Origin of the sequence: Methylorubrum sp. B1-46 (assembly GCF_021117295.1) — a bacterium.
GTDB lineage: Bacteria > Pseudomonadota > Alphaproteobacteria > Rhizobiales > Beijerinckiaceae > Methylobacterium.
In genome coordinates this window covers 110167-223393 of the sequence record NZ_CP088247.1, presented here as the reverse complement: position 1 = coordinate 223393, position 113227 = coordinate 110167, and the positions used below count along the sequence as shown (strand labels likewise).

General features: G+C 65.5%; 96 protein-coding genes, 24 pseudogenes and 1 riboswitch (1 of these 121 cut by a window edge). Of the genes and pseudogenes, 72 read left to right on the top strand and 48 right to left on the bottom strand.

The window, feature by feature from the left end; genetic code table 11:
* The 4 genes and pseudogenes from LPC10_RS01180 to LPC10_RS01165 form a co-directional block, all read right to left on the bottom strand.
* A pseudogene (locus LPC10_RS01180) lies at positions 1–17 on the bottom strand (transposase); its annotated part reaches 199 nt to the left of the window's first position; the annotation flags it as partial.
* Positions 18–593: 576 nt separating this feature from the next.
* Positions 594–1418 carry a hypothetical protein gene (locus LPC10_RS01175; RefSeq protein ID WP_063987366.1) on the bottom strand — a complete coding sequence of 275 codons (825 nt, stop codon included), beginning with the start codon at positions 1416–1418 and terminating at the stop codon, positions 594–596.
* Between the two features lie 7 nt (positions 1419–1425).
* Entirely contained in the window at positions 1426–1929 is a 504-nt protein-coding gene (locus tag LPC10_RS01170; RefSeq protein ID WP_063987365.1) for a GNAT family N-acetyltransferase, read from the bottom strand.
* A gap of 3 nt (positions 1930–1932) precedes the next feature.
* Positions 1933–2232, bottom strand: a complete 300-nt coding sequence (locus LPC10_RS01165; RefSeq protein ID WP_063987364.1) for a DUF1778 domain-containing protein — start codon at positions 2230–2232, stop codon at positions 1933–1935.
* Positions 2233–2436: 204 nt separating this feature from the next.
* Here LPC10_RS01165 and LPC10_RS01160 point away from each other — a divergent pair.
* Positions 2437–2871 (top strand): annotated as a pseudogene (locus LPC10_RS01160) (transposase); the annotation flags it as partial.
* 124 nt (positions 2872–2995) lie between these two features.
* Here LPC10_RS01160 and istB (LPC10_RS01155) read toward each other — a convergent pair.
* On the bottom strand, positions 2996–3838 hold the full coding sequence (gene istB / locus LPC10_RS01155) for an IS21-like element ISMdi7 family helper ATPase IstB (protein WP_003596510.1): 843 nt from the start codon (positions 3836–3838) through the stop codon (positions 2996–2998).
* A complete protein-coding gene (istA, locus tag LPC10_RS01150) occupies positions 3835–5334 on the bottom strand; it encodes an IS21-like element ISMdi7 family transposase (protein WP_012778770.1) in 1500 nt (499 codons plus the stop codon). The genes istB (LPC10_RS01155) and istA (LPC10_RS01150) overlap by 4 nt, the downstream gene beginning before the upstream one ends.
* 208 nt (positions 5335–5542) lie before the next feature.
* Here istA (LPC10_RS01150) and LPC10_RS01145 point away from each other — a divergent pair, with 208 nt between their 5' ends.
* The 4 genes from LPC10_RS01145 to LPC10_RS01130 all read left to right on the top strand — a co-directional run bounded on the left by LPC10_RS01145 (position 5543) and on the right by LPC10_RS01130 (position 8684).
* Positions 5543–6778 (top strand): TerD family protein, encoded by a 1236-nt coding sequence (locus tag LPC10_RS01145; RefSeq protein WP_231345090.1) that lies wholly within the window; start codon positions 5543–5545, stop codon positions 6776–6778.
* A 65-nt stretch (positions 6779–6843) separates the two neighbouring features.
* The gene (locus LPC10_RS01140; protein ID WP_231345089.1) at positions 6844–7299 is read left to right on the top strand and encodes a tellurite resistance TerB family protein; all 456 of its coding nucleotides are present in this window, start codon (positions 6844–6846) and stop codon (positions 7297–7299) included.
* Positions 7300–7434: 135 nt separating this feature from the next.
* Positions 7435–8013 (top strand): TerD family protein, encoded by a 579-nt coding sequence (locus LPC10_RS01135; RefSeq protein ID WP_231345088.1) that lies wholly within the window; start codon positions 7435–7437, stop codon positions 8011–8013.
* 95 nt (positions 8014–8108) lie between these two features.
* Complete coding sequence (locus LPC10_RS01130; RefSeq protein WP_231345087.1) at positions 8109–8684, top strand: TerD family protein; 576 nt, start codon at positions 8109–8111, stop codon at positions 8682–8684.
* A 391-nt stretch (positions 8685–9075) separates the two neighbouring features.
* On the opposite strand, the gene LPC10_RS01125 is transcribed toward LPC10_RS01130, so the two are convergent.
* The gene (locus LPC10_RS01125; protein WP_231345085.1) at positions 9076–9339 is read right to left on the bottom strand and encodes a hypothetical protein; all 264 of its coding nucleotides are present in this window, start codon (positions 9337–9339) and stop codon (positions 9076–9078) included.
* 76 nt (positions 9340–9415) lie between these two features.
* Here LPC10_RS01125 and LPC10_RS01120 point away from each other — a divergent pair, with 76 nt between their 5' ends.
* Positions 9416–10531, top strand: a complete 1116-nt coding sequence (locus tag LPC10_RS01120) for a DUF475 domain-containing protein (protein WP_231345083.1) — start codon at positions 9416–9418, stop codon at positions 10529–10531.
* 403 nt (positions 10532–10934) lie between these two features.
* Here LPC10_RS01120 and LPC10_RS01115 read toward each other — a convergent pair whose 3' ends face one another.
* The 4 genes and pseudogenes from LPC10_RS01115 to LPC10_RS01105 all read right to left on the bottom strand — a co-directional run.
* Positions 10935–11285 (bottom strand): hypothetical protein, encoded by a 351-nt coding sequence (locus LPC10_RS01115; protein ID WP_231345082.1) that lies wholly within the window; start codon positions 11283–11285, stop codon positions 10935–10937.
* Positions 11286–11665: 380 nt separating this feature from the next.
* Positions 11666–11716 (bottom strand): annotated as a pseudogene (locus LPC10_RS25630) (hypothetical protein); the annotation flags it as partial.
* Positions 11717–12102: 386 nt separating this feature from the next.
* Entirely contained in the window at positions 12103–12231 is a 129-nt protein-coding gene (locus LPC10_RS25625) for an integrase core domain-containing protein (RefSeq protein ID WP_114415977.1), read from the bottom strand.
* A gap of 7 nt (positions 12232–12238) precedes the next feature.
* A pseudogene (locus tag LPC10_RS01105) lies at positions 12239–12565 on the bottom strand (IS3 family transposase); the annotation flags it as partial.
* Positions 12566–12569: 4 nt separating this feature from the next.
* Here LPC10_RS01105 and LPC10_RS01100 point away from each other — a divergent pair.
* Positions 12570–12838: pseudogene (locus LPC10_RS01100) on the top strand (transposase); the annotation flags it as partial.
* Positions 12839–13045: 207 nt separating this feature from the next.
* Here LPC10_RS01100 and LPC10_RS25620 read toward each other — a convergent pair.
* The 9 genes from LPC10_RS25620 to LPC10_RS01055 form a co-directional block, all read right to left on the bottom strand.
* Positions 13046–13348 carry a transposase gene (locus tag LPC10_RS25620; protein WP_063987356.1) on the bottom strand — a complete coding sequence of 101 codons (303 nt, stop codon included), beginning with the start codon at positions 13346–13348 and terminating at the stop codon, positions 13046–13048.
* Positions 13349–13668: 320 nt separating this feature from the next.
* Positions 13669–14175: a DUF4142 domain-containing protein gene (locus tag LPC10_RS01090; protein ID WP_231345081.1), complete on the bottom strand. Its 507-nt coding sequence runs from the start codon at positions 14173–14175 to the stop codon at positions 13669–13671.
* Entirely contained in the window at positions 14166–14780 is a 615-nt protein-coding gene (locus tag LPC10_RS01085; protein WP_231345079.1) for a NapC/NirT family cytochrome c, read from the bottom strand. Before LPC10_RS01085 ends, LPC10_RS01090 begins: the two co-directional genes overlap by 10 nt.
* Before the next feature lies 1 nt (position 14781).
* Entirely contained in the window at positions 14782–15240 is a 459-nt protein-coding gene (locus LPC10_RS01080; RefSeq protein WP_370644709.1) for a nitrate reductase cytochrome c-type subunit, read from the bottom strand.
* Entirely contained in the window at positions 15240–17756 is a 2517-nt protein-coding gene (gene napA / locus LPC10_RS01075) for a nitrate reductase catalytic subunit NapA (protein ID WP_231345077.1), read from the bottom strand. The genes LPC10_RS01080 and napA overlap by 1 nt, the downstream gene beginning before the upstream one ends.
* Before the next feature lie 39 nt (positions 17757–17795).
* A complete protein-coding gene (locus tag LPC10_RS01070; protein WP_082912045.1) occupies positions 17796–18104 on the bottom strand; it encodes a chaperone NapD in 309 nt (102 codons plus the stop codon).
* Positions 18105–18113: 9 nt separating this feature from the next.
* Positions 18114–18245, bottom strand: a complete 132-nt coding sequence (locus LPC10_RS01065) for a periplasmic nitrate reductase, NapE protein (protein ID WP_370644622.1) — start codon at positions 18243–18245, stop codon at positions 18114–18116.
* Between the two features lie 348 nt (positions 18246–18593).
* On the bottom strand, positions 18594–18839 hold the full coding sequence (locus LPC10_RS01060; protein ID WP_063987349.1) for a hypothetical protein: 246 nt from the start codon (positions 18837–18839) through the stop codon (positions 18594–18596).
* 210 nt (positions 18840–19049) lie between these two features.
* Complete coding sequence (locus LPC10_RS01055; RefSeq protein ID WP_231345076.1) at positions 19050–19406, bottom strand: hypothetical protein; 357 nt, start codon at positions 19404–19406, stop codon at positions 19050–19052.
* A 327-nt stretch (positions 19407–19733) separates the two neighbouring features.
* On the opposite strand from LPC10_RS01055, the gene hemA reads away from it, so the two are divergent.
* Complete coding sequence (hemA, locus tag LPC10_RS01050) at positions 19734–21032, top strand: 5-aminolevulinate synthase (RefSeq protein WP_063987347.1); 1299 nt, start codon at positions 19734–19736, stop codon at positions 21030–21032.
* A gap of 156 nt (positions 21033–21188) precedes the next feature.
* Complete coding sequence (locus LPC10_RS01045) at positions 21189–21407, top strand: hypothetical protein (RefSeq protein WP_131801313.1); 219 nt, start codon at positions 21189–21191, stop codon at positions 21405–21407.
* A gap of 100 nt (positions 21408–21507) precedes the next feature.
* On the opposite strand, the gene LPC10_RS01040 is transcribed toward LPC10_RS01045, so the two are convergent.
* Positions 21508–22833 carry an IS701 family transposase gene (locus tag LPC10_RS01040; protein ID WP_231345075.1) on the bottom strand — a complete coding sequence of 442 codons (1326 nt, stop codon included), beginning with the start codon at positions 22831–22833 and terminating at the stop codon, positions 21508–21510.
* A gap of 143 nt (positions 22834–22976) precedes the next feature.
* On the opposite strand from LPC10_RS01040, the gene LPC10_RS01035 reads away from it, so the two are divergent.
* The 5 genes from LPC10_RS01035 to hxsC all read left to right on the top strand — a co-directional run bounded on the left by LPC10_RS01035 (position 22977) and on the right by hxsC (position 27363).
* Positions 22977–23642, top strand: coding sequence for a thermonuclease family protein (locus LPC10_RS01035; protein ID WP_231345074.1), 666 nt, complete (start codon positions 22977–22979; stop codon positions 23640–23642).
* A gap of 457 nt (positions 23643–24099) precedes the next feature.
* Positions 24100–24387 carry a His-Xaa-Ser repeat protein HxsA2 gene (gene hxsA2 / locus LPC10_RS01030; protein ID WP_131801342.1) on the top strand — a complete coding sequence of 96 codons (288 nt, stop codon included), beginning with the start codon at positions 24100–24102 and terminating at the stop codon, positions 24385–24387.
* 24 nt (positions 24388–24411) lie between these two features.
* Positions 24412–24714 (top strand): hypothetical protein, encoded by a 303-nt coding sequence (locus LPC10_RS01025; protein WP_131801341.1) that lies wholly within the window; start codon positions 24412–24414, stop codon positions 24712–24714.
* Between the two features lie 7 nt (positions 24715–24721).
* Positions 24722–26179, top strand: a complete 1458-nt coding sequence (hxsB, locus tag LPC10_RS01020) for a His-Xaa-Ser system radical SAM maturase HxsB (protein ID WP_063988008.1) — start codon at positions 24722–24724, stop codon at positions 26177–26179.
* Positions 26180–26307: 128 nt separating this feature from the next.
* On the top strand, positions 26308–27363 hold the full coding sequence (gene hxsC / locus LPC10_RS01015) for a His-Xaa-Ser system radical SAM maturase HxsC (RefSeq protein ID WP_231345073.1): 1056 nt from the start codon (positions 26308–26310) through the stop codon (positions 27361–27363).
* A gap of 15 nt (positions 27364–27378) precedes the next feature.
* Here the strand turns inward: hxsC and LPC10_RS01010 are convergent.
* Both LPC10_RS01010 and LPC10_RS01005 read right to left on the bottom strand, forming a co-directional pair.
* A protein-coding gene (locus tag LPC10_RS01010) for an IS5 family transposase (RefSeq protein ID WP_114416014.1) occupies positions 27379–28216 on the bottom strand; the annotation gives its coding sequence in 2 pieces (ribosomal slippage) (positions 27379–27858 and positions 27860–28216; 837 coding nt in all).
* A 102-nt stretch (positions 28217–28318) separates the two neighbouring features.
* Positions 28319–29620 carry an IS701 family transposase gene (locus LPC10_RS01005; RefSeq protein ID WP_231346936.1) on the bottom strand — a complete coding sequence of 434 codons (1302 nt, stop codon included), beginning with the start codon at positions 29618–29620 and terminating at the stop codon, positions 28319–28321.
* A gap of 153 nt (positions 29621–29773) precedes the next feature.
* Here LPC10_RS01005 and LPC10_RS01000 point away from each other — a divergent pair.
* From LPC10_RS01000 to LPC10_RS00990, 3 genes and pseudogenes are all read left to right on the top strand, one after another.
* A protein-coding gene (locus tag LPC10_RS01000; protein WP_231345072.1) for an IS5 family transposase occupies positions 29774–30528 on the top strand; the annotation gives its coding sequence in 2 pieces (ribosomal slippage) (positions 29774–30095 and positions 30095–30528; 756 coding nt in all).
* 455 nt (positions 30529–30983) lie between these two features.
* Positions 30984–32469: pseudogene (locus tag LPC10_RS00995) on the top strand (SulP family inorganic anion transporter).
* A 39-nt stretch (positions 32470–32508) separates the two neighbouring features.
* On the top strand, positions 32509–32727 hold the full coding sequence (locus LPC10_RS00990) for a hypothetical protein (protein WP_063988002.1): 219 nt from the start codon (positions 32509–32511) through the stop codon (positions 32725–32727).
* 122 nt (positions 32728–32849) lie between these two features.
* Here the strand turns inward: LPC10_RS00990 and LPC10_RS00985 are convergent, their stop codons facing one another.
* The 3 genes from LPC10_RS00985 to LPC10_RS00975 all read right to left on the bottom strand — a co-directional run bounded on the left by LPC10_RS00985 (position 32850) and on the right by LPC10_RS00975 (position 34782).
* Positions 32850–33488, bottom strand: a complete 639-nt coding sequence (locus tag LPC10_RS00985; RefSeq protein ID WP_231345071.1) for a hypothetical protein — start codon at positions 33486–33488, stop codon at positions 32850–32852.
* Positions 33485–33985, bottom strand: coding sequence for a hypothetical protein (locus tag LPC10_RS00980; protein WP_063988000.1), 501 nt, complete (start codon positions 33983–33985; stop codon positions 33485–33487). Before LPC10_RS00980 ends, LPC10_RS00985 begins: the two co-directional genes overlap by 4 nt.
* A gap of 62 nt (positions 33986–34047) precedes the next feature.
* The gene (locus LPC10_RS00975; RefSeq protein WP_063987999.1) at positions 34048–34782 is read right to left on the bottom strand and encodes a hypothetical protein; all 735 of its coding nucleotides are present in this window, start codon (positions 34780–34782) and stop codon (positions 34048–34050) included.
* Between the two features lie 50 nt (positions 34783–34832).
* Here LPC10_RS00975 and LPC10_RS00970 point away from each other — a divergent pair, with 50 nt between their 5' ends.
* Positions 34833–35159, top strand: coding sequence for a hypothetical protein (locus tag LPC10_RS00970; protein WP_231345070.1), 327 nt, complete (start codon positions 34833–34835; stop codon positions 35157–35159).
* A 23-nt stretch (positions 35160–35182) separates the two neighbouring features.
* Here the strand turns inward: LPC10_RS00970 and LPC10_RS00965 are convergent, their stop codons facing one another.
* Together LPC10_RS00965 and LPC10_RS00960 are read right to left on the bottom strand one after the other, a co-directional pair.
* Positions 35183–35692 carry a hypothetical protein gene (locus tag LPC10_RS00965; protein ID WP_063987997.1) on the bottom strand — a complete coding sequence of 170 codons (510 nt, stop codon included), beginning with the start codon at positions 35690–35692 and terminating at the stop codon, positions 35183–35185.
* A gap of 6 nt (positions 35693–35698) precedes the next feature.
* Complete coding sequence (locus LPC10_RS00960) at positions 35699–37807, bottom strand: M48 family metalloprotease (RefSeq protein WP_063988013.1); 2109 nt, start codon at positions 37805–37807, stop codon at positions 35699–35701.
* 962 nt (positions 37808–38769) lie between these two features.
* On the opposite strand from LPC10_RS00960, the pseudogene LPC10_RS00955 reads away from it, so the two are divergent.
* The 5 genes and pseudogenes from LPC10_RS00955 to LPC10_RS00935 form a co-directional block, all read left to right on the top strand.
* Positions 38770–39026: pseudogene (locus tag LPC10_RS00955) on the top strand (SDR family NAD(P)-dependent oxidoreductase); the annotation flags it as partial.
* A gap of 82 nt (positions 39027–39108) precedes the next feature.
* Positions 39109–39363: a hypothetical protein gene (locus tag LPC10_RS00950; RefSeq protein ID WP_063987996.1), complete on the top strand. Its 255-nt coding sequence runs from the start codon at positions 39109–39111 to the stop codon at positions 39361–39363.
* Positions 39364–40130: 767 nt separating this feature from the next.
* Positions 40131–41092, top strand: a protein-coding gene (locus LPC10_RS00945; protein ID WP_114416012.1) for an IS630 family transposase whose coding sequence is annotated in 2 segments (ribosomal slippage) — positions 40131–40479 and positions 40479–41092 — 963 coding nt in all. Because the reading frame shifts where the segments join, the coding sequence is not laid out codon by codon here.
* 368 nt (positions 41093–41460) lie between these two features.
* A pseudogene (locus LPC10_RS00940) lies at positions 41461–42409 on the top strand (IS1595 family transposase).
* Positions 42410–42469: 60 nt separating this feature from the next.
* Complete coding sequence (locus LPC10_RS00935; protein ID WP_131801340.1) at positions 42470–44023, top strand: ATP-binding protein; 1554 nt, start codon at positions 42470–42472, stop codon at positions 44021–44023.
* 933 nt (positions 44024–44956) lie between these two features.
* On the opposite strand, the gene LPC10_RS00930 is transcribed toward LPC10_RS00935, so the two are convergent.
* A complete protein-coding gene (locus LPC10_RS00930) occupies positions 44957–45244 on the bottom strand; it encodes a hypothetical protein (protein WP_131801339.1) in 288 nt (95 codons plus the stop codon).
* Between the two features lie 269 nt (positions 45245–45513).
* On the opposite strand from LPC10_RS00930, the gene LPC10_RS00925 reads away from it, so the two are divergent.
* From LPC10_RS00925 to ccmE, 11 genes are all read left to right on the top strand, one after another.
* Positions 45514–46203: a Crp/Fnr family transcriptional regulator gene (locus LPC10_RS00925; protein ID WP_231345069.1), complete on the top strand. Its 690-nt coding sequence runs from the start codon at positions 45514–45516 to the stop codon at positions 46201–46203.
* 285 nt (positions 46204–46488) lie between these two features.
* Entirely contained in the window at positions 46489–48168 is a 1680-nt protein-coding gene (ccoN, locus tag LPC10_RS00920; protein ID WP_231345068.1) for a cytochrome-c oxidase, cbb3-type subunit I, read from the top strand.
* 64 nt (positions 48169–48232) lie between these two features.
* On the top strand, positions 48233–48979 hold the full coding sequence (gene ccoO, locus LPC10_RS00915) for a cytochrome-c oxidase, cbb3-type subunit II (protein ID WP_063987989.1): 747 nt from the start codon (positions 48233–48235) through the stop codon (positions 48977–48979).
* Positions 48980–48984: 5 nt separating this feature from the next.
* Positions 48985–49134 (top strand): cbb3-type cytochrome c oxidase subunit 3, encoded by a 150-nt coding sequence (locus tag LPC10_RS00910; RefSeq protein WP_063987988.1) that lies wholly within the window; start codon positions 48985–48987, stop codon positions 49132–49134.
* A gap of 5 nt (positions 49135–49139) precedes the next feature.
* Positions 49140–50018 (top strand): cytochrome-c oxidase, cbb3-type subunit III, encoded by an 879-nt coding sequence (ccoP, locus tag LPC10_RS00905; protein ID WP_063987987.1) that lies wholly within the window; start codon positions 49140–49142, stop codon positions 50016–50018.
* A 211-nt stretch (positions 50019–50229) separates the two neighbouring features.
* A complete protein-coding gene (gene ccoG, locus LPC10_RS00900; protein WP_082912194.1) occupies positions 50230–51747 on the top strand; it encodes a cytochrome c oxidase accessory protein CcoG in 1518 nt (505 codons plus the stop codon).
* Between the two features lie 12 nt (positions 51748–51759).
* The gene (locus LPC10_RS00895) at positions 51760–52275 is read left to right on the top strand and encodes a FixH family protein (RefSeq protein ID WP_063987986.1); all 516 of its coding nucleotides are present in this window, start codon (positions 51760–51762) and stop codon (positions 52273–52275) included.
* Positions 52276–52288: 13 nt separating this feature from the next.
* Entirely contained in the window at positions 52289–54601 is a 2313-nt protein-coding gene (locus tag LPC10_RS00890; protein WP_231345067.1) for a heavy metal translocating P-type ATPase, read from the top strand.
* Between the two features lie 7 nt (positions 54602–54608).
* On the top strand, positions 54609–54746 hold the full coding sequence (gene ccoS / locus LPC10_RS00885) for a cbb3-type cytochrome oxidase assembly protein CcoS (RefSeq protein ID WP_063987984.1): 138 nt from the start codon (positions 54609–54611) through the stop codon (positions 54744–54746).
* Positions 54747–54807: 61 nt separating this feature from the next.
* Entirely contained in the window at positions 54808–56019 is a 1212-nt protein-coding gene (locus tag LPC10_RS00880) for an MFS transporter (protein WP_231345066.1), read from the top strand.
* A gap of 231 nt (positions 56020–56250) precedes the next feature.
* Positions 56251–56703 (top strand): cytochrome c maturation protein CcmE, encoded by a 453-nt coding sequence (gene ccmE, locus LPC10_RS00875; RefSeq protein WP_231345065.1) that lies wholly within the window; start codon positions 56251–56253, stop codon positions 56701–56703.
* Positions 56704–56827: 124 nt separating this feature from the next.
* Here ccmE and LPC10_RS00870 read toward each other — a convergent pair whose 3' ends face one another.
* The gene (locus LPC10_RS00870; RefSeq protein WP_231345064.1) at positions 56828–58006 is read right to left on the bottom strand and encodes an NnrS family protein; all 1179 of its coding nucleotides are present in this window, start codon (positions 58004–58006) and stop codon (positions 56828–56830) included.
* Between the two features lie 254 nt (positions 58007–58260).
* Here LPC10_RS00870 and LPC10_RS00865 point away from each other — a divergent pair, with 254 nt between their 5' ends.
* From LPC10_RS00865 to LPC10_RS00825, 9 genes and pseudogenes are all read left to right on the top strand, one after another.
* A complete protein-coding gene (locus tag LPC10_RS00865) occupies positions 58261–58560 on the top strand; it encodes a metal-sulfur cluster assembly factor (protein ID WP_231345063.1) in 300 nt (99 codons plus the stop codon).
* A gap of 68 nt (positions 58561–58628) precedes the next feature.
* The gene (locus LPC10_RS00860) at positions 58629–59822 is read left to right on the top strand and encodes a hypothetical protein (RefSeq protein WP_231345062.1); all 1194 of its coding nucleotides are present in this window, start codon (positions 58629–58631) and stop codon (positions 59820–59822) included.
* Positions 59720–60118 (top strand): annotated as a pseudogene (locus tag LPC10_RS00855) (NnrU family protein); the annotation flags it as partial. The gene LPC10_RS00860 and the pseudogene LPC10_RS00855, both read left to right, overlap by 103 nt.
* Positions 60119–60218: 100 nt before the next feature.
* Positions 60219–60311 (top strand): annotated as a pseudogene (locus tag LPC10_RS00850) (NnrU family protein); the annotation flags it as partial.
* A gap of 2 nt (positions 60312–60313) precedes the next feature.
* Entirely contained in the window at positions 60314–60511 is a 198-nt protein-coding gene (locus LPC10_RS00845) for a hypothetical protein (protein ID WP_231347150.1), read from the top strand.
* Between the two features lie 250 nt (positions 60512–60761).
* Complete coding sequence (gene hemN / locus LPC10_RS00840; protein WP_231345061.1) at positions 60762–62114, top strand: oxygen-independent coproporphyrinogen III oxidase; 1353 nt, start codon at positions 60762–60764, stop codon at positions 62112–62114.
* Positions 62115–62528: 414 nt separating this feature from the next.
* The gene (locus LPC10_RS00835) at positions 62529–64079 is read left to right on the top strand and encodes a PAS domain S-box protein (protein ID WP_063987979.1); all 1551 of its coding nucleotides are present in this window, start codon (positions 62529–62531) and stop codon (positions 64077–64079) included.
* Positions 64069–64689, top strand: a complete 621-nt coding sequence (gene fixJ / locus LPC10_RS00830) for a response regulator FixJ (protein ID WP_063987978.1) — start codon at positions 64069–64071, stop codon at positions 64687–64689. Before LPC10_RS00835 ends, fixJ begins: the two co-directional genes overlap by 11 nt.
* A gap of 487 nt (positions 64690–65176) precedes the next feature.
* Positions 65177–66202, top strand: coding sequence for a cyclic nucleotide-binding domain-containing protein (locus tag LPC10_RS00825; protein WP_345968810.1), 1026 nt, complete (start codon positions 65177–65179; stop codon positions 66200–66202).
* On the opposite strand, the gene pdxH is transcribed toward LPC10_RS00825, so the two are convergent.
* Positions 66156–66656 (bottom strand): pyridoxamine 5'-phosphate oxidase, encoded by a 501-nt coding sequence (gene pdxH / locus LPC10_RS00820; protein WP_370644621.1) that lies wholly within the window; start codon positions 66654–66656, stop codon positions 66156–66158. The genes LPC10_RS00825 and pdxH overlap by 47 nt on opposite strands.
* Before the next feature lie 530 nt (positions 66657–67186).
* Between pdxH and LPC10_RS00815 the strand changes: the two are divergent.
* Positions 67187–67324, top strand: a pseudogene (locus tag LPC10_RS00815) (transposase); the annotation flags it as partial.
* Between the two features lie 734 nt (positions 67325–68058).
* Positions 68059–68374 (top strand): annotated as a pseudogene (locus LPC10_RS00810) (IS481 family transposase); the annotation flags it as partial.
* Positions 68375–68468: 94 nt separating this feature from the next.
* On the opposite strand, the pseudogene LPC10_RS00805 reads toward LPC10_RS00810, so the two are convergent.
* A pseudogene (locus tag LPC10_RS00805) lies at positions 68469–68705 on the bottom strand (IS110 family transposase); the annotation flags it as partial.
* A gap of 42 nt (positions 68706–68747) precedes the next feature.
* Here LPC10_RS00805 and LPC10_RS00800 point away from each other — a divergent pair.
* Both LPC10_RS00800 and LPC10_RS00795 read left to right on the top strand, forming a co-directional pair.
* Positions 68748–69494 (top strand): response regulator transcription factor, encoded by a 747-nt coding sequence (locus LPC10_RS00800; protein ID WP_063987976.1) that lies wholly within the window; start codon positions 68748–68750, stop codon positions 69492–69494.
* On the top strand, positions 69491–70897 hold the full coding sequence (locus tag LPC10_RS00795) for an ATP-binding protein (RefSeq protein WP_231345060.1): 1407 nt from the start codon (positions 69491–69493) through the stop codon (positions 70895–70897). Before LPC10_RS00800 ends, LPC10_RS00795 begins: the two co-directional genes overlap by 4 nt.
* Here LPC10_RS00795 and LPC10_RS00790 read toward each other — a convergent pair.
* Positions 70831–71526, bottom strand: coding sequence for a YoaK family protein (locus tag LPC10_RS00790; RefSeq protein ID WP_063987975.1), 696 nt, complete (start codon positions 71524–71526; stop codon positions 70831–70833). The genes LPC10_RS00795 and LPC10_RS00790 overlap by 67 nt on opposite strands.
* A 277-nt stretch (positions 71527–71803) precedes the next feature.
* Here LPC10_RS00790 and LPC10_RS00785 point away from each other — a divergent pair, with 277 nt between their 5' ends.
* On the top strand, positions 71804–72067 hold the full coding sequence (locus LPC10_RS00785) for a hypothetical protein (RefSeq protein ID WP_063987974.1): 264 nt from the start codon (positions 71804–71806) through the stop codon (positions 72065–72067).
* A 223-nt stretch (positions 72068–72290) separates the two neighbouring features.
* Here the strand turns inward: LPC10_RS00785 and LPC10_RS00780 are convergent, their stop codons facing one another.
* Positions 72291–72518: a hypothetical protein gene (locus tag LPC10_RS00780; RefSeq protein WP_063987973.1), complete on the bottom strand. Its 228-nt coding sequence runs from the start codon at positions 72516–72518 to the stop codon at positions 72291–72293.
* A 192-nt stretch (positions 72519–72710) separates the two neighbouring features.
* On the opposite strand from LPC10_RS00780, the gene LPC10_RS00775 reads away from it, so the two are divergent.
* The 8 genes and pseudogenes from LPC10_RS00775 to LPC10_RS00740 form a co-directional block, all read left to right on the top strand.
* On the top strand, positions 72711–73049 hold the full coding sequence (locus tag LPC10_RS00775) for a hypothetical protein (protein ID WP_231345058.1): 339 nt from the start codon (positions 72711–72713) through the stop codon (positions 73047–73049).
* A gap of 124 nt (positions 73050–73173) precedes the next feature.
* Positions 73174–74541 carry an efflux RND transporter periplasmic adaptor subunit gene (locus LPC10_RS00770; protein ID WP_063987971.1) on the top strand — a complete coding sequence of 456 codons (1368 nt, stop codon included), beginning with the start codon at positions 73174–73176 and terminating at the stop codon, positions 74539–74541.
* Positions 74542–74552: 11 nt separating this feature from the next.
* Positions 74553–77798 carry an efflux RND transporter permease subunit gene (locus LPC10_RS00765; protein ID WP_231345057.1) on the top strand — a complete coding sequence of 1082 codons (3246 nt, stop codon included), beginning with the start codon at positions 74553–74555 and terminating at the stop codon, positions 77796–77798.
* A 5-nt stretch (positions 77799–77803) separates the two neighbouring features.
* Positions 77804–78157 (top strand): hypothetical protein, encoded by a 354-nt coding sequence (locus LPC10_RS00760; protein ID WP_231345056.1) that lies wholly within the window; start codon positions 77804–77806, stop codon positions 78155–78157.
* 27 nt (positions 78158–78184) lie between these two features.
* Complete coding sequence (locus LPC10_RS00755; RefSeq protein WP_231345055.1) at positions 78185–78727, top strand: threonyl-trna synthetase; 543 nt, start codon at positions 78185–78187, stop codon at positions 78725–78727.
* A 42-nt stretch (positions 78728–78769) separates the two neighbouring features.
* Positions 78770–79711 (top strand): cation diffusion facilitator family transporter, encoded by a 942-nt coding sequence (locus LPC10_RS00750; RefSeq protein ID WP_231345054.1) that lies wholly within the window; start codon positions 78770–78772, stop codon positions 79709–79711.
* A 772-nt stretch (positions 79712–80483) separates the two neighbouring features.
* A complete protein-coding gene (locus tag LPC10_RS00745) occupies positions 80484–82982 on the top strand; it encodes a heavy metal translocating P-type ATPase (protein ID WP_231345053.1) in 2499 nt (832 codons plus the stop codon).
* 306 nt (positions 82983–83288) lie between these two features.
* Positions 83289–83570 (top strand): annotated as a pseudogene (locus LPC10_RS00740) (transposase); the annotation flags it as partial.
* Positions 83571–83831: 261 nt separating this feature from the next.
* On the opposite strand, the pseudogene LPC10_RS00735 reads toward LPC10_RS00740, so the two are convergent.
* Positions 83832–84703, bottom strand: a pseudogene (locus LPC10_RS00735) (IS110 family transposase); the annotation flags it as partial.
* 157 nt (positions 84704–84860) lie between these two features.
* Here LPC10_RS00735 and LPC10_RS00730 point away from each other — a divergent pair.
* Positions 84861–84977 (top strand): annotated as a pseudogene (locus tag LPC10_RS00730) (IS630 family transposase); the annotation flags it as partial.
* A gap of 51 nt (positions 84978–85028) precedes the next feature.
* Here LPC10_RS00730 and LPC10_RS00725 read toward each other — a convergent pair.
* Positions 85029–85268 (bottom strand): annotated as a pseudogene (locus tag LPC10_RS00725) (integrase core domain-containing protein); the annotation flags it as partial.
* A 203-nt stretch (positions 85269–85471) separates the two neighbouring features.
* On the opposite strand from LPC10_RS00725, the pseudogene LPC10_RS00720 reads away from it, so the two are divergent.
* A pseudogene (locus LPC10_RS00720) lies at positions 85472–86748 on the top strand (IS110 family transposase).
* 238 nt (positions 86749–86986) lie between these two features.
* On the opposite strand, the pseudogene LPC10_RS00715 reads toward LPC10_RS00720, so the two are convergent.
* Positions 86987–87643 (bottom strand): annotated as a pseudogene (locus LPC10_RS00715) (leucine zipper domain-containing protein); the annotation flags it as partial.
* An 87-nt stretch (positions 87644–87730) separates the two neighbouring features.
* Here LPC10_RS00715 and LPC10_RS00710 point away from each other — a divergent pair.
* Positions 87731–87895 (top strand): annotated as a pseudogene (locus LPC10_RS00710) (ISL3 family transposase); the annotation flags it as partial.
* Positions 87896–88697: 802 nt separating this feature from the next.
* On the opposite strand, the gene LPC10_RS00705 reads toward LPC10_RS00710, so the two are convergent.
* Both LPC10_RS00705 and LPC10_RS00700 read right to left on the bottom strand, forming a co-directional pair.
* Entirely contained in the window at positions 88698–89063 is a 366-nt protein-coding gene (locus tag LPC10_RS00705) for a hypothetical protein (protein WP_063987818.1), read from the bottom strand.
* A gap of 32 nt (positions 89064–89095) precedes the next feature.
* Positions 89096–90046, bottom strand: a pseudogene (locus LPC10_RS00700) (efflux RND transporter permease subunit); the annotation flags it as partial.
* Between the two features lie 100 nt (positions 90047–90146).
* On the opposite strand from LPC10_RS00700, the gene istA (LPC10_RS00695) reads away from it, so the two are divergent.
* Together istA (LPC10_RS00695) and istB (LPC10_RS00690) are read left to right on the top strand one after the other, a co-directional pair.
* Positions 90147–91646, top strand: coding sequence for an IS21-like element ISMdi7 family transposase (gene istA / locus LPC10_RS00695; RefSeq protein WP_012778770.1), 1500 nt, complete (start codon positions 90147–90149; stop codon positions 91644–91646).
* Complete coding sequence (gene istB, locus LPC10_RS00690) at positions 91643–92485, top strand: IS21-like element ISMdi7 family helper ATPase IstB (RefSeq protein ID WP_003596510.1); 843 nt, start codon at positions 91643–91645, stop codon at positions 92483–92485. Before istA (LPC10_RS00695) ends, istB (LPC10_RS00690) begins: the two co-directional genes overlap by 4 nt.
* 2 nt (positions 92486–92487) lie before the next feature.
* Here istB (LPC10_RS00690) and LPC10_RS00685 read toward each other — a convergent pair whose 3' ends face one another.
* Positions 92488–93282, bottom strand: coding sequence for a cache domain-containing protein (locus LPC10_RS00685; protein ID WP_231345052.1), 795 nt, complete (start codon positions 93280–93282; stop codon positions 92488–92490).
* 1355 nt (positions 93283–94637) lie between these two features.
* Positions 94638–95309 (bottom strand): annotated as a pseudogene (locus tag LPC10_RS00680) (excinuclease ABC subunit A); the annotation flags it as partial.
* A 181-nt stretch (positions 95310–95490) separates the two neighbouring features.
* On the opposite strand from LPC10_RS00680, the gene LPC10_RS00675 reads away from it, so the two are divergent.
* Positions 95491–96168: a DUF2182 domain-containing protein gene (locus LPC10_RS00675; RefSeq protein ID WP_231345051.1), complete on the top strand. Its 678-nt coding sequence runs from the start codon at positions 95491–95493 to the stop codon at positions 96166–96168.
* Positions 96169–96344: 176 nt separating this feature from the next.
* On the opposite strand, the gene LPC10_RS00670 is transcribed toward LPC10_RS00675, so the two are convergent.
* Positions 96345–96665, bottom strand: a complete 321-nt coding sequence (locus tag LPC10_RS00670) for a S8 family serine peptidase (RefSeq protein WP_231346934.1) — start codon at positions 96663–96665, stop codon at positions 96345–96347.
* A 173-nt stretch (positions 96666–96838) separates the two neighbouring features.
* Here LPC10_RS00670 and LPC10_RS00665 point away from each other — a divergent pair, with 173 nt between their 5' ends.
* From LPC10_RS00665 to LPC10_RS00655, 3 genes are all read left to right on the top strand, one after another.
* Positions 96839–97372 carry a TetR/AcrR family transcriptional regulator gene (locus LPC10_RS00665; RefSeq protein ID WP_063986884.1) on the top strand — a complete coding sequence of 178 codons (534 nt, stop codon included), beginning with the start codon at positions 96839–96841 and terminating at the stop codon, positions 97370–97372.
* Positions 97373–97414: 42 nt separating this feature from the next.
* Complete coding sequence (gene shc / locus LPC10_RS00660) at positions 97415–99352, top strand: squalene--hopene cyclase (protein WP_231345050.1); 1938 nt, start codon at positions 97415–97417, stop codon at positions 99350–99352.
* 91 nt (positions 99353–99443) lie between these two features.
* Positions 99444–100373: a polyprenyl synthetase family protein gene (locus LPC10_RS00655; RefSeq protein WP_082912029.1), complete on the top strand. Its 930-nt coding sequence runs from the start codon at positions 99444–99446 to the stop codon at positions 100371–100373.
* A 433-nt stretch (positions 100374–100806) separates the two neighbouring features.
* Here LPC10_RS00655 and LPC10_RS00650 read toward each other — a convergent pair whose 3' ends face one another.
* Together LPC10_RS00650 and LPC10_RS00645 are read right to left on the bottom strand one after the other, a co-directional pair.
* Positions 100807–101007 (bottom strand): hypothetical protein, encoded by a 201-nt coding sequence (locus tag LPC10_RS00650; protein WP_231345049.1) that lies wholly within the window; start codon positions 101005–101007, stop codon positions 100807–100809.
* Positions 101008–101051: 44 nt separating this feature from the next.
* Positions 101052–101793, bottom strand: a pseudogene (locus LPC10_RS00645) (TonB-dependent receptor domain-containing protein); the annotation flags it as partial.
* 658 nt (positions 101794–102451) lie between these two features.
* A riboswitch (cobalamin riboswitch) is annotated at positions 102452–102662 on the top strand.
* Between the two features lie 99 nt (positions 102663–102761).
* On the opposite strand from LPC10_RS00645, the gene LPC10_RS00640 reads away from it, so the two are divergent.
* From LPC10_RS00640 to LPC10_RS00620, 5 genes are read left to right on the top strand one after another with little or no spacing between them, the layout of a single operon-like run.
* Positions 102762–103547, top strand: a complete 786-nt coding sequence (locus LPC10_RS00640; protein ID WP_231345048.1) for a hypothetical protein — start codon at positions 102762–102764, stop codon at positions 103545–103547.
* A complete protein-coding gene (locus LPC10_RS00635; protein ID WP_231345047.1) occupies positions 103547–105733 on the top strand; it encodes a TonB-dependent receptor in 2187 nt (728 codons plus the stop codon). The genes LPC10_RS00640 and LPC10_RS00635 overlap by 1 nt, the downstream gene beginning before the upstream one ends.
* Entirely contained in the window at positions 105734–106618 is an 885-nt protein-coding gene (locus LPC10_RS00630; RefSeq protein ID WP_063987268.1) for an ABC transporter substrate-binding protein, read from the top strand.
* On the top strand, positions 106615–107595 hold the full coding sequence (locus tag LPC10_RS00625; RefSeq protein ID WP_063987267.1) for an iron ABC transporter permease: 981 nt from the start codon (positions 106615–106617) through the stop codon (positions 107593–107595). Before LPC10_RS00630 ends, LPC10_RS00625 begins: the two co-directional genes overlap by 4 nt.
* Positions 107592–108344 (top strand): ABC transporter ATP-binding protein, encoded by a 753-nt coding sequence (locus tag LPC10_RS00620; protein WP_063987266.1) that lies wholly within the window; start codon positions 107592–107594, stop codon positions 108342–108344. Before LPC10_RS00625 ends, LPC10_RS00620 begins: the two co-directional genes overlap by 4 nt.
* A gap of 94 nt (positions 108345–108438) precedes the next feature.
* On the opposite strand, the gene LPC10_RS00615 is transcribed toward LPC10_RS00620, so the two are convergent.
* The 4 genes and pseudogenes from LPC10_RS00615 to LPC10_RS00600 all read right to left on the bottom strand — a co-directional run.
* Entirely contained in the window at positions 108439–108831 is a 393-nt protein-coding gene (locus tag LPC10_RS00615) for a DUF2149 domain-containing protein (RefSeq protein ID WP_231345046.1), read from the bottom strand.
* Positions 108806–109168 carry a MotA/TolQ/ExbB proton channel family protein gene (locus LPC10_RS00610; RefSeq protein WP_231345045.1) on the bottom strand — a complete coding sequence of 121 codons (363 nt, stop codon included), beginning with the start codon at positions 109166–109168 and terminating at the stop codon, positions 108806–108808. The genes LPC10_RS00615 and LPC10_RS00610 overlap by 26 nt, the downstream gene beginning before the upstream one ends.
* Positions 109169–109603: 435 nt before the next feature.
* Positions 109604–109807: a hypothetical protein gene (locus tag LPC10_RS25615; RefSeq protein ID WP_370644618.1), complete on the bottom strand. Its 204-nt coding sequence runs from the start codon at positions 109805–109807 to the stop codon at positions 109604–109606.
* A gap of 137 nt (positions 109808–109944) precedes the next feature.
* Positions 109945–110206, bottom strand: a pseudogene (locus tag LPC10_RS00600) (response regulator transcription factor); the annotation flags it as partial.
* Between the two features lie 605 nt (positions 110207–110811).
* On the opposite strand from LPC10_RS00600, the gene LPC10_RS00595 reads away from it, so the two are divergent.
* Together LPC10_RS00595 and LPC10_RS00590 are read left to right on the top strand one after the other, a co-directional pair.
* Entirely contained in the window at positions 110812–111144 is a 333-nt protein-coding gene (locus LPC10_RS00595) for a flagellar basal body rod protein FlgC (protein WP_231345043.1), read from the top strand.
* Positions 111145–112219: 1075 nt separating this feature from the next.
* Positions 112220–113083 (top strand): phosphatase PAP2 family protein, encoded by an 864-nt coding sequence (locus LPC10_RS00590; protein WP_082912026.1) that lies wholly within the window; start codon positions 112220–112222, stop codon positions 113081–113083.
* Positions 113084–113227: the final 144 nt, after the last annotated feature.

The following is a 113227-nucleotide window of genomic DNA, read 5'->3' as shown; positions in this document are numbered from 1 at the left end:
CTCTCGCAATAACCGTTCGACGGGACGTGACGATAAAGCGCCTCGTTATCCAGCGGCTCGCGCCCGCAGATCTGATGGGAGTTGCGGCCGAACCGGGTGGCGAGCTGGTGATACATGGTCTTTCTCCTATGGGCTTGGGTTGGGGCGCAGCGCTGCGCTGCAACCCTGCCCGTCGGCGAGACCGGGGTAGAAAGGTGCAAGAGCGACCGGGCCGGAGGGGGATCACCCGGCCTGCACGGAACGGAGGAACGACGTGGAGGAAGGCTGGGGAGACCGCCTCGGTCGAGCGTCAGGGATCCCTTGCGCCGCGCCAGGGGGCAGAGCCCCCAAGCCACCGGCCCGGCGAGAGCGGAGCGGCGGCCGGGCGCAGGGACGGATCAGGATATGAAGGCCGATGGGCCTGGCCTCCGTGAATCCTGATCGCCTTGTGATCCTGCCGCGATGCGACCATGCGAAAGCGCCCCGCCTGGAGCTTGCAGGCGGGGCGCGACGGCGATGGTTCAATCGGTGACGATCCTGCCCAGGTTGGCCTCGCCGCGGTACGCGGCAGAGTTCGCGTCGACGCCAAGTATGCGCAGTGTCACCTGCCTCGATTATAGGGGCAACGGTTCGCAGGCATTCCCGAACAACGCCTCGCTCTGCTCTGCGACAAGCTTCTGAAACTCCGCGTAACATCCTGACAGGCGAACGCATTGGGTTTTCAGTTCCTGAAGAACCGCGTCCAGCTTGAGCGGCGGTGTGCCACCTATTCCATAGGAGGGCGCCTTTCCGCCCTTTGCCCAAATACGCTTGATCGATTGGGATAGCCCAAGTTCGACCCGTGGCGTGAACCTGTGAGTGTGCTTGCTCCTGAAATCATCCGTGGCTGTCTTGTAGTCGCCCATATCGACGGTGTTGAGCGCCCGGTTCAGCTTCTTCCAAGTGCGCCAGGGTTTTGCGGCCTTGACCGCCGCCTCTTCCTTGATGCCCCAATCCTCCGGTAGAGTTGCGAGATCGTCCGTCCATCCGTCTCCCTGGGAAACGCAGTTCGCCTGATGGGACAGATGCGCGATTGCAAAGTAGAACCTGGCCTTGAGCGCGTATGGGCTGAGCAGCGCCGTCGAAGCCAGATCCTGCACGAACTCGTGCAGTAATTGGTCCGTCTCTCGGACATCGAGCCCTTCCATGACGCTGCCCCATGCTTCCAGACGCATGGTAAGGCCGATCAGGTGATTGATCCCGTTTGCGAGGTCGCGTGCGGCATCATCCGCGAGATCGCGATAGGCCATTTGTTGAAGGCCGAACTCGCTATCCAGTCGGACTGTCTGGGGCGGCTTGAACCACCCATAGGGCATGAAGGGTGCGAATGCCTTGGTTTCGTTGAAAGCCTTGCGGTATTCGACGTATTTCGAGGCGAGAAAATCGTCTTCCTGAGCCATCGCGATTTTACGCCTGCGTCAGCGAGGCAGCGATCGCCGCGATGGACCGGAAGAGAACGAGCGGATCATCGTGCGTCGGCAAAAAGCCGCGCCGCTGCCAGAACTGTGCAGCGTCGTCATCGATGGCATTCACCATCAAGGCCCGTCCGCCGACCAGGCTGGCTGCTTGCACGCAGCGCTGGAGCGCATGTTTGACGAGACCGGTGCCTATCCCTTGCCCCACCCAAGCTTCGTCCGTGGCGAGCTGGCCGAGAAGCAGACAGGGAACCGGATCGGGCGGCTGTCCGGTGCGGACCGCGCGCGGCAGAACGGCGGGCACCACCGCCGTCGGCGCCAGACCGTAATAGCCGACAACCCGCCCGGCCTCATGCACCACGAGAACGGCGGTAAAGCCCTTCGTCTGGTTCGACAGGGCGCGGGTTTTCAGCCAGTGATCGAGCGTCGGCTTGCCGCAGGAGAATTGTGAGACGTCATGCGCGGCCGTGATCGGTTCGGGAGCCGATAGGGGCACGGCTTACCGCTTCGGTTCATAACCGGGTTCCCAGGGCGCCGGACGCTTGGCCAGCTTTACCATCGCGGGGACCGGCATTGCGGGGGCGGCCAGAACCTCCATGAACCCGGCGAACCCTTCCGGGCTCATGCGGATGAAGCTTTGTTCCATGACCACTTCCTCGGCAGCGCGCACGGCGGCGTCGCGCACGAAGTCGGTGCGCGAGCGACCCCGCAGCGTGGCCGCTCGATCGATCATCGCGACATCCGACTCCGGCAATCGCATCGAGATGGGATATTCCTTGCGTTCTGCTGTGCTGGCCATGGCTTGACTCCTTGGCAGCAAGATAGGGAAATGTAGCGCAAAATGCAATACGGTCTTACGCTAAACGGGTGAGTCCGCATCTTACCGGAGCACTCTGGCTGCGAGCTTAATGAGTCCGCGACCTAGCACTACTTTGGCAGGTTGAGGGAACGCAGCGGGTGTTCGCGGCTTCGCATGCCACGGCGATAGACGTGGGTGATCGCGATGTCGGATGCGGGCGGATGGCGCGACGATCTGGATCGATGGCTGCAACCGTTCCTGGCTGGCCTGTCGCATCCGGCACGCCGGGCGATGTGCCCATCCTACGTGGCCGGGCTCATCGGCCTGGGTGATCGCAAGAGCGTCCAGCCGATGGCGGCTCGGGCCGATGGGGTTTCCTACGACCGGCTACACCACTTCATCGCGGCCGGGATCTGGGATGAGGGTCCGCTGCAGCGGGCGCTGCTCGGCGAGGCCGATCGCCTTGTCGGCGGGGCGGATGCGGTCCTGGTCGTCGACGACACCGCGTTGCCGAAGAAGGGCAACCGCTCCGTCGGGGTGGCGCCGCAATATGCCACGACGCTGGGCAAGACCGCCAACTGCCAGACGTTAGTGTCGCTGACGCTGGCACGCGGCGAGGTGCCGGTGGCGGTCGGCCTGGCTGTAAAGGGCGGACCAATTTTAGGCCGCCGTGGCGGAGTAAAACCAGGCCACGGACTGCGGACAGCCTGAACGATGAAGGGGCCCGATCGGGCCTCTTCATCGTTTGTCGCGGATCGTGAGGTCAGGCTGGCCGGATCTCGCCCGTCGCGGGATCAGGGTCATCAAGGGTGGCCTGGTTTTGCTCCGCCCTGTCTGTGCGGCCCCGCCGGCTGCGGGAGGATCTGAGGCGGTAGCTGTCTCCGTTCAGGCTCAGGATGCTGACGTGATGGGTCAGCCGATCCAGCAGCGCACCGGTCAGCCGCTCCGAGCCCAGGACCGAGGTCCAGTCCTCGAACGGAAGGTTCGAGGTCACCACCGTCGAGCCGCGCTCGTAGCGCTGGGACAGGACCTCGAACAAAAGCTCGGCCCCCGTCGGCGACAGCGGCACGTAGCCGAGTTCATCGACAATCAGCAACTTCACCGCGGCCAGCTCCCTCTGAAGCCGGAGCAGGCGGCGCTCGTCACGCGCCTCCATGAGCTGGTTGACCAGCGAGGCCGCCGTGGTGAACGTGACCGAGAAGCCCTTCTGGCAGGCTGCCAGTCCGAGAGCCAGGGCGATGTGCGTCTTGCCGGTGCCGGAGTTGCCGAGCGCGATGACGTTCTCCCGACCGAGGACGTAGCCGCAGCGCGCCAGCTCCAGCACGAGCATCTTGTTCAGGCTCGGGATGGCGGCGAAGTCGAAGGTGTCGAGGCTCTTCACCGCCGGGAAGCGTGCCGCCCGGATCCGGCGCTCGACCATGCGCCGTTCGCGGTCGATCAGTTCCAGCTCAACCAGCCGCAGCAGATAGCGGGGGTGGTCGAGGCCGCTCCGGGCGCAGTCCCGGGCGACCTTGTCGTACTCGCGCAGGACCGTCGGCAACTTCAACTGCTTGAGGTGATGGGCGAGCAGGACGCCCGGTGTCGTCTCATCGCCGCTCACGCTCATGCCGCCACCTCCGGCACCAGCACCGTGTAGTCGGCGGCCATCGTCGCGCGCACCGCAGGCCGGGGCAGATGCGGGTAGGCCGACAAGTCGAGCCGAGGCGGCCGCCGTTCGAGACGGGCCAGCGCGATCAACTTGACCGCATCGAAGCCAATCGCCCCGAGCCGGATCGCCTCGGTGACGGCCCAGGCCACGAGGTCCTTCGGCATCGCCTCCATCAGGCGCAGCACCTGGATGAACTCGCGCTTGCCGCGGTTGCCCATGCGCGCCTCCAGAAGGTGGCGCAGGTGCTGGAACGCCTCGGGCAGATCCCAGCCCTGGAGTGCCGCGGCTTGGTCGAGGGCGTTCGGCTTGGTCTCGATCAGCGCGAGGTAGTGCAGAGGTTCGGCGACGAAAACGCCGCTGCCGTAGCTGCGCGGGTGCCGGGCGATCTCGACCCCCGCACACAGGATCACGACTTCCTCGACGAAGCCCTTCACCAGCACGTCCCGGAAGCCGTAGGTGGTCGGCACCGAGTAGTCGTTGCCGCGATAGCGCACCAGCGCGGTCGACGAGACGCGCCCGGCCCTCTTCTCGCACGGCTCCAGCGGCACCGCCGGCAGGGCTCGCAGAACCACTCGATCGGCCATGAGCCGCGTTCCGATGCTCTCGGGATGCCGCCCGGCGCACTCGTTCTGCCGAGCTCGGCAGCGGCGCTCCAGGTCAGCGTTCAGCGCCTCGAACGAGGCCGCCTCCGGAGCCGGGGTCATGAAGTGGGACCGGGCGAACTTGACCAGCCCCTCGACCTTGCCCTTGTCGTTGCCCCTGCCCGGACGGCCGAAGCGATCCCGGAACAGGCAGTGGCTCACCAACTCGGTGAAGGCGCGCGTACGCTCACGCTGTCCGTCGCCGCAGATCTTGGCCACTGCGATTTTGGTGTTGTCGTACAGGATCGACAGAGGCACGCCGCCGAAGAAGGCGAAGGCGGCGACATGCCCGTCGAGAAAAGCTTCGGTGGTCTCCCGCGGATACGCCTTCACGAAGCAGGCGTCGGAGTGCGGCAGATCCATGCAGAAGAAATGGATCTTGCGGCGCACGCCAGCGATGGTGGCGACCGCCTCGCCAAAATCGACCTGGGCATGGCCGGGCGGGTGGGCGAGCGGCACGAAAGTCTCCTGCCCCCGTGCTCGGCAGATCCGTACGTGGTCCTTCACCACGGTATAGCCACCGGCATAGCCGTGCTCGTCGCGTAGGCGCTCGAAGATCCGCTTGGCCGTATGGCGTTGCTTGAGCGGTGCAGTCCGGTCCGCCTCAAGGATCGCCGCGATCACTGGCAGAAGAGGCCCGAGCTTCGGCTTCTCGACCGGCTTCGAGCGTGTGTAGCCCGGCGGCAACGAGAACCGACACATCTTGGCGATCGTCTCTCGGCTCAACCCGAAGACCCGAGCCGCCTCACGCCGGGACTGGCCCTCGATGAACACGAACTGCCGAACGGCTGCGTAGACTTCCACGACGAACATCCTCGGCTCCTCTCGAAAGAGAAGCCTCTCCACTGGCCGGCTTTTACACCGCCCGCATCAGCACAAAGCCGACGCTCCAGTGGATGGTTTTGTCACCGCCCTACACATATGCAGGCGATAGGCCGGGCCGCACACGGACGGACGGCGGCCGATCTTGTAGGGCCTGCCCGGGAATGTCTCTGAGCCGCCCCCCAGGAAGAGCGCCGACATGACCACTCTCACGATGGGCGGGAACGCCCCTGTGCCCGCCGGCGACCTCACGGTTGTCGTGGAATGGGCTTCGACACCGGGTCTCGAGGAAATCGACGCAGCCGCCTTCCTGCTTGGCGCGGACGGGCGCGTGTCGGGTGACGCGGACATGATTTTCTATGGCCAGAAAGGCGATGGCGCCGTTCGCTTCGAGCGCGTGCCCGGCCATGTGCCCGACCGCGACGCCTCCGTCTTCCACATCAAGACGGCGTCACTTCCGGATCGCGTTCAGCGAGTGGCCTTCAGCGGAACGATACACGGTGCCCGGGAGACCGGGATGCATTTCGGAAGGATCGCAGGCCTCCGCATCTCCGTTCAATCGGCCCAAGGCGATGCCGTCGCATTCATTCCACCTCCAGCATCCAACGGCGAGACCGCGTTGGTTATCGGCGAACTCTATCGCCGGGACGCAGGCTGGAAGTTCAAGGCGGTCGGACAGGGCTTTGCCAGCGGCCTTGCCTCTCTGGCGAGTGCCTACGGCGTTGACGTGGAGGATACCGCAGCGGCGCTTCCGCCCCCAGCACCTAAGCCGCAACCTGTTGCCCCTCCCGCATCGGCACCCATCGTGCAGCCGACACCGAAGCCGATTAATCTTTCCAAGGTCAGCTTGACCAAGGAACGTCCGACCGTTTCGCTGGAGAAGCGGTCAGACTACGGAGATGTGACAGTCAACCTCAACTGGAGCAGGGCTAAGACCGGCGGACTTTCCGGGCTACTCCAGCGCGGTGGTGGCGGGATCGACCTCGATCTCGGCTGCCTCTACGAGTTAACCGACGGATCGATCGGCTGCGTCCAGGCGCTAGGGAACAGTTTCGGCCGGCTCAACCAGGAGCCATTCGTGGCGCTCGATTCGGACGATCGCTCCGGCGCTTCTGTCGACGGTGAGTGGATGCGGGTGAACGGTCGGTACTTCACCAATATCCAGCGTCTGCTCGTTTTCGCGTTTATTTACGACGGTGTGCCCAACTGGGGTCGTACCGACGGTGTGGTGACCGTGCGGGTCCCGGGCGAGGGCCCAGTCGAAGTCCGTATGGAAGAGGGATCAAACGCCAAACGCATGTGCGCTGTGGCGTTGATTGAGAACGACGCAGGCCAAATGCGGATCTCCCGAGAGGTCGCCTACTTCCGTGGACACGACGACATGGATACCGCTTATGGTTGGGGACTGCGCTGGAAAGCGGGTTCGAAAAACTAAATCAAGTTGCTGCCTGACAAGGTTTCACGGCGGACATACGCAACGTTTCGAGGGATAGCGGAACGATGAGCGCACTGAATTGGATCAAGGCACAAGGCGAGGCAGCATCGTCTGCGCTCAAGGGGGAAATTGCCCGCTTCAACAATCGAAAGTTCATGCAGGGCGCAGTCGCCATCGGTGTGGCCATTGCTGCAGCGGACGGAACTATCGACCAGGACGAGAAGCGCAAACTTTATGGCGTGTTCCAGAACCTGGAGGCTTTAAAGGCTTTTAAATGGGACACCGTGCAGCCGCTTTTCGATGAGCTGAAGGGCAAGTATGACTTCGACGCCGAAATCGGTCTTGCAGAGGCGATGAAGTACGTCGGCGCACTTCGCAATGACCCAGCCGCGGCCCGCCAGCTGATCCGTATCGGCATCATGGTCGGCGGTGCGGACGGTACCTTCGACGACAAGGAGAAGGACTTGGTGCGTAAGGCCTGCCGTGAGCTTGGCCTGTCACCGGCCGACTTCGAACTTTGAAGGGGTGAATAGGGGACCCTGGAAGAGGCGTCTCCTCACCGGAATATCGTTCCAGGTCCAGGGCCACGATCGGGTCCTGTCAGTGACGGGCGCTCCAAGGGCGCCTCCAGCAATCCACGAGAAAAGGGGATCAAGATGGCCGTGAGCCTCAGCAAGGGCGGCAATGTCAGCCTGTCCAAGGAGGAACCAAACCTTTCCAAGATCCTGATCGGGCTTGGCTGGGACAATCGCAAGACGGATGGGAAGGATTTCGACCTCGACGCTTCACTCTTCATGCTCGGCGATACCGGCCGGTGTTCGAATGATGCAGGGTTCATTTTCTACAACAACAAGGAATCGGCCGACGGGTCGGTGAAGCACCACGGGGACAACCGCACCGGCGAGGGTGACGGGGACGACGAGAAGATCAGCGTCGTTCTCGGCAAGGTCGGCTCCGATGTGCAGAGGCTTGCGGTCACCGTGACGATCCATGAGGCGAGCGAGAGAAGCCAGAACTTCGGTCAAGTCCAGAACGCGTTCATTCGCGTGGTGAACGAGGACACCGGCCGCGAGATTGCCCGCTACGATCTCGGCGAAGACTACTCGACGGAGACCGCGATGGTGTTCGGTGAGATCTATCGCCACGGCGGCGAGTGGAAGTTCAAGGCAATCGGACAAGGCTACGCCGGTGGCTTGAAGGCAATGGCAACCCAGTACGGAATCAACGTCGGCTGATTGCTGATTTTACCACTATCGCCCCCCGAGGGCGCGACCCAGTCCACCCCCGTCCCGCCAGTCATCCTATACACGACCCAAGAAGGTATCGCACCATGCCTGTGAACCTTAGCAAGGGGGGCACCGTCTCGCTCTCCAAGGAAGCCCCCGGCCTCTCTGCCATTCTCGCAGGCCTTGGGTGGGATAACCGCGTCTCGGACGGCAAGCCCTTCGACCTGGATGCCTCCGTGTTCCTGCTGGGAGCCGACGGGAAATGCGCCGGTGATGCGGCGTTCATCTTCTACAACAACAAGAAGTCCGCAGATGGTTCCGTCGAGCATATGGGCGACAACACGACGGGGCAGGGCGACGGCGACGACGAGGTCGTGAAGATCGATCTTGCCAAGGTTCCAGAAGCGATTACGCGCCTCGTGTTCGCCGTTACGATCCACGAAGCGAAGGAGAGAAGCCAAAATTTCGGGCAGGTGCAAAACGCTTACATTCGCGTGGTCAACCAAGCCGGGGGCGCGGAACTCGCAAAGTACGATCTGTCGGAAGACGCCTCGACCGAGACTGCGATGGTGTTCGGTGAGGTCTATCGCCATAATGGCGAGTGGAAGTTCAAGGCTGTCGGACAAGGGTTCGCGGGTGGCCTCGGGGACCTTGCCCGGTCCTACGGCATCAACGCCTGAGAGCCGAACGTTGGCCGCGTCTTCTTCAGGAGCGCTGCGTGGCCTCGCGGCGATCGCAGCAGGGTCGGCAGCCGCTGGCTTCGGCTGGAGCGCAGGGCGCGACCTCTACCGTAAGGGCAAGGAATGGATCCTGCCGGTCATCGCCTTCGTGGCAGTGGCCGGAGGGACGGGCTACGCAGCGTGGAATTTATCGAGGGGGCACCACTCGCCATCGGTCCTCCGCGTAATCGGTGCAATACTCGCTGCGGCGGGAAGCTTGACCCTCTGTGTGATCCTGGTCGCCGTCTTGGGTCAGCCACAGCAGGGACAGCCGAATTCGGGTACTGGAGGGCTCCTCGGTATCGCCCTCCTGGTCCACGCAGCTTCGGCCGTGATCGGGCTCCTCGTCGGCTTAGCGCAGCGAGGAAGGCGGGTACGCACCTTTGCCCTTGAACGAGACAACCTTGCTTTCATGGACGCCCATGGCATCCGTGATGTTGGAGGTCGGGAGGAAACGTTCGTCGACGCGGTCGGCAACGAACTCAAGCTCGACGATTTCCGGCGGGATGCCATGGTCTTTCGCGTCCAGGGTCGACGCGGCGCTCGGGCTTATATCGACCTTGATGCCTCCGGGCGAATGATTGCTTACAGGCCGCCCCCATAACGGCAGACGCAAGCGCCACCAAATCGGTATCGAGTAGAATCTGAAGCTGCCTCGGCATGCGCCGAACCAGTAACATGCGGAGGCCGTCGTGGCCGCGAATTTGAAGTATTTCCGGTACGCCATCGGGCTGTCAGCGCTGATGTTCGTTGCCCTCGCTTTTTCGAAAGGAGGCTTGGCACTCCTACCTCTAGCGATGGTCTTGGCCGTCATGGAATTGGCTGTCAGTTTCGACAATGCCATCGTCAACGCCAAGGTGATGGAGCGTATGTCCCCGTTCTGGCGACAGGCTTTCATCACGGTTGGCATCTTCATCGCCGTCTTCGGGATGCGCTTCTATCTACCCATCCAGATCGTTAGCTGGCTCGGTGGCATTTCCCTGTCCGAGGCCTCGCACCTAGCCTATGCCGATCCGGGACGGTTCGCGCAGATCCTGATCTCCAGCCACGCGATCGTATCGGGCTTCGGCGGCGCGTTCCTGATGATGATCTTCCTGAAGTTCTTCATCGATTCCGAGCGCGAGGGAAATTGGCTCCCAGGGGTCGAGTCCGTACTGGGCCATCTCGGCCATCTGGAAGGAATCCAGATCCTGATCACGGGCGTCGCGGCTGGCTTTACGGCCTACCTGATGCCAGAGGGTAAGGGAGTCGCATTCTTCGTTGCCGCCATGGCCGGCATTGGGACACACATCACCGTCGACCTCATCAAGGAGGGACTTGAGGCCATCGACTTGCGCATGCAGGAGAGGTCGGGTGCCGCAGGCGGACAAGCCATGGCGACAGGCGGCCTCGGCATGTTCCTCTACTTGGAAATTTTCGATGCAAGCATGTCGTTCGATGGCGTGATCGCCGCCTTCGCCATCACGAACAACATTCTCGTCGTGGCTGTGGGGCTTGGCGTCGGTGCGGTTTTCGTACGCTCGCTGACGCTTCTGTTCTTCGACACCAAGTCGCTGGCGGAGTACCGCTACCTAGAGCCGGGTGCATTCTGGGCCATCGGTGGCTTGTCCGCTTTCATGTTCGTTGCCGCCGTGACGCACGTGCCGGAGTGGTTGATCTCAGCCTATGGTGGCGGTGTCATCGTGATCGCCTTCATCCACAGTGTCGTTGCCAACCGCGGAGACTCCGCTCGTAGAGCCGGACTGGGCCTGTCGGAAGCCGTTGAACGAAAGATCGGATCTCCGGAAGCCAGTCGGGCCTCGGCGTAATCATTCCCATACAGGCGAGAGCTGCGGACGACGCAGAGTTCAACTTATGCTGACCGCACTCGCGACCGGACCGTCTGGATTTCACGGATCGGGCTGCCGTCGAGGGGAGGGAGCTTCACTTTGGCGACTGCCCTTCGGGCTCGCTGCATCGTTGTCCCCTCGCTGTATACGTCGAGTGTGATCGAACCGTGCTTGTGCCCGACGATCGCGGAGATCATCGCAGCCTCCACCGCGGCCTGCACGGCCCGCGAGACGAACCAGCGCCGGAAGCTGTGGAGTTCACGCGGGCACGGCGCGTTCCTGCCACGATCTCGTCCGCGCCGACGAGACGCGTGTAATCGGTGAAATGATTGGAGAACTTGAAGGAGCGCTCGCGAATGGAGCCTGTCTTCCTCACCGGCGGTCACTCGGGAAACACGTCGTCCTCGGGAGCCTTGCCCTCATAACGCTTGGCGATGACAGGTTCACGAAGAGGGTGGATCGGCACGTAGCGGGCCCGCCTCTCCGTGTAGCGCGCCTGGAACAGGATGACGCGCTTGGCGGTGTCCCGGAACTTGAGGACTACGATCGCGTCGACCTGCGCCCCGGTCAGGGCACCAATGTACATGAGGTCGAGCATGTGGGGGGAGGCGGGCCCAAGCAGCAACTTGGCGATCTCGGTGTCCGTGAAGGGACGCTCTTCCTCGCCGGACTTCGGGCCTGTTTTCTGGAGGGAAGCTCCGACCCATGGATTTGAGGCGACGACCTCGGTCACGGTTGCCAGGTAAGCCCAAAACGAGGATAGCCGCGACACGCTGAGGGATACGAGGGGCATCACCGGCTTACAATCGAGTCGCTCCTCTGATCGGCTTGCCGGGCGATCCGCCCGGTCGAAGTCACGCATTTATGATGCGCAAACAGAAAAGGCCCGCTGAAGCGGGCCTCTTGTAGAAGCAGGTCGAACGTTCAAACGTACTGGACCAGCACTCAGATCACCGACTTGCTGCCGTAGGGCGGCATCTTGTTACCCTTGGCGATCGGCGCCGTGGTGCTCGGCGTGCCCTCGACTGTGACAGCTCGGTTGGCGAGGGCTCGGGGCGTCAAGCCACCCGGGGCCGTGTGGGGTCGATTGTCGTTGTAGTGGCACCTCAATTCCTCAATGCTCTCGCGGGCATCCGCTAGCGGCAGGAACCACGAGGCGTTCAGGCACTTCGCTGGTAGGCGGCCGTTGAACGACTCGATATAGGCGTCGCCGTCGGCTGACCTAGTCGAGAGAAGTCGATCTCGGCCCCATTCAGGTCGGCCCATTGGTCGACCATGCGCCCGGCGAACTATGGTTCGTTGTTGACCCGTAGGCTCTTCGCGCGCCCTCGCAGCCGGAACAAGGCGTCCAGCGCCTCGGTCACTTGAAAAGCGCGGGAGTTGGCTCTCGGTGTGGGTGAGAGCGCCTCTCGCATGTAGTAATCGACGACGGTCAAGCTTCGAAACGGACGTCCGTTGAAGATGCGGTCGGACATGAAGCGTGGCCCAGACTTCGTTGGTTCTAAGGGTCCCCCGTATTTTGGTCCGGCCGAAAGGTGAGCCTCCGGGCCTCATTCGGCGGGTTGCAGGGCCGCCGCCAGGGCGAATTCCTGGGGCGTTCGCCACCCGAGGGCGGTGTGAGGACGGCTCTCGTTGTAGTGCCGCCGCCACGTCTCGATCTTGCTCCTCGCGTCGGCCAACGATGTTGATGCGCCGCGCCACCTTCAGCGCCAAGCATGCCCGGCTGTGCTCGTCGATCAGCGTCAGGATGCGCAGGGTCCGCCCATCGTGCGTCTGGGCCTGTACGAAGTCGAAGCTCCAGACGTGGTTACGGTGAAGCGGACGCAGCCGTTTGCCCGAGCCGTCGTTCAGCCAGAGGCGGCTGCGGGGTCTCTGTCGGCTGGGGACCTTCAGCCCCTCGCGACGCCAGATACGCTGAACCCGGTCCTGGCCCACCTGCCAGCCCGCTGCCCGCAGCAGCGCGGTGACGCGGCGGTAGCCATAGCGCCCGTACTCGGACGCCAGAGCGATGATGGCGCGGCTCTACCAGTCCGGCGAGACGATGCGGGTCGGGCGGATCTCGAAGTGCGGGGATCGGATGATGCGCGCCGCGCTCTACGAGGCCGCGCTCGTGCTGCTGACCGGCTCACGCGGCCGGTGGTCAGGGCTGAAGGTGTGGGGGGCGTAGCCACGCGCCGGGGCATGCAGAAGGCCCTCGTGGCCGTTGCCCGCAAGCTGGCGATCGTGTTGCACCGCATGTGGCGCGACGGGACGGACGTCCGCTGGTCGGCCACGACAGCGGCCTGAGGTCCACCGACGCCACCAAGTAACATCGAGCTCCTCCGGCGTGGAGGAGGTCCCTGCGGGGACGACGGGAGCGGGTGAGACCGAGGAAACTCGAGCGCCGGTCTTGCCGAGCGCGCGGCTTGAGAATAGCTCCACCCACTCCCTCTGATCCCATCATGAGGCGGCACGCGCCGACCCCGGAGAGAAGCAAGAACTCCGCAGGACCGTTCACGCACTGGATAGGGATGAGCACGCAGGGGAGTTGACCGATGAACCCCGAATAGAGAACAAGCTTCCCGAGGCGACGCCCGCCAGCACCTGACCCACCAGGGATAGATCCGCCACGAGGCGGCGCAACCGAGCATTCTCGCGCTCAAGATCCTTCATCTTCCGGGCTTGATCGACCTGCAGGCCGCCGTACTCCTTGCACCAGCGGTAATAGCTCTGCTCGGAGATCTCTGTCTCCTTGCACGCCAGCGCCAAGCTCTTGCCCTGGGCGGTCTGCACCTCGATCTGGCGCAGCTTCAGCACGACCTGCTCTGCGCTCGTCTTCTAACCTCGCCGCATGTTCGACTCCTTCGGTCCTGGCCGATCCTCTCAATCAGCCCGGTCCAAAGCCAGCCGGTCAGGTCAAGGTGAGATGGGCTGCTTAGGATCGCTGCGCTTCCCCAAGCAGATCCAACGATGGCGACGATTGCGATAGAACCATGCCGGCGTCTCTGCTCTCGAGCCTGCCTCAGCGCACCGATCAAGCCGAGGTTTGCGAGGGCGAGCAAGTTCGACCACATAGGGGCTACTCGCTTAGGTCATGCGCGGGATTTCAGATCCAGTCCCGTGGCCGCAAATAGCTTCTATGGCCCGACCGCCGCGAGTTCATCACGCACTTCCTTGCCGAAGCCTCGCAAACTTTCCAAGTGCGCCGCGGCGTAATCTCGGACTTGTTGAGAGTTCGAGCGAGCGGCGCCCTCATAGGCGGCGATCTCCTTGTCGAGGGCCTGCGCTTCGACCTCTGCATAGCGTCGAGAGAGTGCCAGGTAGTCTAGCGGCTCTATGTTCTCTACGATGCTGCGCAGTTCGAGGTCGAGCGTGTCCCGCACCTCGATCCCGACCGCGGCAGCCAGTCGACCGAGCGTCGGCAACTGAGCGGAACGGAAGTCGCGGACACGCGCGGCCAGTGCCTTGATGCCGGGCCGCGTCGCTTTGGCCGCAGCGACGCGAGAGATCCTCTCCTGGAAAAGTGCCGAGGCGTGGGCCTCCTCGACGAAACGGCCTGCATCGTCGTCCGCGCGGGAACGCGCCGGTTGCACGGCAAGTAGGACAAGCGCGACGAGAGCTGCCCTGCGCCCGATCAGTGCCATCCAGGAACCCCCTGCATGTTGGGAAGCTTGTGGGCGATACCCTTGTGGCAGTCGATGCAGGTCTTCTCGCCCGTGAACAGGCTCTTCTCGTGCGCCGCCGCCGCCCGTGGGTTCTGCTTCGACACGTCCATCGACTGAGCGCTGTGACAATTACGGCATTCAAGCGAGTCGTTGGCCTTCATCCGCGCCCATTCATGCTCGGCCAAGTGCCGGCGCATGTCCAGGAACTTGTCCCGGGTGTCGATGGAGCCGAAGATGTGTCCCCAGACCTCTTTCGAGGCTTGCATCTTGCGGGCGATCTTGTCGGTCCATTGATGCGGCACGTGGCAGTCCGGGCAAGTCGCACGGACCCCCGAGCGATTGGAATAATGGATGGTACCCTGAAGCTCCGCGAAGACGTTCGTCTTCATCTCGTGGCACGAGATGCAGAATTTTTCGGTGTTCGTATGCTCGAGTGCCGTGTTAAAACCGCCCCAGAACAGTACGCCAGCGACGAAGCCGCCGAGGGTCAGGAAGCCGAGCGACAGCGTGACCGGCGGACGCGTGACGGTCTGCACCCAAGGGTTCAGCCAGAACCAGGACCATGCCTTCGCGATTGCCGCCATCTCAACGCCCCCGCGGCTCGCCTTCGACGAGCGCGTCCATGTCGACGAAGGTGTTCGGCACCAGTGGACGGGCGCCGGTCTGCGGCACGTGGCAAGCGAGGCAAGCGTAGCGGCGCGGCGAGACGCCACCCAAGGTGTTCCCTTCTCGGTCCTGATAGTGGGTGACGCTGATCATCGGCGCCTGCGACTGCTCGGTGAACTTGCGCGCATGGCAGGACAGGCACTTGTTCGCGTTGAGGTCGAGCGCGTAACCCTCGATTGCGTGCGGGATCAGGGGCGGTTGGTCCGGGTAGTTGCGCTTGCGCCGGACGTCGTCAGTGATCTGTCGCTGCATCGGCGGGGCAGCCGCCTCCTTGGTGAACGGCGCCGGACCGGTCAGCCGCGGGGCTTCCTGCGCGAACAGCGCCCCCGCGACGAGGCATGTTACGCCCGCGACTGCGGAAAGCAGGAAAGGACGCATCATTCCGCCCCACGTTCCGTCATCGCCACACCGATCACCTTGACGGCGCATTTCTTGAAGTCAGTCTGCTTCGAGATCGGATCCGTCGCGTCCAGCGTGGCCTTGTTGATCAATTGGCTCGCGTCGAAGAACGGGACGAAGATGCGGCCCGGCGGCATCTTGTTGCGTCCCCGCGTCTCGAGGCGCGAGCGGATCTCGCCGCGTCGCGACACGATGCGCACCTCTTGGCCGCGCCGGAGGCCGCGCTTCTGCGCGTCGTCGGGATGCATGAACATGACAGCGCCGGTGAAGGCCCGGTAGAGTTCGGGCACCCGCATCGTCATCGAACCAGAGTGCCAGTGCTCCAGCACGCGGCCCGTCACCAGCCAGAGGTCGTATTCCTGATCAGGCGACTCGGCCGGGGGCTCGTAGGGCGCCGCCATGACGATCGCCCGGTGGTCCGGGTTGCCGTAGAACTGAACGCTGCTGCCCTTCTCGACATAGGGGTCGTAGCCCTCGCGGTAGCGCCAGCGCGTCTCCTTGCCATCGACGACAGGCCAGCGCAGGCCGCGGACCTCATGGTAGCGGTCGAACGGCGCCATGTCGTGACCGTGGCCACGCCCGAACGCGGCGTACTCCTCGAACAGGCCCTTCTGCACGTAGAAGCCGAATTGCTTGGATTCGTAATTTTCGTGGTCCGCGGCGATCCCGTCCAGGCCGAAGCGGTCGACGTTGCCGTTTCGCCAGAGCACGTCGAAGAGCGACTTGCTCTTGTACTCCGGATGGGCGGCGAGGGTTTCCGGCGACCAGACCTCGTCGGTGGTGAACCGCTTCGAGAATTCCATCAGCTGCCAGAGATCCGACCGCGCATCGCCCGGCGCGTTGACGAGTTGGCGCCACATGTGGGTGCGGCGCTCGGCGTTGCCGTAGGCTCCCTCCTTCTCCACCCACATGGCGGTCGGCAGCACGACGTCGGCCGCCATGGCTGTCACGGTGGGGTAGGGATCGGAGCAGACGACGAAGTTCGCCGGATTGCGGTAACCCGGATAGGTCTCGTTGTTGGTGTTTGGGGCCGTCTGGAGGTTGTTGTTGCACATGATCCAGTAGGCATTGAGCTTGCCGTCCCGGAGCATGCGGTCCTGCTGCACCGCGTGGTAGCCGATCTCGCCGTTCAGCAGGCCCGGCGGCAGCTTCCAGATCTCCTCGGCCTTCTTGCGGTGCTCGGGGTTGTTGACCTGCATGTCCGCCGGCAGGCGGTGCGAGAAGGTCCCGACCTCGCGGGCCGTGCCGCAGGCAGACGGCTGCCCGGTGAGGGAGAACGGGCTGTTCCCGGGCTCCGCGATCTTACCGGTCAGGAGATGGATGTTGTAGACGAGGTGGTTCGCCCAGACGCCGCGTACGTGCTGGTTGAACCCCATGGTCCAGAGCGACATCACCTTGGTCTTTGGGTCGGCGTAAAGCTTCGCGAGCGTCAGGAGGCGCTCCTTCGACACGCCGCTGAGCTCGGCAGTCTTCTCAAGCGTGTAGTCGCTCACCATCCGGGCATAGGCGTCGAAATTCGACGCTTGGGAGACCGCAGCCTCGTTGGCGTGTGCGGCGCGCTGCTCCAGCACGTGCTCGGGCCGCAGGCCGTAGCCGATGTCGGTGTTGGCCATCCGGAAGTTCACGTGACGCTCGACGAAGTCGCGGTTCACGGCGCCGTTCTGGATGATGTAGTTCGCCACGAAGTTGAGGATCGCGAGATCGGTCCCCGGCTTGAAGATAAGGGTCTGGTCGGACAGGTCGGTCGTCCGGTGCTCGTAGGTCGAGAGCGTCGCCACACGGACATGCGGCGCGCTCAAGCGGCGGTCGATGATCCGGGTCCAAAGGATCGGATGCATCTCGGCCATGTTCGAGCCCCAGAGCACGAAGGCGTCGGCATGCTCGAAGTCGTCGTAGCACCCCATCGGCTCGTCCATGCCGAAGGTGCGGATGAAGCCGACGGCGGCCGAGGCCATGCAGTGGCGGGCGTTCGGATCGAGGTTGTTCGAGCGGAACCCGGCCCGCATGAGCTTGGTGGCGGCGTAGCCTTCGAACAGCGTCCACTGGCCGGAGCCGAACATGCCGACGGCCTTCGGACCCTTCTCGCGCAGGACCCGCTTCCACTGCCGGGCCATTTCGTCGAAGGCTTGTTCCCAGGAGACCGGCTGCAATTCGGCGTTCTTGTCGAACTTGCCGTCGCGGACGCGCATCAGCGGCTGCGTGAGACGGTCGGCGCCGTACATGATCTTGGAGAGGAAGTAGCCCTTTACGCAGTTGAGGCCGCGGTTGACCTCGGCCTGCATGTCGCCGTGCGTCGCCACCACGCGGCCGTCCTTCACCCCGACCATCACGCCGCATCCGGTGCCGCAGAAGCGGCACGGCGCCTTCGACCATTTCAGGGCGATATCCTCGCCTGCGGCAAGATTCTGGGCGTGGGCCGGCAGGTCTACACCGGCGACCGCGGCGGCGGCGGCGGCGGCCTGTGCCTTGAGCAAGGTCCGTCGGGACACGTCCATGAGCGGCTCCTGGATAGGGGGCTTCGCCAGCCGACGGGCCTAGTCGAAGCGGTGGTAGACGAGGGCGGTGGACAGGACGCCGGGAAGATCCCCGATCTCGCCCAGCCGCCTCACGACGTCGTCCTCTGTGGGGGTCTCCAGGGTCGCGACGATCTTTCCGGCGGGATTTTCGCCGTGCACGTCGAGGCCGGGCATCGCCCGGAGCGCGCCGAGCACCTCTGCCAGTCGCTCGGGCCGGGCATGCACGACGAGACCACTGACATGGTGTTCGCCGCCCACCGCGCCCCCCGCGGCCGGACGACCGCCCAGTAGGTCCCGCCGGGACCACGAGGCTTGTTCACGTGCCATCGTTCGCTCCTAGACGGGCCCCGGAGGGCCGGTAAACGCGTAGTACATCCAGACGAGAAAGCCCCAGCCGGAGACCACTCCGACTGCGATGAAGGGCCAGATCAGCACCGCGAGGATCAGGAAGGTCAGCAGCTCCCGCAACAGACCAGCTCGTGGCGGCGCTTCCCCTTGGACCTTCGGATCTCGCACTGACGGCCTCCCGGCACGGCTCCGTCCGTCGCGGGCGAAGCCGAACGTTGCGGTTTGGTGTCCGCGCGCGGCCGCATCCGGCATGCCGCCCGTGGACGCCCCTGCAGGGTCCGGGTCGCACACCGGCTGCGTGCCGCCGCCGGCATGACGCCATCGCCTCGACGACCGGTCCGATCCCCATGGCGACGGCCCCCTTCTCGGCCCTTGTAGTGGATTGCACGGACGGCTCTTTGCGCCGACGCAAACAAACGGTTCGGCCGAGAGGATTCCCCTTGGAACCCCTTTGCCGCCCCAACGCGATCAAGAGGGTGGGCCGCGCCGGCCGCTGCCCTCGAAACGCGCGACGCTTCGCAGGCCGGCCCAGAGTTCCACCACGTCTTCCTCCTCGACGAGCTCGTGGGCCAGGAGGCGAGCCTCGTCCTCGGAAGCTGCCTGCAGGGGTACCATCCCGGTGACCCTGCCGTTCCGGGCCACCAAGAAGGCCCGGTACGTCTCCAAGGCACCGGGCATGGAGGTCGGGGGAGGGGAGAGTGCGGTCGCTGACATGTCGTGGCTCCCTGTTGGGTGCCGGCGCGGGGGCGTTCCGGCTTTCCTCTGACGCGGCGGACTCGCTCGGAGGCTAGGAAGAAGCGTGTTCGCGGGTTTCGCTGGCAACGCTGGATGTAAACAGAGGCCTCGGACCTTCGATGCCGCACTGGAACAGTTGTCGAGGCGCGCGCTCGCGCGAACCGGAATCCGCTTCGGCGGAGAGGGGGGCTAGGGCAGGGCGCCGATGAGGCGCTTGGCGTCGGAGAGGATGTTCTCGCAGGCGCGCTGGTTACCCTCCGCTTCCTCGGCCGACGCCTCGCGGATCAAGAGGCGGGCGGCGGCGATGTTCTCGCGGGTGGGCCTGAGCTGCGGATCGCCGGGCTGGTCCGCCAGGGCACGGGGCAGGGCCTTTACGGAACCGGTGGTCAGGGTATGACCGGGTTCCAGGCCGGCCACGTGCACGGCGCCGACGCTGTCGAGGCGGCGCTGCAGGGCGCCGACATGCTGCGCACACGGAGTGGCCAGCGCGGGAAGGCCGTACCCGGCGAGTAGGACGGCGGCGAGGAGGAGAGGGGAGGCGCGCATGTCTCGATCTTTTCCTTGGCAGTCGGGCAGGTGGTGACCGTACCGGACAAGCCCCATGTGCAGCACGGCCCGTCGCTGGGCGTTGAGCTGGATCAAGGACGGTGGCGAGACCGGCTCCGGTGCGCTCGAGCCGGACGTGTCGGAAACGTGCCTGTAGGACCGGGAGCGATCCGTCGCGGGCGTGCTCGACCGTTTGATCGACATCAAGGCATGCAGCCGGGCCGTGGGCATAGGCATGCGCGACTTCGCCCCCCTCGCGCTCATCTGGCCGACCGTCCTTGCTCCGTTGCGGCTCGGCATTCGCGATCCCCATGAGGACACCTGCGTATGCGTCTTCGAACGGCTTCGAACACCCTCCGCGCTTTCTCTCCCACGCGAGGGAAAGATGGACACGATTACGCTGGCTTCTTCTCGGCGGCCGTGTCGCGCCTACACGCCGAGCAGCGCTACCGCGTCTTCGCTGATATCGAGCGCATCTCGGGCCGCTTCCCGCAGGCGACGTGGCGGCGGCCGGAGGGCGGCAGCCGCGAGATCACGGTTTGGTGCTCCAACGACTATCTCGGCATGGGCCAGCACCCGGAGGTCGTCGGTGCCCTGACGCAGACGGCCGCCCGCTGCGGCGTCGGCGCCGGCGGCACCCGCAACATCGCCGGCAACAACTCGCCGCTGGTCGATCTGGAGCGTGAACTCGCCGACCTCCACGGCAAGGAGGCGGGCCTCGTCTTCACCTCCGGCTACGTCTCGAACCAGGCCGGCATCTCGACGATCGCCCGGCTGATCCCGAACTGCCTGATCCTCTCGGACGCCTTCAACCACAACTCGATGATCGAGGGCGTGCGCCATTCCGGCTGCGAGAAGCGCGTCTTCCGCCACAACGACCTCGAGCATCTCGAGCAGCTGCTTGCCGAGGCCGGCGATCGTCCCAAGCTGATCGCCTTCGAGTCCGTCTATTCGATGGACGGCGACGTGGCGCCGATCGCGGCGATTTGCGACCTCGCCGACGTCTACGGTGCCATGACCTATCTCGACGAGGTCCACGCCGTCGGCCTCTACGGCGAGCGCGGCGCCGGCATCGCCGAGCGCGACGGCGTGATGCACCGGGTCGACGTGATCGAGGGCACGCTGGCCAAGGGGTTCGGCTGCGTCGGCGGCTACATCACCGGCTCGGGCGTGCTGTGCGACGCGGTTCGCAGTCACGCGGCCGGCTTCATCTTCACCACCGCCCTGCCGCCGGCCATCGCCGCGGCCGCCCACGCCTCTGTGTGCTACCTCAAGCGCTCGAAGGTCGAGCGCGAGGCGCATCAGCGCCAAGCCGCCCGCACCAAGGCGGCGCTGGAGGCCGCCGGTCTGCCGGTGCTGCACACCGAGACCCATATCGTGCCGCTGATGGTGGGCGACGCCGAGCTGTGCAAGGCGACGGCCGACCGCTTGCTGGAGCAGCACGGCATCTACATCCAGCCGATCAACTACCCCACCGTCCCGCGCGGCACCGAGCGGCTGCGCATCACGCCCTCCCCCTTCCACGACGACGAGCGGATCAGCGCGCTGACCGCGGCCCTGGTTGAGACCTGGGACACCCTCGGGATCCCGCGCGCAGGCACCGCATTCGAGATCGCCGCTGAGTGATGTGCCTTCGGGCCGAGGTCCTGGCGGACACCCGAGGTCCTCGAAAGGCGATGCCATCCGTCGACCTCGTCCCGCCCCCCGGCAGCTGGTGGTCATGTCGACGCCGGCGAACGACGATGTGGCCGCGCGGGGTCGGCGGAACGTCGGATCGTCGCCATGCCCACACTCTACCCTAAGCCTCGCCCGTGGCGCCTGAAGACCCACGAGATGCTGCCTGGCGAGAGAATCGTCACGGTGGTCGACCGGGTCGGCATGCCGGTCTGGCGGCCGAACTTGTTCCACGCCTACGAGGTGCGGGACGCAGACAGAGCCTACGGGACCCAGAAGCGGAAGATGTCGCCCATCGTCATCGCCTTCAACTGGGCCGCGGAGTAGGGCATCGACATCGAGGGCCGCATCACGACCTTCGATTTCTTCGCCTACGCCGAGACCAAGAACCTCCAGGCTAGCCTAGCACTACCTGGGCACTTTGAGGTCAGATGGCAGCCGGAAGCGGCGCCGACAGTGTGGGCATCGCACCGGTGGGATGAGATCGACGAACAGGCGGCCGATGATGGCCTGCCGCACGGCCGGCAGGCTCGGAGACAGTGGCGGTCCCGGTAGGCCGGCCACCTTTTTTTCCCCCATCCGTCCGGTCGGGCCCAGCCAGGCGCAGGTGCTGCAGGTAGGCGCAGGCGATGCACGTCATCAGCGCGTGCCGGTGCAGGCCGGTCCAGGAGCGGCCCTCGAAGTGGTCGAGGCCCAGCTCCTCCTTCAGCTGCTGGTGGCCTTGCTCGCACACCCAGCGCGCCTTGATTGTGCCGGCCAGGGCGCGCCGGGTCGTGCGGGGCGGCAGGTTCGAGAGATAGTACTTGCGCTCGCCCGAGGTGCGCCACTCGCCCACCAGCCAGACCTCGGCGCCCGGCAGGTGGCGATTGTTGCCCCAGATCGGACCGTCGCCCACCCGCACGCGGGTCATGGCAAACCGGGCCGCGAGCGCGCCCTTCGTGCCCTGCCGCCACGTCACGCGCCGCCACGGCAGCGTGGCGAGAACCGCCTCGGCCTCCCGCGGTTCCTGATCCGGCACGGGTCTGCGCGCCCTGCCGCCCGGCTCCACTAGCCGCACGTCGGGATCGTAGACCTTCTGTTTCTTGGCGATCCCCACCGCCCAGGTCAGCCCGCGCGCGTCGAGGCCATGCCGAAACACGGCGCTACAGCCGTAGCCGGCATCGGCCAGCACCACACCGAAGCGAACGCCCTCGGCCTGCAGGCGGTCGAGTTCGGCAAGCGCGATCTCGCCCTTGCTCTGCGGCACCACCGCCGCCTCGGGCACACCTGCCCGCTCACACCGCTTCGGGTCGGCGACCCACTCCTCCGGCAGGAACAGGTGCAGGCCCAACGGCACGGGCACCTCGCCCCGCGCCAGGGTGAGGGAGACGAGCGACTGGCAGTTGGCCTTCTTGCCGAGGTGCCCGCAGTACTGGCGCGCCACGCCCACCGAGCGCGTGCCCTTCTTCGGCAGCGCCGTATCGTCGATCACCAGACAGGCATCGGATCCGCCGACCAGCCGGTCCGCGGTACGGGTGAGTTCCGCCCAGAGCGGGCCGTCGTCCCAGGCCGGGCTGGCGATGAAGTGCTGCAGTTGGTCGTGGCCCGGCAGCCCGAGACGGGCGGCCATCGGCTGCAGGCTCTTGCGATCCCCGGGGCCGAGCAGGCCGCGCAGGTACAGCGGCGCCCAGGTCCGCCGCGTCTTGCGCCCCATCGCAGCTAGGAACGGCACCAGCCACGCATCGAGATCCTGACCCAACGGTCTCTCGGCCATGTCCGTCTCCCGCAGTGCCACCGCAGGATCAGAACGCCCAACGCTCTTCAAAGTGCCCAGGTAGTGCTAAGCGCATCAACGAAGGAGTGCTCCCAGTGAGGCTTGCTCTTGTTGCCGCAGTGGTAGCTCTCTCGGGGGCAGCTGTGAAGGCTGAAACGATTAACGGGCGTGCATCTGTGATTGATGGCGACACGCTCGACATTCGTGGAACCCGGTTCAGGCTGCAGGGCGTCGATACGCCTGAGAGCGCTCAGATGTGCGGAGATGCCAACGGTAAGGATTATCCCTGCGGGCGCCGCGCCGCGTTCGCGCTCTCCGACAAGATCGGCCACGGCAACGTCGCCTGTGAGGTGGTGGACAAGGACCGTTATGGCCGTTCAGTCGCTGTCTGCCGGACAGGCGGCGAGGACTTGAATGCCTGGCTCGTAGCCCAAGGGTGGGGCATGGCTTACCGCCAGTATTCCACCGCCTATGTGCGCCACGAGGAAGAGGCCAAGGCTGAGAAGCGCGGGATCTGGGTCGGGCAGTTCACCCCACCATGGGATTGGCGCAGAGGACACCGCGCCGCTGATACGGGAACGCGCCCGGCCGAAGCGGCAACGGCCGAGCCTCGATCCGTGAAGCCGCCGGCAAGAACGGCCGCTGGTTGCGAGATCAAAGGCAACGTCAATCGGAAGGGCGACCGCATATACCACATACCCGGTTCGCGCGATTACGACCGCACCGTGATCAATGAAGGTAGCGGAGAGCGCATGTTCTGCACGGAGGAGGAGGCACGATCAGCGGGCTGGCGCGCCCCTCGTAGCTAAAAGCACCCTTGCGGGAAGAACGGGAACAACGGTTTGATCCGAGCTTATAGAGGGTCGCCCGTGCATACTTCGATAGGATCGAAGCCAGAGAGCGCTGCGTGACGGTGAGAGGCGGCACCTACCTCTTGGATCCGGCTCAAAACGGGACCAGCACAGATGGCAATTATCCGCCAAAAGTTCCAAGGTTCCAATCATCCGTCGCATGTTTGCGCTCCCCTTCCTCAATGGATTGCCACCAAATCAAACGCCCTCAAATGAGTTTTGCACCAATCTGGCCGATAGGTCGGTCATGTGTGCTTTACTGGGTGAGCCGTATGCAAGCTGCTTGATGCCAAGTACCGCGTCACTACCGCCCGTTCTGTTTTAGCTTGACACCAAGGCATACGCCCTTAGTACTATCCTGAGCGGTCGCGTACATGGGTATGCGAGAATCTGCCTCTGCGAATCGGGGGATCGAATGTCCACGAAGAAGCGTCCGAACATCTTGCCGTTGGCAGCCGCTCTGGCAGCTTTTCCTGGCGCGACTGTTATGGTCGCGACTGAGGCCAAAGCCGATGTCCCCACCTCTGGTGCAACGGATTCTCAGCTTTCCGGCAAGGTGTTGCCTGAAGCAAATATGTTCGTCTCCACTGGTAAAGATCTTCTGAGCTTCACCGTTGGACGCGGCGCGGACGGCGTGATGTTCGCCGATCACCGTTCCCACTCGTCGCATTCATCCCATTCGTCGCATCATTCGAGCCGGTAGCTTATTTCGGTGCTAGAAACTTGTGTGACGTTCGATCGGGCAACACAAAGCCTCGGCGCATTGCAAGCTGCTGCGTATCGCTTTATCGCAATCGGCACATGTCAAATCAATGCAGAGGGTGATCGCCTGATCTGCCACCTCGTGGCAGCCCAATCGCCAAAGGCAATCCGACTGGCGACGCCCCGAGATTTGCAAGAACGCTTTCTTAATCTTGTTACCGATGAAAACCTTCGCGAGAAGATCGCGAGGGAGACCAATCACATCCGTGATCTTGTCATGTCGCTGGCGTTCGGTGCTCTGGCCCAAGAAGATTCGTCACGGAGATAGGTGAATCATGTCGCGTTTTGAGCCGGCCGCTGCGTTTCAGCCGGCTGCAAAGAGCGAACTGCTACTCTTGCCAATGCGCTTCGAACCCATCAGCGCAGACACTTACGTCGCCGCCAATCTGGTTGGCGACATGCTGCTCCTGTCCCGTCATGAATTGGAGCGGATCATCGCCTTGGACATCATCCCGGGCGACGGACTGTACGAGCGCGCGTTCGCAAAGTTGCTTGTGGCTCAGAAAGGCCAGCGATCGCAGCTTCAATTGCTTGCGTTGCGAATGCGCAGCCGAATGGCGTTCCTGCGAACGCCTACCCCGCTTCATATCTTCGTGGTGACACTGAGGTGCGAACATTCTTGCCCTTATTGCCAAGTATCGCGCCGTAGCACCGACAAAGATCGCTTCGACATGCACGTCGACACCGCCATGCGCGGCATTGCGGTCGCTATAGCTTCACCGTCAGATGCGATCAAAATCGAGTTTCAGGGCGGCGAGCCCCTGCTGAATTTCGATCTGATCAAGCTCATGGTAGTAGCTGCAACCGAGCAAGCGCGGATCGCGGGCAAACTCGTCGAGTTTGTGATCACAACTAACTTAGCGTTGCTAACGGATGAGATACTGATTTTCTGCCGCGATTACTCCGTCTTGATATCCACCTCGCTGGATGGCCCAGCCGACATCCACAACCGAAACCGGCCGCGCCCCGGCGGGAACAGCTACGACCTTGCCGTCGATGGGATTCGGCGGACCCAATCGTTTCTGGGGAAGGACCGTGTTGGCGCGCTGATGACGACGACGGCCGCCAGTCTCGAACGGGTCGAGCAGATCGTGGACGAATACCTCGCGCTTGGTCTCGACGGCATCTTTCTACGGTCGCTATCGCCATACGGATTTGCTGTAAAAACCAAGCAGATCTCGAAATACGACTCCGACGATTGGCTTGCTTTCTACGAGCGCGGCCTGCGCTACATCCTTAAAATCAACAAGAACGGCAACCATTTCCCTGAATTTTATGCGGCGATCCTGCTCAAGCGCATGCTGACTGATCGCCCGATTGGTTATGTCGATCTGCGCAGCCCAGCCGGTATCGGCCTCGGCGCACTCGTCTACAATTACGACGGCAAGGTCTTCGCCTCTGATGAAGGGCGGATGCTGGCCGAAATGGGCGACACAACGTTTGAACTCGGCGACCTGAACGAGGACGATTACCTGTCACTCGTCTACTCTGATAAATTGACTGCCATCATTAGCGGCTCGCTGTCGCAATGTGCTCCGCAATGCTCAAGCTGTGTCTTTGAGCCTCATTGCGGCGCTGATCCGGTCTACCACCATGCGACGCATGATGATTATACTGGCATCAAGCCGCTGTCTGAGTTCTGCAACCGGCAGATGGGCATCTTCAAGCTGCTGATCGACCTGCTCGAAAACTCACCTGAAGATGCTGCAATCTTGAGACGTTGGGTCCAGTAATGAAGCCCCTCGCCTTGCGAGCCTCCGCGCTCGCCAGTCATGGATTCGATCAGCAGGTTGGCGGCGTTGTACTCCGAGCACGAAGTGTAGCGTCGGACGGACCAATAACGAACGATGACGCTGCGCTAGTGAACAGCCGTGCCGATGCTTCCGTTGCCTCGGAACGGGGTTACCGGTCGGTCATCGTGTTCGAAGACAACGCGCTTGAGCCCAACGATCTCCAAGACTTCGCTCGGACCGCGCATTTCTCAAAGAGCTTGAGTTACGTCGGCGACGGCGACGTCATCGGCTTCAATCCACGGATTGGACGCGCCCACGTGCTCTATAGAAAAAGCGCGAAGCACAACTCGTTCTTGGTCACAGAGCGATGCAATCACTACTGCTTAATGTGTTCGCAGCCTCCAAAGCGGGCTGACGATAGCTGGATCTTCGATGAAATCGCTGCGGCGTTGCCGCTGGTGGACCCGAATGTGAAATCTTTGGGTTTCACGGGGGGCGAGCCATTGCTGCAATGGGAGCGCTTCCTGCCGCTTCTCGCCCAGGCACGGGACACCCTGCCTCGGACGGCGCTTCACGTCCTGAGCAACGGCCGAGCCTTCGCGGACCCGGTCGTGACCGAAGCCTGGGCAGCGCTGCGCCACCCCAACATCTGCGTTGGCATTCCAATTTATGCCGCCTCGGACCATTTGCACGACTACATCGTTCAAGCAAAGGGCGCGTTCGACGAGACAATTCTGGGCATCCTTCGTTTGAAGGACAAAAGCCAAAAGATCGAAGTTCGAATCGTACTGCACAAACTGACAATACCAATGCTCGTCGAGACTTCCAAATGGATTGCTCGCAACTTGCCGTTCGTCGACCATGTCGCCCTGATGGGCCTAGAAAACACTGGATTTGCGCTCGCGAATCAGGATGCACTCTGGATTGATCCAGAGGATTATAGAACTGAACTCGCCCTTGCGGTCGGCGTTCTGGCCTCTGCTCACATAACGACGTCGATTTACAATATTCCTTTATGCCTCGTGGAGAAATCCGTTTGGCAATATGCCGTCCAGTCGATCTCAGATTGGAAAAACGCATATCTTCCGGCTTGCAGCGAATGCTCCATCCAACCGCGCTGTGCTGGGTTCTTCTCGTCCGGTCGGCTGAGAACCAGCCGAGGCATTCAACCGGTCCACGTCTAGGGCGTCTCTGCAAAGTCATGTGAGCCAGAGCATGGTCATGCCAAGCGTGACCATGGCGAGGTAGTTGGCCGCCCGTTTCTCGTAGCGGGTGGCGATGCGGCGATACTGCTTGAGCCGGCCGATCAAGCGCTCGACCTTGTTGCGCTCGCGGTATGCGGCCTTGTCGAAGTCGAACTGGCGGAGCTGGTCCTTGCGGGTCGGGATCACCGGCTCGATCCGCCGCTGCCTGAGGCGGCGACGGGCCGGTGGGCTGGAGTAACCCCGATCACCCGCTGTCCGACGGGGCCGCAGGCGCGGGCGGCCTCGTCCTTGCCGCGGCACCGCACCCTTGTCCATCAGCGCTTCCAGCGCGAACTGCTCATGGCGTTCGCCCGCCGTGAGCACGGCCGTGATCGGCTTGCCCCCGCCCTCGGCGCGCAGATGCAGCTTGGTGGAAAACCCGCCCTGGCTGCGCCCGAGCGCCTCGCCCCCGCCCTCGACCGTTGCCTCACCCCCCGATGGCGCCGGACCGGCGGGCCCCGGCGGCGTGCTGGTGGGCGCGCACCACCGTGGCGTCCACGAAGTGCAGGTCCCAGTCGAGATCGCCGCGGGCATCCGCTTGTGCCTGCAGCCGCTGCAGCACACGGTCGAACACACCGGCCTTGCGCCAGCGGTAGAACCGGCTCGACACCGTTCCCACAGCACCATAGCGCGCGGGCAGATCCTCCCAGGGTGCGCCGGTGCGCAGGATCCAGAGCATGCCGTTGAGCACTTGGCGGTGATCCTCCGCAGGCCGGCCCGTGCGCGGCTTCTGCGGAGGCAGCAACGGGGCGATCTGCTCCCACTGCGCATCGGTCAGTTCAAAGCGTCGCATCAAGCCCACATGGGGCCGCTAACCCCATCCGTGAACCCTTTGCAGAGACGCCCTAGCACTACTTTGGCAGATTGCCTTCAAGGTGGCTGGTCGAGGGCGGCCTCACAGTACGGGCATCGCCGCGGTGGTGACCGGCTGAGGTGATCCAGGATGGCTTGGCGGATGGCCGGCATCGAGGGCTGGGGCGGTGGGCAGGCGATTCTTTTTTTTCCGTCCCGTCGCTGTGAGGCGCCGGGATTGGAGGAAGGCGTAGGCCATCATCGTCATCAGCGCGTGGCGATGCAGCCCGGTCCAAGAGCGGCCCTCGAAGTGGTCGAGGCCGAGTTCCTCCTTCATCTGCTGGTGCGCCTGCTCGCAGATCCAGCGCGCCTTGATCGTTGCGGCCAGTTGCTTGAGGGTCGCGTCGGCGGGGAGGTTCGTGAGGTAGTATTTGCGCTCGCCCGAGCCGCGCTCCTCGCGCACCAGCCAGACCTCGTCACCGGGCAGGTGTTGGTTGCCTTTTGTGCCGATCCGCTGGGTCGGACCGTCGGCCATCCGGACGCGCAACGCGCAGAAGCGGCCCCGCAGCCGACCCTTGGTGCCGTGCCGCCAGGCCACCGCCCGGCCGGTCATGTCTGCCAGGATCGTCTCGGCCGCAACCGAGACCTGATCCGGGACGTGACGCTTGCGCGGTCGTCCGCGCCCCGCGACGGGGAAGATCATCGTCACGTCGGCTGGATAGACCTTGCTGCGTCCCGAGATCCCGACAGCCCAGGTCAGGCCACGCGCGCTCAGGGCCTGTCGGAACGGGGCGGACCCATAACCCGCATCGGCCAGCACGCAGCCGAAGCGCACGCCCCCCTCCCGGACCCGGTCGATCTCCGCGACGGCGATCTCCAGCTTGGTGCGGGCCTCGCGCCGGTCCTCGGGGACACCGGCCCTGCTCATCCGGTGCGGGTCGCTCGTCCAAGTCTCGGGCAGGAACAGCGCCAGGCCGACCGCCACCGGCACCTCGCCGCGTGCCAGCGTCAGCGACACTAACGTCTGGCAGTTGGCGGTCTTGCCCAGCGTCGTGGCATATTGCGGCGCCACCCCGACGGAGCGGTTGCCCTTCTTCGGCAACGCGGTGTCGTCGACGACCAGGACCGCATCCGCCCCGCCGACAAGGCGATCGGCCTCGCCGAGCAGCGCCCGCTGCAGCGGACCCTCATCCCAGATCCCGGCCGCGATGAAGTGGTGTAGCCGGTCGTAGGAAACCCCATCGGCCCGAGCCGCCATCGGCTGGACGCTCTTGCGATCACCCAGGCCGATGAGCCCGGCCACGTAGGATGGGCACATCGCCCGGCGTGCCGGATGCGACAGGCCAGCCAGGAACGGTTGCAGCCATCGATCCAGATCGTCGCGCCATCCGCCCGCATCCGACATCGCGATCACCCACGTCTATCGCCGTGGCATGCGAAGCCGCGAACACCCGCTGCGTTCCCTCAACCTGCCAAAGTAGTGCTAGGTCGTGAACCCATAACGGCTGGCACGGATAAGGCGTGTCGTCGTTAGCCTTCTTGAGACGGAGGGTTCTGGATGGCGCGGTTTGACCTGACGGATGCGGAGTGGGGGGTGATCGAGCCGCTTCTGCCGACGGACGTTCGCGGCAAGGAGCGGGTAGACGACCGGCGGGTGCTCAACGGCATCTTCTGGCGGCTGCGCACGGGTGCGCCCTGGGCCGACATCCCGGCGCGCTACGGTCCCTACACGACCTGCGGCAACCGCTTCCCGCGCTGGCGCAAGCGCGGGATCTGGGACCGGCTTCTGGATGCGGTGTCAGAGGCTTACGAGGGCGATCTGCAGATGATCGACGCCACCAGCGTGCGGGTGCACCAGCACGCGGCCTGCGCCCAAAAAATGACGGCGGATCCGGTGGCATGGGTCGCTCGCGCGGCGGCCTGACGAGCAAGATCCACGCGCTGGTGGATGCCGAGGGCCGTCCCGTGGCGCTCAAGATCACGGAAGGCCAGGCGCATGATGGGCGTTCGGCGGCCGACATGCTGGACGGGTTGGGTGCGGGGCAGATCCTGCTGGGTGATCGGGCCTACGACAGCGACGCGCTGCGGGCCCGGATGGCAGAGCAAGGAGCGTGGGCGAACGTGAAGCCGATGCCCAATCGCAAGCAGGTGCTGGCCTTCAGCCCCTTCTTGTATAAGTACCGCAATCTTGTCGAGCGCTTCTTCAGCAAGATCAAACACTTCCGGGCCATCGCCACACGCTACGACAAGGACCCAGACAACTTCCTCGCCAGCGTCAAGCTCGCAGCCCTCCGGGTTTGGCTGCGAGCTTAATGAGTCCGCGCTCTAGAGCGCGAATCAACCGGGGTGAATCGTCTGGGGTGAGGCTGAGGCAGAGTGGACCGATCCAAACCCGTTCAACAATGGGAGCATTGCGCTCCGGCTTCATCCACAGAGTGGCTTACCTTTCATCGTCTATGGTCCCAGTCCAAACGGCGGGGACAGTCTATTCTTCAAATGGTCTGGGCAGCTCGTTCTGCAGCGGTGATGGCCGAAAAGCTAGGCTTTGCAGTGGTGCACACGTATGGTACACACAGTTACGCAACGGGTCGCTAAGCTGCTGATATTTCTCGAGTCGGTGGAGCGGGGTTGATCTTCCGGCCGCCGATCCGCCGGACAACGCAATTCACGGCTCTGTGTCACAGACCTCTACGGAGGCTGACCCGCCCTGTTGCGAGCCCCACGCGCTGAACACGACGCGCCTGGGACGAAGAAAGCCTTACCTACCTATGGATTTGGTTCACCTGCGGAGCGAATGGGCTCCGAACGTCACGCGTGAGCTGTTGGCGGGCACGGTCGTGGCCCTCGCCCTCATTCCCGAAGCCATCGCATTCTCCATCATTGCAGGCGTTGACCCGAAAGTCGGGCTCTACGCCTCGTTCTGTATCGCGGTCGTGACCGCGTTCGCCGGGGGCCGCCCAGCGATGATTTCGGCCCCCACTGGCGCGATGGCGCTCCTGATGGTCGGGCTCGTGAAGGATCACGGCGTCGGCTACCTGTTCGCCGCCACGATCCTGACCGGTATCCTGCAGATCGCGACCGGTGCGCTCCAGCTCGGCAACCTCATGCGCTTCGTTTCGCGCTCGGTCGTGACCGGGTTCGTCAACGCGCTGGCGATCCTGATCTTTCTGGCGCAGATGCCCAAGCTGATCGGGCAGGGGACCACGGTCTACCTGATGACAGCGGTTGGCCTGCTGATCATCTACGGTCTGCCGTACCTGACCAAGGCGGTGCCCCCGCCGCTGGTCACGATCATACTGTTCACGGCCGTCTCGATGTATCTCGGCCTTGGCATCCACAAAGTCGGCGATATGGGCACTCTGCCCAACGAGCTGCCCTGGGTGGCGCTGCCGCAGGTGCCGTTCACCTGGGAGACCCTCCAGATCATCCTGCCGGTCTCGCTGACGCTGACAATGGTCGGCCTGCTGGAAAGCCTGATGACGGCGGCCATCGTCGACGAGATGACCGACACCACCTCCAACAAGAACAGGGAGTGCGCGGGGCAGGGGGCCGCCAACATCGCCTCCGGCTTCCTCGGCGGCATGGCCGGCTGCGCGATGATCGGCCAGTCGGTGATCAACGTGTCATCGGGCGGTCGTGGACGGCTTTCCACGCTGTTCTCCGGCGTGTTCCTGCTGTTCCTGATCGTCGTGCTCGGCCCCTACGTGGCGCAGATCCCGATGGCGGCGCTGGTCGCAGTGATGATCATGGTCGCGATCAACACCTTCCAGTGGCGGTCGATCCGCTCCCTGATCACGCACCCGCGCTCGTCCAGCTTCGTGATGCTCGGGACCGTCGTGGTTGTCGTGGCGACCCACGACCTGGCCAAGGGGGTGCTGTTCGGCGTGATCCTCAGCGGGCTGCTTTTTTGCCCACAAGGTCACGAAGTTCTTCGGCATCGCCTCCTCGCGCGACGAGGCACGGGCCGTGCGCACCTACCGGGTGACAGGGCAGATCTTCTTCGCTACGGCGGAGGCGCTCCACTCCGCGTTCGACTTCCGTGAGGAGGACCTGCAAGGGGTGGTGATCGACCTGTCTGAGGCGCATTTCTGGGACATCTCCAGCATCAGCGCACTGGACCGGGTGGTGCTCAAGTTCCGTCACCACAACATCCCGGTCGAGGTGATCGGCATGAACGCGGCGACGGCCACGATGGTCGAACGCCTTGGCACCCATGATAAGCCTGGGGCTGCGCTCAGCGCCCCTGGCCACTGATCACCGAAATGGAGCCTGGGCGCGGTGAGGATCGCGCCCATGCCGCCTGTGCTGCATCCGCTGCTGATCTGGCTGACCGCCTACCTGGCGGCCAAGACGTTCTACGTCCTGCGCGGCCTTGGGAAGGCCTGGACCTCTCCTGAGCGGGGTGAGTGGACTGGCCTCATCCTGGTCGCCCTGTGCTGGCTGCCGATTAGCCTCGGCAATTTGGTTAGCCTGCACCGCACCTGCCCGGTCAGGCAGGCCGCCATCGCGTAGCCCTCCACATTTGCCCGCAACGCGGTTCGACCCGGTCCCGCAGCGGCGGAGGCGCACAGAATGATCGCGGCTAAGGCTGTCGGAAGACGTGGCTGCATCGGGATGAAAGCCGGCGCGGCATATTAGGGCCCCGCCGCAGCGAGGTCAGCCGCCGGCAACCAGCCCACGAACGGGGCTTTGCCGCCCTGGTAGAGCGCCCGCACCCAGCCTTCCCGGCGCTCCAGCACCGCGACCGGATCGTTCTCCACGAGGTAGGAACCGCGCCGCGGGGCGGGGCCGGGCTCGGGCCGGAAAATGGCACGTCGGGCCGTCACCAAGCCGACCCCCTGCCAGCTTTCGGGCTCCGACCCGGCCTCCGGCGCCCCCTTCAGCAGAGCATAGGGTTTACCCACCATGCTGCCCGTAGCCATTGGGCAACCGCCATGGTCCTCGGCCAGCGCCAGCTCGGCCCCCTCCGCTGTGAAGGTAAAGGCACCGGTGATGCGCTCAGTCTCGCCTGGATACCAAGTAGTGACCGCGGCGCGGGCGCCCGAGAGCGTGCCGCGCAGCAGGAAGATGCAGCTGAACGACGGCATGCCGTCGGCCCCGCCGCGGCTCTCGGCGAACACGCCGGCCACATGCCCATCCCGCACCACGACGGCCATGCTGCCGTAGCGGCCCGAGCGTGGTATCGGCTCCGCCACGGCTCCGCCGCAGAGGGCGAGAGCAAGCGCGAGGACGGACGCGGCAACGCCGCGCCCCGGCCGGCCGCGAACCTTCACAGGTTCTTCTCCAGCACCTTGACCACGGCATCGACCCGATCCTTGAAGTCGGCCACGTTCGCGTACGGTCGCCAGTTCACGTCGAGCACGCCGCCGTCGAATTTCAAGCCGTTAGGGTAGTTCGAGGCTGGGGCTGTCTTCTCGTCGAAGCGGATGCGGACCGACTTGAGCTTCTCCCGCAAGGCATCGCGGCCCATCTGGTCTTTGGTCACGTCCTTCAGCCCGGCGGCCAGCGGCTCGAAGATTGTCTTCTCGAAGTAATCTGGATCGGAATAGTACTTCGCGTCGCCCGGGATAGTGAGCTGGTCCCATGCCACCTCGACCAGCACGGGGAAGCCCGCCGCCTCCTGGACCGCCTTCTCCTGCGCCGGGTAGCGGCTCTCGCGGTAGGCCGCGATCGCCCGGCGCTCCGCGAGGCCGACTGTTGGATCGGCCCAGGCCGCAGGTGCGCAGAGCAGGAGCGCGGCGGCGGCGAGGGCGTGGCGGCGTGTGATCATGCGGCGGTTTCTCCTTGAGGATCGGCCCGCAGCGCGGGTCCGGGTTGAAGTCGGGCGCAGCGTCAGGGGGTCGGCAGGCATCGCACCGGACCGTCGGCCTCGACCATCAGGCTGCCGGTCCAGACGAGCCGCACGGGAAAGGAGACGATGCTCTGGGTGTCCTTGGGTGCCTTCCCGACCCGATAGGCTTCGGCGCAAGCCTTGGCCGGCCCGGGTAGGGCTGCGACCGGCGGCGGAAGCTTTTCCTCGCGCACGATCCGCGCCCAGCAGGCGGCGCCCTGCTGTGGAATCGAGCAGGCGCCCTGCACCCCGCGGCGGAAGCCGAGCCGCAGCACGCCGCCCTCGACCGCGAAACGGTCGATCCCGTCGTAAGTCGACGTGTCGGTGAACAGCCTGCGGCCGGTCGCGGCGTCGATCACCGCGAAGGGCATGGTGCCGTTGGTGCTCGCATCCTCGAACACGAGGAACCCGTCCGCGCGACCGAGGAAGCGCTGGCCGCCGGTCTCCAGCCTGCGGGCGCTCGGGCCGGGCACGGCGCGGCAGGCCACGGGTGGGCCGCCGCGGATCGGGATGAGCGCCGCATCCTCGGGAGCGGGGGTGTCGGTGTCGCTCTCGCGGATGACGAGATCGGGATAGACGGTGCAGGTGATTTGTCTGCCTTGCGCATCCGTCGCGGTCTCGATCGTCTTGGGTGGATCGAAGCGGGCGGCGCCCCAGCCCTCGGCCGCGGTGGGCGCGACCGAGACAGCGGCGAGGATCGCGCAGGCGGTCAGAGGCTTCGCGCGTCCCCGTCTCACGTCGGATCTCTGCTAAGCGGAGACACGATCTCCGAGGGAAGAGTGTGACGATGACCCGATCGTTGAGTTCCGCCGCGCTTCTCGCCGTGCTGAGCCTCGCGCAGCAGGCGGCCGCGCGCGCCGAGCCCGCGATGTCGCCCGCCGCCCGGAAGAGCCTGCCCGCCGACGTCGTGGCCTACGTCGATCGACGGACGGGCTGCAATCACTGGGGCGGCGAGGACGCCTACGACGCCGATCGCGGCCGGCAGATCGCCGCCGCCGTCGAGAAGCTCGGCTGCGACACGATCGATTCGGACGAGACGCGGTTGCGCCGGCGCTACGGCCGCGATCCGGCGGTGCTGAAGGCACTTGAGGCGGCCGAGCAGGCGGACGGCTGATCTGGGCGATCCGGGACGACGGCTCATCCGGCCGTACCGGGGGCGGCCCGCCGATTGCGCACAAGGGAGGCGAGCGCCCCGAGGATGGCCGCAGCGAGGGCCGCCATGATCACCCCGAGGGTGATCGTCCGGTTCCACAATCGGTCGAGGCCGAGATCGGTGGTGATGAGGTCCGGGCGCGCGGGATCGGCCATCGCACCCGCGCTAAAATCGCCGACATGCAGGCCGGCGAACACGTAGTTCACCCGGCGCGTCACCGTGCCGGCGGGCCGGCGCAGGCTCAGCGTCAGGTCGCAGATGTGGATGGCGATCTTCGAACTGCACTTGCCCTCGCTGATCCGGGCGTCGGCGACCGGCTGGGCCGTCCCGCGAACCTGCCAGTCGGAGATGACGGCCGGGGCCGTGTAGACGGCGCAGGCCGCCAGCATGGCGCCGAGCGCCAAGACACCGAACAGGACCCAGAAGGTGGCCATCCAGTGCTGGCCCTGGGGCGGCAGGCGTAGGGGCGCGGCGCGTTCCGACGGTGCAGTCATAGGGCCTCAGACGGATTGAGTTTCGGAGGTGGATCTGTGGGCGGCGCCCTCGCTCTCGGCGAGGAGACGCCGGGCCTGGGCCGCGTGCTGATAGCGGCCGATTAAGTCGGCGAAATCCTGCGGCTTCATCCCGCGCGGCAGGCCGGTCGCGAGCGTGACGATGCGGCGCTTCGCATCGAGCTTCGTACCGTGCCGGCCCGGCAGACGCTGCGGCCAAGCGGCCTCGGGCGGTAGGAGCAGGCGCGTGACCATGCCCGTCTGGTTCAGCGTCATGTCGAGATCGGCGATGTCGTCCCAGGGGATCGTCCGGTCGAGACCCGGCGCCTTCAGCCCCTCGGGGCTCAGGACCAGGATGACGGGCTCGCCCCGGCGCAGCACGAGGGCGCCGGCTCCGCCCAGGAGCGCGCCGAGGCCGATCGCCACTGCGAGGACGACGTTGTTGTCCTTCGGCGAGATCCCCGGCACGCCGAACAGGGCGATCGCCGCGGCGATGACGGCGAAGAGGCCGCCGCCCACCGCGAGCGCGATTCCGCGGGGGCGATAGTTCGCGCGCAGCACCCGGTCCTCGGTGCCGACCTCCGCCGCCGTCGCCTCCAGATGCGCGCGGAACGCCGCGTCCTGCGCCCGCAGCGCGCCGAGGAAGTCGCCGGTCGCCGCCCGGCTGAGCCCGACCGGGTCGGCGAAGTAGGCGGCGAGCTGCCCCAGGGCGTGGGGCGGCGGCACGGCGCCGGCCGCGGCCAGGAGGTCGGCATCGATCGCGCGCCCGAGGGCGGCGACGCGCTCGCGGGTGGGCGGGTGGGTGTCGGTCGGGTGGGCCTGCTCCTCCTGCCAATGCGCCGCCGGGTCGTCGAGCCCCTGCGCGATCGCGCGGTCGAGCGCGGCGGCCACGAGGTCGTTCGGTGCCGCGTCCGGCGCATCCGCCGCCGCCTGAAGCGTCTCGGCGATGCGCGGCCCGACCGCGCCGGTGCGCAGCAGCGCCCGCGCCGAGGCATCGACCGAGGTCACCCCCGCCCCCGCCGCGTCGGCGGCGAATTCGCGGGCTCGGCTCCAGTGGCGCACAGCGAGATGGAAGCGCTCCATCACGAAGACGCCGAGGCGCAGCGACGGCCCGAGCAGCCCGAGCGAGCCCTGGTGGCCCTCGGCCACCGCATCGAGGGAACGTCCGACACCGGCATAGATCGGCAGGAAGCGCTGGCTGTAGGTGGTGTCGCCGCCGGCGTAGTGAGCGAGTTCGTGGCCGACAATCGCCGCCACCTCATCGCCGCGCAACAGGGCGAGGTAGGGCAGCGGAAGGTAGAGGATCCGGCCAGTGGCCTGGGTGCCGCCGGGTTCCAGCACCGCCGGACCGGCGCTGACGAAGAAGCCCTCGGTGAGCCCGACCACCACCGCTTCTGGCTTCAGCGCTCCGAGCCGCGCGGCGAGTACCTCAACGAGGCGCCACAGGCCCGGCGCCTCGGCGGGCGTGACCGTCCGGCCAATGATGGGCAGCGGATCGGGTTCGAACGCCCCGAGTGCCCGGCGCAGGCCGAGCACGGTCGTGCCGGCGACGACGATGACGGCGCCGACCGCGACGACGGCGATCGCCAGGAGCTTCATCGCGCCGCCGTCGAAGCCCCCCTGGAGGAGGGCCGCCGCCTCGAAGGTCACGGCGGCGACGAAGCCTGCTGTCGCCGCGAGGATCTGGAGCGAGAGCGTCGCGGGGAGCAGCCGGCGCACCAGCGAGAAGCCAAGCACCAGGGCGTCGCGCGAGGCGCGACCGAGCCGGCCCAGGACGGCCCCGGCGAGCAGCACGAGGAGGGAGAGCCCTGCCGCCACGGCACCGCCCGCGACGACGACCGGCGGCAGCACGCGACGCCAATCCATGAGCGAGGCAAGGAGCCCGGCCTCGTCGCGGGCTTCACGCGCCTTGTCGACGGCGAGCGGCCCGGCGTAGTTCCGGCCCTCGTAGCGGAACTGCAGGTGGGGATCGAAGCGCTCGTCCCGCGGCGCCCGCGCCTCCATCTCCGTCACGAGACTGGCCAGCCGCTGCCGTTCGGCCTCGAACTGGGCATGATCATCGGCGCCGCGCTGCACCTCCCATAGGCCGAGCAGTAGGAGGACGATCGGTAGCAGCACGGTAGCCGTGACGAGGCTCGCGAGGCCTCGGAAGCGTGAGGGCGCGTGCGGGATCGTTGCCTCGGGAATGATCACCTCCTGAAGCCCTGGGAAATCGACGACAATGTGGTGCGTAAGCGGCTGAGCTGCCGAAGGATTACCTGGCACCTACGCAGACGAGGCAACAGTGGAGATCCCGCCTTGGAGGAGGAAAGATCGTGCGCAACCGAGATCGTCTTCAGCTAGGCAGCAGGATTTCTATCGTACCAAACGGCGACGTCAACCGAACACAGTCCTACGCGTGCTATCCGGCCAATACACACTTGCTAGGTGCGTTTTGCAGCCTCGCGGTCGATGAGTTGCAAGCTGCCCTCGGCCTGACGTCAGGCCAGAATGGGCGCACAGCCTCGAGCGACCGCATGCTGATGACGGGCAGGCTGCTCAAGATAGAAGGAAGGCGGTCGCTCGCAACGCGGTTGGGGGACATCGACGTCCATCACCTCACTATGAGCGCAGCAACGCGCCCCATATCGCGGATCTCCAGAAACGACGAAGGCCCCCGAAGTGGGGGCCTTCTGGCAGTTGCGGCAGTGAGGGTGGAACGGCCGATTATGGCGAACCCGGAGGGGCCATGGTCGTCGTGGTCGCTGGGACGGTGCAACGAGCGCGCGCGGCACAACCGATCAAAAACGGCAGTATGGTCGAAACGATCGCGAAATCAAGAATATAATCCTATTGTACGTCACGGAAGCCATGTAGCGACCACTGCTCCCCGATCGGTGCGAACTGGCAGGGGGCATGGCGGCCTCTCCCTGGCCGCACGGCGGGCGGGCAAGTCCACGTCGGATCCGCTCCGACGGTGCCTCGGCTCGGCTCCGCTCGCTCGCCAGGATCTCATGAGGTTCGCCCGCCCTCACCGCGAGGCCCGCCGAGCCGGCGTACGGCTTCTTCCCAACAGGCGAATGCCAGACGGAACCGACATCATGCATATCGATCTCACCGGCAGGAAAGCCATCGTGACCGGGTCCACCGCCGGCATCGGCCGCGCGACGGCCGAGGGGCTGGCGCGCGCCGGCGCGGCCGTCGTCGTCAACGGTCGCGGCAAATCCGGGACGCCGTTCCAGGCAGCGACGTATCCGGTGTCGCCACCGACCTCTCGACGATGGAAGGCGTGGAGGCGCTCGTCGCGCAGTCTCCCGACGCCGACATCCTCGTCAACAACGTCGGCACTCGTGAGCCTTGCGGCTGGCGTATGAAGCTCCTCGATTACAGCCGGCTAACGATGCTCGACATCCACGGAGAGTTTCCTAAGACGTCAGTCTATGACGCCCGTGAGCCGCTGCCTCCGCAAGGTCGATCATCTCTCCGCCGTGCCGGACAGCACCGTGGCGGAGCGCATCAACGCCGCCCTGGATGAACTGGAAGAGGCCTACCGCAAGCCCTGCGAGCGTATTGTGGCGCTGGAGATGATTCTGCACGAGGTCCGCCAGAACCGAAGGATCGGCGGCTCGCCATTCGCCCGCTATGTCCGCGTCAGTATCGAGCGCCGCCAAGTCAAACTGTCGCGTTGCGCCTGACGACGCAAAGGGACTGTTAGTGGGCTGCCTGACCCGCGGCCTCAGCCTTCCGGTCCTTTTTCTTCTTACGCAGCTTGCCCGCCTCCACCGGCTCGTCCTCGTCCACAGCTCGCTCCGTCAAGGCGAAGCTGTGCAGGTGATCATGGTTGCCGTCCTGACCCTCGGCCAACGCTTAGAATGCAGCCTGGACGACCTTCTTCTTGGTCGCCTCCGGGTGTCGCTCGCGCACGGCGGCGGGAAGCGTCTTAGGTTTCATGCCGCTGACGGCGACGCTACGTAGGGCATTCGCCAGCTCTTGGATTGAGGCCATGTCACACCTGTTGCCCCTTGCGCCACCTCAGCGGCACGAGGTTCTTCGACAGCCTAGTCTATCATGACATTCAAATGACAGTCTCTCCGCGTGGATTGTGGCTGGAGAGTCACGCCTCTGTGAGCCTGGATCGTCTATAGGAGCCGCAGTTCCTTCCCCGAGACCGGGAACCACCTTGGGGCGCGTCCATCGATATGGTTGCGCGCCCTCCCTCTTTCGGCAGGTGGCTTCGCATTCCGCATCAGGGCTTTATCGAAGGCTGCCCTGTCTAGCTAGCATCGGTCTCACGAGCGGCCCCCTTGAAGCCGCGCGCTGGGCTTCGGCAATCAGCCTCCAGCCGCCGAACGATGCGGTGGGCTAACTGTCAATCACCTATCGTCGATCATACCTAGAGCCGGTCCCGCGCCGCTTGAGACGGGTTAGCGGGTAGCGCGTTGGTGAGTAAAGGAGCTTGCTCATGCCTTCACCGCTGTCTGTGGACCTGCGCGAGCGTGTCGTGGCTGCCGTGATGGCGGGCGTCTCCTGCCATCGCGCCGCAGCCCGCTTCGGGGTCAGCTTGTCGAGTGCCAGCCGCTGGTCGGAGCGCTTCCGCCACGAGGGCCAACTCGCCTCCAAGCCGATGGGCGGCGATCACACCTCGAAGCGCATTGAGGCTCATGCCGCGCTGATCCTGGAGACCTCCGAGCAGGAGCCGCGTCTTTTCCTGCGCGAGCTTCGCGACCGGCTGGCTGAGCAGGGCGTCCAGACCAGCACGAGCGGCCTGTCGCGCTTCTTTGCCCGCCACGGGATCAGCTGGAAAAAGGGGCGACGTACGCAGCTGAGCAGGAGCGTGCGGACGTAAGAGCGGCCCGCGAGGCGTGGTTCGAGGCCCAGCCCGAACTCGATCCGGATCGGCTGGTGTTCTTGGACGAGACGGCGGCGGCCACCAACATGGCGCGCCGCTACGGCTGGGCACCACGCGGCGAGCGCTGCCGGCTTGCAGCCCCGTTGGGTCACTACAAAACCACCACCATCACCGCCGCCCTGCGCACCAGCGGGCTGTGCGCCACCGCGCTGCTGGACGGTCCCACGAACGGCAGGCGCTTTTGCAGCTACGTCACCGAGACCCTGATCCCGGTGCTGCAGCCGGGCGACATCGTCGTCATGGATAACCTGCCAGCCCACAAGGTCGCCGGCGTACAGGACGCGATCGAGGCCGCAGGAGCGCGGCTGCTCTACCTCCCGTCCTACAGTCCTGATTTCAACCCGATCGAGCAGGCCTTCGCGAAGCTGAAGACTCTGCTACGCAGCGCGGCAGCCCGCACGATCCCGGATCTCTGGGTGGCCATCCGCCAAGCCTTCACGCGCTTCACTCCGCAGGAGTGCCGCAACTACATCGCCGCGGCCGGCTACGAGAACGACTTGGCCGTCGCTACCTGACCGGGAACAGCTCTAGCAGCACAACGCCGCTCTCCGGACCGAGGTGCGCGGTCTGCGCGAGCAGCTGGCCCGCTATCGCCACGTCGAGGACGTCATGATCTCTAGGCGTGCAACTACTTGGCCGCCGTAGCGCTCGTTTTCTAATGACGAGGAATGAACCCGAATGAGTCCCCTACCGTGGTTCACGCGGATGGCGGTCGATCCGATCGGCGGTGGCCCCTCTTAACCGCGGAGCGGCGAGCGTCCGGCAACCGCTTGTCGGGTATGTCCGGCCGCGAATTGCCGGCCTCTGGTCCAAAGCGAAGGCGATTATGTAGCTTGCAAACCCGACGGTCTCGCGGTACGGCTTGAGCGTCGGAGCCCGAGCTGTGTCCGTTCTCAGCCAGCCCCAGTTTCATTGCGAGGAAGCCGCGTTCGACTGGCTTGAGAAGACGCTGTGGCCGCAGGGTCCGGTGTGCCCGCACTGCGGCGGCATGGGCCGGATCGGCAAGATCAAGGCGAATAAGGAAGCCCGCGTTCGCATGGGCCTCCACAAGTGCGGCGACTGCAAGAAGCAGTTCACGGTCAAGGTTGGCACCGTGTTCGAGCATGCCCGCGTGCCGCTGCATAAGATGCTGCAAGCCGTGCATCTGATGTGCTCTTCTAAGAAGGGCATCAGCGCGCACCAGCTGCACCGCGTCCTAGTGGTTCAGTACAAGACCGCGTGGTTCCTGGCCCACCGCATCCGTGAGGCGCTGCGCGAAGGCGCTCTGGCCCCGTTCGGTGGCGTTGGCGGCATTCCCGGCGCTGGCGGCATCGTGGAAGCCGATGAGACCTTCATTGTTCGCGAGCCCGGCAAGCCGAAGAAGCGTGCCTTTCATCACAGGATGAAGGTCGTCCTCGTCGTGGACGAACTCAAGCCCGAGACGATCCACCCGATCATCGAAGAGAACATCGTCAAGGAAGCGACGCTGCACACTGACGAGTCCGCCATCTACGCGAAAATCGGCACCACGTTCGTGGACCATCAGAACGTTCGTGGACCATCAGATGACGACGCATTCCGCCAAGGAGTACGTGCGCGGCATCGTCCACACGAACACCGTCGAGGGCTACTTCTCCGTCTTCAAGCGCGGCATGAAGGCCGTCTATCAGCACTGCGGTAAGCAGCACCTGCACCGCTATCTCGCTGAGTTCGACTTTCGGTATAACAACTGGGTGAAGCTTGGTGTGTGTGATGTGGAGCGGGCAACGCGGGCCTTGAGCGGCGGCGTGGGTAAGCGCCTGACGTATCAACGGCCTGGTGCGCCGCAAGCGATGAGCCGGGTGTCGAGCTAGGCTCGACACCCCACCTATAGCGTGTCGAGCCTAGCTCGACCTACTATATGATGTGAAAGCGTGACTGACGGCCAACTCGATCTCCCATTTGATACCCCATATCAGATGGGAGAAAACCCGCTACTCTGGACGCCACGGGACATCTGGGTTCGGCTGAGTCAGCGCCTGATGAGCTTTCTCGGCGAGGATCGGCGGATCGAATACAAGCGCGCCGAAAAAGTTCATTTCGACGACTTCACAACTTACCTAAGTGCGTTCTCCAACACTCCCGACGGCGGCACGATCGTTTTCGGCGCCACCTCAAAGGGCGAAGCTACGGGCTGCGCAGCCGCTGGAATAAATCTCAGAAACAGGCTTGAGCAGTGTCATACAAAAATGTGCCCTCAAGCCAAGCCCGAAGTCAAAATCGTGCCTGTCGTGATCGAAGGATCTGAGGATTATTGTATAGCGATATATATTCCGTACGTGGGCAAGCTTGTGGAAACGAATAAGGGTGAAGCTTGGATTAGGTATGGAGACTCTCGTCATAAGATGAGCGACGAGGAAAGGCGAGATTTTCGGGCGACGCGCCAGGAGCTATCCTTCGAGATGGAGAAGGCACCCTACAAATACCCCGATGAATTCGATCTCAAAATCATCAATGATTTCTGTGACAAATTCCGCGAAAGGGAGGGGCGTAAAAATTGGACGAACGAAGAGATTTTGCTTGATCGCCATCTAGTGTCAAGCGACGGCAAGAGTGTCGCTCCTCTGAATAGCCTAGTTCTTCTCGCCGCGAAGGACCCTCTCAAAACCATTCCCGGATGTAGGGTTCGCATTCAGCGATTTGCTACGGATCACGAGGGGACGGGAAATACGTACAGTCCTATAAGAGATAAATTCATTGAAGGAAATCTCGTTAATATTATCGCTGGCTCAACGGAATTGATTGAAGATCTAAATTACGATGTAACGTGGCTGAATAAAGACGGTAAATTCGTTACAACGCCTGAGTATCCTAAATGGGCATGGCACGAGGCGCTGATCAACGCTTGTGTCCATCGATCATATAGCTTCAGCGGAACGGAAATCACTATAAAGTTCTTTCCTGAAAGACTGGAAATCGAAAGCCCCGGCGGCTTCGTTCCTCCGGTCAACGAGAATACAATTTATAAAACTCGTGCATCCCGAAACCATCACACGATGGATGCACTTCGCTATCTCGGCTATGTTCTTATGGCACGTGAGGGAACGCGGCGCATACGGGAGAGCATGCAGGATTGGGGGCTTCCTGACCCGCAGTTCAAGCAAGAGGCGATCTATGGTGTTGTTGTTCGCGTAACACTGCGGAACGATCACGAGACTCGCAAGAGATCTACTGACAGAGACGTCGCTCAGTTTTTCGGTGTCGAGCTTTGGAAATCTTTGCAAGAGCACGAGATAAAGATTGCAGCCTACGCTTTTCGCAACAAAACAATTCAAGTATCTGAGGCACAACGTCTAACTGGCAGGACTTGGAGTACAAGCAAGAAAGATCTAGAAAGGCTCGCCAGAAAGGGCGTTCTTATCTTCGTTCAGGGCGAATTTCAAAGAGACCCTAAGGCCCACTACGCCATCAATAATGTCTTTTCGTGATGGACAGGCCGAGCGATGAAAAAAGCGCCTCCTACAACGGAAGAGCGGCCCCGAATTGGAAGAGCTCAGAACTCTAGAGCAGACGATGGTCTCTCCCAATCCGAGCGCTTCATCAAAGCAGCTCAGCAACTCGGGACCGATGACGATCCCGAGCGGTTCGCGGAACGGGTGAGGAAGCTAGCGAAAGCTCCGCCAAATACTTCTGACGCGGAGCCATTACCGTCATCGAAGAACCGTCGCTTGGCGTCTGGTTCCTATAGACCCTTCACGGTGACATATCCGTCATCGCCTTTATCAGTCTTTTCTGCCTTGTGCTCGATAGGGGCATTTAGCTCTTTAGTCTAAGCCTCCCTATAATGTTCGTGATAAGCGATTGGAACATCTCCGGGTCGCTCGCGCGACCGTCCCGCAATGCTTTAGTTAACTCCGGCACAAAGCGAAATTCTGCCGCGCAAGTGCACTGCTTGGAGCCTTGGGCCGAGTTCGGATAGCATTCACTTCGTATCGACTTGCTTCGAAATCGAATACGTAGATGAGCCCCGGATGAGTTGCGATCTTTTGCCGATCAATTTTCTTGACCGTCGAGATAACATTCTCTGCCGAACAATCGGGACCGCTCGACGAGCAAACGCCCAGCGCGATTACACCAGCAAGCAGCACCAGCCCAAACCGGGGCACCATCAAAGCCTTCCCCAAGGAAGGAGACCCGTAGCGCAAACGGCGCCGGTTTGCGAACTACATGATCGCCAAAGCGAAGGCGCAGGCCTGAGCGGCACGCCGAAATGCCGGCAGGGATGTCTGCCTGTTTGGCAGGATCGATGACGATGCGTGTGTCCGCGAGTGGGCAGCCGTGCCGGGCACGATCGCCACACCGCTGAAAAATCGCCTTCGTCCTCGAATGGGCCGAGCGACTCGGCGCGTCCCGGAGCCGTCTCAGGCTCGCACCGATCGGCCGGAGCCGAGCAAGGCGCTCGTCAGGATGACGATGGCGATGATCGCCGGTCCGAGGATCTTGAGGCTGGCGAACAGCACTTGCACGATCACCCCGCCGGCATTGAAGACGACTGTCGCGACGAGGAGGGCGAACGCAGTCGTCAGGATGGCCACCCCGAGCACGACGGCCGAGATGAAGAGGGCCGTGAAAGCCCGGACCGGGGTCCACATCGGGGATGACGAAGATACGTTCATCGGTGCTGTCTCCTTATCCAGCACCAGCGTCATCCCATGAACAACGCTCGATCGGCCTTGCGATGGATCAAAACCCGCCCCTGCCGCCGAGGCCCGTGGGCGGGCTCGACGGCAAGATGATGCGGCGGGCTTCGCCCCTCCCGTCCCTTGGTCTCGTTCATTGCACGAACGCGAGCGAGGATCCGCGTGGGGCTCCGGCGCGCCTTTTGAGGGAGATCAAGGCCCCCGCGGCGATCGCGCCCTAGCTGCCCGTGCTCAACCTTGGCCGCCCCGGCGGAGTCAAACAGGAGGAAGGACCGGCGATGAACCAGGCGCTGTCACGCTCGAACTTGGCTCAGGGCGCCCTGTTTACGGATCTGGATGGCGTCACCGCCGAGATCCTGCTGAACGCGGCGTCGCAACGTCAATTCCCGGCAGGAGCGACCTTGTTCCACCAGGGCGACGCGCCGAGCCAACTCTTCCAGGTCGGCACCGGCCTGGTGAGGCTGACGCGGGTGAATCCGGAAGGGGAGCAAACGACACTGCGCTTCATGGGGCCCGGCGATCTCGTCGGCTGCGTCGCGGTGTTTCGACAGTTCCCCTTTCCGGCGACCGCGACGGCGAGCAAGCCCACGACCGTCCTGAGCTGGGGCGCCGCGCAGATTCTGGACTTGCTGCGCCGCTATCCGACGGTCTCGGCCAACGCGCTCGACACCGTGAGCGACCGCGCGCGGGAGATGGTCGACCGCTTGGCGGAGATGACGAACAAGAGCGTCGAAGCACGCGTGGCCAGCGTGCTTCTTCGCCTCGTCTCGCAGGTCGGACGCAACGGTTCGACCGGCCTCGAAATCGGCAAACCGGTGACGCGCAAGGACGTGTCGGAGATGGCGGGCGTCAGCTACTTCACGGTCAGCCGGATTCTCGGCGATTGGCAGAGACAAGGTCTCGTACGGCTGGGTCGGGCCAGGATCGTCGTCCTCGATCCGCGGCGACTGGCCCAGGTCGCCACCTGAAGGAGCTTGAGCCAGCGTCGGCGCATCGTCTCCGGCGAGCCTCCTTCGTCGGTAGGGGAACGTCCACCGCGGTTCCCGAACGTCTGGCGTGGCGGCACGCATTCTCCGGCGCCATATCGGCGCCCCCGGTCCTACGGCTCGCCCGCGGAGGCCGAGTGGCCGCCAAGCAGGCTCGAACTCGGATTCAATGTCCGTGGTAGCCGTTGATTCAAATCAAAGCTTAGGTTCTCCGCGCCTCCTAATCGCAGCGTGACCCGTTCCAGCGCGAGGCGAAACGAGCGAGCCATGGCCGCGATCCCTTCATCGAAATACATGACAGAGGGGGAGGTCGGTTTAGGCTCGGCCCTGCTCGTCGGAGCGATCCTCTGCGCGCTCGCATCCGCCCACGCGGTCGACGCGCCGTTTAGCGTCCATATGGCCCTGTTCGCGCTCGCTGGCATCGCGGGTATCGCCGCCATCTTCAAACGCTACGAGGCGCGGCCCATCGAGGCTCCGCCGCAGGAGATCGAGGGCAAGCCGAACTACAATCTGGGACCGGTGAAGTTCACCGTACTCGCCGCGATGGTATGGGGGATCGCCGGCTTCCTGGTCGGTACCATCATCGCCTTCCAGCTCTGGGCTCCCTCGCTCAATCTAGGCGTCGAATACGCGAGCTTCGGCCGCCTGCGTCCGGTGCACACCTCGGCGGTGATCTTCGCCTTCGGCGGCAACGTCCTGATCGGGACCTCCCTGTATGTCGTGCAGCGCACTTGCAGGGCTCGGCTCGCGGGCGAGCTCGCGCCCTGGTTCGTTGTGCTCGGCTACAACCTGTTCATCGTCATCGCCGGCACCGGCTACCTGATGGGCGTCACGCAGTCCAAGGAGTATGCCGAGCCCGAATGGTATGCCGACCTCTGGCTTACGGTCGTCTGGGTCGTCTACCTGCTGGTGTTCCTGGCAACGCTCTGGAAGCGCAAGGAACCGCACATCTTCGTCGCGAACTGGTTCTACCTCGCCTTCATCGTGACCATCGCGATGCTCCACATCGTCAACAACCTCGCCCTGCCGGTGACGGTGTTCGGCTCGAAGTCCTATCCGATCTTCGCGGGCGTCCAGGACGCGCTGATCCAGTGGTGGTACGGCCACAACGCCGTGGGCTTCTTCCTCACAGCCGGCTTCCTGGCGATCATGTACTACTTCGTCCCGAAGCGGGCCGAGCGGCCGATCTACTCGTACCGCCTGTCGATCATCCACTTCTGGGCCCTGATCTTCATGTATATCTGGGCGGGCCCGCACCATCTTCACTACACGGCGCTTCCCGACTGGGCGCAGACACTGGGGATGACCTTCTCGATCATGCTCTGGATGCCGTCCTGGGGCGGAATGATCAACGGCCTGATGACCCTGTCGGGCGCCTGGGACAAGCTGCGCACCGATCCCGTCCTGCGCTTCATGGTCGTGTCGCTGGCCTTCTACGGCATGGCCACCTTCGAGGGACCGATGATGTCGATCAAGGCCGTGAATTCGCTTTCACACTACACGGACTGGACCATCGGCCACGTGCATTCGGGCGCGCTCGGCTGGGTCGCCTACATCTCCTTCGGCGCCCTGTACTGCCTGGTACCCTGGCTGTGGAACCGGCGTGAGGTCTACTCGCTGAAACTGGTCGAGTGGCACTTCTGGGTCTCGACGCTCGGCATCGTTTTGTACATCACCTCGATGTGGGTCGCCGGAATCATGCAGGGCCTGATGTGGCGCGCCTACAACGCCCTGGGCTTCCTCGAATACTCCTTCGTCGAGACCGTCGAAGCAATGCAGCCCTACTATCTCGTCCGGGCGCTGGGTGGGGTGCTGTTCCTGATCGGCGGGCTGATCATGGCCTACAATCTCGCGATGACCATCGCGGGCAGGACGGCCGCGCAGAGCGAGGGCACGCCGGCCGCCGGGGAGCGCTCCGCGACCGCCGGCTTCGTCCCGGCCGAGTGAGCCGATACCGGGCGCCGCACATCCCCGCGGCCCCGCCCCACCTACGCATCATGGAAGAAGCCCGATGGCCACCCCGCAGCCCGGCCTCTGGAAGAGGCACGAGATCTTCGAGAAGAACTCCATCGTCCTGCTCATCGGCGCGCTCCTCGTCGTGGCCATCGGCGGCCTCGTGGAGATCGCTCCCTTGTTCTACCTGAAGAGCACCGTCGAGAAGGTGGAAGGCGTCCGGCCGTATACCCCCCTGGAGCTTGCCGGCCGCAACATCTACATCCGCGAGGGCTGCTACCTCTGCCACAGCCAGATGGTCCGGCCGATGCGCGACGAGATCGAGCGCTACGGGCACTTCTCCCTCGCGGCCGAGAGCATGTACGACCACCCCTTCCAGTGGGGGTCGAAGCGCACCGGCCCGGATCTCGCCCGGGTCGGCGGCAAGTACTCGGACCAGTGGCATCGCGAGCACCTGATCGATCCGCGTGCCGTGGTGCCGGCCTCGATCATGCCGGCCTACGCCTTCCTCGACCGGCCGCTCGACGCCGACGCCATCGCCGACGACCTCAGAGCGAACAGGACGCTGGGCGTCCCCTATACCGACGAGATGATCGCCTCCGCGAAAAAGGACCTGAAGGCACAGCGCGACCCGGACGGACCGGGCGCTGCGGACCTGCAACGCCGCTACCCCGGCGCGACCGTCCGCGACTTCGGCGGCGACAAGACCCGAGCGACCGAGATCGACGCCCTGGTCACCTACCTGCAGGTCCTCGGCACCATGGTCGATTTCAAGATCTACGAAAACCAGAAGAATCTCAGGTGAGCGTCATGACCTATGAACATGCGGCCGCCTTCGCTCAGACCAGTGGCTTGCTCTACTTCGTCGGCATTTTCCTCGCCGTGTGCCTGTACGCCTTCTGGCCACGCAACCGCGCCAGGTTCGACGCGGCCGCCCATCTCCCCCTGATCGAGGACTGATCGCCGTGGCCGACACCGCCCATCCCGGCATCCCGCCCTCAGGCCCGGAGACCACTGGGCACGAGTGGGACGGCATCGCCGAATACAACAACCCGCTGCCGCGCTGGTGGCTCTATTGCCTCTACGCCACGATCGTCTGGTCCGTCGGCTACTGGATCGCCTACCCGGCTTGGCCGCTCGTGAGCGGCTACACCCGCGGCGTCCTCGGCTACTCGCAGCGCGCAACCGTCCTGAACGAAGTCGAGGCGATCCGCCGCGACCGCGGAGCGCGCGGCCAAGCGCAGCTCGCCAGCGCCACCATCGCGGAGATCCGCGCCGATCCAGCCCTGCTGCGCCTTTCGCTCGCGACCGGCAAGGCCGCGTTCGGCGACAATTGCGCGGGCTGCCACGGCACCTCCGCCACCGGCCGGATCGGATATCCGAACCTGCAGGACGACGACTGGCTGTGGGGCGGTACCGCCGAGGAGATCGAGCGGACCATCCGCTACGGCGCGCGTTCCGGCAACGGCGAGGCGCATGCGGGCGACATGCCGGCCTTCGGGCGCGACGGCATACTCAAGCCCGACGAGATCGAGGCAGTGACGACCTATGTCCTCTCTCTCTCCGGCAAGCCGGGGGTGCCTGGTTCGAGCGCCGAAAAGGGGGCGGCGGTCTTCGCCGACAACTGTGCCGCCTGCCACGGCGAGGGTGGCAAGGGGAACTCCGAGATGGGTGCGCCGAACCTCACGGACCCGATCTGGCTCTACGGCTCGTCCCCCGAGCAGATCACCGCCACGGTGGCGAACGGGCGCAAGGGCGTGATGCCCGCCTGGGAAGGCCGGCTCGACCAAGCCACCATCAAGTCTCTTGCGGTCTACGTGCACAGCCTGGGCGGCGGCAAGTAGAAGGGGCTCTCCATCTTCGGGGGCGCTTCCGATCGCGACACGATCGGATGCGGCCCCGAGACCTTTTCTCCACGCGCCCACTCACTTGCGCCAAACCGGCGGCCGGTGCCGGACGTGATCCCGGTGCCGATTGAGCCAGATCAAAGCCGCCGCCGAAGGTCCCTTCTACCGACATCCAGACCGGCTCCTCGACCGGCCTGGAACACTGCCGATGTCGCTCGCCGAACAAACAGAGACACGGGCCGCCGTACCCGTCCCGTCCGGATCCGGTCGGGCGAAGAAGTTCGGCGCGGCGGCGACACGTACGGCCATTCCCGCGGTCAGCGGTGCTCTCTACGAAGCGCGGAGGAAGATCCAGCCGCAGTCGGTCCGAGGCACCTTCCGGACCATCAAGTGGGTGCTGCTCGCGATCACGTTGGGCATCTACTACCTCGTCCCCTTTCTCCGCTGGAACCGGGGTGCCGGGGAGCCATCCCAGGCCGTGCTGATCGATCTGGACAGGGGGCGCTTCTACTTCTTCTCCATCGAGCTTTGGCCGCAGGATGTGACCTACATCATGGGCCTGCTGATCCTGGCGGCTTTCACGCTCTTCCTGATGAATGCGGTCGCCGGCCGGGTCTGGTGCGGCTATCTCTGCCCTCAGACCGTGTGGACGGATCTGTTCCTGGCCGTCGAACGCCTGATCGAAGGCGATCGGCGCGCGCGGCTCAAACTCGACGCCGCCTCCTGGTCGCTCGCGAAGGTCGCCCTGCGGAGTGTGAAGCACGCGACCTGGCTCATGATCGCATGGTGGACCGGGGGCGCCTGGGTGCTCTACTTCGCGGATGCGCCGACCCTGGTGGGGCAACTCGCGACCCTTCAGGCACCTGCTGTCGCCTACATCGCCATCCTGATCCTGACGGCGACGACCTACCTGCTCGCCGGCCACATGCGAGAGCAGGTCTGCACCTACATGTGCCCCTGGCCCCGCATCCAGGGCGCACTCACCGACGAGCACTCACTCAACATCCTCTATCGCGGCGACCGCGGCGAGCCACGCACGCCCGCCAAGAGAGCCGCGACGCTGCGTGCAGCTGGCCAGCCGGCCGGAGACTGCGTCGATTGCTTCGCCTGCGTCACCGCCTGCCCGGCTGGAATCGACATCCGCGACGGGCTGCAGATGGACTGCATCCAGTGCGGGCTGTGCGTCGATGCGTGCGACACGGTCATGGGCAAGCTCGGGCGGCCGAGCGGCCTGATCGGCTACGACACGGAGGCCAATTGCCGGAGCCGGGCGGCGGGCCGGCCGCCCGTCAGCCGCATCCTGCGCCCCAGGACGATGCTCTACGGCGTGCTGGTGGTCGGTGTGGGCGGCAGCATGCTCTACGCCCTCGCAACCCGCAGCTTCACGGGCCTGAGCGTACTTCACGACCGCAACCCGCTCTTCGTGACGCTCTCTGACGGGTCGGTCCGCAACGGCTACACAGTCAGGCTCATCAACAAGCGGTCCGAGGAGCGGCACTTCGCGCTGGCGGTCGAAGGCTTGCCGGATGCGCGCGTCGAGTTGGTCGGCGGCATGCCGGACGTCATGCCGGTCCCGTCCGACTCGACGCAGGAATTCCGCGTCTTGATCTTCGCTCCCGCTGGGGCGCGCCAGGACCCGAGCGTGCCCCTTACGTTCCGCATCAGCGATCCGGCCACGGGCGAGACGGCTCGGGCTCAGGACACCTTCAAGGCTCCCGACAGCTGAGGCTTCCCAACCATGACCGCCACCGCCTCGCCCCCCCGGCCATCCCCGAGCGCGGGCCTGACCGGCCGGACCGTGTTCGCGATCTTCGCCGCCTTCTTCGGCACCGTCGCCTGCGCCGACGCCTTCCTGGTCACATCCGCCGTCCGGACCTGGTCCGGACTGGAGGAGCCTTCACCCTATCGGGCAAGCCAGCGCTACAACGCCGAACTGGAGCGGGCCAGGGCTCAGAGCGCGCAGGGCTGGATTCTCGACGGCACGGTCGCCCGGGAGGGGCAGACGGGCGCCGCGGTGACCGTTTCACTCCAAGCAGCCGATGCCGCCCCACTGACCGGCCGGACCCTGCGCACCCGCCTGGAGCGGCCCACCGACAAGCGAGCCGACCGCACCCTGGCCGTCGCCGAGACCGTTCCCGGCCTGTACGTGGGGCGCCTTCCGGCCGTGTCGGCCGGCCAATGGGAACTGGTCGTCGAGGTGCTCGACGGCGACGACGTCACGTTCCGGCGCAGGCACCGGGTCATCCTGGACTGACGGAGAGCATCCGATGTGCTGCACCGACATGGCGCTCGCCTACGTGGAGGCCCACGCCGCCTGGAGCGAGGCCAATACCAAGCCCAGCCTCGGCCGGGACTACGCCGCATTCGTGTCACGTGCGCCGGACGGCGCGACGCGCGCCGCCTTCGCCGTCGAGGGCGTCCGCTGCGCAGCCTGCATGAACGCGATCGAGCGCGGCCTTGCCGAGCTGCCGGGCGTCGCATCCGCTCGGCTGAACTTCTCGGACCGGCGCTTGGCGGTGACCTGGGAGCCGGGTGCCGAGGCTGACGTCGAGACCCTGCTGCGAAGCCTGAAGGCACTCGGCTTCGGGGCTCAGCCCTTCGCCCCCGACCGGCTCGCGGATGGGGACGCCGCGGAAACGAAACGCCTGATTCGGGCGCTCGCGGTGGCGGGCTTCGCGTCGATGAACGTGATGCTGCTCGCCATCTCGGTCTGGGCCGGCAACGTTTCGGATATGACGCCGGAGAACCGCGACCTCTTCCACTGGATCCAGGCCGTCATCGCCCTGCCGGCCGCGGCCTATGCCGGGCGCCCCTTCTACGAGGGCGCGTTCCGCGGGCTCAAGGCCGGCCGGGTCACGATGGACTTCCCCATCACGCTCGGCGTCGTCCTAACCCTCGTGATGTCCGTGGCGGAAACTCTGTCGGGCGCCACGCACGCCTATTTCGACGGCGCCGTGATGCTGCTGTTCTTCCTGCTGACCGGGCGTGTCCTCGATCAGACCATGCGGCGGCGCATGCGGGCCTGCGCGGAGAACCTCGTGACGCTTCGCTGCGAGCGCGCGACCCTGGCCGACCCGGAGAGTGGCCTGCGCGACGTCCCGCTCTCGGAACTCGCGCCGGGCGCCCGCATCCTGGTCCGGCCGGGCGAGCGGGTGCCGGCCGACGGCGTCGTCGAGCTCGGCGCTTCCGACCTCGACCAGAGCCTCGTGACCGGCGAGACCGCCGCCGTCACCGTTCAAGGCGGGGAGCGCGTCTTCGCCGGCGCGCTCAACGGTAGCGGGGCCCTGACGGTGCGGGTGACCGCCCCCGCCGGCGCCAGCCTGCTCGACGAAGTCGAGGGCCTGATGCGTCGGGCGCTGGAGGCGCGCTCGCGCGCCCTGGTCCTCGCCGACAGGGCGACGCGCCTCTACATCCCGCTCGTCCACGCCGCCGCCGCCCTGACCTTCGTCGGCTGGCTCGCGGCAGGCGTCGGCTGGCACGCGGCGCTGCTCGACGCCGTGGCCGTCCTAATCGTCACCTGCCCCTGCGCACTCGGCCTCGCGATCCCGGCCGTGCAGGTTGTGGCAGCCGGCGCGCTGTTTCGAGAGGGCGTGCTGCTCAACGACGGCACGGCGCTAGAGCGGTTCGCCGCGGTCGACACCGTCGTGTTCGACAAGACCGGTACGTTGACCCTGCCCGAACCGACCTTGGCCGGCGCCATCATAACGCCGGGCGCACTGGAAATGGCCGCGCGCCTGGCGCTGTCGAGCCGGCACCCGATGGCGGTCGCCCTCGTGTCCGCGGCAGGCGGAGCCGAGCCGTTCCCCGGCGCGCAGGAGGCCGCGGGGCTCGGCGTGCGCGCACGCGTCGACGGCGTCGAGCTGCGCCTGGGCTCGGCCCGCTTCTGCGAGGCGGAAGCCGAGGCCGCCGCGGCGGTGGCGGCCGATCCGGAGGCGTCGGTGATCTGCTTCCGGGCCGGGGAAGGGAGGCCGATCGCCTTTCCGGTACGCCAGGCCCTGCGGCCCGATGCCCGCGACGTCGTCGACAGACTGGTGGAACAGGGCCACCGCGTGCTGATCCTGTCAGGCGACCGAGCCGCCGCCGTCGCTGCGGTCGCCCGGCGCCTCGGAATCGCCGAGTGGGAGTCGGGCCTCGCGCCGCTGGACAAAATCGCCCGCATCGAGGCCCTGGGGCGCGCCGGCCGCAGGGTTCTGATGGTGGGGGACGGGCTTAACGATGCCCCCGCGCTCGCTGCCGCCCACGCCTCGCTGTCGCCCGTGACCGCGTCGCACGTGAGCCAGGCCGCGGCCGACGCCCTGTTTTTGGGCCGCGGCCTCGCGCCGGTGCTGTCGGTGCTGGCGGCGGGGCGCCGGGCGCGCCGCCTGATGCTTCAGAACCTCTGGTTCTCGGCGGCCTACAACGTCGTCGCGGTCCCGCTGGCGGCGGCGGGATGCCTAACACCCCTGATCGCAGCGCTGGCGATGTCGGGCTCCTCCCTCGTCGTCACGCTGAACGCCCTGCGCGCCCGCCTCGGCACGGTGCCCACGCGGCCGCTGCCCGCTTCCCGGCCGGGCATGCCCGGCGTCGCTCGGATCGCCTGAGGTTACGATGAACGTGTTGCTCCTCGTCATCCCCATCGCGCTGGCTCTCGGCGCACTCGGCCTGTTCGCTTTCCTGTGGGCGCTCAGAAGCGGCCAGTACGACGACATCGAGGGCGCCGAGTACCGCGTTCTCCACGATGACTGACCTCGTGCTCCCGCGTGGGTCGTGCAGGCACCCGCCCAGTCTCAGTCTACACCGCTCCTGGATGGTTGCGGGCGCGACCGTCCTCGCCCTGCTGGCCGCGGCGGTCGCGATGGGGGCGCCGAGCCTCCTCATCCTTCCGCTCGGCCGGGAATTTGGCTGGGACGTCGCGACCAACTCGTCGGCGCTCTCCGTGCGACTCGCCGCCTTCGGCGTGACGAGCCTTCTCGCCTCCACCGCGCTAAACGCCTGGGGCGTGCGCCGCGTGGCCTGCGCGGGCCTCGCGCTCACCGGGACCGGAATTTTCGCTTCGCTCGCCATGACGCAGACTTGGCACCTCGTCCTGCTTTGGGGCGTGCTGGTTGGTGCGGGGAGCGGGCTGACCTCCCTGGTCCTCGGCACGGCGATCGCCGGGCGCTGGTTCGAGGCCCGACGCGGTCTCGTCGTCGGGCTGTTCGGGGCCGCAGCGAGCGCCGGCCAGATGCTACTGTTGCCGGGACTCGCGGCCGTCGCGGACGTTCTCGGCTGGCGCACCGGCATCGTGATACCGTGCGGCCTGCTCACAGTCGCGGCCGTCGCCATGATGGCGCGCCTGCCCGAACATCCCGAGGATGTTGGCCTGCTACCTTACGGATCGCGCGATCCGCGACCGGCAATCACCTCGCCCCGGACCCCGCTGGGCACCGGGAGGATCCTGGCCGACATCTCGGGTTCTGCCCTGTTCTGGGCCCTGCTCGGCGCCTTCGCCATCTGCGGCGCCACCACCAGTGGCCTCGTGCAGAGCCACCTCGTGCCCTTCTGCGCCGACCTCGGCATCCGTCCGCTCCAAGCGTCGGGCCTTCTCGCCGGGATGGGCTTGCTGACCGTCATCGGCTCCTTGGGAGCGGGCTGGTTGTCGGACCGGTTCGACGCGGGCTGGCTGCTCTTCTGGTTCTACGGCGTGCGCGGCCTCTCGCTCGTGTGCCTGCCGTTCACGGATCTCTCCTTCGCGGGCCTGTCCCTGTTCGCGGCGGTCTACGGGCTCGACTGGATCGCCACGGTGCCACCAACCGCACGGCTGGTGCTCGCCCGTTTCGGGCCCGAGCGCGCGCCCCTGGTCTTCGGCTTCATGCTCGCCGCGCATCAGGCCGGAGCCGCCGCGGCCGCCTACGCCGCGGCCCTGGCCAGGATCGACCTGGGGAGCTACCTGCCGTCCTTCCTCGCCGCGGGCGCCCTCTGCCTCCTCGCGGCCGCGGCCATCCTTCCACTCGCCGCCGGGCGGGACATGCCGCCGTGAACGGGGCGGCGGCATACCCGCCATGCGATCCGACAGCGGAATACGGGACCGATGCCGCCTGCCCTTGATCCAATTCAAAGACTTGGCATGCCGGCCAGCTAGCGTGGGCGCGGAAATCGGTCGAGCCGAACGTCCCTCGGCGGTGTGCCCGACCTCCTCGATTCCGAACGGCCTCGCCGACGAGGAATCCAGGTCGCCCCTCCCTGCGGCAAGCGTATCTCGAGCATCGCCGTGCCCCGACGTAAGAACCGCCGCCTCCTTCTCATCGCGTGTTGCGCCGCCGTGCTGGCGCTGGCGGTCGGGCTGATCCTTTCAGCGCTGAACGGCTCGGTGGTGTTCTTCCGCTCGTCCAGCGAGCTCGCTCTCCCAGGGACCGCCAAAGGCTCGCGAATGCGCCTCGGTGGCCTCGTAAAGGAAGGTTCGATCCGTCGCGGCCCCGACCAGACGGTCGACTTCACCGTGACCGACACCAACGCCTCGACTCCGGTGCGTTACACCGGTCTGTTGCCCGACCTGTTCCGCGAGGGCCAGGGCGTGGTGGCAGAGGGCGTGTTGCAGCCCGACGGGTCGTTCCGGGCCGACACCGTGCTGGCTAAGCACGACGAGACTTATATGCCGCGCGAGGTGGCAGCCGCCCTCAAGGCGCAAGGCCACTGGGAAGGCGGCCGAGCACCTGCGAACTGAGGCCCTCGGTCCGAATCCTCCACCCTCCGCGGATCGAGTGGGCGACGAAGATCGGGCCGCTGGGATCCGGTGACCGGAACGATACTCGGATGGCCCCTTCCGGCTTGGCGCAGCCGAGCGGCGTTCAAGAGGCCTTCGGCCCTGTCAGGATTCGCCAGTACGCAGCCGCGAAGCCGAGGAACGCGGCCGCCCACAGGGCGCCCGCCGTTAGCACCAAGGGTCCGTACCAAGCCGGGTGGAGCGGGGCGCAGACCCGCGCCAGGACCGCTGCGATCGCCAGGACGTAGATCGCCTGCACGGTCGGTGGGGCGGTCAGCGGCCGACCGGTGTGCCCCAGGCTCGCGCGCGACATGACGGCCAGCGTCATCACGCCGATGGCCCCTCCCGTCCAGGCGTGGATGCCGGCGCTGGCCGGGACGGCCCCGAGCGCGGAGGCCCCGACGAGGACGAAGCCGGCCGGGACGAACGCATAGGCGACGTGCAGGATGAGCACGAGCGGATCGCGCCAAGTCCGGTAGCCGGCCCAGCGTGCCATGCGAATTGCCTGGACCAGCCCGGCGACGATCAGGCCCGCGCCCACCGCCACGCTTCCCGGCGTCAGGATCCAAGCGGCCAAGCTTGTGACGGCGAGTGCCATGGAGATCGTGTCGAATGTGCCGAAGGAGGCGGGCATGCGGCCCGGGTTCACGCGCGCCAGCCAGTTGCGGGTGAAGCTCGGGACGATGCGGCCCCCGATCAGCATCACCATCGTCAGTGTCGCGGCGATGCCCACCCGGATGCCGTACTCGGCCGTACCCGACCGAAATGCCTCGACGTGGAATAGGGCGTTGCCGACCAGCAGGATCGAGAGGGCGCCGAGGGCCTTGAGGTTGCGCCAGTTTCGCCCGGCCACGACCTCCCGGGCGATGGCGACGGTGAGAAGGACGAGGAACGAAAGGTCGAGGAAGGCCGCAGGCAACCAGCCGAGGATCGCCGAACAGGCGACTGCGAGCCGGCCCGCGGACCATGCCGCTAGGAGCAGGAGAAGGGGACCTCCCTGCAAGGGCAGCCGCCCGGTCCAGTTCGGGACCGCAGTCAGCAGGAAGCCCGCCACGACCGCCCCGGCGAAGCCGTAGAGCATCTCGTGGACGTGCCAGTCGCGCCGCGCGAACGCCGTCGGGAGCGTGAGGTCGCCTGAGAACATCGGGAGCCACGCCAGCACCGCGAGGCCAGCGTAGAGTGAGCCGAACAGGAAGAACGGCCGGAAGCCGTAGGACAGAATTGCGGGTCCCTCGTAGTCCCGCAGGCGCGGTATCGGAGCCATCGTCCACCTTCCTCGGCGCGTGCATGCCCGACATGCAGGCGCGCACCACCCGAGCTCCAACGATACGGCGGCGGGCCGGGGCGGCGCATGATCCAGATCAAGGCTCCTGCCCACGCCCGGCGCATCCTGTGCGGGTCGGGACGAACGGACGGGTGACGAAGGTGCTGTCTTGGTTGAGAGATCGTGCGACACGGCATTCGCCTAGAGCCGCAGCGGAGGAGGCGTCCGGCTGCCGCGATGCCCTCGATCCAGACGTGCTCGACGGCCTGCTCGACGTGCTCGATCCGGAGGTCGGTATCAGCGTAGTCCATCTCGGCCTCGTCTACCGCGCGGTGCGCGTGCCCGGGCGAATCGAGGTCGATCTGACGCTCACGGCCCGGACCTGTCCGCTCGCCGGCATGATCGTGGAGGATGCACGCGAGTGCCTCGCGCGCCGCTTCGACGACTGCCCGGTCATCTTGGTCAGTCTCGTCTGGAGCCCGGCCTGGACCCCCGACCGCATCACCGACCAGGGTCATGCGCTGTTGGGACATCCGATCCGGGGCGTGTCCTGAACGGCGACGCGCGCGACCGGTTTCGTCGCACGACCGTCGAGGCCGGCAGCGTAGGGAGGTACGACGTCGTGACCCATGGTGTCATGCCCGATACGGCGCCCCGCTCAGGGGCGGGCGACGATCGGGCTGCGTCGAACGACGCGGCATCGCCGGTGCCGCCCAGGCTCGATCCGGCTGCTCAGACGACCGGTCCGCAACGCTTCGTGATACTCGCCTGCGCCGCGGGCGCCCTTCTGGTCGGGATCTGGTCCGGTTTGGGGCGGTTGGGCTGGGATCTGCCGAATGGGCCGTCGCTCATGCAACTGCATGGGCCGCTCCTGATCTCGGGTGTTTTCGGTACCCTCGTATCGCTCGAACGGGCCGTCGCGCTCGGAGGACGCTGGCCCTACGCGGCCCCGGCCTTCTCGGCTTGCGGGACCGTCCTTCTCATGGGCGGAGCATCGCTCAGGGCCGGCGCCTTGGCCTACCTCCTCGCGGCAGCGATTTTCACGCTCGCGTCGCTCGTCGCCGTGTGGCGGCAACCGGCAGCCTTCACGGCCACGCTCGCGATCGGGGCGGCGGCGTGGCTCTGGGGCTCGGGGCTATGGGCCGCCGGCGTTCCCGTGCCGGACCTAGTAGGCTGGTGGCTCGCCTTCCTCGTCCTCACCATCGCGGGCGAGCGCCTCGAACTCAGCCGCCTCATGCCGCGAAGCCGCCTGAGCCGGCCGCTCTACCTGATCGCCGTCGCGGCCGTCCTGACGGGAGCCGGCGAGGGCTTCGCCACCGCGCGCGGAGCCGTCCTCTCGGGTGTCGGCCTCCTCCTGCTCGCGAGTTGGCTGTCCCGGCACGATATTGCCCTGCGCACCGTGCGCTTGGGCGGCCAAGCCCGATTCATGGCGATCTGCATGCTCGCCGGCTACGCTTGGCTCGGCGCGGCGGGGATCCTGCTCCTCGCGGCCCCGCCGGGGATGCACGCCTTCGGATACGACATGGCCCTCCATGCCGTGCTGCTCGGGTTCGTCCTCTCGATGGTATTCGGACATGCCCTGATCATCCTGCCGGCGGTCATGCGCATCCGGCCCCGCTTCGGTCCCGCTCTGTACGCACCACTTGCGACGCTGCACGCCTCGGTGACGCTACGCGTCGTGTCCGATCTCCTCGCATTGGATGCGGGGCGCCGGTGGAGTGGAGTAGTCACGGCGGCCGCCATTGCGTCCTTCGCGGCCTGCCTCGCCCTCTCGACCCGGAGCGCTCGCCGGCACCAGGGGCGGACCGCGCCGTGAGCGAGTTCGCCGTCGCCCTGACTGCCTTCCTGGTTGCCCACACGATCCCGGCCTCGCCACGCCTATGTACCCGATTCATCGGTTTGCTCGGTCGCGGCCCCTATCTCACGGGGTACTCGCTCCTGTCCGTTGCACTGCTCGTCTGGCTCGTCGTGGCGGTGAGGCGGGCCGCCACAGTGAAACTGTGGGCGGCCTCAGCATGGCAATGGCACGTGCCCCCCCTCATGATGCCCTGGGCGCTGTTCCTCCTCGTGGCCGGCCTGTCCGCCGCTAACCCGCTGTCCGTCTCGCTGCGCTCGGCGACCGAGCCGGGCCCGATCACGGCTGTCACCCGCCATCCGGTGCTCTGGGGGGTTCCTCCTCTGGGCCCTGGCCCACGTTCCGCCCAACGGCGACTTGGCGTCCGTCGCCTTCTTCGGCACCATGGCCGCCTTCGCGGCCGTCGGCATGCCTCTTCTCGACACCAAGGCGCGCCGGCGCCTCGGACGACCGTGCTGGAACGCCATGAGCCGGAACACGTCGTTCGTTCCCTTCGCGGGTTGCTCGGCGGACGCGCCCGCGGCGACGGGCTTCACCGGCTGGCTCTGCCGGCAGCGGCGGCCGGACTGCTCTACGCCTGGATCCTCCTGCAGGGCCACGCGCTTCTGATCGGCCCCGAACCCCTCGCCAGTCTGCGGGCCTTCGACTAACATCGAGCGGCGCCGTTCCTGCCCCGTGACCGGGATGTGCGCGTCCGGCCGACGACCGCCGACGCGCTGTCAGACGGCCCCGCGTTCCACGCATCGCCGTCCGGCACGCGTCCGCGGTGGATGCCAGGGCCCGCACGGACCCGTGCCCCGCCGCCAGCCTTGAGCCACATCAAGGCGGCGCGAGCCGAGGGCCCGTATCGCCGCCGCACGTGACCAAGGCGGCCACGAGCATGGCGGGGAGGCACGGCGCGTGCGAGAGGATCTGAGGGCGCTCTACGCTGAAGCGCGTCTGCCCCGTTACACGAGCTATCCGTCCAGCCCGCATTTCGGTCCTGCTGTGGGCGCCGGGACCTACGCGGACTGGCTGCGCACGCTGCCTGCGGCGGCCAACGCCTCGCTCTACCTGCACGTGCCCTTCTGCCGCTCGATGTGCTGGTATTGCGGCTGTCACACCAGCATCACACGGCACGACGCGCCCATCGCGGAGTATCTCGGGATGCTGCGAGCCGAAATCGATCTCGTCGCCGGCCATCTCGGGACGCCGCCGCGAGTCCGCCACGTCCATTTCGGTGGTGGCACCCCGACGATCGTGGCGCCGGATGCCTTCCGCGACCTCGTCGACCTTCTGCGCGACACCTTCCCAGTGGATTCCGATGCCGAGATCGCCGTCGAGATCGATCCCCGCACCCTCACGCCTGAGATGATCCGTGCCCTTGGCGCGGTCGGCGTGCCGCGGGCGAGCCTCGGCGTCCAGAGCTTCGATCCGGTGGTCCAGGAGGCGATCCGGCGCCGCCAGGGCTACGACGTCACCGAAGCGGCGGTCGCCGGATTGAGGGCGTCGGGGATTCGCCGGATCAACCTCGACCTGATCTACGGCCTGCCTCATCAGACGGAGGCCTCGTGCATCGACACCGTGCGGCAATGCCTGAGCCTGCGACCCGACCGCCTCGCGGTGTTCGGATACGCCCACGTACCCACCTTCAAGAAGCACCAGCGCCGCATCGACGGGGCGACCCTGCCGGACGGTGCCGCTCGCCAAGCCCAGTTCGAGGCCATCGCCGAGGTGCTCGCGGAAGCCGGCTATCAGCGGATCGGCCTCGATCACTTCGCCTTGCCGGACGACCCCATCGCGGTTGCCGGCGCCCGGGGCTCCCTGCGTCGCAATTTCCAGGGCTACACGACGGACCCGAGCGAGGTACTGATCGGCCTCGGCGCCTCGGCCATCGGGCGGCTGCCCCAGGGCTACGTCCAGAACGAGCCGGCGCTGCGCACCTATGCCGAACGCATCGCTCGCGGCGACCTCGCCACACTGAAGGGCTATTGTCTGACCCCGGACGACCGCCTGCGCGCCGAGCTGATCGAGCGGATCATGTGCGATTTCGCCGTCGATGTCGGCGTGGTCTGCGGCGCTCATGGCCGGGATCCGGATGCGCTACTCGCTTCGCTGTCACGCCTGCCCACGCTCGTCGCCGATGGTCTGGTCCGTCGCGAGGGAGCCACCCTCAGCATTCCCGATGATGCCCGGCCGTTCGTCCGGAATGTCGCCGCTGCCTTCGACGCCCATCTCGGGAACTGCGCCGCGGTGCACAGCCGCGCCGCCTGAACCGCAGACTGGAGTCGTCCAGCCAACCGGAGCCGGCGATGCAGGGGCGGGGCCGCGGCCCTGGCCTCATCCGCCTCGCAGGCAAGCGACGGTCATCGCGGCAGCTCGTTCTCGGTCGAACCGATGCCGGTTGCTGGGGCGCGGTACGACGAAGTGGTCGCCGGTTCCTTAAATGGCCCATCGAAACAGTGGCCTACAGAAGCCGGGCTGATGCCGTCGGGTCGGATATAGATCGAGACAGGTTGCCTTGCGAAGCGGGATGCGTTGGAAAGGGGCCGCAGCGGCCGCACGGATGGCGGTTGCACCCGCTCCCGTCGAACGCTCCCGAACCCTGCGGCGGCGTCGGAGATGGCCTCGAAAAACCACCGGATGACGGATTTGTACGAATCCCGCTGCCCATGACTTCCGCTGCTCATGACGAAGCCTGACGACTCGTCTCGCCGGCAGGGGGCCGACGAAGACGTCCACACCGAGGAGCTCAGGCTGACCCTCGACGAGGCGGGCATCTGCAGTTGGGCGCTGCATATGCCGTCCGGCCGCGTCACGATCTCATCGACCTGTATCCAGTTGTTCGGTGTTCCGCCGAACGGCTTGGCGACCTTCGGCGCCATTCAAGACTGCGTGCACCCGGACGACCGCGCGGCTAGGGCTGACGCGATCCGGGACGCGATGGAGCGTGGCGGAAGCTACGAGGTCGACTATCGTGCGGTGCACCCCGACGGAAGCATTCGGTGGCTGCGCTCGCGCGGACAGGTGCAGGACGGCCCGGACGGTCGATCGTCCCGTCACCGGGGCGTGATCTTCAGCATCCACGAGCAGCGGCAGGCCGACGAAGAGTTGCGGGCCCGCGAGGCGCATCTGCGCTCGATCCTGGAGACCATCCCCGACGCCATGGTCGTCATCGACGAGCAGGCCCGGATCAAGTCCTTCAGCGCAGCCGCCGAGCGCCAGTTCGGCTACGCGCCGGACGAGGTGGAGGGTCACAACGTCAGCCTGCTCATGCCGGAGCCCTACCGCACCCAGCACGACGCCTACATGGCCCGCTACCTCACGACGGGGGAGCGGCGCATCATCGGCATTGGTCGGGTCGTTGTCGGCCGGCGCAAGGATGGATCGACCTTCCCGATGGAGCTCTCGGTCGGCGAGATGCGCTCCGGCGGCGAGCGCTATTTCACCGGGTTCATTCGTGACCTGACCGAGCGGCGGAACACGGGGACGCGCCTGCAGGAACTTCAGTCCGAGCTGGTGCACATGTCCCGCTTCACCGCGCTCGGCGAGATGGCCTCGACGCTGGCTCACGAGATCAACCAGCCGCTTACCGCGATCGCGAGCTATCTCAATGGCTGCCGGCGCATCCTCGGCCGCATGGAGGGGGCGGAAGTGCCGTTGCTCGCCGACGCCGTGAACCGAGCCGCCCAGCAGGCGCTGCGGGCGGGACAGGTCATCCGGCACCTGCGCGAGTTTGTCGCCCGCGGTGAGAGCGAACGGCACATCGAGGGGCTGCCGAAGCTGATCGAGGAGGCGAGCGCTTTGGCCCTCGTCGGAGCCAGGGAGAAGGGCGTGCACGTACGCTTCGATCTCGATCCGGACGCCCCGCTGGTGCTGGCCGATCGCATCCAGGTGCAGCAGGTGCTGCTCAACCTCATCCGCAATGCCATCGAGGCCATGCAGGGGGCACCCCATCGCGAGCTCGTCGTCGCGACGAAAGCTCTGCCGGTTGACGGTCTCGTGGAGGTGAGCGTCGCCGATACGGGCAGCGGCATCGCGCCCGAGGTGGCCTCCCAGCTGTTTCAGCCCTTCGTGACGACGAAAGCCAACGGCATGGGTGTCGGCCTATCGATCTGCCGCACCATCGTCGAGGCGCATGGCGGCAAGATCCTGGCCGAGCCTGGCCCCACGTGCGGGACGACCTTCCGCTTCACTCTGCGCACGTTCGATCGAAAGGAGCTCGCGCATGCCCACTGACGCACTCGTGCATGTCGTGGACGACGACTTGGCAGTGCGTCAGGCGCTGGCCTTCCTCCTCGCCGCCGATGGGCTGGCGGTGCGTGTGCACGAGTCCGCGAATGCCTACCTCGACGCCGTGACAGGCCCTGGGGGATGCATCGTCACCGACGTTCGGATGCCCGAGGTCGATGGCATCGAGTTCCTGCGTCGCCTCCGGCAGAAGGGGCCGATGCCGCCCGTCATTGTCATGACGGGCCATGCGGACGTGCCCCTGGCGGTGGAGGCCATGCGGGCGGGCGCCGTCCATTTCATCGCGAAGCCGTTCGACGACGAGGTGCTGCTTGCCAGCGTCAGGTCGGCGTTGGCCCAGGCGGAGCGGAGCGCGAACCTCGCCACTCAGCGCGACGCAGCACGAGCGCGTCTGGCCGCGCTCTCCGAGCGCGAGCGCCAAGTGCTGGATCGGCTGGTTGCCGGCAAGGCGAACAAAGTGATCGGCCTCGATCTCGGTATCAGCCCGTGGACTGTCGAGATCTACCGGGCCGACGTCATGTCGAAGCTGCAGGCGGACAGCCTGCCCGACCTTGTCCGGACGGCTCTCCTTGCCGGGCAGCTCGAAGACGGACGCTGACCCCTGCAAGCAGGTACGCGTCGGCAAGCTCGGAGGGTCCAACGGTCGCCCCCATGCACCTTTGTCGGGGTGTCCGGATACCGACCGGTCCATCCGGGCGCCGAGGCGCTCAGGCGAGATCTTCGTCCGGCGCCCACGCATCGGCCCCTGCGCAACTGCGACGTCGAGCTTCCCGCAATCCTATTCACGGCTCGACCTTCGTTACGACCTGTAGCGATGCGCTGTCTGTCCAGGCTTCCGGTACCTCGTCGAGAAGCCGTTCGAGGACGTCTCGCTCCCCGACAGGATCATTGACGCCCTCTCACCGTCCGCCTGAGAGCCGTCGGGTACCTCCGTAATTCCCCCTAGGTGCGCCCCTTAAGAGAAGAACCGGAATTTCACCCCAGCCAGGTACGGCATTGCCATGGAGCCACGTTCCGCCCCCCCGGAGGCTCCCATGTAGACCTCCCTCGCCACAGCCGGCCTCGTCCCCGTCCTCTCGGCGACCCTGTCGAACCGTGTTTCGACGGCCTGCCTCGATTCCGAGACCTGCGGTGGGGCACGTCGGAACTACGAGGCCGATGGGGAGATCTTCGCCGAGGGCGACCGGGCGATCTGTTTCTACAAGGTCGTTTCCGGCGCGGTCCGGACCTACAAGCTCCTTTCGGACGGGCCTCGTCAGATCGACGCCGTTCACCTGCCGGACGACATCTTCGGCTTGGAGGCGGACGAGGAGCACCGATTCGGCGCGGAGGTTGTCACCGCGACGCGACTGATCGATCACCGGCGCGAGCTCCGAGGCTTGGTCGGCGACGACGGTGTCCTGGCCCGCGAGGTCGTGGCGGCGGTGATGCGCGGTCTGGAGCGGGCGCAGGATCATATGATGCTGCTGGAGCGCAAATCGGCCAAGGAACGGATCGCCACCTTCCTGTTCAGCCTGTCGCAGCGGATGTCGAACGGCAGCTCTGCGCCATCTAGCCGGCTGACCCGCCAAGCCATGGGCGCGGGTGGATCGGTGCTCCTGGCATACCGCCCGGTCGGAACATGCTGGAGCCGTTCCCGATCGCGTTTGAATCGTCCGCGGCCCTTATACGCTATCCGGTTGATTGCTTCGGACTCTCCTGCGCCCTTGCAAGGCGAAGCCGAAGTGATGACGAAGTGGCATCGAAGGGATCAACCGGAAGCCGTATCAGTTCTTGATTTGACGCGCTCTGCTGCGCCGAACCGGTATTCACTTCGACGGAGAGTGCTCCAGCGGCCGCGCAGGAGCACGGCCTTGATCCGACGATCGCGAATCATCCCGCGCAAGAGTGGGCCGGCGAGAACGTTCGGGATCGAGCCGGTGCAGCACGTAGACCGAGCCCGCTGCCACAACCTCGTGGGTTCGCGCCTCGGCGAGCCGGTCCTCGCGGTCGATAGGCGCGAGGCCGAGCTCCGTTGGGCGAGATCTCACCGAAGAGGTGAGTTGTGGCGTGTCCCACTCTACCTCAGGGATAGAGGCGTCCGGATGTCCAGCCGGCATCGCACCGCGTGAACCGGATGCGATCGTGGAGGCGGTAGCCTCCCCCTCGCCAGAATTCGAATGCGACCGGAACGAGGCGGAAGCCTCTCCAATGGGATGGTCGAAGCACCGGCCTGCCTTCGAAGCGCGTGGTCGCGGCATCGACCTCGAGAAGCAGGGTCTCACGATCCGAGAGCGGCTCCGATTGTCGGCTCGCGACGGCCCCGAGCCGACTCCCGCGCGGACGACGAGCAAAGTAGGCATCCGACTCTACCGGATCGATCGGCTGGACCGCGCCCCGGGCGCGGACCTGCCGGCACAGGCTTTCCCAGTGGAGGACGACCGCGGCCTGCGCGTTCTCGGCAAGCTGCATGCCCTTGGCGGACCGCTCGTTGGTGAAGAACACAAGTCCGCGCTCGTCGTAGGACTTCAGCAACACGATACGGGCGTCTGGGAGCCCATCGCATCCCGCGGTGGCGAGTGTCATGGCATGCGGGTCATTCGACTCCGAGAGTCAGGCCTGCGCCATCCACACCCCGAACAGGGGCCACGGATCAACGTAGCCCTCGAACTCGTCCACTTCGGCCGATGGCGGTGCGCGGTGATGGTCGTCTTGCGGCACTGTTTTCCGAGCCCAAGGCACCGCTTCGGCTGAGGAAGATGATGCACGTCGGTTCCCCAGCGCGATGACGCAGATCAACGACAGCGCGGAACGCCGCCACCGGATTTGGATCACGACGACCGCCGACGAGGTCTGTGACGAACGCACCGTTCCTTGCCGGAGAGCGGCTACGACCTGATCGGCCCGTGGCACTCGGCAACGGCCCACAATGCGGCTCAGATGACGCCGGCCACTGCCAACGGCCACTATCGCGAGGTTCCATCGGGGCGCGCTCACCCGCCGAGGTGCGAGCTAGAGCATCGTTCCGAAGGGCGGAGCCCGGCTTTCGGAACGGCGATTATGTAGCTGCAAACCCGGCGCTCTCGCGGTACAGCTTGATCGTCGAAGCCCGAGCTATGTCCGTTCTCAGCCATCCTCAGTTTCACTGCGAAGAAGCCGCGTTCGATTAGCTTGAGGAGACGCTGTGGCCGCAGGGTCCAGTTTGCCCGCACTGTGGCGGCATGGGTCGCATCGGCAAGATCAAGGCGAACAAGGAAGCTCGCGTTCGCACTCTTGACGAGCTTGGACTGCACGACGGACCGTCTCAGTCGTCGTGGTGGTGTGGTGGAGAACCTGTCCCATAGCGCGACCTCCAAGCAGCATCAGTCGTACCACCACACAGCGGGACCAAACATCTAGAGCCCCCAAACCAACACGGGTGGTCGGGGACCGTAGCCCCCGACGCGTCATGCCGATATCAAGACGCTGTCTGCGACCGCATCAGTGGAACTGGCGACCATGCCCGCCGCGGAACCCGCGGCCCGGGCCGCCCAAGTGCCGGCCTCCATACCCGCCGCGACCGTAGAACCGCGGACGCGGGCTGTGTCCTCCGAACCCGCGACCATGGCGACCTCCACGGTAGCCCTGGGGCCGTCCATGCCCGCCATGACCATACTGGACGGTTTCAACGGACGAGGCAGCATTAGATGTCGACGGTACGGCCAGCGGTGCTGCTGAGGCCGCAGGTGCCAGCAGCAGGCTGGCGATAACGAAGATAGCTTTGCGCAATGGATCACTCCTGAGCTGCGCGACCGGACGAGGGCGCAGTCTGAGAGCATGTAGGGCGGTGAATGGTTCAACGAAGACCCCACTATGTTCGACATCTTCAGCCGCAAGCGCCGTAAGGAGCGCCACCGTCGCAAGGAACAAGCGAACCGTCTGCGTCGCGCCTGCCCCCTTGCCCCCAAGGGGCTCGCCGCAGTCGGCCCATTCTGCCTCGGACCCAGGCCTATTCGTGGCCATCGACCGCACAAGCAAGTTTGCCTTCGTTCAACTGCACGAAAAGGCCACTCAACGGATCGCAGCAGCCTTTCTACACGATCTGGTCGCTGCCGTGCCGTACACGATCCACACGGTGCTAACAGGTAATGGCATCCGGTTGGCCGGCAATCTTACGGTGGACAAGGAGGCCGCCTATTGGGCGACCCGGGACCGGCCGCGCATCTACCGCTGGCACTCGTTTGAGGGGGCCTGCGAGCAGACCAAGATCGAGCATCGCCTGACAAAAGCCGCGCTGTCCATGGACGACGGATGAAGTTGAACAGTCCCCTTGTTGCGATCTGTGCTATTTTGTTGCCGCCCACGGGCGACCGCGTGACGAAGAGCCAGGTTCGAGGTGCAAGCCCGGCCGCGCCGTCTTCATAGTCGCTCCTCCTTTGCGGCGCCCGTGGGTACGCGCCGCCCACGCCGGCTCCAGCCCTCAGTCAGGTGTTGGTAGGCGACCTCCGCCTGCTCGACACGCCGCCGCTCCTCCTGTCAGACGCGTGTCAGGTTGTAGGCGTAGGCCGTTCCGCGCTGACCACGCCGTGGCGGCTCGCCCGAGCGCAGCTCCAGTTCCCGCAGCTTCTTGGCGTGGAGCGCCGGACGCACCCAAGTGTTCGTAATGGACCTCGCGGCGATGAATGAAACGGTTGGCTGATGGAACGCGATGACAGACTGGGAGCGGGCTGCGCACAGGAGCACATCCTCCTGATCGAAGACGACGACGGCATGCGGGTGTTGGTCACACGAATTCTGAGGGAAAACGGCTATCGCGTCACCTGTTGCCGGAGCGGCGCAGAGATGTGGTCGCTGCTGCCCGAACCGTCGGCCGACCTCATTCTGCTCGACGTGATGCTGCCCGGTGCCTCCGGCTTCGACCTGCTGCGGGCGCTGCGAACCAAAGGCACCGTGCCGGTCATCATGCTCTCCGCCCGCAACGAAGAGGCGGACCGGGTGCTCGGGCTCGAACTCGGAGCCGACGACTACGTCGCCAAGCCGTTCGGCCGGCCGGAACTCCTGGCCCGCATCCGCGCGGTGCTGCGCCGGACCGCCATCGCGCCGACTGCCACCGGGGCGGCCAGGGCACAGATTCTGACCTTCGACGGTTGGCGGCTCGATTTGCGCAGCCGGCAGCTGACCGATCCCGAGGGGGCAGCCGTCGACCTCTCGGGGGCCGAGCACGACCTTCTCATGGTGTTCTTGGAGCATCCCGGGCGCGTGCTCGGCCGCGAGCAGATCCTGGAGATGAGCCGCGGACGGCTCGCTGCCCCGTCCGACCGCAGCGTCGACACCCTGGTCAGCCGACTCAGGCGCAAGCTCGAACCGCCCGAAGGCACGCTCCCCGTGATCAAGACGGTTCGCGGCTCCGGCTACATGATGACCGCCAAGGTTGAGCGGGCATGAAATTTCTGGTCGATCTAGCCCGCAGCCTGGAGGGGCGCACCGTCGCCGTGCTGTTGCTGGCGGTACTCGTGGTCCACGGGGGCGCGTTGCTGCTGTACCGTCAGTCGGCGGCGGCGGCGGCCGACGAGGCGTTCGCCAACGAGGTGGCACGACAGCTCGGCTTGGCGCGGGAAGCGGTACTGCGGCGACCGCCGGAGGAGCGTGGCATCGAGGCAAAAGCCCTCTCGTCGGGTCATTTCGAGATAGGCTGGGAGCGGGGATCATCCGCCGAGACCGGCAAGACCGACCCCGCCTTGCGCGGTCTGCGCGACCGCGTCCTGGAGATCGAGCCCGTGCTCGGCCCAGGTCTGGCGCTCGCCCTGGCGGCGCCGGACGAGCCGCTGCACCAACAGGACCTGCGCGGCGCCTTCCCGCTACCGGACGGCAGCTTCCTGACCTTCCGGTCCGCCCATTCGCCTCACTTGGTCCACCTTGCACCCTGGGCGTATCTCGCCACCGCGATGGCCATCTTGGTCGGCGTCGCCGCCGTCGTGCTGGTGCACCGGATCGCCGGCCCGCTCAGGGAACTGACGCACGCCACCGTCCGGATCGGGCACGGTACGGTCGTGTCCGTGCCTGAGGTCGGACCGGACGAGACCCGGGGGATCGGTCGGGCGCTGAACGCGATGCAAGGGCGCATCCACCGCCTCGTCGCGGAACGGACGCAGGCTTTGGCGGCGGTCTCGCACGATCTGCGCACGCCGATCGCCCGGCTCCGTCTTCGCCTGGACAAGGTCGATGACCTTGCGGACCGCCGTGCCATGGCTGCCGACCTCGACGACATGCAGGCCATGATCGACGCGACGCTGTCGTACCTGCGTGGCGAAGCCGACCCGGAAGCACGGCAGGTCGTCAACGTGGCGAGCGTGCTGATGAGCGTCGCCGACGCCTCCGCGGACGTGGGCCGCGAGGTGGGCTACGACGGCCCCGGCCGGGCGCTGGCGTCGGTACGTCCCGTTGCCTTCCGCCGCGCGGTCGAGAACCTTGTCGACAACGGTGTGCGCTACGGGATCCGGGTCCGGGTCGGCATCGAGATCGAAGAGGCGACCCTGGTGGTGCGCATCGACGACGACGGCCCCGGCATCGCGCCGGAGGACGTCGCCCGGGCCTTCCAGCCCTTCACCAGGCTGGAGGGGTCGCGTAACCGCAACACGGGCGGGACGGGGCTCGGACTGACCATCGCCCGGCGCGCGGTCGAGGCGGACGGCGGCACGCTCGTCCTGTCGAACCGGCCAGAGGGCAGCCTGCGGGCCGAGATCCGCCTGTCGAGGGCGAAGGGACTTGGCCGAGACGCCGCCTACCGGGCGGTCGCCGGTGCGTCGGGGTGTGCGTCCGGCTGCGCCGACCGCTCGTTCGAGACGTAGCCGCTCCCGGGCAGTGCCACCGTGAGGATGATGCCGGCGACAGCCAACGACGCGGAGAGGGCCGCCGGAACGAGGAAGGCATCGGGTCCAAGGGCCTTCTGGATGAAGCCGCCGGCGACGGCGCCAAGTGTCAGGCCCGCCCAAAGCGGTGCCTGTAGCCAGAACGACGGCGCGGGCTTGTGCAGGACCATGTTCGCCAGACCGGTCCCGAAACGTACGACGGTTCCGGTGACGTAGGTCAGGGCGAGGCTCCGCCCGGCCTCATCCTGCAGGGTCGCATTCAGCATGCCGAGGGCAAGGACGACGGGATAGGCGTGAAGAGGAAACGCATCTGGGGCCTCTGGCAGAAGGTTCCCGATGGACAGCAGGACGGCCTGCGCGCCGAGCAGGACCGAAAGACGCCACCGCCCGGCCCAGGCCGCGACGAGGGTGCCGACGAACGCGCCGAAGCAGAACAGCGCGATGGTGCTGCCGAACCTGGCGACGCCCGACCAATCGAAGGAACTTGCCGCGACGCCGAACCGGGTCGTGTTCCCGCTCATGAACGACATGAACAGTTGGGAGTGTTCCAGGAAGCCTATCGAGTCGACCGCACCGGCCAGGAATGCCAGCGCGACGGCCAGAGGCACGCGGGTCTCGGGTCTCGACGGGAAGGATTTGTCCACCTGGCCACCTGTCGCTGCCGCATCGAATCTCGCCGGGGTCGCGTTCGACCCGGCGTCCGGTCCTGCGGGGAGCCGGTAGGGCTACGTCGATCCCATGGCCGAGGCTTTGCTCGACCTTGACGAAGTGTGTCGGCACGCGTGCCTGACACACTTCGTCACGAACGCGGCGAACGGCAGTCAAACGGGTCGGCTATCTCCACTCCTCAAGCGGCCATGGGGCCGATGGAAGGGAGACAGATCGATGAAGCGTACGCTTGCCGCCGTTCTCACCGCTGCGATGCTGGGCGGGGCCGCAGCGCCTGCCCTTGCGGTCGACGGGCACGGCAACGCCTCCAATCCGGAGCGCAGCGTCCCGAACACGGGTGGCGTCTCCGGCGGACCCGCCCACCGTGACGATCCGCGGGTGCGGGAGGCGCAGGAGAAAGGCCCGGACGGCAAGCCCGCGCATCGCGAAGGCGACGGCCACGCGCACGGGCACAGCCAGGACAAGCCCGGCAAGAAGTAAGCTTCCCACAGGGTGACACGATGAGCGGGAGATGCGCGATGCGGTTGCTGCCCCTGCTCTTCGTCTTCGCGCTCCTGGCCGCGAGCCTCGGCTATGCGCTCGCGGCGTCGCCTTGCATGGACAAAGGTTCACGATGCGGGACCGCCCCCTCACGCATCGTGGAAACGCCCGCCTCGACGCAAGTTGGGGCGGGCGCCCACCATGATCCGTCTTTTCGGGACCTTCAGTCGTCGAAGTCGTGGTGATGGCGGCGTTCAAAGCCGTGGTGGTCCTCGTCCCGGTAGTCGTGATGACGGCGACGAACCTCCACGTGGTCGTGGTCGCCGTGATGGTAGCGGCGCACCTCCTCGTGATGGTGGGGAGGTGGTCCGTAGCCGTAATATTGGGCCGACGCGGCCACGGGGGCCGACGCGGCGGCGACGGTCATGAGGGCGATCAGGAGACTTTTCATGGTCGGAGGTCCCTTTTCTGATCGCAACAGGTTCCATTGACGACTTTGAACAGGGTGTGAAGCAACCGTTGATGCAGTCTCCGGCCAGGAATGCCTTCACCACGGGAGGCGATCATAGCTTGCGACATAGCCTCTGAAACGCACATAAGGATGGCGATGAGTTCGGCGCAGCGCCATAGGACCTTTGAGGTGATGACGGGGTGGTGGGCAACCGCTGCCCTCGCGCTCGTCCTGGCGCTAGCCATCGCGATGTCGACCACTGGGCTGGCGTCGGATCTTTCCCATCATCAGGGCCATCCGGGCCACGACCAGACCGAACTCTCGTTCGTCACGGACACGGCCTCCGGCGTGGATCAGGCCTCCGATACCGGGGCAACCGGCCATGTCGATTGCGGCTGCCACGTCGCCCTGAGTGCGGTCGTCGCTGGCGGTGCCACGCCACGGAACGGCATGCGTCCGTCCTTCGCCACGTTGTCCGAGATCGTGTCCTTGGTCTCTCCCGACCGCCTGCCACGGCCGCCGCGCATCTGAGGTGACGCCGCAAAGGTGGCGCGTCCCGAATCCGGATCCTGGCGACCCGGGCCATCTCCTCACGTTACCGACCGCGATTGTCGGGCATGCCTTCATCGGCTCCCGGCACGACCGAGCAGGCATCATGCGCATCCTTCTGACCGCCCTCATCCTGGCCGCCGGCGTTCTCGTGGGCGCTGGCGTTCCCGCCGTCTCCGGCTTCGTCCAGGGTCTGCTGACCTCGGTCGGCCTGCCCCCGAGCGTCCTCACCTTCGCCGACGGTCCCACAAGCGCGAAATCTGCCGAGGCTCCGGCCGACGATGCCGGCCATGCCGAGGGTGATGGCCACGCCCATGGCAAGCCGTCGGCCAAGCCCAGGGCCGAGCAGGCCCAAGGCGAGCACGAGCACTCCGAAGCCGAGGGCGAGGAGGGGCACGTCAAGATGACCGCCGAGCAGATCGAGAACCAAGACATCAAGGTGGCCAAGGCCGAGGGCGGTACCCTGTCCCGCCACATCCTGGTGCCCGGCACGATCACGCCCGACACCGACCGGATCGCGCGCGTTCCGGCCCGGGTCGTCGGCACCGTCGCCGAGATGCGCAAGCGCCTCGGCGATGCCGTCAAGAAGGACGAGGTCGTCGCCGTCCTCGACAGCCGCGAGGTCGCGGACGCCAAGAGCGAGTACCTGACCGCCTCGGTGAAGGCCGACCTGGAGAAGACCAACTTCGAGCGGCAGCAGGCGCTCTGGGACAAGCGGATCTCGGCCGAGAGCGCCTTCCTGAACGCCAAGGCCGTCTATTCCGAGGCGACGCTTCGTCAGGACCTGGCGCGTCAGAAGCTGTCGGCGCTCGGTCTCGACGCGGCGGCGGTCGCCAAGCTGGCCAAGCGCGACGAGACCACCCCGAACCTGTCGAGCCTGCGCCAGTACGAACTGCGCTCGCCGATGTCGGGGCGCATCGTCGAGCGTAAGGTCGACGTCGGCACCGCGGTTGGCAAGGAAGGCGACCCCTCCGATCTCTACACCGTCGCCGACCTCTCGACGGTCTGGATCGAACTCGCCGTTCCGACCTCGGAACTCGCCAAGGTCAAGGAGGGCGCCACCGTGACGGTCGCGCCGGGCCAGGAGGGCGGCGAGCAGCACGAGAAGGGCAAGGTCGTCTTCGTCAGTCCTTTCCTCACCGCCGACACGCGTGCCGCCAAGGTCATCGTCGCCCTGCCCAACAAGGACATGGCTTGGCGTCCGGGAACCTACGTCACCGCCGAGGTCGAGATCTCGCGGGATGCCGTTCCGGTGAGCGTGCCCAAGGGGGCCCTCCAGACCGTCGAGGGCAAGCGCGTCGTCTTCGTCCGTACGGACGAGGGTTTCGAGAAGCGTGAGGTCGAACTCGGGCGCTCCGACGACGACGCCTACGAGGTCGCCTCGGGTCTCAAGCCCGGCGAGGCCATCGCCGTCGGCAACACCTTCCTCCTCAAGGCCGAGCTCGGAAAGAGCGAAGCCGACCACGCGCATTGAGGGCGCGGGACATGATTTCGAAGATCCTCGACTTCTCGGTCCACCAGCGCTGGCTCGTGCTGCTGCTGTCGCTGCTGGCGGCAGGGTTCGGCGGCTATGCGGTGACCAAGCTACCCATCGACGCCGTCCCAGACATCACCAACAACCAGGTCCAGATCAACACGACTGCGCCCTCGCTCTCGCCCGTCGACATCGAGAAGCAGGTCACCTACCCGGTCGAGACCGCGCTCGCCGGCATCAAGGGGCTTGAGTACACCCGCTCGCTCTCGCGCAACGGCTTCTCGCAGGTCACCGCCGTCTTCGCGGAGAAGCTCGACATCTACTTCGCGCGCCAGCAGGTCGCCGAACGCCTCTCGCAGGTGAAGCAGGACCTCCCGCCCGGCGCAGAGCCCGCCATGGGCCCGATCTCGACGGGCCTGGGCGAGATCTACATGTGGTCGATCCACTACGCGAAGCCGGGCGAGCGCAAGGTCTCGGCCGCGGGCAAGCCCGGTTGGCAGCCGGACGGCAGCTACCTGACGCCGGAAGGTCAGGGCCTCACGACGGAACTGGAACAGACCGCCTACCTGCGCACGGTCCAGGACTGGATCATCCGCCCCCAGATCAAGACGGTCCCGGGGGTCGCCGGCATCGACGGCATCGGCGGCTTCGAGAAGCAGTACCACGTCCAGCCGGACCCGACGAAGCTCGCCGCCCGCGACCTGTCCTTCGGCGACGTCGCCCGCGCCCTGGAGACGAACAACGCCAACCAGGGCGCGCGCTACCTGGAGGACAACGGCGAGGGCTACGTCGTTCGCGCTGCCGGGCGCCTGGAGAGCATGGACGAGATCGGCGACGTGGTCGTCGCCACCCGTGCCGGCGTCCCGGTGCGCATCCGGGACATCGCCGAGGTCCGCATCGGCAAGGACCTGCGCACCGGCTCCGGCAGCGAGAACGGCCAGGAGGTCGTGATCGGCACGGCCCTGATGTTGATCGGGGACAACAGCCGTAAGGTCGCCGCCGCGGTCGACGCGCGCATGGAGCAGATCCGCAAGTCGCTGCCGCCGGGGGTCGAGGTGCAGACCGTCCTCGACCGTACCCGCCTCGTCGAAGCCACCATCAAGACCGTGGCCAAGAACCTGTCCGAGGGCGCCGCCCTCGTCATCGTCATCCTGTTCCTGCTGCTCGGCAACATCCGCGCGGCCATCATCACGGCGCTCGTCATCCCGGTCGCCATGCTGATGACCATGACCGGGATGGTCGAGGCCAAGATCTCGGCCAACCTGATGAGTCTGGGCGCCCTCGACTTCGGCCTCATCGTCGACGGGGCGGTCATCATCACCGAGAACGCCCTGCGGCACCTCGCCGAGAAGCAGCACGAGCTCGGGCGGGCCCTCGCCACCGAGGAGCGCCTGCAGACGGTGCGGGCCTCGGCGGAGGAGATGATCAAGCCGTCGCTCTACGGACAGGCCATCATCATCCTCGTCTACGTGCCGCTCCTGACCTTCACCGGGGTCGAGGGCAAGATGTTCGAGCCGATGGCCCTGACCGTCATCATCGCGCTCGTGGCCGCCTTCGTCCTGTCGCTGACGTTCGTGCCGGCCCTGATCTCCATCGTGATCAGCGGCAAGGTCACCGAGGAGGACAACCTCATCATCCGGGCGCTCAAGGCCGCCTACCGGCCGGTGCTGGCCTCTGCTGTTCGCGCGCCCGTCGCCTTCGTCGCCGGGGCGCTCCTGCTTCTCGTCGGTGCGGGAATCCTGTCCACGCGCCTGGGCACCGAGTTCATCCCGCAACTCGACGAGAAGAGCATCGCGCTGAACGCGACCCGCATCCCCTCGACCTCGCTGACCCAGTCGCAGGCGATGCAGTTGAAGGTCGAGCAGGCCGTGTCGAAGTTCCCTCAGGTGGCTTACGTCTTCTCGAAGACCGGCACGGCGGAGGTCGCCTCGGACCCGATGCCGCCGAACTCGTCGGACACCTTCGTCATCCTGAAGCCTCAGGAGGAATGGCCCGACCCGAGCCTGTCCAAGGCGGACCTGCAGGAGCAGATCGAGAAGGCGGTCGGCGAGCTTGCCGGCAACGTCTACGAGTTCTCCCAGCCGATCCAGCTGCGCTTCAACGAGCTCCTGGCCGGCACCCGCGGCGACCTCGCCGTGAAGGTGTTCGGCGAGGAGTTCGAGCCGATGCTCAAGGCGGCGAACCAGGTCGCCCAGGTGCTGCGCGGCATCACCGGGGCGGAGGACGTCAAGGTCGAGCAGACCGCCGGCCTGCCGTTCCTGGAGATCAAGATCAACAAGGCCGAGGCCGCCCGCTACGGGCTCAGCATCGGCGCCATCCAGGACGTCGTGGGTGCGGCCATCGGCGGCAAGGATGCGGGCGTGGTGTTCGAGGGCGACCGGCGCTTCCCCATCGTCGTGCGCCTGAACGACAAGGTGCGCGAGGACCGCGAGGCCCTGGAGAACATCCCGGTGCCCCTGCCGCCCGGCCCCGGCGGTCGCGCGAGTTCGGTGCTGCTCAAGCAGGTGGCGTCGTTCTCGGTGACCGAGGGTCCGAACCAGATCAGCCGCGAGAACGGCAAGCGCCGGGTCGTGGTCACCGCCAACGTGCGCGGCCGCGACATTGGCTCGCTGGTGGCGGAGGCGCAAGGAAAGGTCGCCACCCAGGTCCAGCTTCCCTCCGGCTACTACGTCACCTGGGGTGGCCAGTTCGAGAATCTCGCCTCGGCCAAGCAGCGTCTCATGATCGTGGTGCCGGTCTGCTTCTTCCTGATCTTCCTGTTGCTCTACTCGGCGCTAGGCTCGCCCCGGGACGCCCTGCTCGTGTTCAGCGCGGTCCCCCTGGCCCTGACCGGCGGCATCGCGGCGCTGTGGCTGCGGGGCATGCCCATCTCGGTGCCGGCGGCGGTCGGGTTCATCGCGCTCTCGGGTGTGGCGGTGCTGAACGGGCTCGTCATGCTCACCTTCATCAAGCAACTCGTCGCCGAAGGGCGGCCCAAGCGCGAGGCCATCCTCGAAGGCGCCATGACCCGGCTGCGGCCGGTTGCGATGACGGCGCTCGTGGCCTCGCTCGGCTTCGTGCCGATGGCCATCGCCACGGAGACCGGCGCCGAGATCCAGCGGCCGCTCGCGACCGTGGTCATCGGCGGCCTGATCAGTGCGACCCTGCTGACGTTGGTCGTGCTTCCGGCCCTGTACGCGCGCTTCGGCAGGGTCGAGACCGCGGAGGCGGCCGACCCGGTGCCAGCGGCCTCCCGGCAGCTCAAGGCAGCGGAGTAGCGTCGATGGGAAGGGTCCTGTCGAACGTGCTCGTCTGGTCCGGCTTGATCCTGGCCGCCCAGGCCGGGCCGGCCAAGATCGTCGGCATTGGGGCCGTCTCCTGCGCCCGGTTCGGCGCGGATGCCGCGGCGCATCCGGCCGCGGAGCGCGACTACTTCGCGTGGGCGCAGGGGTTCATGTGCGGTGCCTTGATCCGGGCGCCGGACGGGGTCGACGAAGGCTTGGACCTCGCTCCGCCGTCCATGCCCCTGGCCGCACAGGCGGACTTCCTGCGTGCGTACTGCGCGGCCAATCCGGCCACGGATTATTCGGAAGCCGTTCGCGCCCTCAACCACCGACTGCGTGGACCCGCGTCCTAGAAACCGGGTCCGATGGGGAACCGATTGTTGAAGTGGCACCTGCGCGTCCTTCACGCGGCGGCCTTAACGGTCGCGCCCGCCATTGCCGCCGATGCGGGCGAAGCACCGTTCGGCTTCGCGTGGGGACCGCTCTCCGAAGTGCCCCGTCCGCTGAAGGTCGATCGTGAGGCGAACCTGACGGCCCTGTACTACCCGCGGGGCTGGCGGCCGGCCACGGGAGCCGGGACGGCCGAGGTCATCCTGGTGATCTGTCGGACCGAGGGTTTGCAACAGGTGGTGTGGGTCGGCGTGCCACTTTCGGGTGACGACCTCGCGAGGGCGCGGCGGGCCATCCACGACGAGGGGGTTCGCCGCTACGGCGAACCCGAGCCCGGACCCACGGCGGATACGGAACTCTGGCGCGACGGGCAGGCGCTGCTGGCAAGCCGCGAGACGGCGGACGGAAGGCGCGAACTGGTCATGACGACGTTCGGTCCCGATTACCCGGCCTGTTCCAGGACCCATCGCGTCGAAGCCGGGCATCCGGCGGGCGCGCACGTGGCCGAACTGATCGGCACCAACCTGCCCTGAGACCTTCGGTCGGAAACATCATCGCAAACCTGGGATCGGCATATGGGACACGGACACGCGCACGGTGGCGGCCATGGACATTCGCATGGCGGCGGCATTCCCTCGGGCTCGGCGGCGGCCCGCAACAAGGGACGCCTCGCCTGGGCGCTCGTGCTGACATTGACCTACATGCTCGCCGAGGTCGTCGGCGGACTGCTCACCGGCAGCCTCGCGCTCCTGGCGGATGCCGCGCACATGGTGACCGATGCGGGCGGCCTCGCCCTGGCGTTGCTCGCCATTCACTACGCGGCCATTGCGCCGACGGCGAGCAAGAGCTTCGGGTACATGCGCTTCGAGATCCTGGCGGCGCTCGCCAACGCCGTCGTGCTGCTCGGGGTCACCGCCTACATCCTCTACGAGGCCTACCGGCGCTTCGTGGAGCCGACCGAGATCCTCGGCTGGCCGATGATGCTGGTGGCGCTGGTCGGACTGGGCGTGAACCTCGCCAGCATGAAGCTGCTGTCGGGCGGCTCTTCCGAGAGCCTGAACGTCAAGGGAGCCTATTTCGAAGTCTTCTCGGACATGCTGGGCTCGGTCGGTGTCATCCTCGCGGCCCTCGTGGTGATGGGCACGGGCTGGACCTGGGTCGATCCTCTCATCGGCGCCGGCATAGGCCTTTTCATCGTACCCCGTACCTGGCGACTGCTGAGCGAAGCCCTGCACATCCTGCTGGAGGGCACGCCTCCCGGCGTGGACCTCGCCACCCTGAAGACCGAGATCGAGGCGATGCCGGGGGTGCGCCGCGCCTATGACCTGCATGCCTGGACGTTGACGTCGGGCTTCGACGCGATGAGCGGGCACGTGGTGGTCGACGACGTCGCGGCAGGCCCAGGGGTGATCCGCGCGGTCCGCGCCCTGATGAAGGAGCGGCACGGCATCGAGCACGTCACCCTCCAGGTCGAGGACGAGGCGCTCGCCACGGAAGCTGCACACCTTTCCGTCTGAGGTGGCGTAGCCATGGTAAGCAAGAAGCTGGCCCGGCAAATCAATGACTGGGGAGCCCAGCCGCGTGGCAGGCGGCGTGCTCGCCTGCACGTCAGAAGGCGGGCGGGCCGCGACCTCGTCAAGGTGCTGGCGCTAGTCTTCCTGCTCCTTGGCTTGCTGGTGCTTCTGGGCCACTTCGCATGACACGGAACCGTCGGGTCCGGGCGGTCTGCAGCGGGATGGAACCGCGCGGTCGCCCTGCCCCTAGCCCTACGGCTTCTCGAAGCGGACCTGGATGTTGTGCCCATGTAGTTTCGTGGACAGCCCAACCTTCGCGCCCGTTGCAAAAGGGGCCTTGAGGTTGGCAACGAGCTTGTTCGGCGCCGCCGGGCTCTAAGTAAGCGTCTCCGTCTTGCTGCCGACCTGGACGAAGACCTTGCCGAGAGGCCAGCCATCTTGGCCAGCTTACCATCCTCGCTAGTCACGAAGAACGTGATGCCGGTATCGGTCGCAACGAACTCGATGAGATAACCATCAGCGACCATCGGCTGGCCGCCGTTCGGGCTGGCGGCGAGGGCTACCGCGGGGGCAGCGGGGCGCAAGGGGAAGTGCATGGCGTTTTCCATTTTTTCGGTTGATTGGAAAGGTCTCAGAAAGCCTCGACGGGCGCACTGGTTGGGAACCAATTGGTGGACCTGCTAGTGGGTTCGCAATCGTAATCATCGCCATCAAGGGCAACATCAAGATTCTGCGCGACGCGCGCCGAAACCAAAAAAAGCGAAAGGAGGTCGTCATGAACGACAAGCTCGAACTCGATATACCCATCCTGCTGCCCGACCTCCCCGATGCAGCCGATGCCTGCCTGGACCGCCTCGTCTCGACGCTCTCGGCGAAGGGTGGTGTCGATCGGGTGCATGTCATCAACGATGCACAGATGCCGGTAAGGCTGTGCATCCATTTCGATGCGGCCAAGCTACCGCTGCCGCGACTGCGCGAGATGGTGCGAGCGGCCGGCGCCGAGATCACCGAGCGCTACGGCCATACCATCTGGCAGGTTTCGGGCATCAACCATGAACGCCGTGCCCGCACAGTCAGCGAGGCGCTATATGCACTTGCTGGCGTAGTGCAGGTCGGTGCCACCCCCGGCGGTACGATCCGCATCGAATACAACCGCGAGCAGACAACGGAAGCCGAGATCCGTGCGACGCTTCGCAAGCTCAAGGTCGGCCTTGGCAAGCGGATCGCGCCCGATGACCATGCTGGCCACGATCATGGCTCGGGCGGGCACGCGGATGGCGAGGAGAAGCATGACCTGGGGGACGGTCACGACCATTCCCATGCGAACTTTCTTGGTCCGAATACCGAGCTGATCTTTGCGCTCGTCTGCGGCGCGATGCTTGGCATCGGCTATCTCATCGATAATCTGGTCACGGGCGCGCCGAAATGGTTGCCGACCGGGAGCTATGTCGCCGCCTACTTCTTCGGCGGCTTCTTCACGTTACGTGAGGCGATCGACAACCTTCGCCTGAAGAAGTTCGAAATCGACACGCTGATGCTGGTAGCGGCGGCCGGTGCGGCGGCGCTGGGAGCGTGGGCCGAGGGCGCGCTGCTGCTGTTTCTGTTCAGCCTCGGCCATGCGCTCGAGCATTACGCGATGGGTCGCGCCAAGCAGGCGATCGAGGCTCTGGCGAAGCTGGCACCCGAGACCGCGACCGTGCGGCGCGACGGACAGACGAGCGAGATCCCGGTCGAGCAGTTGGTGGTCGGCGATGTTGCGATCATACGCCCGAATGAGCGACTCCCCGCCGATGGCTTCGTCATCAAAGGGTCGAGCGCGATCAACCAAGCGCCGGTCACCGGTGAAAGCATTCCTGTCGACAAGGTGCCTGTCGCCGATGCGGTCGCGGCGCGCGCTGAGCCCGATGCGGTCGAGGCGGAAAGCCGAGTTTTCGCCGGCACTATCAACGGCGGGGGCGCAATCGAGATCGAGGTGACGCGCCGCTCGAACGAGAGCGCGCTTGCCAAGGTTGTGAAGATGGTGAGCGAGGCGGAGACACAGAAGTCGCCAACGCAGCGCTTCACTGATCGCTTCGAGCGAGTCTTCGTGCCGGCCATCCTGGTTCTCTCGGTGCTACTGCTGTTCGCATGGATCGTCGTCGACGAGCCGTTCCGCAACAGCTTCTATCGCGCGATGGCAGTCTTGGTGGCGGCGAGCCCGTGTGCGCTTGCGATCGCGACCCCGAGCGCGGTGCTTTCGGGCGTCGCGCGTGCCGCGCGTAGCGGTGTGCTGGTAAAGGGCGGGGCGCCGCTGGAGCATCTTGGCTCGCTCAAGGCAATCGCCTTCGACAAGACGGGGACATTGACCGAAGGACGGCCGCGCATCACCGATGTCGTGCCCGTCGACGGCACGGACGAGGGCGAGTTGCTTGCACTCGCCGTTGCCGTGGAGGATCTAAGTGATCACCCACTTGCACAGGCGATCGTCAAGGATGGCCGCGAACGCTTGCAGGACCGTGCGCTTCCCGTCGCAGCCGACATGAAGAGCTTGACCGGGCGAGGCGTTACCGCCACGGTCGACGGCCATACGGTGTGGATCGGCAAGGCCGAGATGTTCGGGACCGATGGCGTCCCGGCGCTGGGACAGAGGGCGACAGATGCCATCGCCCGTCTGCGCGAGAGCGGCCGCACCACGATGGTGGTCCGCATGGGCGACCGCGACCTGGGTGCAATCGGCTTGATGGACACACCGCGCGAGGCTGCCAAGATTGCGCTTCGTCGCCTGCGCGGGATGGGCGTGTCGCGGATGATTATGATCTCCGGCGACCACCAGAAGGTAGCGGAGGCAATCTCCAACGAAGTCGGCATCGACGAGGCCTGGGGCGATCTGATGCCCGAGGACAAGGTCGCGGCGATCAAGAAGCTGGCCGGCGAGGATAAGGTTGCGATGGTAGGTGATGGCGTCAACGACGCGCCGGCCATGGCGAGCGCCACAGTCGGCATCGCCATGGGCGCGGCGGGCTCCGACGTTGCGCTGGAGACAGCCGATGTCGCTCTGATGGCCGATGATCTGGCCCATCTGCCATTCGCGGTCGGTCTGAGCCGCCATACCCGTAGCATCATCCGGCAGAACGTCTTCGTGAGCCTCGGCGTCGTCGCCTTCCTCGTGCCGGCGACCATCCTGGGCGTGGGAATCGGGCCGGCGGTGGCAGTTCACGAAGGTTCGACGCTCTTGGTCGTCATCAACGCGCTGCGGCTGCTGGCCTACCGTGATCCGGCGAAACTGACAGCATGACGACGGATCGCCACACGTCTGATCGTCGGTGGCGGACCTCCCGCCCGATCCCTACCGCGAGGCGGCTGCGCAACCGCGCCTTTTGGGACGGCTGCATTGCGCTGGTCCGCTTCGACAATCCGGACCAACTGCCACCGCACCACGGCGCCAACAACCAATTACGCCTGGATCTGGGATTGCCCTGTGGCGACAGAGCGGGTTGTAGAAGGCTTCGATGGAGCTGAAGACCGCCGTCCGCGCCTCTGATCCGCCCCCAGCGGACTTTTCTGCCCTTTAGTATGGCTTTCGATCCAGGAGGACGGATTGATGTCGAGGAAGCGACCCAAGCCCGAGGAGATTGTTGCGAAGCTGCGCCAAGCCGACGTGCTGATCGGCCAAGGTACGAGCGTGGCGGAAGCAATCCGAGCGATCGGCGCGAGCGCGGTTACCTACTACCGCTGGCGTCGTGAGTTCGGCGAAATGAAGACGGATCAGGTCCGGCGCATGAAGGACCTGGAGACGGAGAACCAGCGGCTCAGGAAGGCGATTGCAGACCTGATGCTCGACAAGCTCATCCTGCAGGAGGCGGTACGGGGAAACTTCTTCTCTATTCGGGGTTCATCGGTCAACTCCCCTGCGTGCTCATCCCTATCCAGTGCGTGAACGGTCCTGCGGAGTTCTTGCTTCTCTCCGAGGTCGGCGCGTGCCGCCTCATGATGGGATCAGAGGGAGTGGGTGGAGCTATTCTCAAGCCGCGCGCTCGGCAAAACCGGCGCTCGAGTTTCCTCGGTCTCACCCGCTCCCGTCGTCCCCGCAGGGACCTCCTCCACGCCGGAGGAGCTCGATGTTACTTGGTGGCGTCGGTGGACCTCAGGCCGCTGTCGTGGCCGACCAGCGGACGTCCGTCCCGTCGCGCCACATGCGGTGCAACACGATCGCCAGCTTGCGGGCAACGGCCACGAGGGCCTTCTGCATGCCCCGGCGCTTGGCTACGCCCCCCACACCTTCAGCCCTGACCACCGGCCGCGTGAGCCGGTCAGCAGCACGAGCGCGGCCTCGTAGAGCGCGGCGCGCATCATCCGATCCCCGCACTTCGAGATCCGCCCGACCCGCATCGTCTCGCCGGACTGGTAGAGCCGCGGCGTCAGACCGTAATGCGCCCCGACGCACTGCGAACGTCCAAACCGGGCCGGGTTGTCGACGCAGGTGCGGTAGGTCAGCGCCACGACCGGCCCCACTCCGGCCGCGGTCATCAATCGCCGGCAGACTGGGTCGGTGCGAACCTGCTCCAGCAGCATCTTGTGCAGCTTGGCGAGTTGAGTCCGAAGCGCCGCGCGCGCCTCCAGCAGCGGCAGGACCACGGCGGCGACGAAGGGCAGATCGAGCACGAGGTCGCGCACGCGCTGCTCGAAGCCCACCGCCCCGACGACGCCGACCTTGAGGCCGAAGTTGCGCAGCTGGCCGCGCAGGTCGCTCTCGATGTCGTAGGCCTTGCGCTGCAGGAGCTTGCGCGAGGTCAGGAGTAGGCGGCGCTGCTGGCTGGCCGGCGTCTTGACGTGGACCGGCTTGAACAGCCCGACCCGCATCATCTGCGCGATGCCCAGGGTGTTGTTGCGGTCGGTCTTGTTGATGCGCGCCGAGAGGGCGGTGTGCATGTGACGGGTCTCGACGCAGATCGCCGGCAGCTCGACCTCGACCAAGCCGGCGTAGAGCCACGGCGAGAGCGGTCCCGCCTCCAGGCCGAACGTCCTCATCGACACCATGGATCTGGAAAACGCTCTTCGCGAGGCCGATACCGACCGTGGCAAGCTCGGACATGGATGGCTCCTCAGCTTGAGGCGACAACATCCCGACTATGCCCCGAGGCACCGCCAGGAGCAGGAGCCATCCACACCATAAATCGAGCTGGCCTTCGCGAAGCTGAAGGGCCTCATGCGTAGCGCTGCGGCGCGGACCATCCCAGATCTCTGGGAAGCCATACGGCAGAGCCTGGACCGCTTCGTGCCGACGGAGTGACAAGCCTATCTTACTGCTGCGGGCTACGAGGCAGCCTGATCGGATGCCGCTCTAGGTGTGGATGCTCAATAGGTTGTCCTCGGCCAAGCCGAGGCGGCTGATTGGTGTTTTGCCGTTGATGCTGCCGTGCGGGCGCTTCCAGTTGTAGCGGAACAGGAAGGCGGACAGTTCCGCGCCGCGCTGCTCCGAGGTGTCGTCGGCGCGGGCGTAAGCCCATTCGCGCAAGGACGTCTGGACGAAGCGCTCGGCCTTGCCGTTGGATTTCAGCGTGTAGGGCCGGGTACGCTTGTGGCGGATGGTCAGGCGCCGCAACGCCTTGGCGTAGCGTCTGGATTTGAAGGCCGGCCCATAGCACATCGGGAAGATGGCTCGCCGGTTCTGGGGCGGCGCGCGAAGCCACGCTGAGCGCAGCGCGCCGCCCTGGGCGGTCATGGCCGATCAACAGGTCTCTAGAGTGACGGTGTTCGAAGCCTCATTCCGGAGACGGATCGACCATGACCAGACCGCAGCTTACGCCTCCTGCCGGCGTTCTCGTAGCCATCGACGTTGCCAAGGCCCGTAACGAGCTCCTAATCGAGGTGCTCGGCTCCGGCCGACGACGCCGGTTGAGCGTCCTCAACACACGGGCCGAGCACGACCGCCTGATCACACTCCTGTCCGATCTCGGACAACCAGTGACCTGTGGCTTCGAGGCGACCGGCAACTACCACCGCCCGATCGCTTGACGCATGCTCCAGGCCGGCTTTGCCGTGCGCCTGATCTCCTCCGTGGCGCTCGCCCGCACCCGCGAGGCCCTGCACAACGGCTGGGACAAGAACGATCCGAAGGATGCCCAGGTCATGCTGCACATGATCCGCATCGGCGCCTCGCAGGTCTACCAGGCTCCACTCGTCGCCGGGATCAACGACGTGCAGGAACTCTCCAAGACGCACGACGCCGTCTCGCAGGCCAAGACCGAAGTGCTGCACCGGATCCTGAGCCACTACCTGCCGCTGTACTTTCCAGAGATCGACCGTTTCCGGCACAACAGCCGCTCGGACTGGTTCTTCGCCTTCCTCGATCGCTTCCCCACACCGGGAAGCATCACCACCCTGAGCAAGGAAGCCTTCCTCGTTGCGGCCTGGGAGTGGTCGGGCGCAAGGTCGCCAAGGCGCAGGTGCTCGGCGACATCTACGAGACGGTGCGCAGCTCGATCGGGCTGCCGGTGTCGCCGGATGCTCCGGCGGTGAGCTTGTTCCGGCTCGTCATCGGCGAGGCGCGCGGTCTCATCCGGCAACGCGACGCGATCGAGGTCGCGGCCGACACCCTCCTATCGGACAGCGCCGATTACAAGCTGCTGCCCCGCATCCCCGGCATCGGCCCGATCAACGCGCTGACCATCCTGGCTGAGGCCGGCGATCTGCGCCGCTTCAGCCATCACCGCCAGTTCCTGAAGTTCTGCGGGCTCGATCTGGCCACGCCGCAATCCGGCACCTTCCGGGGCCAGACCAAGCTGTCGAAGTACGGCAACGCCCGGCTCCGGCGTACGCTCTGGCTGGCCGGTCAGATCGCCATCCGCCAGCGGGAGAACAGCTTCCGCGACAAGTTCGAGCGCTACATCGCCCGCGACCGGCACAATGCCGACCTGCGGCGCAAGGCGCTGACCGCGATCACCGCCAAGATGGCGCGCGTGGTACAGGCCGTCATCAAGACCGGTGACGACTATCGGCCCTTTGTCGAGGGGCCGGTGCCAGGTGGGAGAACCCCTCTCAGCAGAGCCGTGAGGGCGTGAGAGCCACGACCCTGTAGATGATGCTCGGGTCTCCTGCCTGGATTGGCATCTCGTGTTGAGGACGGTGAGGACCACGGTGCCGCGTGCATCGGCTGGATCCTATGTTCGCTATGGCCGAGAGTTCTTCCGGATCGGCAGGGGCCGCCTGGATCGACGTTGACGAAGTTCACGCCGCGAGCGCATGTTCGCGGACGGAGACCTGTTGCCCGGCCAACCGTCCTTCCTCGCAACGTAGGACGTTGTCGGTCATCACACGCTCGACCGCGATGCCGTGGCGGCGGAAGAAGCGGAGCGCGTTGAAGAGGAAGGCGAGGCAGGAGCCGCGCTGCTCGTCCGGGTGGATCTCGGAATAGGCCAGCCGCGAATGGTCGTCGATGGCCAGATGCAGATACTCCCAGCCGATGCCGCGGCCCGAGCTCTGCCGGGTGCGGTCGCCGGTGATGCGATAGCCCATGCGTTCGAAGCGACCGAGCTTCTTGATGTCGATGTGGATCAACTCGCCCGGCTTGTCGCGCTCGTATCGCTGGACAGGCACAGGCGGTTCGAGGTCGCGCATGCGACTCAGGCCGTACCGGCGCAACACTCGGCTGACGGTGGCCGGCGAGACGGCGAGATCACGGGCGATCTGCGCGCCGGTCAGGCGCTGACGGCGCAAGGTCACGATGGCTTCCTGGGTCGCGACCGGGGTCGGGCGGTGCAGCGTGTGAGGCCGCGAGGAGCGATCCTGCAGCCCGGCGGCTCCTTCGGCCTCGAAGCGGGCGACCTACTTGCCCACCGTTTTGAGGCACACGCCTATCGTCTCAGCCACCGCCTTCGGGCTGAGCCCGCTCTGGGCCAGCCGCACAAGGCGCTCTCGACCGGACGGCATCAAACGCGCATTCTGGTGGATGTTCATCCGTTCTCTCCGGGATCGCTGAAACCTCGCAACTCCAGCGTCCTCGGTTCAGGCCGGATGGACAACCTCCTGAAAGCTCACATCTAGGGAGCGCGCAAGACCCGCCGCAGCGACCGTTTGGCCGAGGCACAGACCGATATCGGCATGGTGCTCGGCGGCGAGCTCAGCGCGCGACTGTCGTAGCGCTTGGCCATGCCGGTCAGCGGCGACACCGTCCTGCGCCCGCCACACCGTCGCGGGATTGTACCGACTTCATACGCAGCTCGCCGCTCACCTCGAACGATAGTACGACAGACCGTCATGGAATGAGGTCAACTGTTTGGCCGCCGCCAACTACGGTAGCGACTTGGCATATACTTCCGCCAGACTGCGTATGATGTTCATAGCCTGACGATTGCGCCTGGAGCCAATGTACAAGAACTGGATCCAGCGATGCGATCAACCATACCCCAAATAGTGACGTTGCCACCCTCGTTGAATACCGTCCCGCCGACCATTCCATGAACTTCGACTCGGGCGCCGGCTTCCACGATGAGGTCGCCGATCACTACTCCGCGCAATATTAGCTCCACGCCGCACTTTACGGTCATACCCTCAGTCGCCATCCCGCGAAATTCGATATTTCGTTCCAAGACGTATGGTCCAATGATCTTGTCGCCGACTATCTCCAAAAATGCCTCCAGCTGCGAATGAAGAATGATTTCGATGAACTATCCTCGTTTGGACCTGACAGGGGGAGAGTGGTTACGGCATCTGGCAAGCCCTTTCGGTGCGCAATAGGATCCTGACCGGTGGCAGTCGAAGTGACGGCCCTGTTTGTCTGTCTTGCGATGGTACGGCTCATCCCCGACTCCGTCCCATGCCCCTTCGAACCAGTGCGAAGAGCTGAGTGGCCGGATGATCCGCCCTGTCACTCAATCCAAACAGTTGCCGAGCAATGGTCGAGCTTCCGCTATCTAATCGGTGCTGAGCTTGGACATCAGGACGGAACGTGAGGTTTCGGCCGTCGGGCAGGCAGCACGGGGCGGTCGCGCACCCTGCCCAATGCCCGATGCTACTGGTTCTCGAAGCGGGCTTGAATGTTGTGCCCGTGCACCTTCGCGGACAGCACGACCTTCGCCCCCGCCGTCAGCGGACCCTTGAGATCGGCCGCGAGCTTGTTTGGCGCCGCCGGTTTCAGGACGAGTGTCTCCGTCTTGCCGCCGACTTGGACGAAGGCCTTGGCCGCGAGGCCGGCCGTCTCGACCGGCTTGCCGTCCTCGCCGGTCACGAAGAACGTGATGCCGGTGTCCGTCGCGACGAACTCGATGGGATGTCCATCGGCGACCGTCGTCTGGCCGCCATTCGGGCCGGCGGCGAGGCAGGGCGACGCGAGCGCGAGGGTGACGGAGAGGATCGTGGATCGGAAACGGAGGCGCATGACGTGTCCTTTCTGGGTCGGTCGGGAAGGTCTCAGAACGCCTCGACGGGCGAACTTCTCGGTGCCTCGGGGGAAACCTCGGGACGGTGACGGGCATCGTCGCGCAGCCGCTCCAGGGGCTTGCGGCCGAAGGTGAGGAACAGCACCGGGGTCAGCACGGTGTCGAGGAGCGTCGCGCTGATCAGGCCGCCGAAGATCGTCACCGCCACGGGATGCAGGATCTCCTTGCCCGGAGCGTCGGCGCCGATGAGCAGCGGCACCAGCGCGACGCCGGCGGACAGCGCGGTCATCAGGACCGGCGCGAGCCGTTCCAGGCTGCCGCGGATGACGAGGTCGCGCCCGAACGGCATGCCCTCGTGAATGGCAAGATTCAGGTAGTGGCTGATCTTGAGGATGCCGTTGCGGGTGGCGATGCCGGTCAGCGTGATGAAGCCGATCATCGAGGCCACCGAAAGAGGTTGCCCGGCGAGCCATAGGGCGGCGACCGAGCCGATCAGCGCCAGCGGGATGCTGCCCAGGATGATCAGCGTGAACACCACCGAACGGTAGCGGCTGTAGAGCAGCGCGAAGACCAGGGCGAGGGAGAGGAGCGAGAGCAGGCCGATGGTCCGGCTCGCTTCGGCCTGGGCCTGGAACGAGCCCTCCAGGCTCGTGGTGTACCCGTTGGGCAGGCTCGCCGCGGCGTCCTTCTCCTGGATGGCCTGGACGATCTTGCCCATGTCGGAACCGGGCTGGGTGTTGGCCTGCACGACGATGCGTCGGCGGGCGTTCTCGCGCAGGATCTGGTTCGGCCCGTCGGTCTCGCGGATGTCGGCGATCTGGCGCGCCGGCACCCAGCCCGATGGAGTCTCGATGAGGAGGTCACCGAGGCGCTGGGTGGTACGCATCGTGTCGGAGAGGCGCATCACCACGTCGAAGCGGCGATACCCGTCCACCACCCGCGAGACCACCTGCCCGTTCGAGAGGCGGCTCAGCTTGTGTAGGGCGGTGACAAAACCATCCACTGGAGCGTCGGCTTTGTGCTGATGCGGGCGGTGTAAAAGCCGGCCAGTGGAGAGGCTTCTCTTTCGAGAGGAGCCGAGGATGTTCGTCGTGGAAGTCTACGCAGCCGTTCGGCAGTTCGTGTTCATCGAGGGCCAGTCCCGGCGTGAGGCGGCTCGGGTCTTCGGGTTGAGCCGAGAGACGATCGCCAAGATGTGTCGGTTCTCGTTGCCGCCGGGCTACACACGCTCGAAGCCGGTCGAGAAGCCGAAGCTCGGGCCTCTTCTGCCAGTGATCGCGGCGATCCTTGAGGCGGACCGGACTGCACCGCTCAAGCAACGCCATACGGCCAAGCGGATCTTCGAGCGCCTACGCGACGAGCACGGCTATGCCGGTGGCTATACCGTGGTGAAGGACCACGTACGGATCTGCCGAGCACGGGGGCAGGAGACTTTCGTGCCGCTCGCCCACCCGCCCGGCCATGCCCAGGTCGATTTTGGCGAGGCGGTCGCCACCATCGCTGGCGTGCGCCGCAAGATCCATTTCTTCTGCATGGATCTGCCGCACTCCGACGCCTGCTTCGTGAAGGCGTATCCGCGGGAGACCACCGAAGCTTTTCTCGACGGGCATGTCGCCGCCTTCGCCTTCTTCGGCGGCGTGCCTCTGTCGATCCTGTACGACAACACCAAAATCGCAGTGGCCAAGATCTGCGGCGACGGACAGCGTGAGCGTACGCGCGCCTTCACCGAGTTGGTGAGCCACTGCCTGTTCCGGGATCGCTTCGGCCGTCCGGGCAGGGGCAACGACAAGGGCAAGGTCGAGGGGCTGGTCAAGTTCGCCCGGTCCCACTTCATGACCCCGGCTCCGGAGGCGGCCTCGTTCGAGGCGCTGAACGCTGACCTGGAGCGCCGCTGCCGAGCTCGGCAGAACGAGTGCGCCGGGCGGCATCCCGAGAGCATCGGAACGCGGCTCATGGCCGATCGAGTGGTTCTGCGAGCCCTGCCGGCGGTGCCGCTGGAGCCGTGCGAGAAGAGGGCCGGGCGCGTCTCGTCGACCGCGCTGGTGCGCTATCGCGGCAACGACTACTCGGTGCCGACCACCTACGGCTTCCGGGACGTGCTGGTGAAGGGCTTCGTCGAGGAAGTCGTGATCCTGTGTGCGGGGGTCGAGATCGCCCGGCACCCGCGCAGCTACGGCAGCGGCGTTTTCGTCGCCGAACCTCTGCACTACCTCGCGCTGATCGAGACCAAGCCGAACGCCCTCGACCAAGCCGCGGCACTCCAGGGCTGGGATCTGCCCGAGGCGTTCCAGCACCTGCGCCACCTTCTGGAGGCGCGCATGGGCAACCGCGGCAAGCGCGAGTTCATCCAGGTGCTGCGCCTGATGGAGGCGATGCCGAAGGACCTCGTGGCCTGGGCCGTCACCGAGGCGATCCGGCTCGGGGCGATTGGCTTCGATGCGGTCAAGTTGATCGCGCTGGCCCGTCTCGAACGGCGGCCGCCTCGGCTCGACTTGTCGGCCTACCCGCATCTGCCCCGGCCTGCGGTGCGCGCGACGATGGCCGCCGACTACACGGTGCTGGTGCCGGAGGTGGCGGCATGAGCGTGAGCGGCGATGAGACGACACCGGGCGTCCTGCTCGCCCATCACCTCAAGCAGTTGAAGTTGCCGACGGTCCTGCGCGAGTACGACAAGGTCGCCCGGGACTGCGCCCGGAGCGGCCTCGACCACCCCCGCTATCTGCTGCGGCTGGTTGAGCTGGAACTGATCGACCGCGAACGGCGCATGGTCGAGCGCCGGATCCGGGCGGCACGCTTCCCGGCGGTGAAGAGCCTCGACACCTTCGACTTCGCCGCCATCCCGAGCCTGAACAAGATGCTCGTGCTGGAGCTGGCGCGCTGCGGCTACGTCCTCGGTCGGGAGAACGTCATCGCGCTCGGCAACTCCGGCACCGGCAAGACGCACATCGCCCTGGCTCTCGGACTGGCAGCCTGCCAGAAGGGCTTCTCGGTCACGTTCACCACGGCGGCCTCGCTGGTCAACCAGCTCATGGAGGCGCGTGACGAGCGCCGCCTGCTCCGGCTTCAGAGGGAGCTGGCCGCGGTGAAGTTGCTGATTGTCGATGAACTCGGCTACGTGCCGCTGTCGCCGACGGGGGCCGAGCTTTTGTTCGAGGTCCTGTCCCAGCGCTACGAGCGCGGCTCGACGGTGGTGACCTCGAACCTTCCGTTCGAGGACTGGACCTCGGTCCTGGGCTCGGAGCGGCTGACCGGTGCGCTGCTGGATCGGCTGACCCATCACGTCAGCATCCTGAGCCTGAACGGAGACAGCTACCGCCTCAGATCCTCCCGCAGCCGGCGGGGCCGCACAGACAGGGCGGAGCAAAACCAGGCCACCCTTGATGACCCTGATCCCGCGACGGGCGAGATCCGGCCAGCCTGACCTCACGATCCGCGACAAACGATGAAGAGGCCCGATCGGGCCCCTTCATCGTTCAGGCTGTCCGCAGTCCGTGGCCTGGTTTTACTCCGCCACGGCGGCCTAAAATTGGTCCGCCCTTTACAGAGTGGGGTTTCCGCGACCGCCCGCGTCACGAGGATTTGTCCGCCGGAAGGGACAGCGGCAGCGTCTCTATCCTCACCCTGCAGGCTCGACGCGAGCAGCATGCCGTCGTCCCGGTAGAGGCTGACGATGGCACCGGGTCCAGCACGGACGCTACGATAGTGCTGCTCGAAATAGGTCAGGGGGACTGGGCAGATGATCAATCCCAGGAAGCTACCGGACGCATTCGCTATGCGGTAGGCGAACGGGATCACCCATTCGCCATTATAGCGGTTGCGAATTGTCTTGCCAATATATCGGTCCAACCGATCGTTCTTCTCCAATGACAGAAAATAATCACGATCAGCTACGCTCTCATTTCGCTGTGATGGCGTCAGAAATGTCCGTGATACGGCGATAATCTTGCCATCCTTGTCAGAGATGAGCAGGCCATGCAGCGGACTCACTGCATGCTCCAGAACCTTTAAATGCTTATAAGTCGCTTCTTGGTCTGCCAGAAGCTTGAGATCTTCCGGCGTGCGCACGCCAGCCGCGCTAATGTAATCAGCGACACTTTTATGTGCGACATCAAGCGCCTGTATCGTGCGCTTGGATTGCGCCGAAATCAGTTCGGCGATGATCCTTCCGCCTTCCTGTGCGCCGTTGAGCTCATTGCGATGCTGCCAGTAGAGGAGCATCGATGCTCCCAGGTTGCTGCTCAGTGAGACAGAAAATGCCAGCAGCACGACGGCCTTTTTCGGACTTATTCCACGGCATAGTCTGCTATCGCCCCCACACAGAACTTTGTACAACCGATAAAACATGACAAATCAGCCCTTACTAATATTCCGCTGGGCAAAATCGCTTTTGATCAACCTATACACACTCAGACAACGGCCGGAATTATTTGCCTGGCGGCAAACTCCACCAATTCCGATCCTCCGCATAAGCATGAGACCTCTCATGATCCATCCATGGGCGCGAGCTTCCATTCTAGGGTGGTCCATTGTCTGGTAACGACGGGTCTGCCTGACGTCGGCGACAGGGACCTGGAGGTGGTGGATCGTGCAGATCCGCATCATGTGCCGGCGATGAGACCAGCGCGGCACCCTCTGGTTCCTGCGGTACCAGCTCATTGCTGCCATCAGCGCTCTGGAGCACACAGGCCGCAGCAAGAAGCGTCGCTAAGCTGCCACCCAGGGGGGCACAAAGAAGAGCGACCCATTCTCCCAATGGCCAGAGCAGGACGATCGTCAGTCCGCCGCCGAGGTACCCGGCAAACACCAGGCCAAGCATGGCGTCGCCTAGAGGCGCATAGGCGCCTCAAGCGGCAGCCCTGCGCACCGGCCGGCGGAGCTGTTCATACTCACGAAACCGAGCCGGGGATGAGGGCTCTCCTGCATCTGAGAGTCCCTCCGCAGGATCAGCGACTGTGTCAGCCATAACCTCCAGTGCTGTCATGCGCCCAAAAACTCCTGTTCCCGCTAGGCGGGAGCTGAAAAAACGGTGCCCGCTACGGCCACATCGTAGAAGTACCGCACGATGAACTCCGTTCAGACTGGATGGTGGCTCACCCTTGTCACCCGCGATGCCAGCAAGGTGCCTGATGGAAGAATGTTCTCCGCCGGGCACCCTTACACGAAACGACAATGGCGATGCGGCGGATCGGCATAGATTCCCACGATACCACGCATAAATGCGAAGACGGTTAACGCCCACGACTGTCCTTAAACCGAGTATTAAATATTTTGGCACAACTCACGATCGGCCGTGCTCCTAGAGACCACACGAAGCTTTCCAACAGATGTTGGATAATAAAACGGACGCCGGAAAACGATCTAGGTGCACGATTTTTTGCAATGCAGTGGAAACTGCAGCGAAGAGTTGAACGGCTCGATCACCGCCCACTGCTCATCCGAGAGCCAGAACAGATCCGCCACCGCCGCCTCCGCGCTGCAAACGGCGGCCTCGAACCACAAAATTACAGACCAAGCAACACCTTGATGCGGTTTTGACCCTAGGCCGCAACGCCTCGAAGGTTCGAAATGGGGCATCAGGGATGCTCCGGTGGCGAGCCTGCGCCTTCGTAGGCACAAAGCTCTTCCCGCTGATACCGTGCCGTGCGGCTCGCCCGCGCCTCGGCCACCACCTCGGGACGGCGGGCGGCAACCACAGCGCCACCCTTGTTTCCAGCGCTAAGCCCCACATCAATGACGTGGTCGGCTCCCGCGACGACGCGCATACCGTGCTCGACCATGACCACCGCATTGCGCGCATCGACCAAGCCGTTGAGCTCGAGCATGAGGCGATCCACGTCGGTCGGGTGCAACCCGGTCGTCGGCTCGTTGAGGACGTGGAGCGTGCCCCCGCGCTGGCCCCGCTGCAGCTCGGTCGCGAGCTTGATGCGCTGGTCCTCGCCACCGGAGAGTTCGGTCGCGGGTTGGCCCAGACGCAGGTAGCCCAGACCGAGATCCCGCAGCACGGAGAGCGACCGTAGCACCGTGGGCTCGTCCGCGAAGGCTTCACAGGCGCGCTCGACGGTGAGCCCAAGCACGTCCGCGACGGTCGCCCCGTCTCAAGTAACCTCCAGCGTTTCCGGCGCGTAGCGGGACCCGTGGCAGGTCGGGCAGGGGGCGTAGACGCTCGGCATCAACATGAGTTCGACACTGACGAAGCCCTCACCCTCGCAGGCCGGGCAGCGGCCCTTGACAACGTTGAAGGTGGAGTGGCGCCTCCAAGCGGCGATGCGGGGCGCCGCTCCGGCCAGCGGACCGCAGCGGGGCCTCGTCGCCCTCAGCCTTGCCGGTTGGATTGGCCTCGCGACCACCTTCTCCCGAGGCGAGCTCCTTCCTTTTTGTGCGACCGGCGGGTGGGGAGACCGGGGCGGCGCCACGTCGGAGGCCGCGTTGACGACGGGGGCCATCCAGGACGGCTTCCTGCATTGGGTGATGATGGTCGCGGCGATGATGTCACCTCTGCTGATGCCGCCCGCGCGCCACGTCGCCGGCTGCAGCTTCCGCCCGCGACGTGCCAGGGCAGTTTCAGCGATCCTTGTCGGGTACGGCGCCGTATGGATGGTGGCTGGCGCTGCGGCCGCGTCGATGAACGTCGGCCTGCGGGTCGTGGACGTGACGCTGACGGCCGGGCAGGCGGTCCTTCCGTCCGGACTCGCCGTCGCGTGGCAGTTGTCGAACTGGAGGGCGGCGGCCCTCCGGCGGTGCCACCAGACGCGGGCGATCGCGGCGGTTGGGGTTCGCGCCGATTGGAGCTGCGCGCGCTACGGCATCTCGCACGCATCGGCTTGCGTGACGGCCTGTTGGACGGTCATGGCGGGTGTCATGCTGGCCGAAGCGAGCCTCGTCCTACCCCTCCGCCCTGGCAGCCACCGCGCTGCTCTTCCTCGAGCAGGCGAGCTCCGCTCCGCAACCCTGGGCACGGACGGCGATGCTCGCCCCGGTCGCCGTTGGCCTGCTTGCCCGACAATGGTCCTGATCGGCCCCTCAGGATGCGTTGAGCGACGCGGAGTCGAGCTCGTTCTCATCGAGGATGATGTGAATGAGGCTCGGCTCCGCTTCGATCGTTAACGATTGCATATAGGGGAAGACTACCACGTCCTTCGGGACCGTGTGCGTCCTCCGCGAGGCTTCGTCGACGATGGTCTTAACCGACCTGTCCGTGACCGCCGGCTCAAGCGGACGCGAGTTGCAGTCGCTTCACAGGGCCATAACGAGCCGGGGATCGATCCTATGATCGGGTGTCTTCATGAGGTTGCCTCCGGGAGGGCCAAGGCATCAACGGCGTCGGGCACGCCTTTGTTGCCCCTCAATGTGCTGATTCCGGCGGGGCGTTTGCAAGAGCCGGTGGTCGCATTTTGGATCGCGTCGATGGACGCCTCCGGCCGATGCTGCATGAGGAGGGCGGCCAAGCCGGCGACGTGGGGCGCCGCCATCGACGTTCCGGACAAGGAGCGCATCCCCGCCCCCGGCACGCACGACCATACGTCAGCCCCGGGGCCGATCAGTGTCGGTGTGATGCGCTTCGGAACCTCGTCGATCTGCTCGCTCGACGAGCGGTACCAGATCTGATCCGTCTGGTCGATCGCGCCGACCGACAGCTGGGATCGTGACGGTGCCGAGCGCCTGGAGACCAGCTTGCGCCAAGCGCGAGTGAACCTACAGGTCGCAGGTCCGCACTTGCCATGCCACGCGCCCTCAATTAAATCCGTACATATGGATTTATGATGGAGTTGGGTGAATGGGGCGAACTCGAACCATCGACCGGGACAAGGTGCTGGACCACGCGGAGCAGATCGTCCGCCGCGACGGTGCTACGGCACTGACCTTCGACGCCGTTGCTAAGGCGGCCGGCATCACCAAGGGCGGCCTGCAATACTGCTTCGGCGATAAAGACGGTATGATTGCCGCCTTGATTGAGCGCTGGTTCGCAGCCTTCGATGCCGAACTCGAGCGCAGCACCGCGCCGGGCGGCGATACCGCGGAACAAGCACGTGGCTACGTTGCAGCTTCGAGCCGCGTCGACGAAGCGTCGCAGACCAAGATGGTCGGCATGCTGGTGACCCTGCTGCAGTCGCCCGAGCACCTGGAACGCGTCCGTGTCTGGTACGCTGGCTGGATCGGCAAGTTTGACCCCAGTTTCGAGGCGCAACGGCGGGCCCGAACGGCTTTCTTTGCTGCCGAGGGCGCCTTTTTCCTCCGCAGCCTCGGGCTGGTCGAGATGGATCAAGCTGAATGGGACGGTGTCTTCGCCGACTTCCTGAAGCTGCTCTGACCGGTCCCGACGCTCAATCCAACCCAACCAGTAGAGTGACAGATGAACACGGAGCCTCGCTTCTCCGCACCCGAGAACCTGTGCGCCATCACCAACGCCGGCCACGCTCTGAGCCGGCGGCAGAACCGTGACGGCCATTGGGTCTTTGAGCTGGAGGCGGATGCCACCATCCCAGCCGAATACGTGCTCCTGGAGCACTACATGGACCGCATCACACCACATCGACAGGCCCGGATCGGCGCCTACTTGCGGCGCATCCAGGGCGAGCACGGCGGCTGGCCCATGTACCACGGTGGCGTCTTCAACATGTCAGCCAGCGTGAAGGCGTACTGTGCCCTCAAGGCCATCGGCGAGGATCCTCAGGCGCCGCACATGGTACGAGCGCGCCAAGCCATCCTCGGCCACGGCGGCGCGGAACGCGCCAACGTCTTCACCCGCATCCAGCTCGCCCTGTTCGGCGCCATCCCCTGGCGCGGCGTTCCGGTGATGCCGGTCGAGATCATGCACTTGCCCAGGTGGTTCTTCTTCAACGTCTGGGCAATGTCCTACTGGGCTCGCGTCTGCGTGGTGCCGCTCCTTGTGCTACAGGCACTCCAGCCTCGTGCCCGCAACCCGCGCGCGGTGAGCTTCGAAGAGATCTTCCAGACTCCGCCGGATCAGGTTCGAGACTGGATCCGCGGCCCCTACCGCTCGCGTTGGGGCATGGTGTTCAAGCACATCGACACCGTGCTGCGATGGACTGAGCCCCTGTTCTCGAAGCTTGCGCGCGGGAGTGCCATCGCCAAGGCCATCGCCTTCGTGGAGGAGCGCCTGAACGGCGAGGACGGGCTCGGCGCGATCTACCCGGCCATGGCCTACGCGCTGATGATGTACGACGTGCTCGGCTATCCCGAGGACGATCCACGCTGCGTCACGATCTGGAGAGCCATAGAGAAGCTTCTCGTCGAAAAGGACGACGAGGTCTTCTGCCAGCCTTGCGTCTCGCCTGTCTGGGACACCAGCCTCTCCGGACATGCCATGATCGAGGCCCTGCGCACTGGCGGCGTTGAGGCGCAGAGAGACCTGAATGCGGCCTGCGACTGGCTGGCGGCGCGGCAGATCACGAAGGTTCGCGGTGACTGGACCGCGATGCGACCCGAGGCCGAGCCCGGCGGCTGGGCCTTCCAGTATGGCAATGACCACTACCCCGACGTGGACGACACGGCAGTCGTCGGCATGCTGCTCCACCGCAACGGCCGACCCGAGCACACGGAGGCAGTCGAGAGGGCACGGCGCTGGATCGTCGGCATGCAGAGCCGGAGTGGCGGCTGGGGCGCCTTCGACGCTGAGAACGACCGCGAGTTCCTCAACCACATCCCGTTCGCCGACCATGGCGCGCTGCTCGACCCGCCGACCGCCGACGTCACCGGCCGCTGCATCTCCTTCCTGTCCCAGCTCGGACACGAGGGGGACCGTCCGGTCATCGAGCGCGCGCTGGCTTATCTGCGCGCCGAGCAGGAGGCGAACGGCAGCTGGTACGGCCGTTGGGGTACCAACTATATCTATGGCACTTGGTCGGTGTTATGCGCCCTCAACGCCGCGGGCGTGCCACACGGTGATCCGATGGTGAGCCGCGCGGTGGACTGGCTCGTCTCGATCCAGCGCAAGGACGGTGGCTGGGGCGAGGACCAGCGGAGCTATGACCTCGGCCGTTACGTCGAGAACGCCGAGAGCCTGCCCTCGCAGACGGCTTGGGCGATGCTCGGACTGATGGCAGTTGGGCAAGCCGACCACCCGGCGGTGCTGCGCGGGGCGGCTTACCTTCAGCATACGCAAGGAGCGGATGGCGAGTGGCAGGAGCAGGCCTACAACGCGGTTGGCTTTCCGCGGGTGTTCTACCTCAGGTATCACGGCTACCGGTTGTTCTTCCCCCTCCTTGCCCTGTCCCGCTTGCAGAATTTGCAACGTGGCAACAGCCGCGAGGTCAGCTTCGGCTTCTGAGTTCCGCGGACTGTATAATGTAAACCGAGAAGTTGCTGTTGGGTGCCTATGACCCTGCGTATCAAGAAATTATCAAGAGAGTTTCCACCAAATGGCTGACAACTTCGAGATGGAGTTTGTTTGCAGGCACGCGGCGACCAAGCAGGCAGTTGAAGCATTCTTGGCTAAGCATCTCTGCGATGAGGCTGATCCCGGCGAGATGGCTAGGGCGCCACGTCTAATGGAAGCGATGCGCTATGCCGTATTTGGCCGAGGCAAGCGTCTCCGGTCATTCCTCACCATCGAAACCGCACGAATGCTCGGCGGCTCTGAAGTACTGGCGCTCGCGACGGGAGCGGGGGTCGAACTTGCACACTGTTACAGCCTCGTCCACGATGACCTTCCGGCGCTGGACGACGATGACATGCACCGCGGCAAACCCGCCGTTCATAGGGCGTTCGACGAAGCAACGGCAATCCTCGCTGGTAACGCACTTCAAGCCCTTGCGTTCGAGGTGATTGCCGACCCACGCTGGCAACCCAACCCGGCGATCCGGGCAGAGCTCGTGCTGGGACTTGCCCGGGCGTCCGGACCCGGTGGCATGATCGGCGGTCAACTGCTCGATCTCTCAGCAGAGGGGCGCTTTGGTGCAGCCGACATGGATATAGACGGGACCCTACGGATGCAGACCATGAAGACTGGTATGCTCCTGGCCTTCTCGGTCGAGGCCGGTGCGCTGATTGGGGGAGCCGACTTTCACGAGCGCGACGCCCTTCAGCGCTATGGCAGGGCACTCGGACAAGCCGTCCAGATTGCCGATGATATCCTGGATCGGGTGGCCACTCCGGAGGTAGTCGGCAAAGCTACGAGCAAGGACAGGGGCCTAAAGAGGGCCTCGCTGGCCGACTGCCTCGATTTCGATAGAGCCCAGGCCGAGTGTTACCGTCTCGTTGCCATCTGTGATGAGGCCGTTTCGCAGTGGAACGAGGCCGCCGCAGTACTGCGCCAAGCAGCCCGCTTCGCAGTTGCGCGCAAGGCGTAGCTGTGGAAGCTCGACACTCTTTCGCAGTTGAATTGCCGCGGGCGCCTATGATTCAGTACACTGGTATTGAACCTTGGCTTCTGAAGTGCAAGGCGATGGAAGCCCTAGCATTACAGTTGCATTTTCTTTTTGAGATGCGCCTGTCGAGCGGCAGCTACGTGGGCACGCCGCAAAGCTGTGCGCCGGTGCGGTCGAGCGAGTAGAAATAGGCTGTAGAACTCGACCTGGGGGCTCGGTACATGGCATGAGGTCCGTGGCCTGAAGGATCAGGGAACGGTGATCGATCCGGCGGCGGGAGGCGCGCGTGCGCCGGCTCCAGTTACTGGAGGGCCGCGGGGACAGGCGAAGACCTCAGGGCGCCAGGTCACTGCAATGGCCTTACGAGCAGGCCAGATGAACGGCACCGACGACACGGGCGGGACCGAGGCGAAGCTCAGGGCGTGGGTGACGAGGCAGCAATCCGGGTGCCCATACGAGGGGGCGCCTTAAACGGCCCCTCGCTGCTGCCCGCATCCTGCTGGCAGAGGACGTGCGCGGGGTCGCGGGAGGCCACGAGGCTCGCGCGACCGAGCACCGCCTGCCGCGTAAGCGCGAACCGGGCAGCCACCGCGATGGCCGCACGCCAGGCACGCATCAAGAGACCCTGCCACGCCACCGGCGCTGCGCTGCTTGAGGGCATCAGAAGGACAGCCGTATGCCGCCGACGAAGTTGCGCGGAGCACCCGCGAACACCGGACCGGTGGTGTTGGCCAGGACGCCCGCTCCGTTCTGTAGGCCGGAAACGGCGCTGATCGAGTTGGCGAGGTTCTGGGCCGAGGCGATGTAGCTCCTGTCGAAGACGTTCTGCGCCTCGACGAACAGGTTCAGCCGCTTGGCGTAGCCGACGAGCTCCTTCGTGTAGTGAACGTTCAGGTTCACGATGGCGTAGCCGGGCGCCTTCAGCAGGTTGGCGTTGTCGATGAAGAGGTCGTCCTGGAACACCGTTTCCACGTAGCCGCCCAGGCCCGCCAGGGGGCCAGTGGCCTCCTCGTAGCCCACGCGCGCCAGGAGCTGGTGAGCGGGCACGCCGGGGATGTGATTGCCCGCCCGGTCGAAGCGTCGGGTCAGGCTGCCGGCGCTGAGCTGCTCGACGTACCTCGTGTAGATCTGGTCGTCGAAGGTATAAGCGGCGGTCGCCCGCCAGCCAGGCGCGAAGGCCCAGTCCGCCCCAACCTCGACACCGCGATGCTCGGAGGCCGGCGCCGGGCGACTGCGTGACGAGCTCGTTGTGGAAGAACTCGTAGAAGCCGGTCACGCTGAAGCGGACGCCGGGTAGCGGCGTCCTGTCGACGCCGACATCGAAACCGAGGTTTTCCTGAGTCTGAAGCTGTCCGTTGTTGCCTGGCACACCGGCGGAGGTGACGGTGAGGTTCGAGGCCGAGGGTGTGGCGTAGCCGGTGGCGACCCGCCCCCGGAACTGCCACTCGGTGTCGGGCCGGTAGAAGGGAAAGCTCGGGCGCGACGTTCAGGAAGCTGCGGTCGATGTTGGCCAGCGTGGTGGTGACGCCGCCTGCAGCCGGGAAGCCGTAGGTGATGTTCCGGCCGTTGATCGTCGTGTTCTCGGCGCTGATGCCGGCTACCGCAATCCACCGCTGAGTTCGTGCTCCCGATTCATACATTCCACAGCAACGGCGCTGTCCATATGCGAGCGACCGCTGAGCATCGGATTCGGCGCTTGACAAGAACGCAATGTTATAACATTACATAAATCTGAACTGGGCCCGAACGCGCTACCCGCTCTGTCGATCGAGAGACACGTGCCGCGGCGATGTGCAAACCGGCTCGACACCTGTGTGCGAGGTATCCAGGGGTGCGATTGCCCTCTTCAAGAGTGCCGATGCTGCCCCGTCCGCCTGAAGCTCCTCCATGCACAAAGACTGCCAGCCTGGCGCTGAGAAGGTGAGCTTCGCTTTTTCTGTGTTGCTGGCCACATCTGCTCGTGAGTGGAGCTGCCGCATACGATATCAAGTAAATTGGCTCGGCGAATTAGATCAACATGAGATAGTTTTCTGGCGGTTGACAACCTTCACGCCGCTTGGTCTATGAGCTGCGATCAAGGTTCTCGCCATCCGATATGGCGAGCTAAGAGGGAATCCGGTGCGGCGCTTGCGCCCAAACCGGAGCTGCCCCCGCAACTGTAAGCGGCGAGTCATCCGTCGATCTGCGTCACTGGTGAGAGATCACCGGGAAGGCCAGACGGGTGGCGGCGACCTGTGAGCCAGGAGACCTGCCTTGACCGTGAAATGTCTCGTGGGCGGGGTGTCCCAACGGGCCGCATGAACGCACGTTGCGGCAGCCGCGACGTCGGCTTGCGCCCACGGTCCCCCGTCAAGGTTCGGGGAAGGACCGATGGAACTGAGTTGCACAATCATACGACCCTTCAGCGTTGCGCCGCCTGAAGCGAGCGAGGTCGGCGTCGATCCTCTCGAACTCTACGCGGTCGGCATCGACACATCCGACTACGTCGCGCATGTCGCACCGCTTGTTCGAGCGGCAGTGCCGCGCATTGGTGACCTGCTTGATGTCGGAGCCGGGGGTGGGCAGCTCGGCCAAGCCGTGCGCGATCCGCTTGCCGCCTGGATCGCCGTCGAGCCGAACATAGGGATGCAGCAGCGCCTGCGGGCGCTCGTGCCGCCGCCGCACCTTCTGCCAGTGGGGTGGCAACAAGCCGATCTGCCCAAAGGATCCGCAGACACCGTGCTGGCCGCCAATATCGCTGCCCCGCTCACGGATGCGGGCGTGTTCTTGCGTCAGTGCCGCGCTTGGGCCCGCAGCAATGTCATCTGGCTGGTTCCGGCACAGCGTGGCCCACGAGGGCTTTGCCTTGCCGGCTGTCTGCCGTCTGCCTGGCACGGTGAAGACGAGACGCCGGGCATCGACGTCGTTCTACGCAACCTGCCGCCATGTGATCAGCCATCCATCGCGGCGCGAGCAGAGTGGACCTTCAGCGCCGTCGTTCGAGACTTGGAGCGGACTTCCGGGCACCTTGCCGACCGCCTCGGTTGGGCCCTCGATGACGGCCGCCGACGCGAGCTTTACGAACATCTTTCAGCCCAAGCCGTGCCCGTGCCTGGCGGACACCGCCTCTCCGTTCCCCGAGCTTCCGCCCTCCTCGTGTGGAGGACCGCCTCGTGATGCCTCGCGCCATTTTCCCTCTCGTGCTCCTCCTTGCCGGCAGCACGCACTCAGTCTCCGCGATGGCACAGGAAGGCACCCCCGTCGTCGGCAGCGCCGCGGTGAGCCTCGATGAGCTCGTGGTGACCGCTACCGGCCGGCCCGAGCCGCGCTCCGAGATCGCCGGCACCGTCCAAGTCATCGACCGTACGACGATCGAGAACACCACCGCCAAATCGGTGACCGATCTGCTGGCCGAGAACGCCGTCGGCTTCTTCTCGGAATGGACGCCGGGCCAGACCTCGATCAACATCCGCGGCGGTGCCACCGACGGCCAAGGCAAGGACTTCCGCAGTCAGGTCCTCGTCCTCATGAACGGCCGCCGGGCTGGTACGGCGAACCTCTCCAAGCTTTCCATCGCCGATGTCGAGCGGATCGAGATCGTGCGCGGGCCCTCCTCGGTGATCTACGGCAGCCAGAACATCGGCGGCGTCATCAACATCATCCTGAAGACCGGCCGCACGGCGCCCGGCCCCCTTGTCGAGGGCATCGGCGGCGTCTGGGGGCTGGCGCAGGGACGTGCGCAGACCGGTGGGGTCGTCGGTCCGTTCGACTACTATCTCGGCCTCTCGGGGGCCAAGCGCGACGACTACTATGCCGGTTCGGGCGACCGGATGGCCAATACTCAGTGGAACCGGATGGGCATCACCGGCGCGCTCGGCTTCCAGATCGACCCGAACCAGCGACTCGATTCCACGCTTCGCACGGACGGCATTTACGGGGTCGGCTTCCGCGGTTCCGGTGGCAACCTCTACAGCCGAGACAACCGGATCAACGGTTCGTTCGATGCGAGCTATACCGGCCGCACCGATGACGGGCGCGCGAGCCTGTTCGCGCAGTTCTACAGCGTCACCGACGAGGACCGTTTCAAATGGGCCTCGCCGGTCCAGCGCGGCGGAACCGGGCTCCCTGTGCCGGGGACGCAGGCGGATTTCAACTCGCGCTACCTCGACATCCTCGGCACCCGCTTCCAGCCACGCGTGAGCCTGTTTGCAGGCAACGATCTGCTTCTCGGCTGGGATTGGGAGACGAGCCGGCTGCGCTCCGATCGCTTCCGCGTGGGCGTGCCCGGCAACCCGTTGGCCCAGGTCTCGCCGCAGGACAACAACCAGACCGACCAGTTCCACGCCCTCTACGTCGAGGACACCCAGCGCCTGTTCGACGACCGGGTGACGCTGCGGGCCGGCATCCGCCAGACCTACGGCACCACGAGCTTCGATCCGACGCCGTTCCTCGCCGGACAGATCACCGGATCGCGCCCCTACGAGGCCACGACCTACTCCGTCGGCGCGACCTACCGAGCAACCGACTGGGCCGCCTTCCGCGTCGGCGCCTCGTCGGGCTTCCGGGCGCCGACCGCCACTGAGATCGCCGCCGACTTCAACACGCTGGGCGGCGGGCGCGTCTTCGGCAATGCGAACATCCGGCCCGAGACGAGCGAGCAGATCGAGATCGGCACCACCCTGACGAACGGGGTCTCGCGCCTCGATGTGGCTTTGTTCCAGAACATCATCTCGGACCGCATCATCACCCGCTCGCGCGGGCCCAACAGCAACACCTCGGACTACGTGAACAACGCGGGCGACGTGGTTATCCGCGGCATCGAGGTTCAGTACGAGACGGACATGATACGCACCCTCGGCTGGGAGCCGGGCATCTGGCGCTGGCGGGCTTACGCCAACGGCAACTACAACTTCGACATGAAGGACGAGGGCGCCGTCAGCGTCGCCACCGCCAACACGCGCCGGGTCGAGCGCGTCTACGAGTACCAGCTCGCCCTCGGCACTCGCTTCGGTCAGACCGACATCCCCTATCCCTGGACGATCCAGGTTCAGGGGGTGCTCAACGGTCCGGTCTGGTACAACACGGAGGAGAACCTGCTCGTGCCCGCGGCCGAGCCCTACCGCGAGTACATCTGGCGCAAGGATCCCTTCGTCCTCGTCAACATACGCGGTGAGGTGGACCTGCTGCCGGGAGTGAAGCTGTTCGCGCAGGTGCGCAACTTGTTCGACGTGAACTACCACCCGCTCTTCATCGCCATCGCTGGGCAGCAGCCGACCCTGGCCGACCTGCGTCTTTACAACGGCGGAGGCGGCACCTCCGCACCCGGTCGGGATCTGCAACTCGGCCTGCAGGCGCGCTTCTGAATGCGCGTGGCGATCATCGGGGCTCTCGCCGGACTGACTGCGGCCAGTCCGGCTATGGCCGAGCCAATCCGGCTGACCGATGCCCTCGGTCGGGCCGTGGAGCTGCCGGCAGCCCCGCGGCGGGTCGTGACGATCTTCTCCTCGAACACGGAGTTGGTGGCGGTCCTTGGTCTCACGGACCGCATCGTCGGCATCGACGCCTTCACCCGCTACCCGCCCGAAGCCGCAAACAAACCCGTCGTCGGCGGTCGCCTCGGCTTCTCGGTCGATGCCGTTGTGGCGCAGAACCCGGACCTCGTGCTCGTCACGCCGGCCCGGCAGGCGGTGCATCAACTCCTCGCACCGATGGAGCGGCTCGGCCTGCCGGTGATCGTGCTGACGAGCCGCAGCCTCGATGAGGTGCTCGGCAACATTCGCCTCGTTGGGCGGGCCCTCGGAGAGGCGGAGCGCGGGGAGGCGGTCGCGGCGGGGCTGGAGGCGCGGCTCGCAGCAGTAGCCCGCAGGCTCGCAGGCACGGTTTGCCCCCGCACGATCCTCGTGACCGGACGTCTCGGCAATGGGCTGCTGCTGGTTGCGCGTCAGGATACCTACACCGGTGATGCCCTCGTCCGCGCCGGCACTTGTCCGGCGCTCGCCAATCGCGGAATCGCCCAAGTCTCGCCCGAGGCGGTCCTCGCCGCGGATCCGGATGTGCTTCTTCTCGCTGGACAGGAGTGGGAGCTGGCAGAGCTCACGGCTCGGCCGAGCTTTCGTGAGATGCGCTCCGTACGGACCGGCCGCGCTCACACCCTGCCGCGCGCCGAGTTCCTGATTCCGGGCCCACGCACGGTCGACGGGATCGAGCGCCTGGCTGCCCTTCTCCATCCAGCTCAGACCGCGCCGTGAGGCTCATCCTACCGATTGCCGCCATCCTCGCTCTCGCCCTGTTGTTTGGCCTCGCGGCCGGACACGACTGGGCCGGGCCGCTGGAGATCATCCACGTCCTCGGCGGGACCGATGACCTGCGGACGCGCCTGCTGCGTGACTGGCGCCTGCCGCGCGTGCTCGCTGCCGGTCTCGTCGGAGCCATGCTCGGCCTGGGCGGCGCGATCTTCCAGGGGGTGTTCCGCAATCCTCTCGCCGAGCCCTACCTGCTCGGCGCCTCCGGCGGTGCGGCGATCGGAGCGACCGTCGCCCTGCTCGTGCCGCTCGGCCTTCCGTCGAGCCTCGCGCTTGGCGGCCTCGCCTTCTTGGGGGCTTGGGCCGCAACCGTGCTGGTGCTTGCCGTCGCGCGAGGCTCGGGCGCGGCGGATGCCGCTGGCCTGCTGCTGGCAGGTGTCGCCGTGGCAGCGATACTGGGCGCGGCTCGCTCGTTCCTGATGCTCGCTCTTTCGGATGAAAGCGTCAGCCTACAGATCGTTCTGAGCTGGACGCTCGGTGGCATTCAGACGCCGGACTGGACGGGCCTCGCTCTGCTCGCTGGCCTAGCGGCTTTCGCCCTGTGTATGAGCCTTCTTCTGTCCCGCGGCCTCGACCTCCTCGGTCTGGGTGAGGATCAGGCTCGTGCCTTCGGACTTGTTGCCGACCGCTTCACTGCCTGCGCCGTACTGGTCGGCGCCGCCGTTGTGGCGCTCGCCGTCGCCTATGGTGGTCTCGTTGCCTTCGTCGGTCTTGTTGCCCCCCACATCGCCCGCTGGTGGGTCGGACCGCGCCACCGCGCGCTGCTGCCGATTTCGGCCGCGACGGGCGCCGCCCTGGTCATCGTCTGCGACGGGCTCGCCCGCGCCGTTCTGCCGCCGGCCGAGTTGCCGCTCGGCCTCGTCACCGCCGCGGCGGGCGGACCATTCTTCCTCGTCCTGCTGCGCCGCAGGCTTCGCGCATGACCCACCTTATCGCCAAGGGCATCACTGTGACGGCAGGCGCTCACCGTCTGCTCGATGCGGTCGATCTCGACATCAAGCCCGGCGCCCTCATCGGGTTGATCGGCCCGAATGGGGCGGGCAAATCGACCCTTCTGCGCACGCTGGCCGGCCTTTCACGCCCGCAAGCCGGTGTCGCGATGCTTGATGGCCGACCCGTCGTGGGCCTACCGCCCCAGGAGCGCGCCCGCCGCATCGGGTATCTGCCACAGACGTTCCAGCCGGCCTGGGACTACACCGTGCGCACGATCGTCGAACTCGGTGCGAGCCGGATGCCGGGCGCCGAGCGCCGTCTTGATGAGATCCTATGCACCCATGATCTCATCGATCTTGCCGAGCGCCCCTGGTCGCGCATCTCTGGCGGCGAACGGGCACGGGCGCTGCTCGCCGCAACTATGATCGCTGAACCGGAGGTGCTGCTTGCCGATGAACCAGGAGCGAGCCTCGACATCGGCTACCGCATCGACCTGATACGGCGACTTCACGCTTATGCCCGCGAACGGATCGTCGTCCTCGTCTTACATGACATCGAGCAGGCCGTGCGCGATTGCGATCGGCTCGTGCTGCTGGGGCGAGGGCGCATAATGGGAGACGGAGCAGTCGCGGAGATCGCTCGGGGGAACGATCTGGACCATTTGTTCGGTGTTCGCTTCGCTCGCACCTATCTCGATGGAGCGGTCGACGCCGTGCTGTTGCTCAAATCAGAGGTCTAGATCAGAGTTAGATCGAAGTTGCATCATCGAATTGACAGTGTACGTCTTATTTTTCGCAGAAACCTCCGCGATGCGAGAAACTTAGCCCGTCTATTTAAAAAGCACAGTCAGGAACGTAGATCATCTGACCATCAGGAAGGCGGTAGGTTGTTCCGGCTCGTACTCCTTTGCCCTCTCCCATTTCGGAGTTGGTTTGATAACGTGTCAAATCCTTGCTGTTCTGGATTGTCATATTCTGCTCCGACGCCTCGCCGCTCGAGGCTTGGGAAGCAAATCGGTTGCTCGGGTTTTGAAGAATTGCGATCATCAGCATCGCAATCACGACCAGAAACACGTCGACGAGATTGATGACCGACAGCAAGGGATCATCGGCTTTTTCATCCTGTAAGAACCTTATCAGACGATCCCCTTTGCCCGCTCGACCGACCGAAGTTCTTCCAGCAGCCAGCGCCGCCGAACGGTCAGGACAAGGATCTGATGGATGCACTCACGAGGTCGAGGATCACGGACGAAAATGCGACGGCTAGGTTGGCCCCTACGGCGCTGGCATCATTGCTGGTCAAGGCCAACAAGGCCGGTCCCATCGGGATCATTGTCGCGACAAGGCCCAGCCTCGGAGCCGAGCGAGAGACGATGCGCAGCCATTCGAGCCGGCGCATGATCCACAGCTCCAGATCGTCGCCGCCGACATTCGCCTGGGCCTGGAAGGCCAGCAGACTGGACCTGTAGGTGCCGCGCCGGCGTTGGAACGCTTCGACTACGAACGCCCCCAGAGTCGCGAAGGCATAGGCCAGAGACACCATGATGAGGAGCGTGACCGGCACGAGGAAGATCCGCGCGAGGTCGTAGAGGGTCGTCTCGAATGTATTGATGCCGTGGATCCGAAGGCAGTACGCCGGTTTGTGATGGCTTAAAGAGCCATGCCCGCTGCGAGGAGGAGCAGTGGGAGCAGAGCGATGAGGCGGCGGTACCAAGCCGGCGGTTCCGCAAGGGCGGCCTTCATGAGCTGGCCACGAACGGTTTGTGGCTCGCCTACTATCGCGGAAGATGGGTTCGGCTCAGGCGCCCCGCCCTGCGCCTCGGACGCTGCGGCCTGAAGCCCGAAGCCGGCAGCCATCTCGCCGACGAACGCCTGCGTCGTCTCTGGTGTGATCGGTAGGTCGTCACAACCGGTGAGTTCCTGCCACCGCTCAATTATCTCGCGTCGGGTGCGGTCGGATGCGTCCCAGTATCCCTTTCGGAACGCCTCGGCCAGCGGCTCAAAAAGCTGCCTTTGGGCTGCTGGATTGATGTTTGCGAACCACTGATTGAGGCCGAGTTCGCGGACGTCGCGCACAAAAGGTGTCGTCGATTGCCTGCCGTTGGTCGGCACGAACGGTCGAAGGATCGACGACTTGCCAGCCCCAGAGGCTGTTGACCGCATTCAGGATCTCCGGCGTCCCAGCGTAGCCTTCCCGCTTCATCCCCTCGATCCAGTGCGTGTTGAGATACTCGCGCGAGCCGACGAAGCCGCCCTGATCGACAAATACCCAGCGCTCCACAGGCGGCTACGATATTCTCCGCTGCTGGGCTGCGCGGCAACGGTCAGGGGCGCCGGTCCGACGTCAACGGTGCCCTTAGTCCCAAGGGCCCGCAGCAGATCGAATCCGGATGCGCCAGGCAGCATCACGTCGAGCAAAACGAGATCGACCGGCGTCCCGGGCAGCAACGACCACATATCGGCGCCACTCCGGCAACTTGTGACAAGGTAGCCGCTTTCCCTCCGAATCCGCGTGACCAACACTCGCATGCCATCGTCGTCCTCAATCAGGACGATGTGTTCCGGTGCGCATTTCGCCCCCCCATCTGTCATCACGTTCCATTAGCTGGCCATTTCTTCATCGCCGCGAAACCCGCGACTAGCAACGCCTTCGACAAGTTCAGCCGCGAAAATGAGAGACTTTTACGGGGTTAACAATAAAACAATAAGAAAAATTCCGCGAAAGCGCCTTGGCCCGTATAGACATTATCCAATCCAGTCACCGAAAAGGCTGACGAACATCATTTGCAAAAGCCGCTGCTGCCACACTTATACATTGACGCAAGAGAAAAATCATAGCTTATATTGTTAATTATAGATTAATTTGAGAAGAGCGTAGAACGGAATACGGGCTTCGGCTTTCGTCGAATGTCGCATTGAGTGCGCCAATGCTTACTCACCCAGAATCTCGATCAAAAACAAGGTGGGGTTCGATACCGTTGTTCCGCACCGCTGAGCTTTAACGAATGATCACCCATGTCGCATCCAGGACGGTGGATCGCGAGTTAAAGGCTTCTTAACCATCATAACTCAGGCTTGGTTAACCGAGTTGTGCATGCCGGGACAAGATGCCGGCGGGGAAAGAGGCTATCGACAATGAAGGGAGACATTTCCGGGACAAGCTTGGCGGCAGCGGCCCTCCGCATACATCAGGGCCGTATGCGCGTAATGGTCGAGAACATTGCCAACGTACGATCCACGGCGTCTGTCCCCGACGGGGAACCCTATCGGCGCAAGATTGCAGTGTTCGAGCCGATAACTGGCTCCACCGACGAGTCGCCAGCCATCCGAATCATACGCGACAAGACCGAGTTCCCGACGGTTCATAGTCCAGGGCACGCTGCTGCCGATGCTGACGGCAACCTCAAGCTTTCCAATGTCCGACTTAACGTCGAGATGTCTGCGTTGCGCTCTGCCATGCGCGCTTACGAGGCCAATCTGCGCACCATAGCAACGTTTGATGACCTGAAGGGAAAAACTCTCGCACTGTTGAAGAGTTGACTGTAGATCGGCGCCGCGTCGTCCTCAGTGGTTCGCCAGGCATCGCGCAGCGTCACTCCCGACGCGTCCGGGTCGCCCACCCGCACCAGCTCGTCCGCCATAGCTGCAAGCCAGAGGGCGAGGTCGACGGGCGTCAGCATGCCTTCGGAGAGGCAGAGGGACCCGGCGAGGGTGCGGGACAGGAGCGTGATGAAAGCGGTCGGCACGGGGCTTCTCCGGGGCTGCGAGACAGGGTGCCAGGCCCGCGCGCCAAGTTCATGGGCAGTGCGCAACACACCTACTGCACGATCCGAGAGTTAGGCACTCGGTTGCCGTCTTTCTACAGTTGGTTAGCCGGATTGGCTTCGCCGCGAAAATTAGCGCTTAAAAAGAATAGGGGTTCTTTGGGCTTCGGCCCTGAGATTTCTCATGTGCGGCCCCGTCGAGCCAGCGGCCTGCTGCGCAGGCCGGGGACCCGGAGAGGGGCGGGAAGGAAGAGGTAGGGGCGGCCGGGCGGATCCCTCCCGTGCTCATGACTGAATCAACGGCAGGGTCCCCAGGATCCGCACGTGCCCCGGCGTTGATCCTTGCTGGGCCGAGGGCGACCATCCCCGCGTACGACACGCCTCGGAGCCCCGCACGTGCCCCATCCCGCCGAGACCCCGACCACCGAGACGAACCCCGTCACGCGCAAGGCCCGCCGGAAGGCAGGCGCGCGGCGCCGGGCGCAGATTTGGCGCGACAGGCGCGCCCCCGAGCGTATCGAGCTCCAGACCTCGCCGCATGTCCGGCTCCTTCAGTCCTGGCTGATCCTCTCAATCAGCCCGGTCCAAAGCCAGCCGGTTAGGTCAACGTTGCAAAGCCTAATGCAATAGACATAGGGCCGCTGATGGCTAGCAGCAGGTATGCCGGAGATTCCGAATTATCGTGCGTCGATGACAGGCATGGTGCGCAATTCTGCAGGATGAGGGACGCTCGATGAGTGTGACGCGTGTGTCATAACTCTCGTCTAAGCCGGCGATCAACAGTCAGGGCGGGCTGATGCTTTGCCCCTTAGATCCAGGACTTCTCGGCAAAGCCTAGAGGCAAGCTCGCGATGTTTCGCATGAGATGCGCGTCAGTTCGTTGTACAGCCTTCGTAGCCTTCTTTCTCGTTGTCTCGCCCCTGCTCGCTCAATCTGTCCAGCCGGCAGATCCAGGCAAATCCGCCGTTATGGCGGAACGGAACAAGCGCGGTGACGCGGGCCTGAGAGGCTATCTGAGTGACGAGACCACACCGAACCTCGTAGCAATTCTGCCGCCGCCTCCGGCCGGACAATCTGCGGCGGAAGCCGCTGACAAGGCAGTCTACAACGCCACGCGGAGTTACGAAGGCAACTCACGTTGGGCGCTGGCCACGAACGACGTGGCTGAAGGCGGTGCTGCGCTTCTCGAGGATTATACCTGTGTGCTGGGACAGCGCGTCGAACAGATGCACGTACCTAGCCTGATGAGACTTTTCGATCGCACGCGTATCGACGTTGCTCAGGCGACGCGACACGCGAAGCGACGCTATCGCCGCCTGCGTCCCTTCGTTAGCAACAGTGCGCCGATCTGCGTCGCCCGAAAACCCGAACTCGCCGACAGCTTCAGCTACCCGTCCAGAAATGCCAGTCAGGGATGGACCTTCGGACTCATCATGGCAACCCTGATGCCCGAAAAGGCCACGCAGTTCCTCGTGCGCAGCCGGGTCTACGGCGAAAGCCGCGTGGTCTGCGGCGTTCATTGGCTCAGCGACGTTGAAGCGGCCCGCACTGGTGCCTCGGCCCTTATAGCGGTGCTCTTGGCTGAGCCTGTCTTCCGCGCAGATCTAGAGCGCGCCCGGGCTGACCTGAAGCAGGCTTTGAGCCGCGAGGGTACAAAACCAGATCCAGCAGTGTGTGCCAGCGAAGATGCCGCTGCTCGGCAACCCCTGCTTTAGGGCTGCTGGCAGCATGTCGATTTGATGAGGAGGCACCACGGCGCCAATACCCTCATTGCATACGAAGGTCCGGCAGGTCGCCCGCTTCTTCGAACTCGTCACGGTGCTTATGTGGGGCGTCAAATTGTCAGCAGAAGCGTCCCT

Bases quoted from the DNA above. Each gene is read 5' to 3' on its own strand.
- ccoG (WP_082912194.1), top strand. From the start codon at position 50,230: ATGTCGCTCGCCGAACAAACAGAGACACGGGCCGCCGTACCCGTCCCG.
- istA (WP_012778770.1), bottom strand. From the start codon at position 5,334: ATGTTCGTCGTGGAAGTCTACGCAGCCGTTCGGCAGTTCGTGTTCATC.
- LPC10_RS01145 (WP_231345090.1), top strand. From the start codon at position 5,543: ATGACCACTCTCACGATGGGCGGGAACGCCCCTGTGCCCGCCGGCGAC.
- LPC10_RS00665 (WP_063986884.1), top strand. From the start codon at position 96,839: ATGGGGCGAACTCGAACCATCGACCGGGACAAGGTGCTGGACCACGCG.
- shc (WP_231345050.1), top strand. From the start codon at position 97,415: ATGAACACGGAGCCTCGCTTCTCCGCACCCGAGAACCTGTGCGCCATC.
- LPC10_RS00620 (WP_063987266.1), top strand. From the start codon at position 107,592: ATGACCCACCTTATCGCCAAGGGCATCACTGTGACGGCAGGCGCTCAC.
- istA (WP_012778770.1), top strand. From the start codon at position 90,147: ATGTTCGTCGTGGAAGTCTACGCAGCCGTTCGGCAGTTCGTGTTCATC.
- LPC10_RS00650 (WP_231345049.1), bottom strand. From the start codon at position 101,007: ATGCGTGCCTGGCGTGCGGCCATCGCGGTGGCTGCCCGGTTCGCGCTT.
- LPC10_RS00745 (WP_231345053.1), top strand. From the start codon at position 80,484: ATGAACGACAAGCTCGAACTCGATATACCCATCCTGCTGCCCGACCTC.
- LPC10_RS00980 (WP_063988000.1), bottom strand. From the start codon at position 33,985: ATGATCACACGCCGCCACGCCCTCGCCGCCGCCGCGCTCCTGCTCTGC.
- LPC10_RS00640 (WP_231345048.1), top strand. From the start codon at position 102,762: ATGGAACTGAGTTGCACAATCATACGACCCTTCAGCGTTGCGCCGCCT.
- LPC10_RS01090 (WP_231345081.1), bottom strand. From the start codon at position 14,175: ATGGCACTGATCGGGCGCAGGGCAGCTCTCGTCGCGCTTGTCCTACTT.
- LPC10_RS00785 (WP_063987974.1), top strand. From the start codon at position 71,804: ATGAAGCGTACGCTTGCCGCCGTTCTCACCGCTGCGATGCTGGGCGGG.
- LPC10_RS01060 (WP_063987349.1), bottom strand. From the start codon at position 18,839: ATGTCAGCGACCGCACTCTCCCCTCCCCCGACCTCCATGCCCGGTGCC.
- ccoS (WP_063987984.1), top strand. From the start codon at position 54,609: ATGAACGTGTTGCTCCTCGTCATCCCCATCGCGCTGGCTCTCGGCGCA.
- LPC10_RS00950 (WP_063987996.1), top strand. From the start codon at position 39,109: ATGACGCCCGTGAGCCGCTGCCTCCGCAAGGTCGATCATCTCTCCGCC.
- istB (WP_003596510.1), top strand. From the start codon at position 91,643: ATGAGCGTGAGCGGCGATGAGACGACACCGGGCGTCCTGCTCGCCCAT.
- LPC10_RS00910 (WP_063987988.1), top strand. From the start codon at position 48,985: ATGACCTATGAACATGCGGCCGCCTTCGCTCAGACCAGTGGCTTGCTC.
- LPC10_RS00795 (WP_231345060.1), top strand. From the start codon at position 69,491: ATGAAATTTCTGGTCGATCTAGCCCGCAGCCTGGAGGGGCGCACCGTC.
- LPC10_RS00835 (WP_063987979.1), top strand. From the start codon at position 62,529: ATGACGAAGCCTGACGACTCGTCTCGCCGGCAGGGGGCCGACGAAGAC.
- LPC10_RS00780 (WP_063987973.1), bottom strand. From the start codon at position 72,518: ATGAAAAGTCTCCTGATCGCCCTCATGACCGTCGCCGCCGCGTCGGCC.
- LPC10_RS00590 (WP_082912026.1), top strand. From the start codon at position 112,220: ATGTTTCGCATGAGATGCGCGTCAGTTCGTTGTACAGCCTTCGTAGCC.
- LPC10_RS01040 (WP_231345075.1), bottom strand. From the start codon at position 22,833: ATGGCCGAGAGACCGTTGGGTCAGGATCTCGATGCGTGGCTGGTGCCG.
- LPC10_RS00655 (WP_082912029.1), top strand. From the start codon at position 99,444: ATGGCTGACAACTTCGAGATGGAGTTTGTTTGCAGGCACGCGGCGACC.
- LPC10_RS00705 (WP_063987818.1), bottom strand. From the start codon at position 89,063: ATGCGCCTCCGTTTCCGATCCACGATCCTCTCCGTCACCCTCGCGCTC.
- LPC10_RS01080 (WP_370644709.1), bottom strand. From the start codon at position 15,240: ATGCGTCCTTTCCTGCTTTCCGCAGTCGCGGGCGTAACATGCCTCGTC.
- napA (WP_231345077.1), bottom strand. From the start codon at position 17,756: ATGGACGTGTCCCGACGGACCTTGCTCAAGGCACAGGCCGCCGCCGCC.
- LPC10_RS00800 (WP_063987976.1), top strand. From the start codon at position 68,748: ATGGAACGCGATGACAGACTGGGAGCGGGCTGCGCACAGGAGCACATC.
- LPC10_RS00635 (WP_231345047.1), top strand. From the start codon at position 103,547: ATGCCTCGCGCCATTTTCCCTCTCGTGCTCCTCCTTGCCGGCAGCACG.
- LPC10_RS00965 (WP_063987997.1), bottom strand. From the start codon at position 35,692: ATGACTGCACCGTCGGAACGCGCCGCGCCCCTACGCCTGCCGCCCCAG.
- hemA (WP_063987347.1), top strand. From the start codon at position 19,734: ATGCGTCTTCGAACGGCTTCGAACACCCTCCGCGCTTTCTCTCCCACG.
- LPC10_RS00750 (WP_231345054.1), top strand. From the start codon at position 78,770: ATGGGACACGGACACGCGCACGGTGGCGGCCATGGACATTCGCATGGC.
- LPC10_RS00925 (WP_231345069.1), top strand. From the start codon at position 45,514: ATGAACCAGGCGCTGTCACGCTCGAACTTGGCTCAGGGCGCCCTGTTT.
- LPC10_RS01165 (WP_063987364.1), bottom strand. From the start codon at position 2,232: ATGGCCAGCACAGCAGAACGCAAGGAATATCCCATCTCGATGCGATTG.
- LPC10_RS00990 (WP_063988002.1), top strand. From the start codon at position 32,509: ATGCCGCCTGTGCTGCATCCGCTGCTGATCTGGCTGACCGCCTACCTG.
- LPC10_RS00685 (WP_231345052.1), bottom strand. From the start codon at position 93,282: ATGCTCCTCTACTGGCAGCATCGCAATGAGCTCAACGGCGCACAGGAA.
- LPC10_RS00930 (WP_131801339.1), bottom strand. From the start codon at position 45,244: ATGACGCTGGTGCTGGATAAGGAGACAGCACCGATGAACGTATCTTCG.
- LPC10_RS00770 (WP_063987971.1), top strand. From the start codon at position 73,174: ATGCGCATCCTTCTGACCGCCCTCATCCTGGCCGCCGGCGTTCTCGTG.
- hxsB (WP_063988008.1), top strand. From the start codon at position 24,722: ATGTCGCGTTTTGAGCCGGCCGCTGCGTTTCAGCCGGCTGCAAAGAGC.
- ccoN (WP_231345068.1), top strand. From the start codon at position 46,489: ATGGCCGCGATCCCTTCATCGAAATACATGACAGAGGGGGAGGTCGGT.
- LPC10_RS01085 (WP_231345079.1), bottom strand. From the start codon at position 14,780: ATGGCGGCAATCGCGAAGGCATGGTCCTGGTTCTGGCTGAACCCTTGG.
- LPC10_RS00775 (WP_231345058.1), top strand. From the start codon at position 72,711: ATGACGGGGTGGTGGGCAACCGCTGCCCTCGCGCTCGTCCTGGCGCTA.
- pdxH (WP_370644621.1), bottom strand. From the start codon at position 66,656: ATGACACTCGCCACCGCGGGATGCGATGGGCTCCCAGACGCCCGTATC.
- LPC10_RS00870 (WP_231345064.1), bottom strand. From the start codon at position 58,006: ATGGCTCCGATACCGCGCCTGCGGGACTACGAGGGACCCGCAATTCTG.
- LPC10_RS01140 (WP_231345089.1), top strand. From the start codon at position 6,844: ATGAGCGCACTGAATTGGATCAAGGCACAAGGCGAGGCAGCATCGTCT.
- LPC10_RS01055 (WP_231345076.1), bottom strand. From the start codon at position 19,406: ATGCGCGCCTCCCCTCTCCTCCTCGCCGCCGTCCTACTCGCCGGGTAC.
- LPC10_RS00880 (WP_231345066.1), top strand. From the start codon at position 54,808: ATGGTTGCGGGCGCGACCGTCCTCGCCCTGCTGGCCGCGGCGGTCGCG.
- LPC10_RS00890 (WP_231345067.1), top strand. From the start codon at position 52,289: ATGTGCTGCACCGACATGGCGCTCGCCTACGTGGAGGCCCACGCCGCC.
- LPC10_RS01070 (WP_082912045.1), bottom strand. From the start codon at position 18,104: ATGGCACGTGAACAAGCCTCGTGGTCCCGGCGGGACCTACTGGGCGGT.
- LPC10_RS01175 (WP_063987366.1), bottom strand. From the start codon at position 1,418: ATGGCTCAGGAAGACGATTTTCTCGCCTCGAAATACGTCGAATACCGC.
- LPC10_RS01005 (WP_231346936.1), bottom strand. From the start codon at position 29,620: ATGTCGGATGCGGGCGGATGGCGCGACGATCTGGATCGATGGCTGCAA.
- LPC10_RS25615 (WP_370644618.1), bottom strand. From the start codon at position 109,807: ATGAAGCGGGAAGGCTACGCTGGGACGCCGGAGATCCTGAATGCGGTC.
- istB (WP_003596510.1), bottom strand. From the start codon at position 3,838: ATGAGCGTGAGCGGCGATGAGACGACACCGGGCGTCCTGCTCGCCCAT.
- LPC10_RS00595 (WP_231345043.1), top strand. From the start codon at position 110,812: ATGGTCGAGAACATTGCCAACGTACGATCCACGGCGTCTGTCCCCGAC.
- LPC10_RS01130 (WP_231345087.1), top strand. From the start codon at position 8,109: ATGCCTGTGAACCTTAGCAAGGGGGGCACCGTCTCGCTCTCCAAGGAA.
- LPC10_RS00760 (WP_231345056.1), top strand. From the start codon at position 77,804: ATGGGAAGGGTCCTGTCGAACGTGCTCGTCTGGTCCGGCTTGATCCTG.
- LPC10_RS01045 (WP_131801313.1), top strand. From the start codon at position 21,189: ATGCCCACACTCTACCCTAAGCCTCGCCCGTGGCGCCTGAAGACCCAC.
- fixJ (WP_063987978.1), top strand. From the start codon at position 64,069: ATGCCCACTGACGCACTCGTGCATGTCGTGGACGACGACTTGGCAGTG.
- LPC10_RS00630 (WP_063987268.1), top strand. From the start codon at position 105,734: ATGCGCGTGGCGATCATCGGGGCTCTCGCCGGACTGACTGCGGCCAGT.
- hxsA2 (WP_131801342.1), top strand. From the start codon at position 24,100: ATGTCCACGAAGAAGCGTCCGAACATCTTGCCGTTGGCAGCCGCTCTG.
- ccoO (WP_063987989.1), top strand. From the start codon at position 48,233: ATGGCCACCCCGCAGCCCGGCCTCTGGAAGAGGCACGAGATCTTCGAG.
- LPC10_RS00765 (WP_231345057.1), top strand. From the start codon at position 74,553: ATGATTTCGAAGATCCTCGACTTCTCGGTCCACCAGCGCTGGCTCGTG.
- LPC10_RS01135 (WP_231345088.1), top strand. From the start codon at position 7,435: ATGGCCGTGAGCCTCAGCAAGGGCGGCAATGTCAGCCTGTCCAAGGAG.
- LPC10_RS00970 (WP_231345070.1), top strand. From the start codon at position 34,833: ATGACCCGATCGTTGAGTTCCGCCGCGCTTCTCGCCGTGCTGAGCCTC.
- LPC10_RS00895 (WP_063987986.1), top strand. From the start codon at position 51,760: ATGACCGCCACCGCCTCGCCCCCCCGGCCATCCCCGAGCGCGGGCCTG.